The 115,343-nt window shown below is 41.9% G+C and carries 112 protein-coding genes and 1 other RNA gene (1 of these 113 running past the window's edge); 34 read left to right on the plus strand and 79 right to left on the minus strand.

Annotated features, from left to right (window positions below):
• Positions 1-281 precede the first annotated feature (281 nt).
• Positions 282-1,799, minus strand: a complete 1,518-nt coding sequence (locus OFY17_RS08880; protein ID WP_263530371.1) for a fumarate hydratase — start codon at positions 1,797-1,799, stop codon at positions 282-284.
• Between the two features lie 160 nt (positions 1,800-1,959).
• Positions 1,960-3,588 (minus strand): hypothetical protein, encoded by a 1,629-nt coding sequence (locus OFY17_RS08885; protein ID WP_263530372.1) that lies wholly within the window; start codon positions 3,586-3,588, stop codon positions 1,960-1,962.
• Positions 3,589-3,974: 386 nt separating this feature from the next.
• Here OFY17_RS08885 and OFY17_RS08890 point away from each other — a divergent pair, with 386 nt between their 5' ends.
• The 4 genes from OFY17_RS08890 (at position 3,975) to wrbA (ending at position 7,631) form a co-directional block, all read left to right on the plus strand.
• The gene (locus tag OFY17_RS08890; RefSeq protein WP_263530373.1) at positions 3,975-4,844 is read left to right on the plus strand and encodes an SMP-30/gluconolactonase/LRE family protein; all 870 of its coding nucleotides are present in this window, start codon (positions 3,975-3,977) and stop codon (positions 4,842-4,844) included.
• 31 nt (positions 4,845-4,875) lie between these two features.
• The gene (locus OFY17_RS08895; RefSeq protein ID WP_263530374.1) at positions 4,876-6,603 is read left to right on the plus strand and encodes a proline--tRNA ligase; all 1,728 of its coding nucleotides are present in this window, start codon (positions 4,876-4,878) and stop codon (positions 6,601-6,603) included.
• 84 nt (positions 6,604-6,687) lie between these two features.
• Positions 6,688-7,032 (plus strand): arsenate reductase (glutaredoxin), encoded by a 345-nt coding sequence (arsC, locus tag OFY17_RS08900; RefSeq protein ID WP_263530375.1) that lies wholly within the window; start codon positions 6,688-6,690, stop codon positions 7,030-7,032.
• Positions 7,029-7,631: an NAD(P)H:quinone oxidoreductase gene (gene wrbA / locus OFY17_RS08905; protein ID WP_263530376.1), complete on the plus strand. Its 603-nt coding sequence runs from the start codon at positions 7,029-7,031 to the stop codon at positions 7,629-7,631. Before arsC ends, wrbA begins: the two co-directional genes overlap by 4 nt.
• 83 nt (positions 7,632-7,714) lie before the next feature.
• Here the strand turns inward: wrbA and cysB are convergent, their stop codons facing one another.
• The gene (gene cysB / locus OFY17_RS08910; protein WP_263530377.1) at positions 7,715-8,689 is read right to left on the minus strand and encodes an HTH-type transcriptional regulator CysB; all 975 of its coding nucleotides are present in this window, start codon (positions 8,687-8,689) and stop codon (positions 7,715-7,717) included.
• Positions 8,690-8,794: 105 nt separating this feature from the next.
• On the opposite strand from cysB, the gene OFY17_RS08915 reads away from it, so the two are divergent.
• Together OFY17_RS08915 and OFY17_RS08920 are read left to right on the plus strand one after the other, a co-directional pair.
• Entirely contained in the window at positions 8,795-9,556 is a 762-nt protein-coding gene (locus tag OFY17_RS08915; RefSeq protein ID WP_263530378.1) for a sulfite exporter TauE/SafE family protein, read from the plus strand.
• Positions 9,557-9,653: 97 nt separating this feature from the next.
• Positions 9,654-10,730: a 3-deoxy-7-phosphoheptulonate synthase gene (locus tag OFY17_RS08920; RefSeq protein ID WP_263530379.1), complete on the plus strand. Its 1,077-nt coding sequence runs from the start codon at positions 9,654-9,656 to the stop codon at positions 10,728-10,730.
• Positions 10,731-10,858: 128 nt separating this feature from the next.
• Here the strand turns inward: OFY17_RS08920 and nfuA are convergent, their stop codons facing one another.
• A complete protein-coding gene (gene nfuA, locus OFY17_RS08925) occupies positions 10,859-11,440 on the minus strand; it encodes a Fe-S biogenesis protein NfuA (RefSeq protein WP_263530380.1) in 582 nt (193 codons plus the stop codon).
• Between the two features lie 259 nt (positions 11,441-11,699).
• Here nfuA and OFY17_RS08930 point away from each other — a divergent pair, with 259 nt between their 5' ends.
• The 5 genes from OFY17_RS08930 (at position 11,700) to fusA (ending at position 18,096) form a co-directional block, all read left to right on the plus strand.
• On the plus strand, positions 11,700-13,361 hold the full coding sequence (locus OFY17_RS08930) for a nitrite/sulfite reductase (protein ID WP_263530381.1): 1,662 nt from the start codon (positions 11,700-11,702) through the stop codon (positions 13,359-13,361).
• Positions 13,345-13,821 carry a DUF934 domain-containing protein gene (locus OFY17_RS08935; protein ID WP_263530382.1) on the plus strand — a complete coding sequence of 159 codons (477 nt, stop codon included), beginning with the start codon at positions 13,345-13,347 and terminating at the stop codon, positions 13,819-13,821. Before OFY17_RS08930 ends, OFY17_RS08935 begins: the two co-directional genes overlap by 17 nt.
• Positions 13,822-13,945: 124 nt before the next feature.
• Positions 13,946-14,614, plus strand: a complete 669-nt coding sequence (locus OFY17_RS08940) for a TIGR04211 family SH3 domain-containing protein (protein WP_263530383.1) — start codon at positions 13,946-13,948, stop codon at positions 14,612-14,614.
• Positions 14,615-14,653: 39 nt separating this feature from the next.
• On the plus strand, positions 14,654-15,829 hold the full coding sequence (locus OFY17_RS08945) for a cation:proton antiporter (protein ID WP_263530384.1): 1,176 nt from the start codon (positions 14,654-14,656) through the stop codon (positions 15,827-15,829).
• Between the two features lie 182 nt (positions 15,830-16,011).
• Entirely contained in the window at positions 16,012-18,096 is a 2,085-nt protein-coding gene (fusA, locus tag OFY17_RS08950) for an elongation factor G (protein WP_263530385.1), read from the plus strand.
• Between the two features lie 151 nt (positions 18,097-18,247).
• Here the strand turns inward: fusA and OFY17_RS08955 are convergent, their stop codons facing one another.
• The 7 genes from OFY17_RS08955 to gorA form a co-directional block, all read right to left on the minus strand.
• Entirely contained in the window at positions 18,248-19,300 is a 1,053-nt protein-coding gene (locus OFY17_RS08955) for an aldo/keto reductase (RefSeq protein ID WP_263530386.1), read from the minus strand.
• 58 nt (positions 19,301-19,358) lie between these two features.
• On the minus strand, positions 19,359-20,546 hold the full coding sequence (locus OFY17_RS08960; protein ID WP_263530387.1) for a cytochrome-c peroxidase: 1,188 nt from the start codon (positions 20,544-20,546) through the stop codon (positions 19,359-19,361).
• Positions 20,547-20,790: 244 nt separating this feature from the next.
• Positions 20,791-24,504: an AAA family ATPase gene (locus OFY17_RS08965; protein ID WP_263530388.1), complete on the minus strand. Its 3,714-nt coding sequence runs from the start codon at positions 24,502-24,504 to the stop codon at positions 20,791-20,793.
• The gene (gene sbcD, locus OFY17_RS08970) at positions 24,501-25,787 is read right to left on the minus strand and encodes an exonuclease subunit SbcD (protein ID WP_263530389.1); all 1,287 of its coding nucleotides are present in this window, start codon (positions 25,785-25,787) and stop codon (positions 24,501-24,503) included. The genes OFY17_RS08965 and sbcD overlap by 4 nt, the downstream gene beginning before the upstream one ends.
• A gap of 30 nt (positions 25,788-25,817) precedes the next feature.
• Positions 25,818-26,666 (minus strand): 2Fe-2S iron-sulfur cluster-binding protein, encoded by an 849-nt coding sequence (locus OFY17_RS08975; protein ID WP_263530390.1) that lies wholly within the window; start codon positions 26,664-26,666, stop codon positions 25,818-25,820.
• Between the two features lie 104 nt (positions 26,667-26,770).
• Positions 26,771-27,835 carry a GGDEF domain-containing protein gene (locus OFY17_RS08980; protein WP_263530391.1) on the minus strand — a complete coding sequence of 355 codons (1,065 nt, stop codon included), beginning with the start codon at positions 27,833-27,835 and terminating at the stop codon, positions 26,771-26,773.
• 188 nt (positions 27,836-28,023) lie between these two features.
• Positions 28,024-29,400, minus strand: coding sequence for a glutathione-disulfide reductase (gene gorA / locus OFY17_RS08985; RefSeq protein ID WP_263530392.1), 1,377 nt, complete (start codon positions 29,398-29,400; stop codon positions 28,024-28,026).
• A gap of 192 nt (positions 29,401-29,592) precedes the next feature.
• On the opposite strand from gorA, the gene xthA reads away from it, so the two are divergent.
• Positions 29,593-30,405 (plus strand): exodeoxyribonuclease III, encoded by an 813-nt coding sequence (gene xthA, locus OFY17_RS08990; protein ID WP_263530393.1) that lies wholly within the window; start codon positions 29,593-29,595, stop codon positions 30,403-30,405.
• A gap of 159 nt (positions 30,406-30,564) precedes the next feature.
• The gene (locus OFY17_RS08995) at positions 30,565-30,879 is read left to right on the plus strand and encodes an ArsR/SmtB family transcription factor (protein WP_263530394.1); all 315 of its coding nucleotides are present in this window, start codon (positions 30,565-30,567) and stop codon (positions 30,877-30,879) included.
• An 8-nt stretch (positions 30,880-30,887) separates the two neighbouring features.
• Here OFY17_RS08995 and OFY17_RS09000 read toward each other — a convergent pair whose 3' ends face one another.
• The 14 genes from OFY17_RS09000 to sbcB all read right to left on the minus strand — a co-directional run bounded on the left by OFY17_RS09000 (position 30,888) and on the right by sbcB (position 46,425).
• Positions 30,888-31,724, minus strand: coding sequence for a DNA ligase (locus OFY17_RS09000; RefSeq protein WP_263530395.1), 837 nt, complete (start codon positions 31,722-31,724; stop codon positions 30,888-30,890).
• Positions 31,725-31,910: 186 nt separating this feature from the next.
• Positions 31,911-32,123: a hypothetical protein gene (locus OFY17_RS09005; RefSeq protein WP_263530396.1), complete on the minus strand. Its 213-nt coding sequence runs from the start codon at positions 32,121-32,123 to the stop codon at positions 31,911-31,913.
• A gap of 141 nt (positions 32,124-32,264) precedes the next feature.
• On the minus strand, positions 32,265-33,299 hold the full coding sequence (locus tag OFY17_RS09010; RefSeq protein ID WP_263530397.1) for a sensor domain-containing diguanylate cyclase: 1,035 nt from the start codon (positions 33,297-33,299) through the stop codon (positions 32,265-32,267).
• Between the two features lie 173 nt (positions 33,300-33,472).
• On the minus strand, positions 33,473-34,291 hold the full coding sequence (locus tag OFY17_RS09015; protein WP_263530398.1) for an alpha/beta fold hydrolase: 819 nt from the start codon (positions 34,289-34,291) through the stop codon (positions 33,473-33,475).
• Positions 34,292-34,454: 163 nt separating this feature from the next.
• Positions 34,455-34,808 carry a hypothetical protein gene (locus OFY17_RS09020; RefSeq protein ID WP_263530399.1) on the minus strand — a complete coding sequence of 118 codons (354 nt, stop codon included), beginning with the start codon at positions 34,806-34,808 and terminating at the stop codon, positions 34,455-34,457.
• A gap of 624 nt (positions 34,809-35,432) precedes the next feature.
• The gene (locus OFY17_RS09025) at positions 35,433-35,780 is read right to left on the minus strand and encodes an HAD family hydrolase (protein ID WP_263530400.1); all 348 of its coding nucleotides are present in this window, start codon (positions 35,778-35,780) and stop codon (positions 35,433-35,435) included.
• 111 nt (positions 35,781-35,891) lie between these two features.
• A complete protein-coding gene (locus OFY17_RS09030) occupies positions 35,892-36,239 on the minus strand; it encodes a hypothetical protein (RefSeq protein ID WP_263530401.1) in 348 nt (115 codons plus the stop codon).
• Positions 36,240-36,941: 702 nt separating this feature from the next.
• Positions 36,942-38,870 (minus strand): molecular chaperone HtpG, encoded by a 1,929-nt coding sequence (gene htpG, locus OFY17_RS09035; RefSeq protein ID WP_263530402.1) that lies wholly within the window; start codon positions 38,868-38,870, stop codon positions 36,942-36,944.
• Between the two features lie 169 nt (positions 38,871-39,039).
• On the minus strand, positions 39,040-39,741 hold the full coding sequence (locus tag OFY17_RS09040; protein WP_263530403.1) for an O-methyltransferase: 702 nt from the start codon (positions 39,739-39,741) through the stop codon (positions 39,040-39,042).
• A complete protein-coding gene (locus tag OFY17_RS09045) occupies positions 39,731-40,462 on the minus strand; it encodes a DUF599 domain-containing protein (protein WP_263530404.1) in 732 nt (243 codons plus the stop codon). Before OFY17_RS09045 ends, OFY17_RS09040 begins: the two co-directional genes overlap by 11 nt.
• Before the next feature lie 217 nt (positions 40,463-40,679).
• Positions 40,680-41,717 carry a dihydroorotase gene (pyrC, locus tag OFY17_RS09050; protein WP_263530405.1) on the minus strand — a complete coding sequence of 346 codons (1,038 nt, stop codon included), beginning with the start codon at positions 41,715-41,717 and terminating at the stop codon, positions 40,680-40,682.
• A gap of 146 nt (positions 41,718-41,863) precedes the next feature.
• Positions 41,864-43,699, minus strand: coding sequence for a DEAD/DEAH box helicase (locus OFY17_RS09055; protein ID WP_263530406.1), 1,836 nt, complete (start codon positions 43,697-43,699; stop codon positions 41,864-41,866).
• 177 nt (positions 43,700-43,876) lie between these two features.
• Complete coding sequence (locus OFY17_RS09060) at positions 43,877-44,911, minus strand: AI-2E family transporter (RefSeq protein ID WP_263530407.1); 1,035 nt, start codon at positions 44,909-44,911, stop codon at positions 43,877-43,879.
• Between the two features lie 59 nt (positions 44,912-44,970).
• Positions 44,971-46,425 carry an exodeoxyribonuclease I gene (gene sbcB, locus OFY17_RS09065; protein ID WP_263530408.1) on the minus strand — a complete coding sequence of 485 codons (1,455 nt, stop codon included), beginning with the start codon at positions 46,423-46,425 and terminating at the stop codon, positions 44,971-44,973.
• A 108-nt stretch (positions 46,426-46,533) separates the two neighbouring features.
• Here sbcB and OFY17_RS09070 point away from each other — a divergent pair, with 108 nt between their 5' ends.
• Positions 46,534-47,037, plus strand: a complete 504-nt coding sequence (locus OFY17_RS09070) for a YchJ family protein (protein ID WP_263530409.1) — start codon at positions 46,534-46,536, stop codon at positions 47,035-47,037.
• A 323-nt stretch (positions 47,038-47,360) separates the two neighbouring features.
• Positions 47,361-48,638 carry a 3-phosphoshikimate 1-carboxyvinyltransferase gene (gene aroA / locus OFY17_RS09075; RefSeq protein WP_263530410.1) on the plus strand — a complete coding sequence of 426 codons (1,278 nt, stop codon included), beginning with the start codon at positions 47,361-47,363 and terminating at the stop codon, positions 48,636-48,638.
• Positions 48,639-48,740: 102 nt separating this feature from the next.
• On the opposite strand, the gene OFY17_RS09080 is transcribed toward aroA, so the two are convergent.
• Positions 48,741-49,610: a lipase family protein gene (locus tag OFY17_RS09080; RefSeq protein WP_263530411.1), complete on the minus strand. Its 870-nt coding sequence runs from the start codon at positions 49,608-49,610 to the stop codon at positions 48,741-48,743.
• 1 nt (position 49,611) lies between these two features.
• Positions 49,612-49,848: a DUF2164 domain-containing protein gene (locus OFY17_RS09085; RefSeq protein WP_263530412.1), complete on the minus strand. Its 237-nt coding sequence runs from the start codon at positions 49,846-49,848 to the stop codon at positions 49,612-49,614.
• Between the two features lie 123 nt (positions 49,849-49,971).
• Here OFY17_RS09085 and gloA point away from each other — a divergent pair, with 123 nt between their 5' ends.
• Positions 49,972-50,499, plus strand: coding sequence for a lactoylglutathione lyase (gene gloA / locus OFY17_RS09090; protein ID WP_263530413.1), 528 nt, complete (start codon positions 49,972-49,974; stop codon positions 50,497-50,499).
• 56 nt (positions 50,500-50,555) lie between these two features.
• On the opposite strand, the gene OFY17_RS09095 is transcribed toward gloA, so the two are convergent.
• From OFY17_RS09095 to OFY17_RS09115, 5 genes are all read right to left on the minus strand, one after another.
• Complete coding sequence (locus OFY17_RS09095) at positions 50,556-51,014, minus strand: NfeD family protein (RefSeq protein WP_263530414.1); 459 nt, start codon at positions 51,012-51,014, stop codon at positions 50,556-50,558.
• A 2-nt stretch (positions 51,015-51,016) separates the two neighbouring features.
• Positions 51,017-51,955, minus strand: a complete 939-nt coding sequence (locus OFY17_RS09100) for an SPFH domain-containing protein (RefSeq protein WP_263530415.1) — start codon at positions 51,953-51,955, stop codon at positions 51,017-51,019.
• 89 nt (positions 51,956-52,044) lie between these two features.
• Entirely contained in the window at positions 52,045-52,437 is a 393-nt protein-coding gene (locus OFY17_RS09105) for a DUF4870 family protein (RefSeq protein WP_263530416.1), read from the minus strand.
• A gap of 68 nt (positions 52,438-52,505) precedes the next feature.
• Positions 52,506-53,657, minus strand: a complete 1,152-nt coding sequence (locus OFY17_RS09110) for a hydrolase (protein ID WP_263530417.1) — start codon at positions 53,655-53,657, stop codon at positions 52,506-52,508.
• A gap of 25 nt (positions 53,658-53,682) precedes the next feature.
• The gene (locus tag OFY17_RS09115; RefSeq protein WP_263530418.1) at positions 53,683-54,228 is read right to left on the minus strand and encodes a nucleotidyltransferase family protein; all 546 of its coding nucleotides are present in this window, start codon (positions 54,226-54,228) and stop codon (positions 53,683-53,685) included.
• A 242-nt stretch (positions 54,229-54,470) separates the two neighbouring features.
• Between OFY17_RS09115 and OFY17_RS09120 the strand changes: the two genes are divergently transcribed.
• Complete coding sequence (locus tag OFY17_RS09120) at positions 54,471-56,330, plus strand: tetratricopeptide repeat-containing diguanylate cyclase (RefSeq protein ID WP_263530419.1); 1,860 nt, start codon at positions 54,471-54,473, stop codon at positions 56,328-56,330.
• A 68-nt stretch (positions 56,331-56,398) separates the two neighbouring features.
• Here the strand turns inward: OFY17_RS09120 and rsmI are convergent, their stop codons facing one another.
• Positions 56,399-57,259: a 16S rRNA (cytidine(1402)-2'-O)-methyltransferase gene (rsmI, locus tag OFY17_RS09125; RefSeq protein WP_263530420.1), complete on the minus strand. Its 861-nt coding sequence runs from the start codon at positions 57,257-57,259 to the stop codon at positions 56,399-56,401.
• Between the two features lie 29 nt (positions 57,260-57,288).
• Here rsmI and OFY17_RS09130 point away from each other — a divergent pair, with 29 nt between their 5' ends.
• The 3 genes from OFY17_RS09130 to OFY17_RS09140 are packed head-to-tail and all read left to right on the plus strand — an operon-like array spanning position 57,289 to position 60,075.
• The gene (locus tag OFY17_RS09130) at positions 57,289-59,142 is read left to right on the plus strand and encodes a penicillin-binding protein activator (protein WP_263530421.1); all 1,854 of its coding nucleotides are present in this window, start codon (positions 57,289-57,291) and stop codon (positions 59,140-59,142) included.
• Complete coding sequence (locus tag OFY17_RS09135) at positions 59,093-59,476, plus strand: YraN family protein (protein WP_263530422.1); 384 nt, start codon at positions 59,093-59,095, stop codon at positions 59,474-59,476. The genes OFY17_RS09130 and OFY17_RS09135 overlap by 50 nt, the downstream gene beginning before the upstream one ends.
• Before the next feature lie 5 nt (positions 59,477-59,481).
• Entirely contained in the window at positions 59,482-60,075 is a 594-nt protein-coding gene (locus tag OFY17_RS09140) for an SIS domain-containing protein (RefSeq protein WP_263530423.1), read from the plus strand.
• A 128-nt stretch (positions 60,076-60,203) separates the two neighbouring features.
• On the opposite strand, the gene OFY17_RS09145 is transcribed toward OFY17_RS09140, so the two are convergent.
• The 5 genes from OFY17_RS09145 to zapE form a co-directional block, all read right to left on the minus strand.
• Positions 60,204-60,593, minus strand: coding sequence for a ClpXP protease specificity-enhancing factor (locus tag OFY17_RS09145; RefSeq protein WP_263530424.1), 390 nt, complete (start codon positions 60,591-60,593; stop codon positions 60,204-60,206).
• A 109-nt stretch (positions 60,594-60,702) separates the two neighbouring features.
• Entirely contained in the window at positions 60,703-61,335 is a 633-nt protein-coding gene (locus tag OFY17_RS09150) for a glutathione S-transferase N-terminal domain-containing protein (RefSeq protein WP_263530425.1), read from the minus strand.
• A 341-nt stretch (positions 61,336-61,676) separates the two neighbouring features.
• The gene (gene rpsI, locus OFY17_RS09155) at positions 61,677-62,069 is read right to left on the minus strand and encodes a 30S ribosomal protein S9 (protein ID WP_263530426.1); all 393 of its coding nucleotides are present in this window, start codon (positions 62,067-62,069) and stop codon (positions 61,677-61,679) included.
• A gap of 14 nt (positions 62,070-62,083) precedes the next feature.
• Positions 62,084-62,512: a 50S ribosomal protein L13 gene (gene rplM, locus OFY17_RS09160; RefSeq protein WP_263530427.1), complete on the minus strand. Its 429-nt coding sequence runs from the start codon at positions 62,510-62,512 to the stop codon at positions 62,084-62,086.
• 150 nt (positions 62,513-62,662) lie between these two features.
• Entirely contained in the window at positions 62,663-63,763 is a 1,101-nt protein-coding gene (gene zapE, locus OFY17_RS09165) for a cell division protein ZapE (protein WP_263530428.1), read from the minus strand.
• Positions 63,764-63,892: 129 nt separating this feature from the next.
• Between zapE and OFY17_RS09170 the strand changes: the two genes are divergently transcribed.
• Positions 63,893-64,342, plus strand: coding sequence for a DUF1043 domain-containing protein (locus tag OFY17_RS09170; protein ID WP_263530429.1), 450 nt, complete (start codon positions 63,893-63,895; stop codon positions 64,340-64,342).
• A gap of 73 nt (positions 64,343-64,415) precedes the next feature.
• Here the strand turns inward: OFY17_RS09170 and OFY17_RS09175 are convergent, their stop codons facing one another.
• Positions 64,416-65,177 (minus strand): Nif3-like dinuclear metal center hexameric protein, encoded by a 762-nt coding sequence (locus OFY17_RS09175; RefSeq protein WP_263530430.1) that lies wholly within the window; start codon positions 65,175-65,177, stop codon positions 64,416-64,418.
• Between the two features lie 17 nt (positions 65,178-65,194).
• Between OFY17_RS09175 and OFY17_RS09180 the strand changes: the two genes are divergently transcribed.
• Entirely contained in the window at positions 65,195-66,244 is a 1,050-nt protein-coding gene (locus OFY17_RS09180; RefSeq protein ID WP_263530431.1) for a S1C family serine protease, read from the plus strand.
• 2 nt (positions 66,245-66,246) lie between these two features.
• Here the strand turns inward: OFY17_RS09180 and OFY17_RS09185 are convergent, their stop codons facing one another.
• The 9 genes from OFY17_RS09185 to OFY17_RS09225 form a co-directional block, all read right to left on the minus strand.
• Entirely contained in the window at positions 66,247-66,798 is a 552-nt protein-coding gene (locus tag OFY17_RS09185) for an SRPBCC family protein (protein WP_263530432.1), read from the minus strand.
• A 1-nt stretch (position 66,799) separates the two neighbouring features.
• Positions 66,800-68,110, minus strand: a complete 1,311-nt coding sequence (hisD, locus tag OFY17_RS09190; RefSeq protein ID WP_263530433.1) for a histidinol dehydrogenase — start codon at positions 68,108-68,110, stop codon at positions 66,800-66,802.
• The gene (hisG, locus tag OFY17_RS09195) at positions 68,111-68,755 is read right to left on the minus strand and encodes an ATP phosphoribosyltransferase (protein ID WP_263530434.1); all 645 of its coding nucleotides are present in this window, start codon (positions 68,753-68,755) and stop codon (positions 68,111-68,113) included.
• Positions 68,752-70,014: a UDP-N-acetylglucosamine 1-carboxyvinyltransferase gene (murA, locus tag OFY17_RS09200; protein WP_263530435.1), complete on the minus strand. Its 1,263-nt coding sequence runs from the start codon at positions 70,012-70,014 to the stop codon at positions 68,752-68,754. The genes hisG and murA overlap by 4 nt, the downstream gene beginning before the upstream one ends.
• Positions 70,015-70,042: 28 nt before the next feature.
• The gene (locus OFY17_RS09205) at positions 70,043-70,279 is read right to left on the minus strand and encodes a BolA family protein (RefSeq protein ID WP_263530436.1); all 237 of its coding nucleotides are present in this window, start codon (positions 70,277-70,279) and stop codon (positions 70,043-70,045) included.
• Positions 70,280-70,473: 194 nt separating this feature from the next.
• Positions 70,474-71,088: an MlaC/ttg2D family ABC transporter substrate-binding protein gene (locus OFY17_RS09210; RefSeq protein ID WP_263530437.1), complete on the minus strand. Its 615-nt coding sequence runs from the start codon at positions 71,086-71,088 to the stop codon at positions 70,474-70,476.
• A gap of 5 nt (positions 71,089-71,093) precedes the next feature.
• Positions 71,094-71,558 (minus strand): outer membrane lipid asymmetry maintenance protein MlaD, encoded by a 465-nt coding sequence (mlaD, locus tag OFY17_RS09215; protein ID WP_263530438.1) that lies wholly within the window; start codon positions 71,556-71,558, stop codon positions 71,094-71,096.
• A gap of 1 nt (position 71,559) precedes the next feature.
• The gene (mlaE, locus tag OFY17_RS09220) at positions 71,560-72,342 is read right to left on the minus strand and encodes a lipid asymmetry maintenance ABC transporter permease subunit MlaE (protein WP_263530439.1); all 783 of its coding nucleotides are present in this window, start codon (positions 72,340-72,342) and stop codon (positions 71,560-71,562) included.
• Complete coding sequence (locus OFY17_RS09225; RefSeq protein WP_263530440.1) at positions 72,339-73,130, minus strand: ABC transporter ATP-binding protein; 792 nt, start codon at positions 73,128-73,130, stop codon at positions 72,339-72,341. Before OFY17_RS09225 ends, mlaE begins: the two co-directional genes overlap by 4 nt.
• A gap of 169 nt (positions 73,131-73,299) precedes the next feature.
• Here OFY17_RS09225 and OFY17_RS09230 point away from each other — a divergent pair, with 169 nt between their 5' ends.
• From OFY17_RS09230 to OFY17_RS09280, 11 genes are all read left to right on the plus strand, one after another.
• Positions 73,300-74,262, plus strand: coding sequence for a calcium/sodium antiporter (locus OFY17_RS09230; RefSeq protein WP_263530441.1), 963 nt, complete (start codon positions 73,300-73,302; stop codon positions 74,260-74,262).
• 100 nt (positions 74,263-74,362) lie between these two features.
• Positions 74,363-74,845, plus strand: coding sequence for an LPS export ABC transporter periplasmic protein LptC (lptC, locus tag OFY17_RS09235; protein ID WP_263530442.1), 483 nt, complete (start codon positions 74,363-74,365; stop codon positions 74,843-74,845).
• Complete coding sequence (gene lptA, locus OFY17_RS09240) at positions 74,829-75,338, plus strand: lipopolysaccharide transport periplasmic protein LptA (RefSeq protein ID WP_263530443.1); 510 nt, start codon at positions 74,829-74,831, stop codon at positions 75,336-75,338. The genes lptC and lptA overlap by 17 nt, the downstream gene beginning before the upstream one ends.
• Positions 75,339-76,064: an LPS export ABC transporter ATP-binding protein gene (lptB, locus tag OFY17_RS09245; RefSeq protein WP_263530444.1), complete on the plus strand. Its 726-nt coding sequence runs from the start codon at positions 75,339-75,341 to the stop codon at positions 76,062-76,064.
• Between the two features lie 76 nt (positions 76,065-76,140).
• Positions 76,141-77,616, plus strand: coding sequence for an RNA polymerase factor sigma-54 (locus OFY17_RS09250; protein ID WP_263530445.1), 1,476 nt, complete (start codon positions 76,141-76,143; stop codon positions 77,614-77,616).
• A 17-nt stretch (positions 77,617-77,633) separates the two neighbouring features.
• Positions 77,634-78,083, plus strand: a complete 450-nt coding sequence (gene ptsN / locus OFY17_RS09255; protein WP_263530446.1) for a PTS IIA-like nitrogen regulatory protein PtsN — start codon at positions 77,634-77,636, stop codon at positions 78,081-78,083.
• A 13-nt stretch (positions 78,084-78,096) separates the two neighbouring features.
• Positions 78,097-78,366, plus strand: a complete 270-nt coding sequence (locus OFY17_RS09260) for an HPr family phosphocarrier protein (protein WP_263530447.1) — start codon at positions 78,097-78,099, stop codon at positions 78,364-78,366.
• Between the two features lie 9 nt (positions 78,367-78,375).
• Positions 78,376-79,728, plus strand: a complete 1,353-nt coding sequence (gene mgtE, locus OFY17_RS09265) for a magnesium transporter (protein WP_263530448.1) — start codon at positions 78,376-78,378, stop codon at positions 79,726-79,728.
• Positions 79,729-79,734: 6 nt separating this feature from the next.
• Entirely contained in the window at positions 79,735-80,271 is a 537-nt protein-coding gene (gene yjgA, locus OFY17_RS09270; RefSeq protein WP_263530449.1) for a ribosome biogenesis factor YjgA, read from the plus strand.
• A 444-nt stretch (positions 80,272-80,715) separates the two neighbouring features.
• Positions 80,716-81,156 (plus strand): universal stress protein, encoded by a 441-nt coding sequence (locus OFY17_RS09275; RefSeq protein ID WP_263530450.1) that lies wholly within the window; start codon positions 80,716-80,718, stop codon positions 81,154-81,156.
• Between the two features lie 10 nt (positions 81,157-81,166).
• Complete coding sequence (locus OFY17_RS09280; RefSeq protein ID WP_263530451.1) at positions 81,167-82,714, plus strand: alanine/glycine:cation symporter family protein; 1,548 nt, start codon at positions 81,167-81,169, stop codon at positions 82,712-82,714.
• An 81-nt stretch (positions 82,715-82,795) separates the two neighbouring features.
• On the opposite strand, the gene OFY17_RS09285 is transcribed toward OFY17_RS09280, so the two are convergent.
• From OFY17_RS09285 to OFY17_RS09300, 4 genes are read right to left on the minus strand one after another with little or no spacing between them, the layout of a single operon-like run.
• Positions 82,796-84,142 (minus strand): class II 3-deoxy-7-phosphoheptulonate synthase, encoded by a 1,347-nt coding sequence (locus OFY17_RS09285; RefSeq protein WP_263530452.1) that lies wholly within the window; start codon positions 84,140-84,142, stop codon positions 82,796-82,798.
• Between the two features lie 43 nt (positions 84,143-84,185).
• Complete coding sequence (locus OFY17_RS09290) at positions 84,186-84,797, minus strand: helix-turn-helix domain-containing protein (RefSeq protein WP_263530453.1); 612 nt, start codon at positions 84,795-84,797, stop codon at positions 84,186-84,188.
• A 10-nt stretch (positions 84,798-84,807) separates the two neighbouring features.
• Positions 84,808-85,239 carry a TIGR01244 family sulfur transferase gene (locus tag OFY17_RS09295; RefSeq protein ID WP_263530454.1) on the minus strand — a complete coding sequence of 144 codons (432 nt, stop codon included), beginning with the start codon at positions 85,237-85,239 and terminating at the stop codon, positions 84,808-84,810.
• A gap of 27 nt (positions 85,240-85,266) precedes the next feature.
• On the minus strand, positions 85,267-85,545 hold the full coding sequence (locus OFY17_RS09300) for a peptidylprolyl isomerase (RefSeq protein WP_263530455.1): 279 nt from the start codon (positions 85,543-85,545) through the stop codon (positions 85,267-85,269).
• Between the two features lie 121 nt (positions 85,546-85,666).
• Here OFY17_RS09300 and OFY17_RS09305 point away from each other — a divergent pair, with 121 nt between their 5' ends.
• Positions 85,667-86,467 carry a response regulator gene (locus tag OFY17_RS09305; protein ID WP_263530456.1) on the plus strand — a complete coding sequence of 267 codons (801 nt, stop codon included), beginning with the start codon at positions 85,667-85,669 and terminating at the stop codon, positions 86,465-86,467.
• Positions 86,468-86,527: 60 nt separating this feature from the next.
• Here the strand turns inward: OFY17_RS09305 and mutT are convergent, their stop codons facing one another.
• The 27 genes from mutT to hflK form a co-directional block, all read right to left on the minus strand.
• Entirely contained in the window at positions 86,528-86,908 is a 381-nt protein-coding gene (mutT, locus tag OFY17_RS09310; protein WP_263530457.1) for an 8-oxo-dGTP diphosphatase MutT, read from the minus strand.
• Positions 86,908-88,128 carry a bifunctional glutamate N-acetyltransferase/amino-acid acetyltransferase ArgJ gene (gene argJ / locus OFY17_RS09315; protein ID WP_263530458.1) on the minus strand — a complete coding sequence of 407 codons (1,221 nt, stop codon included), beginning with the start codon at positions 88,126-88,128 and terminating at the stop codon, positions 86,908-86,910. The genes mutT and argJ overlap by 1 nt, the downstream gene beginning before the upstream one ends.
• 15 nt (positions 88,129-88,143) lie before the next feature.
• Positions 88,144-90,855, minus strand: a complete 2,712-nt coding sequence (gene secA / locus OFY17_RS09320) for a preprotein translocase subunit SecA (protein ID WP_263530459.1) — start codon at positions 90,853-90,855, stop codon at positions 88,144-88,146.
• A 142-nt stretch (positions 90,856-90,997) separates the two neighbouring features.
• Positions 90,998-91,915, minus strand: a complete 918-nt coding sequence (gene lpxC / locus OFY17_RS09325; protein WP_263530460.1) for a UDP-3-O-acyl-N-acetylglucosamine deacetylase — start codon at positions 91,913-91,915, stop codon at positions 90,998-91,000.
• Between the two features lie 105 nt (positions 91,916-92,020).
• Positions 92,021-93,250: a cell division protein FtsZ gene (ftsZ, locus tag OFY17_RS09330; protein WP_263530461.1), complete on the minus strand. Its 1,230-nt coding sequence runs from the start codon at positions 93,248-93,250 to the stop codon at positions 92,021-92,023.
• A gap of 39 nt (positions 93,251-93,289) precedes the next feature.
• Positions 93,290-94,561 carry a cell division protein FtsA gene (gene ftsA, locus OFY17_RS09335; RefSeq protein WP_263530462.1) on the minus strand — a complete coding sequence of 424 codons (1,272 nt, stop codon included), beginning with the start codon at positions 94,559-94,561 and terminating at the stop codon, positions 93,290-93,292.
• An 80-nt stretch (positions 94,562-94,641) separates the two neighbouring features.
• Positions 94,642-95,313, minus strand: coding sequence for a cell division protein FtsQ/DivIB (locus OFY17_RS09340; RefSeq protein ID WP_263530463.1), 672 nt, complete (start codon positions 95,311-95,313; stop codon positions 94,642-94,644).
• A gap of 3 nt (positions 95,314-95,316) precedes the next feature.
• On the minus strand, positions 95,317-96,270 hold the full coding sequence (locus OFY17_RS09345; RefSeq protein ID WP_263530464.1) for a D-alanine--D-alanine ligase: 954 nt from the start codon (positions 96,268-96,270) through the stop codon (positions 95,317-95,319).
• Between the two features lies 1 nt (position 96,271).
• The gene (gene murC / locus OFY17_RS09350; RefSeq protein ID WP_263530465.1) at positions 96,272-97,693 is read right to left on the minus strand and encodes a UDP-N-acetylmuramate--L-alanine ligase; all 1,422 of its coding nucleotides are present in this window, start codon (positions 97,691-97,693) and stop codon (positions 96,272-96,274) included.
• Positions 97,690-98,763, minus strand: coding sequence for an undecaprenyldiphospho-muramoylpentapeptide beta-N-acetylglucosaminyltransferase (gene murG, locus OFY17_RS09355; protein ID WP_263530466.1), 1,074 nt, complete (start codon positions 98,761-98,763; stop codon positions 97,690-97,692). The genes murC and murG overlap by 4 nt, the downstream gene beginning before the upstream one ends.
• The gene (ftsW, locus tag OFY17_RS09360) at positions 98,763-99,941 is read right to left on the minus strand and encodes a putative lipid II flippase FtsW (RefSeq protein ID WP_263530467.1); all 1,179 of its coding nucleotides are present in this window, start codon (positions 99,939-99,941) and stop codon (positions 98,763-98,765) included. The genes murG and ftsW overlap by 1 nt, the downstream gene beginning before the upstream one ends.
• Positions 99,938-101,287: a UDP-N-acetylmuramoyl-L-alanine--D-glutamate ligase gene (murD, locus tag OFY17_RS09365; protein ID WP_263530468.1), complete on the minus strand. Its 1,350-nt coding sequence runs from the start codon at positions 101,285-101,287 to the stop codon at positions 99,938-99,940. Before murD ends, ftsW begins: the two co-directional genes overlap by 4 nt.
• Positions 101,288-101,297: 10 nt before the next feature.
• The gene (gene mraY / locus OFY17_RS09370; protein ID WP_263530469.1) at positions 101,298-102,380 is read right to left on the minus strand and encodes a phospho-N-acetylmuramoyl-pentapeptide-transferase; all 1,083 of its coding nucleotides are present in this window, start codon (positions 102,378-102,380) and stop codon (positions 101,298-101,300) included.
• Between the two features lie 18 nt (positions 102,381-102,398).
• A complete protein-coding gene (locus OFY17_RS09375; protein WP_263530470.1) occupies positions 102,399-103,742 on the minus strand; it encodes a UDP-N-acetylmuramoyl-tripeptide--D-alanyl-D-alanine ligase in 1,344 nt (447 codons plus the stop codon).
• Positions 103,732-105,201, minus strand: coding sequence for a UDP-N-acetylmuramoyl-L-alanyl-D-glutamate--2,6-diaminopimelate ligase (locus tag OFY17_RS09380; RefSeq protein ID WP_263530471.1), 1,470 nt, complete (start codon positions 105,199-105,201; stop codon positions 103,732-103,734). Before OFY17_RS09380 ends, OFY17_RS09375 begins: the two co-directional genes overlap by 11 nt.
• On the minus strand, positions 105,202-106,959 hold the full coding sequence (locus OFY17_RS09385; protein WP_263530472.1) for a peptidoglycan D,D-transpeptidase FtsI family protein: 1,758 nt from the start codon (positions 106,957-106,959) through the stop codon (positions 105,202-105,204). It abuts the gene before it with no gap.
• Between the two features lie 2 nt (positions 106,960-106,961).
• Complete coding sequence (gene ftsL / locus OFY17_RS09390) at positions 106,962-107,240, minus strand: cell division protein FtsL (RefSeq protein WP_263530473.1); 279 nt, start codon at positions 107,238-107,240, stop codon at positions 106,962-106,964.
• Complete coding sequence (gene rsmH, locus OFY17_RS09395) at positions 107,233-108,171, minus strand: 16S rRNA (cytosine(1402)-N(4))-methyltransferase RsmH (protein WP_263530474.1); 939 nt, start codon at positions 108,169-108,171, stop codon at positions 107,233-107,235. Before rsmH ends, ftsL begins: the two co-directional genes overlap by 8 nt.
• The gene (mraZ, locus tag OFY17_RS09400; protein WP_263530739.1) at positions 108,168-108,623 is read right to left on the minus strand and encodes a division/cell wall cluster transcriptional repressor MraZ; all 456 of its coding nucleotides are present in this window, start codon (positions 108,621-108,623) and stop codon (positions 108,168-108,170) included. The genes rsmH and mraZ overlap by 4 nt, the downstream gene beginning before the upstream one ends.
• A 242-nt stretch (positions 108,624-108,865) precedes the next feature.
• Positions 108,866-109,214, minus strand: an RNA gene (gene rnpB / locus OFY17_RS09405) — RNase P RNA component class A.
• A 55-nt stretch (positions 109,215-109,269) separates the two neighbouring features.
• Complete coding sequence (locus OFY17_RS09410; RefSeq protein ID WP_263530475.1) at positions 109,270-110,577, minus strand: sensor histidine kinase; 1,308 nt, start codon at positions 110,575-110,577, stop codon at positions 109,270-109,272.
• 14 nt (positions 110,578-110,591) lie between these two features.
• On the minus strand, positions 110,592-111,281 hold the full coding sequence (locus OFY17_RS09415) for a response regulator transcription factor (protein WP_263530476.1): 690 nt from the start codon (positions 111,279-111,281) through the stop codon (positions 110,592-110,594).
• 199 nt (positions 111,282-111,480) lie between these two features.
• Positions 111,481-112,779, minus strand: a complete 1,299-nt coding sequence (locus OFY17_RS09420) for an adenylosuccinate synthase (RefSeq protein ID WP_263530740.1) — start codon at positions 112,777-112,779, stop codon at positions 111,481-111,483.
• Positions 112,780-112,817: 38 nt separating this feature from the next.
• Positions 112,818-113,993, minus strand: a complete 1,176-nt coding sequence (locus OFY17_RS09425; RefSeq protein ID WP_263530477.1) for an ATP phosphoribosyltransferase regulatory subunit — start codon at positions 113,991-113,993, stop codon at positions 112,818-112,820.
• Positions 113,994-114,004: 11 nt separating this feature from the next.
• On the minus strand, positions 114,005-114,202 hold the full coding sequence (locus OFY17_RS09430; RefSeq protein ID WP_263530478.1) for a DUF2065 domain-containing protein: 198 nt from the start codon (positions 114,200-114,202) through the stop codon (positions 114,005-114,007).
• 116 nt (positions 114,203-114,318) lie between these two features.
• Positions 114,319-115,194: a protease modulator HflC gene (gene hflC / locus OFY17_RS09435; RefSeq protein WP_263530479.1), complete on the minus strand. Its 876-nt coding sequence runs from the start codon at positions 115,192-115,194 to the stop codon at positions 114,319-114,321.
• On the minus strand, positions 115,194-115,343 hold the final stretch of the coding sequence (gene hflK, locus OFY17_RS09440) for an FtsH protease activity modulator HflK (RefSeq protein ID WP_263530480.1). 1,092 nt of this gene lie beyond the right edge of the window; only the last 150 of its 1,242 coding nucleotides appear in the window; its start codon lies beyond the right edge, outside the window; it ends in the stop codon at positions 115,194-115,196. The genes hflC and hflK overlap by 1 nt, the downstream gene beginning before the upstream one ends.

The following is a 115,343-nucleotide window of genomic DNA, read 5'->3' on the forward strand; positions in this document are numbered from 1 at the left end:
AAACACCAACTTACTTAATAAAGCGAATTGACGTGTTTGACTCTCGTGTAAGACTTCAATTTTTTTGAAAGTCTCCAGCGAGCGCCCACACAAATTATCTGATTATCTATTTTAAAGAGCGTTGCTAATTCCACTTACAGCAGCCTGAGACCCTGTCCGTGTCAGCAAGGAGGCGTATATTACCACTTTAATAATTTAATGCAAGAGAATAAACAAAAAAAACGCCATTTAATTAAATGGCGTTTTTAAAGTTTGCTATTCAGTCTTGTAAAAAAACTAAATCACTTAATTTCAAGCGCTTGAGCTTCGATCTTAGCTTTCCACTCTTCTGGACCAGTAATGTGTACCGAAGTACCACTTGCATCTACTGCAACCGTCACAGGCATATCAACAACATCAAATTCGTAAATCGCTTCCATTCCCAATTCAGGGAAAGCAATAACTTCCGCTTTTTTGATTGCTTTAGATACTAAATAAGCAGCTCCACCAACAGCCATCAAGTAAACAGCACCAAATTCTTTAATCGCTTCAACAGCTACCGGACCACGCTCAGACTTACCTATCATCCCAAGCAAGCCAGTCTTATCAAGAATGGTTCTAGTAAATTTATCCATGCGAGTTGCCGTTGTCGGGCCAGCAGGACCAACTGCCTCATCTCGCACTGGATCAACAGGACCTACGTAGTAGATAAAACGCCCTTTCAAATCTACCGGCAATTCTTCGCCGTTGGCCATCATTTCGACCATTTTCTTATGGGCAGCATCACGACCTGTTAGCATTTTACCGTTTAATAGAATCGTTTCACCCGGCACCCAATCTTTAACTTGCTCAGGGGTAATCTCATTCAAATTAACACGGCGAACACTTTCACCCACTTCCCAAGTCACTTCAGGCCAATCATCTAATGATGGCGGAACCAAGTCAGCAGGACCAGAACCATCCAAAACAAAATGAGCATGACGAGTTGCTGCACAGTTTGGAATCATTGCGACAGGCAAAGATGCCGCATGAGTTGGGTAATCTTTGATCTTCACATCAAGGACAGTTGTTAAACCACCTAAGCCTTGAGCACCAACACCGAGGTTATTCACCGCTTCAAAGATAGCAAGACGTAATTCTTCTACACGATTCTCTGGCCCACGAGCTTGCAGCTCATGAATATCAATGGGCTCCATCAATGATTCTTTAGCCAAAACCATCGCTTTTTCAGCTGTACCGCCAATACCTATACCCAACATACCTGGAGGACACCACCCTGCCCCCATAGTTGGAACCGTCTTCTTAACCCACTCAACAATATCATCACTTGGATTCAGCATCGCCAACTTGGACTTATTCTCAGAGCCACCACCCTTCGCTGCCACGTGAACATCTACCGTATCACCAGGAACAACCTCCATATGAATCACTGCTGGAGTGTTATCTTTGGTATTTTTACGAGCACCTGCTGGATCATCCAAGATAGAGGCACGCAAAACATTATCAGGATGAAGATAAGCACGACGCACACCTTCATTGATCATATCAGCGACACTTTTTGAACTTTCCCACTGAACATTCATACCTATTTTTACGAAGACGGTAACAATCCCAGTATCCTGACATATTGGGCGTTTACCTTCGGCACACATGCGAGAGTTAATAAGAATCTGCGCCATTGAATCTTTGGCCGCCTTACTTTCTTCCCTCTCATAGGCTTCATGAAGTGCTTTAACAAAATCTAACGGGTGATAATAAGAAATGAATTGCAATGCATCCGCAACGCTATCCACCAAATCACTTTCTTTAATAATGCTCATGCTTCTCTCCTGCTGAGTATTACAACTTTATGAAAACGAAATGGTAAAAGATGCAGCCACGCAAAGAAAGGTTTTACATGAACATAAAACAAATATACCCCTCATCAACCGAATGAATGAGGGGTATACGAAAAACAAAAATTTAGAAAAAGACTGAAAGCTAGCTTACTTTTTGCTTTCTCTCTGTTTTAGGCTTCTGCACTGAGTGCTGAATGTATTCTTCCAAAATATCAGCTGTGAATTTTTCGCGCTCAGTTAGGGAAGTGATTTTTTCAGCCTCCCAATTAATTAAGCGAATAAACACAGAGTACTTTTTAACATAACCAAAACCGACATCACGGACACTAAGACCGTTAGAATCCATAAGGTACATCACCTGCTCTAGATTCTTTTGCGCCTCAAACTGACCACCCTCACTCGCTGCAACCAACAACCCCTGAATACGCTCTAACGGAGATTCCGTTGGCTGAGTCGATTTCTGAGCAACACTTGATGACAAAAACTTATCAAGCATTTCCTCTGTAAAAAACTCACGCTTTTGAACATCTTCAATAAGCGCAGACTCACGCTCAAGCAAACGAATAAATAAACTCTTATTTTTGATATCCGAAAACTCTAAATCCTTAAGAGATAAAGCGTTCTCCTCCATGATTTCGATCACTTTCGAATAAGATGCAGCCGCTTCATCACCAACAGAAACAGCACTTATCAGATGACCGCGAAGATCATGCATCACTTTAGCCGCTTGATAATCTTCTTTACGCTTCAAATGACTTTCATAAGCCAACTTATTTTCCACCAGCTGCTGACTCAACTGATCAAAACCATGAGCAGCCTCTTGCTCATCTTTCATGCTGGAAACACGAATTTTAGAGCAACTCTCCTCCCAAGCCTCATAGGATTTCGCCCTAGCTTTAAAAGCTCTTTCCATTGCCTCCTCAAAGCTCCGCTCGATTTCCGCTCTTTTGGCACGCTCTTGAGTTTCCATTAACTCAAGCTCATGACGTTTCTGCTTTTTGAGTTGCAAATTCTCTTCTGCCAAGGACAACTGAAAAGTCAAATTTTCAATATCTGTCTGGGCTTTCAGCTCGTCATAATCAGCTAACTCTTCATATACTTTCTGCCAATATACATTGTCAGCAAAAGGAGCCGATGGATCACTGTTTGAACCCTGCTTTTTAAGCCTATCAGCATAAGCACCAGGCTCGAAACGAAACACATCCGATGCATCAATAACATTATCATTGGCCGATACAGTTTCAGGCTCAACATCCGATTCGGTCAAACTTTCATCCTCAACAACAAGTTTTTCATTAGTCGCACTTTCTTGATAGCTAGCATCGCCCACCAATTCATCATTTAAACTTTCAGGAGCAGCATCACTTTGCTCTGAAGCAGCATCTTGACTAGTCGAATTTAAAGAATCATCAGAACCATAGGAGCCACTCAAATCCATATCATCTAAAATCGTTGGAGCTGACTCATAAGCCCTGCTAGGGTCATAGGCCTTTTCACTGAAGCGACGCTGATATACAGGTTGCTGAGAAGAAGACTCTGATTTGCTCTCTTTGGTAAACTTAGGAGAAGCACCACCCCAGCTAACTTTATAAAGCATCGAGCGATCACATAACTGCAAGATCGGCAGTTCTCGCTGGGCGATTTCATATAATCTAATCAGAGACTCTGCATGACGAAGCGCCATGGTAGATTCACTAGAATTGGATGAAGTTGCTAAATTCAACAGTTTAACAACTTTCTGTATGGCCTTTTTTCTTCTGCGTATGCTCATAAAACATGCTTTCCAGTCAGCTAAATTCCATCACAACTTTTAAAATCAATGCGCACCAAACTAAATAAAGTAAGAAGCACATAATTTGTATTTACAGCCAAAAAAGCAAAAACCTAGCCAACTCTAAAAAGGTCTTTAAAAACAAAAGCATAAGATTTAAAAAAGTCTAACACACTGGCCTAAACCGACAATATCAGGCACCCGTTTGCCCAATACGGCAATCATTGCCTCCCCTCACATAAATCATTTTATCTTCAATGTTTTTTATTCGCTATTTAGTGATCATTAAGCAGTACAAACTTCAAGTCAGCTATTTACAAAAAAGGCTTTCATAAGCACTATTAGCGACTTTACTTAAACAATCATATAAGAGACTCGGAGCCCGCATGTCCACAGTGCAATGCATTCTAGATGCAAAAGCCAAACTAGCCGAATGCCCTCGTTGGGACGAAGACACCCAAACCCTCTACTTTGTTGATATTGATTCATTTCAACTACACGCTTACACATTAGCTTCGAAAGAGCTAAAAACACGCACTTTCGATGAAGAAATAGGCTGCTTTTCTTTATCTAGCCAAGGTGGATTCATTGCCGCTTTTCGATCTGGGGTTTATACCTTCTCGGACTTTGACGCAGAGTTAGAACCCTACTGGCTAGCAACATACGACCAAACCAACACAAGATTTAATGACGGCCGCTGCGACGCAAAAGGTCGCTTCCTAGCGGGAACCATGTACAGCCCGAAAGATGCGTTTAAAGGTGCACTTCATCAGTTCAGCCAAAACAAAGAGACGCTACTTGATCAGGCAGCTTGGACATCCAATGGGCTAGCATTTTCGCCTGATAACAAAACAATGTATTACTCAGATACACCTAACCATATTGTTTACAAGTTTGATTATGACCTTGAAACAGGTACAGCCTCTAACAAACAAACCTTTATAGAGTTCCCTCGAGGAAATGGTCGCCCAGACGGAGCCGCAGTAGATTCTGAAGGAAACTACTGGTCCGCTCTTTACCAAGGACAACGAGTTGTTAAAATTAGTCCAAACGGTGAAATTCTAGAAGAGATACCTGTGCCAGCCATTTATCCAACTATGGTGGCATTTGGTGGCGAGGACATGAGCACACTTTTCATAAGCACTTGTCGATCTGCCCATAGCGAAGAAGAGCTAAAAGAATTCCCTCACGCCGGCGGAATCTTTGCCATAGACACCAATACAAAAGGCCAAATCGAACCTAAGTTCGCTGGCTAAACTACCATTTATTCATATAGATAAGGTTATCATGCGCGCAAGCAACTATTTATTTTCTACCCTACGTGACGCCCCAACGGATGCAGTCGTAACAAGCCACCAGCTAATGATTCGTGCTGGGATGATCCGCCAGATTTCAAAAGGCCTTTATACTTGGCTACCTACAGGACTAAAGGTTTTCCGAAAAATTGAAAACATTGTTCGAGAAGAAATGGAAAAAGCAGGGTCATTAGAAGTCATAATGCCAAGTGTGCAGCCATCCGAATTATGGGAAGAAAGTGGCCGCTGGCAGAAATACGGCCCAGAACTACTTCGCATGAAAGACCGTCACGGCAGAGACTACTGCCTTGGCCCTACACACGAAGAAGTGATTACAGACCTTGCTCGTAATGAATTGTCTAGCTACAAGCAATTACCAATGAATTTCTTCCAGATACAAACCAAATTCCGAGACGAAATTCGCCCTCGCTTTGGTGTAATGCGTTCACGCGAATTTTGTATGAAAGACGCTTACTCTTTCCATATTAGTGAAGAGTCACTACAAGAAACCTATGATGTAATGCATAAAGCATACTGTAACGTCTTTGATCGCATTGGTTTAGATTACCGACCAGTATTGGCCGACACAGGAAGCATAGGTGGCGCCTACTCACACGAATTCCACGTACTTGCCGATTCAGGTGAAGATGATATCGCCTTTAGTGATTCTTCTGACTTCGCCGCTAACGTTGAATTGGCAGAGGCTGTTTGCTTAAAAGAAGAAGCAGACCAACCAAACCAAGAACTTGAAGAAGTTTTTACACCTAACTGCAAAACCATTCCCGAAGTCGCTGAGTTTTTAAAACTTGACGTTACAAGCACAGTAAAAACCATGCTTGTCAAAGGTCAAGATGCCGACGAGAAAGATACAATAGTCGCACTTGTTCTTCGAGGCGACCACACGATCAACGAATTGAAAGTAGAAAAGCTAGATGGCATCTTATCTCCTTTTGAATTTGCAAACGAAAGCGATATCTTAGAGCAAATCGGCTGTGCCCCTGGGTCAATTGGACCAAAAGGCCTAAAAGAAAAAGGCATTCGCGTTATTGCTGATCGCACGGCAGCAACTATGTCTGACTTCTGCGCTGGCGCGAACAAAGACGACTACCATTACACAGGCCTAAACTGGCAGCGTGACGGCATTGATCACGACATTGCCGACCTTCGTAATGTCGTAGAGGGTGATCCCTCTCCAGATGGTAAGGGAACCATCGTTATTAAACGTGGTATTGAAGTCGGTCACATATTCCAACTAGGCAAACAATACGCCGAAGCCTTAAATGCCACAGTATTAGATGAAAACGGCAAAGCACAAGTGATGCAAATGGGCTGTTACGGTATTGGTGTATCTCGTATTGTTGCTTCTGCCATCGAACAAAACTTTGATGAAAAAGGCATTGTTTGGCCAGAAAGCATAGCGCCATTTGATCTCGCCATTATCGCCATGAATTACGATAAATCCGAAGCGGTACGTGAAGAATGCGAGCGTTTGTACTCCGAGCTAACAGCTCAAGGTCTAGACGTATTGCTTGACGATAGAAAAGAGCGCCCTGGTGTAAAATTTGCCGACTGCGAATTATTGGGCATTCCGCATCGACTCGTCGTTGGCGACAAAGGTCTTGCGAAAGATCAACTAGAATACAAATCTCGTAAAGCTGGCGAGAACCAAGATATCGCCAGAGCAGATGCTGTAGAGTTTATTGTCAACGCTAAAAAATAAACCCTATAACCTGACGGCAGCACTCGCTCCGTCAGGTTTGCTTTTCCCCAATCAAATACGTTCGTTTCTTAAAAGGACATGGCCATGACGACTATTTACCACAACCCTCGCTGCTCAAAATCCCGTCAAACACTACAGTTACTCGAAGAGAACAATATCCAAGCAGATGTTCGCCTTTATCTACAAGACACACCAAGTAAAGAAGAGCTAGAAACTTTATTAGCTCAACTTGGCATATCTCCCCTTGAATTAATGCGTACCAAAGAGGCCGTATACAAAGAGTTAGGCCTAACGAAAGACTCTTCTGATGTAGAGCGCCTACAGGCAATGCAAGATCACCCAAAACTCATTGAAAGACCTATTGTCATCCATAACAACAAGGCAAAATTAGGTCGCCCTCCAGAAAATGTATTGGAGCTCTTCAAATGAGTGAAGGCAATTACATCCTTATTCTCTTCTATAGTCGACACGGCTCTATTGCCGAAATGGCGAAACATATAGCGAGAGGTGTGAATAAAGTGGCAGGGATAGAAGCCAAAATCAGACAAGTCCCCAACGTCTCGGATACTACAGAAATTGCTTCTCCTGCCATACCAGATGAAGGCGCCCCTTACTGCACACTAGAAGAATTGGCAGACTGTTCAGGGCTTGCCTTAGGCTCTCCTTCTTACTTTGGCAGCATGGCCGCACCTCTAAAGCATTTCATCGACCAGACCTCTACCCTATGGTTAACTGGCCGTCTAATAGACAAACCAGCTTGCGGCTTTACCAGCGCCAGTACATTACATGGCGGGCAGGAACAATGCCTCCATAGTATGATCACACCACTACTTCATCACGGCATGATATGGATGGGACTACCCTACAAGAATAAGGAACTCATTAGCACCGCTACAGGCGGAACACCATATGGTGCCAGTCATCTTGCTAACGACACTCAAGAAACATCATTAAGCGATGAGGAACAAAAGCTTTGTGAAGCACAAGGCATAAGAATCGCAGAAATGGCCCTTAAGCTAGGGAAGTAAACCTCTCCAAATTCTTAACACAAAAAAACGCGTTATCTACCTCAATAGATAACGCGTTTTTTGTGACTTTAAATATATGGGCCTTAATATCTTGGCAATTCAACCCCTTTAAAAAGGGCTTCAACATCTTGCCTATTACCAGCTTCCATGGCGGCCATTACAACGTCTTTAGTTAAATGTGGAGCAAAGGATTCAATAAACTTATACATATAACCACGAATAAAAGTATTACTACGAATACCTATTTTAGTGCAGCTATCTTCAAAAAGATGAGACGCATCTAGCTCCACCAAGTCTGCGTCCTGAACTTCGTCATAAGCCATAGATGCAACAATACCGACTCCCAAACCTAAACGCACATAGGTTTTGATGACATCCGAGTCTGCCGCTGTAAACACAACATTTGGCCTTAGATCTTCTTTCTGGAACGCCAAGTCCAAGCGTGATCGACCAGTAAAACCAAATACATAGGTAACAATCGGATAGTCAGCCAGCGCTTTTAGAGTTAGCTTTTCAGTTTGCGCCAAGGGATGATCTTTTGGCACAACAACGGAACGGTTCCATTTATAACAAGGCAACATAATAAGATTGCTAAATTGCTCAAGGGCTTCTGTGGCAATCGCAAAATCCACTACACCATCATTAGACATTTCCGCGATTTGCATCGGTGTACCTTGGTGCATATGCAAACTAACTTCTGGGTAGCTTTCAATAAACTGATTGATCACATTAGGCAGCGCATAACGCGCTTGCGTATGGGTCGTTGCAATATCCAAAGACCCTTTACGCTCATCACTAAATTCTTTGGCTACACGCTTAATATTCTGCGTTTGACTGAGGATATCACCCGCTAAAGCAATAATCTTTTCGCCTGCAGACGTAACATGGGTTAAATGCTTGCCGCTTCGAGCAAAAACTTCGACCCCTAGCTCATCCTCTAAAAGGCGAATCTGTTTACTCACACCGGGCTGGGAGGTATATAAACTTTGAGCAGTTGCAGAGACATTCAAATCATGACGAGCCACTTCCCAAATATACTTAAGCTGCTGTAACTTCATCGCCGTCCTTATTCTAAAAAGAGTTAAAAACATAATAAAATATTCCTTTATAGAATAGTAAAAAACATCTAACCTTGCCAGCTTAATAATTTTTATGGCTTCTCAATGGATTTTCTTTGGTATATTTTGGCTGGCGCAGGTGTCGGTCTAGCAGTAGGTATAACCGGCGTGGGCGGCGGGTCTCTAATGACTCCTCTTCTTCTTTTATTCGGCTTTCCACCTCATATCGCCATTGGTACAGACTTGATGTATGCGGGTATTGCTAAAAGCACCGGCGTAGTCATGCATGCAAAGCGCGGTAATGTTAACTGGAAAGTGGTTACAGCCATGGCCTCTGGCAGTATTCCAGCATCCCTTATTACCATTTGGTTACTGTCGCAATTCGAAAAACCAGATCATTACCAAGAAATACTAACTAGCTCCCTAGGTTTGATGTTAATCATTACCGCCATCGTCATTCTATTTAGGGCAAAAATAAGTGCTAACTTAAACCTAAATATGTCGAGTAATCAAAGCTCCAAGTTGATTTTTATTTGCGGCCTTTTCCTAGGTATTTTTGTGACACTCACGTCTGTTGGTGCTGGAGCCCTAGGCACCGCCTTTATGATGATTTTGTTCCCTCTCATGCGGGCAAAGAACATTGTTGGGACAGATCTAGCACATGCCGTTCCACTCACCCTTGTCGCTGGTGTGGGTCATCTATTCTTAGGGAACATTGACTACGGTTTATTAGTCGCTCTACTGATAGGCTCAATACCTACCATTTATATCGGTACCCGTATTGCTGGCCATGTTCCTAACCATATTTTGCAAATGGTACTGTCGACCGCACTTTTATCTTTCGGAGTAAAGTACCTTTTCTTCTAAAAAGTAAAAAAACTACGTTTTACGGTTCATTCGCAGCGCAAAACAGGATATTGTACGCCGCATAAAAAAACACCAGTAATGTACAGGAATCCTCTTAATGAGCAATGCACGTCTTGAAGACTTAAATATCGCCTCTTTCTCGTCTTTAGTAACACCTACAGAACTTAAGAAAGAACTACCTATCAGCGAGACAGTTAGCAACCATGTCTCAGCCTCTCGTGAAGTCATCAAAAACATCATGGATGGCAAAGATCATCGCTTAGCAATTGTTATCGGACCATGCTCTATACATGACCCCGAAGCAGCACTTGATTATGCAAAGCGACTGAAGGTTCTTGCGGAGAAGTTAGACGATACCCTGTATATCATCATGCGTGCATATTTTGAAAAACCTCGTACAACGGTTGGTTGGAAAGGTTTAATCAATGATCCAAATCTAGACGGCACATTCGATATCAATAAAGGTATTCGTATTGGTCGTAAATTACTGATCGATTTAGCTGAACAAGGCTTACCTCTTGCAACTGAAGCATTGGATCCAATTTCACCTCAGTACATCCAAGACCTAATCAGTTGGTCTGCGATTGGTGCTCGTACCACTGAGTCACAGACTCACCGTGAAATGGCATCAGGCCTTTCCGGCCCTGTAGGCTTCAAAAACGGTACAGATGGTTCAATGAAAGTTGCTGTAAATGCTATGCAGTCTGTTTCCCATGGCCACTCTTTCCTTGGCATTAACGAAGAAGGGCAAGTTAGTATCGTCAACACCAAGGGTAATGCTTATGGCCACCTAGTACTTCGTGGTGGTAACGGCAAGCCAAACTACGATGCAGAACATGTGGCTAAAAGTGAAGAAGCTCTTACTGCAGCAAACTTGAAACACAACATTATGGTTGATTGCTCCCATGAGAATTCGAACAAGCAGCCTGAGAAACAAGTGACTGTAACGGAAGACTCAACTCAGCAAATCCTTGATGGTAACCACTCTATTATGGGATTAATGATCGAAAGTAACATTGGCTGGGGCAACCAGAAAGTGCCTGCTAATTTATGTGACCTAGAATACGGCGTGTCTATTACAGACGCTTGTATTGATTGGGAAGCAACAGAGAAAAGTCTAACGACTATGGCAAATGCATTACGCGACGTATTGCCAAAGCGTAAGCGCTCTTAATAAATAAAAAACTCGTAATAAAAAAGGGTTAATCTGAGAAGATTAACCCTTTTTTATGTCTTTCTACTTTCTAATCTGGCATCAAAGCTAATCAGGTATATAAGCCAATCAAACATCAAACCCGACAATTACATGAAAGCGTTATCCGTCACAGTGTGATCCGTAGAATCTTTAACAGCCGTTAATGCTGGCACTTTCTCAATAAGCGTTTTCTCAACACCTTCTTTCAGCGTTAGATCTACCGCACTACAACCTTGGCAGCCACCACCAAATTTAAGCACAGCAACACTACCGTCCAACACTTCAACCAAACTCACTTCACCACCGTGGGAAGCCAAACCTGGATTAATATCAGAATATAAAACGTAGTTTATTTGATCTTCAATCGGGCTATCTTCAGTAACTTTAGGCATCTTGGCATTAGGAGCCTTGATGGTTAATTGCCCACCCATTTTCTCAGTCGCATAATCAACAAATGCTTCATCTAAGAAATTAACAGACATTTTTTCAATGTAAACTTTCAACTTAGGGAGGTTTAATATTTCGTCAGTAGGGTTCACTTCATCTGGTCGACAGTAAGCAAGGCAGGTTTCTGCATGGGGTGTGCCCGGTTGCTGAATAAAAATACGTACAGCAATCCCTTCAACACCTTGTTTTTCAAGCAGAGAGGATAAGTATTCTTGTGCCCCATCTGTAATAGTAATATTCATATATACCCTTCTAAATATTCATAACAATCAATGCACCTATATTACCGCAGTTCCCCAACAAAAAACAAAGACCCAGTAAAAAACTAAGGTATTTTTCGGCATTTTTGCCACCCACTTGAGACCCGTTCTCAAACACTGAAAGATTAATAAGGCTTATTAGCAAAACCGCTAAAGATATAGATAAATATTCATTTTTAGAATAAAGGATGTTTGCTATTATAAGGCAACTAAAATTTATCAATCACGGTTCATAATCACTATGTATCAATACGACGCCATTGACCAACAACTTGTTGAAGAGCGTGTAGCGCAGTTTCGCGACCAAACACGACGCTTCTTAAACAATGAATTACCTGAGTTAGAATTCTTGCCGCTTCGTCTGCAAAACGGCCTATACGTTCAGCGCCACGCGCCAATGTTACGTATCGCTATTCCTTACGGTATGCTCTCTAGTACTCAATTAAGAAGACTTGCTGACATTAGCTGTCGTTATGACCGCTCTTACGGTCATTTCAGTACACGTCAGAACTTACAATTAAACTGGCCAAAACTAGAAGACGTGCCAGACATATTAGCTGAATTAGCTGAAGTTCAAATGCACGCAGTACAAACCAGTGGTAACTGTATTCGTAATACGACAACAGACCAATATGCTGGTGTTATTTCTGATGAGGTTGTTGACCCCCGCCCTTACTGTGAGCTGATTCGTCAATGGTCTACGTTCCACCCAGAATTTGCCTTCTTACCTCGTAAATTCAAAATTGCAGTGAACGCAACAGAGTCTGCTGACCGTGCAGCGACTCAAGTTCATGACATTGGCTTACACATTAAAAAGAACGAAGCTGGTAACATAGGTTTTAAAGTCATTGTCGGTGGCGGCCTTGGTCGTACTCCTATGATTGGCGTGACCATCAGCGAGTTTATAGCTCGCGAGGACATCCTAACTTACCTAGACGCTATTATTCGTGTTTATAACCAAAACGGTGACAGAAAAAACAAGTATAAAGCGCGTATTAAAATCTTAGTGAAAGCGTTAGGTATAGAAGATTTCCGTTCTCGTGTAGACGCAGAATGGGCTCATCTAAAAGGTAAAGAAGGTACTGTACCAACAAGCGAATTTGACAGACTAGCAAACTTCTTCAGCGAACCTGCTTATGAAGCATTAAGTGATCAGCCTGATACCCTAACGAGTAAACTAGCTGACAGTGCCGGCTTTGCCCGATGGTATGAGCGCAATACCTTTGCCCATAAAAAAGCTGGCTATCGCATTGTCACTCTATCACTGAAAAAAGCCGGTCAAGCACCCGGTGATGCAACTGCAGAGCAAATGCAAAAAGCCGCTGATCTAGCTGACAAATATAGCCTTGGTGAACTTCGCGTTACTCATGAGCAAAACCTTGTTCTTGCAGATGTTCGTCAAGACCAATTGGCAGAGTTATGGGACGCAGCAAAAGAAGCTGGTTTTGCAACACCTACCCTAGGCCTACTAACGGATATGATTTGTTGCCCCGGTGGTGACTTCTGCGCATTAGCGAATGCAAAATCAATCCCTATTGCCGCTCAAATCCAAGATACCTTCAACGATCTTGACTACCTACATGATCTAGGTGAAATTGACTTGAATATTTCAGGTTGTATGAACGCTTGTGGTCATCACCATGTGGGCAACCTAGGTATTTTAGGTGTTGATAAGAAAGGCGAAGAGTTCTATCAAGTTTCTATTGGTGGTGCGTCTGGCCACGATGCGAGCATTGGTAAAATCATTGGCCCTTCTTTTGCCGAAGAAGAAATCAGCTACGTTCTCCAACAAATATTGGATGTTTACGTAAACAACCGTTTCGAAGATGAACGCTTCATCGATACCTATCGCCGTCTTGGCATCAAACCATACAAAGAGGCCGCTTATGCCAAAGCTAATTAAAAACGGAGAAATTATCGACAACCCGTTCACTTGGTTGCAAGACGCTGAACAAACTGCAACAGCAGAGCACATTGTACCAGTACAAAAATGGCTTTCAGAGAAAGACAGTATTGGCGAAGTTGCTGGTGTTTGGTTAGACGCTGGAGAAGGCGTTGAATGTTTAGAAGGTGTTGACCTTAGCCAATTCAAAGTAATCGGCGTTAACTTCCCTGCTTTCGCAGACGGCCGCGGTTTTAGCTACGCTCGTCTTCTCAAAGAAAGACTAAATTACCAAGGTGAGATTAGAGCATTGGGTAACTTTATCCCAGATCAACTTGGTTATTTATTACGCGTTGGTTTTACTAGCTTTGATTTTCCAGAATCTATTGATCTTGAAAAAGCACTTGCTTTGCACAGCCCTTTCACTGTTGCATACCAAGGCGATGTACATGACCCGAGGCCTATATTTTTACGCCGCTAAGGCAAAAAATAGACTTCTATTCTGTAAAAGGCCATTTCGATGGCCTTTTTCTATTGCGTATTCAATCACCGATGATTATCGTACTAAAGGATTAAAGTGATTGATTATTAAAGGAACTCACAACGTGTCTAAAAAACGCTTTACAGGCTTACTTATTGGCGCCCTTCTTTCTAGCGCCGCCCAAGCGACTACCCTATATGTTTCAGATATCCAATTCGTTTCTATTCGTGAAGGTGTTAGCAACAATACCAGAGCGGTAGAAAGAGGCCTAAAAAGTGGTACGCCGCTGGAGCTAATAGAACAAAGTAATGGTTACACCAAGGTTCGTACGCCATCAGGAAATGAAGGCTGGGTAGCAGATTATTTTCTCAGTGAGACACGCGTTAGTCGAGACCAACTTCTCCGCCTTGAAAATCGCTTAACTACAAGTGCGGAAACCAACAACACACTTACCGAGTCACTTAACGAAAGTCAGCAGACCATAGCTGAGTTAAACGAAGTGAAAGCACTACTGGAACAAGAAAACAGCTCATTAAAGCAACAGTTAGAAGAAGGCTATAAAATCACCGAACAAGCGCAAGTTATCGTGGCTGAAAATGAAAGCACTAGCTATCAAATTGAAAGCTATAAGCAGCAAGCTGAGATTTCAACACAACAACTACAAAGCGCTCAGGATAATAGCCAGCAATATTGGTTCTTAATAGGTGTGGGAACATTGTTCTCTGGACTTTTATTAGGCGTGCTACTGCCATCTTTAAAACGCAAGAAGAAAACCTCTGACACTTGGTTCTAATGACTAGCTCTAGTGACTAATTCTAACTAAAGGTACTGTATGGAAGCATCAATCGTTCACTCCTTCTTTCTGATTTTTGCAGGAGCCGCCGTTGTTGCTTCCATAGCACTCTACACCAGACAACCTATGTTGATTGCCTATATAGCATTAGGCGTACTTTTTGGTCCTTCCGTTTTATCTTTAATAGATGAACCTAAGCTCATGGATGAAATGAGCCATATAGGCATCATATTCTTGCTGTTCTTGCTGGGTTTGGATATGCAACCCAGTCACCTACTCAACATGCTTAAAAAAGCTTCTTGGATCGCTTTACTCAGTTCAGCAGCCTTCGCACTTTTAGGTTACAGTGTCGCCCTACTTTGTGGTTACACAAACATAGAAAGCCTAGTTATTGGTGTCGCTATGATGTTCTCAAGCACCATAGTTTGTATCAAGCTTCTTCCTACCACGGTTCTACACCACAAACACACGGGTGAATTAGTCGTTGGGTTATTGTTATTGCAAGACATCATCGCTATCGCAGTATTACTTGTTCTCTATAGTATGTCTGGCAATGACGGCGACAGTCAGAACATCATGCAATACATCAAGCCCCTAATAAGCCTACCTTTGCTAGTTTGTGGCGCATTCTTATTCGTCAAATATGTGCTATTAAAACTCATCGCAAAGTTCGACCGTTTTCACGAATATATCTTTTTAGTATCCATTGGCTGGTGTTTATCTATGGCAGTACTGGCTGAAACGCTTGGCTTATCGGCTGAGATGGGTGCCTTTATTGGCGGTGTTGCCTTAGCAACCAGCCCAATATCCCAATACATAGCTACCCATTTAAAGCCACTGAGAGACTTCTTCTTAGTGTTGTTCTTCTTTTCTATTGGTGCCAGCTTCAACCTAGACCTTTTAGGACAAGTTATTATTCCAGCTCTCATTCTGGCCATTGGTTCCCTAGCAATAAAACCTGTTGTGTTTCGATACCTGCTGCAAGGCATTAAAGAAAAAGCCAGTACCTCTTGGGAAGTGGGTTTTCGACTTGGTCAAGTCAGTGAGTTCTCGTTGCTCATCGCTTATCTAGCAGCCAATATCGGTTTGATTGGCATTGAGGCATCTCACGTGATTCAGGCAACGGCCATATTAAGTTTTGCTCTATCCACTTACGTTGTCATTCTTAACTTTCCTTCGCCAATTGCCCTGTCAAACAAACTGCGTAGAGATTAATGTTTTAACGAATCTCTACGCCCTAAAATGGCTTCTTAAACATTTATCTCTATCAAAGCATCTTACCCCTTCCTTTGAGCATGAAAAATATAATAGAATAGCGCGAAAATATTTGGCTTTAGAAACTAAAAGCCATGTATAATAACGCGCAAATTTCGTCCTCAATAATTTAGAGTAATGTAATGGCTGACTTATCAAAATACAGAAACATCGGTATTTTTGCTCACGTTGACGCGGGTAAAACTACTACTACAGAGCGTATTCTTAAACTGACCGGTATTATCCATAAAATCGGTGAAGTACATGAAGGTGAATCTACAACTGACTTCATGGAACAAGAAGCTGAACGTGGTATTACCATCCAGTCTGCAGCAGTAAGTTGTTTCTGGAAAGATCACCGCTTTAACGTTATCGACACACCTGGACACGTTGACTTCACAGTAGAAGTATACCGTTCTCTAAAAGTTCTTGACGGTGGTGTTGGTGTATTCTGTGGATCTGGTGGTGTTGAGCCACAATCAGAAACTAACTGGCGCTACGCAAACGAATCTGGCGTTGCTCGTCTGATCTTCGTAAACAAACTAGACCGTCTAGGTGCTAGCTTCTACCGTGTAACTAAGCAGGTTGAAGATGTACTAGGTGCTACACCTCTTATCATGGTATTGCCAATCGGTACTGAAGATGAGTTCGTTGGTGTTGTTGACCTACTAAGCCGCAAAGCTTATGTATGGGATGATTCTGGCCAGCCAGAAAACTACAAAATCGAAGACGTTCCAGCAGACATGGTTGATCAGGTAGAAGAATACCGTGAGAAACTAGTTGAGACTGCTGTTGAGCAAGACGACGACCTAATGATGGAATACATGGAAGGTGAAGAGCCTTCTATCGAAGATATCAAGCGTTGTATCCGTACTGGTACTCGTGACCTTGCTTTCTTCCCAACTTACTGTGGTTCGGCTTTCAAAAACAAAGGTATGCAACTTCTTCTTGACGCTGTTGTTGATTACCTACCAAGCCCAACTGACGTTATCCCGCAGGATCTTACTGACGAAGAAGGTAATCCAAACGGCGAGAAAGCAATCGTTGACGCTAGCGAACCATTCCGTGCTCTTGCATTCAAAATCATGGATGACCGTTTCGGTGCTTTGACTTTCGTACGTGTTTACTCTGGTAAGATCAACAAAGGTGACACTATCCTTAACAGCTTCACAGGTAAAACTGAGCGTGTTGGCCGTATGGTTGAGATGCAAGCTGATGATCGTAAAGAAATCAACTCTGCTCAAGCTGGTGACATCTTAGCAATCGTTGGCATGAAAAACGTTCAAACTGGTCACACTCTTTGTGATACTAAGAACCCATGTACTCTTGAAGCCATGGTATTCCCAGAGCCAGTAATCTCTATCTCTGTTACTCCTAAAGATAAAGGCGGTAACGAGAAAATGGGTATTGCTATCGGTAAAATGGTTGCAGAAGATCCAACATTCCGTGTTGAAACTGACCAAGATTCTGGCGAAACCATCCTTAAAGGTATGGGTGAGCTTCACCTAGATATCAAAGTAGATATCTTGAAGCGTACTTACGGCGTAGACCTAGTTGTTGGTCAGCCTCAGGTTGCTTACCGTGAAACAATCACGAAAGAAATCGAAGATACTTACACGCACAAGAAACAGTCTGGTGGTTCTGGTCAGTTCGGTAAAATCGACTACCGCATCAAACCAGGTGAGCCAGGTTCTGGTTTCACTTTCTCTTCTTCAGTTGTGGGTGGTAACGTACCAAAAGAATTCTTCCCTGCTGTTGAAAAAGGCTTTAAGTCTATGATGGACGAAGGTGTTCTAGCTGGCTTCCCAGTACTAGACGTTGAAGTTGAGTTATACGATGGTGGTTTCCACGCCGTTGACTCCTCTGCTGTAGCCTTCGAAATCGCTGCTAAAGGCGCATTCCGTCAGTCTATCCCTAAAGCAGGCGCTCAGTTAATCGAGCCTATCATGAAGGTTGACGTGTTCACTCCTGATGATCACGTTGGTGATGTTATCGGTGACCTTAACCGTCGTCGTGGTATGATCAAAGACCAAGAGAAAGGCGTAACTGGCGTTCGTATTAAAGCAGACGTTCCTCTAGCTGAAATGTTTGGTTACATCAGTACACTTCGTACAATGACTTCTGGTCGTGGTCAATTCTCTATGGAATTCTCTCACTACCTACCATGTCCTTCTAACGTAGCTGAGACAGTAATCGCAGCAGCGAAAGAGAAAAAAGAACAGCAATAAGCTTTTCTTTAAGTTAAAAAAAACCGATGCATGAAAATGCATCGGTTTTTTTATGCCTTGAAAAACTTGCATTCAACCTTTTCTGCTACGCAGGTACAAAAAAGGAGCCAAAAGGCCCCTTTTCCAATTCATATCATCAGACTCTCTTTCATTAGAAAGGCACTGGGTACTCTCTAAAGACAGACATAATCTCAGCCATAGCATCATCATTTAATAGCATATCAAAGGCATCCATATCCTCTTTTAGCTGATCTAAAGACGTTGCACCAATAATGGTAGAAGTAACCCCATCTACTCGATCACACCAAGCCAAAGCCAGCTGAGCAGGCGTCATACCGTATTTCTTAGCAACATCAGCATAGCCTTTAACCGCATTGTTCACATGCTCTGTATCACGGAACAAGCCATGACGATGCTCCATACCCCAACGGCTGCCTTGTGGTCTGGCACCATCAATATACTTGCCAGTTAACGCACCTGCCGCCAGTGGTGACCATGGCAAATAGGCCACATCTTCATGCACACAGTTTTCAATCAGATAAGGCCAGTCTTTAGCATGTAGAAGGCTGAATTCATTTTGAATGGAAGCCACTCGCGGTAAGTCATGCTCATCGCTCAAGCGAATATATTCATTAATGCCCCAAGTCGTATCATCGGATAAACCATAATGGCGAATCTTACCAGCCTTAATACAAGTATCTATTGCTTGGAGAATTTCCAACATCTGCTCTGAATGTGCTTTTCTATCTACATCCGAGAATGTGATATGACCCGGAAAATGCTTGGCAAAATGAGGAGAAACACGATTTGGCCAATGTAGCTGATAAAGATCAATATAGTCAGTTTGTAAACGCTTTAAAGATTCGTCTACTGCAGTGATCACACCTTCCCCAGTAATTGGGCCACCGCCTCGTATATATGGTAAACCCGGCCCAGCAATCTTTGTGGCCAAAACAAACTCTTCACGGCGTGAAGGGTTTCGAGATAGCCAATCACCTATGATAGTTTCTGTTTTGCCATAAGATTCAGGTGTTGGTGGAACAGAATACATTTCTGCGGTATCAATAAAATTCACACCATTCGCTAAAGCGTAATCCAGTTGAATATCTGCATCTGCTTGAGTATTTTGCGTCCCCCAAGTCATAGTGCCTAAGCACACTCGAGAAACATCTAAACCAGTTCGGCCAAGTGGCACATATTTCATCGTTATTATCCTTTAAATTTAAATAGCACAACATTAGTAGTCTCTCGCGAGACCCTAATCACTTTTTATCTAATAAATGTTCGTAACGCTGATCTGTTAATGACTTAAGAAATGCCACCAAAGCATCTACACGGCGCTCATCAAAAGCTGGCCCTACTTCCAAGTTCTCAAAGTCAATATTCTGAGCGACTTCAGGCTCTCCCCACACTTCCCCCGTTTCAGGGTTGATAGTGCGACTTCGATTGTTGTACTTGTCATAGAACAAAATCGTGGTGCGTAAATCTTGGAATACACCATTGTGCATGTAAGGCCCTGTTACAGCGACATTGCGAAGCGTCGGTACTTTAAACTTACCCGCTTGTGTTGGATCGCTGATATCTGGGTTATCTAATAAGCCTTGGTCAATAACGCCTCCATTACGAGCCACTAAAGCAGGGTTTGCTGGCACACCAATATTGCGATACTCATAATTCGTAAAGGTTTCTTGATCAAAGAAAGGCGACTTATTTAGCTGATGACACAAATTACAGTTAGTAAATTGTGGTGAAAAGAAGAGCGTCTTACCTAGCTCTTCTTCAGGAGTAAGCTTTATCTCTCCCCTCAAAGCTCTATCGTAGCGGGAGTCAAAGGGCATAAATAAAGCCGTCTTCTCAAAAGTCGCTAGCGCATCACTAATGGCCACATAACCTTTGGGAACATCATCCAAAATACCTTCGCCATATAAATCATTGAACATGGTTACATAACGACCATTCTCTTTAACTCGTTCCACTACGGATGCTTCTGATGGCATTGCCATCTCTACTTCATTAATAAAAGGCCCTTGCGCCTGTTCAACCAATCCAGACGAGCGACCATCAAGAAACTGGCCTCCCCTATATTCGCCACTCGACATACGATGGAAAGGTGGAGCAAAAGCCGCATAAGCTGCTGACGGCGTATTTCGGCCACCAATGGATTGTCCATCACTGCCTAAAGATACCGCCCCATCTAACACATCATTTCTTTTATCCACAAAACCATTGGCCAAATCATGGCAAGTGGCACAGGATTGATTACGCTCTTTAGATAGATTGGTATCAAAAAAAAGTTGCGACCCTAATAAGGCTTTAGGATTCGTCGAAGAAATAGGCAGCTCAGCAGGAGCATTGGAAGATTTATTCACTTTTGTAGGTGGGCTTATGGGTTCACCGCACGCCGTAAGTAAAATACTAATAGGTATCAAGCTGATAAGAATACGTAGCATTATGAAAGCTCTGACTAATGAAGTGAACACCTTTAATAATACACACATAAAACCTCTAAGTCATACTATCCATAGACGCTTCAGGAACGGCTGCACTTCTAATGTGCTTCCCTAAAGCTACAATGCTCAATAAAAAAACATAGATATAAACTATTGTTTTATATTGTTTTTTTAGACTTACTTACATACTTGTTCCCTAATCTCTGGGGACAACTTACGCACCATTTATAGGCAAGGTTCACTTTTATTCCTTAGTCGCGACATAAAACTCATTGGATAAACGACTTACCCCTAAACCACTTTGTTTTGTAAGTTTAATTTGTACCGGTATGCGCTCTTTTAAGGCATTAATATGGCTAATAATACCTATGGTCTTACCAGAAGAATGAAGGTTGTCTAAAGCATCTAAAGCCGACTCAAGAGTATCGCTATCTAACGTTCCAAAGCCCTCATCTAAGAACAAGGAATCAATACTGGTTTTGTGTGAAACCAGATCAGACAAAGCCAATGCCAAAGCTAAGCTCACTAAGAAAGATTCACCACCTGAGAGGGTTTTGGTATCCCGTGATGCGTCTGCTTGCCATGTATCAACTACAGCAAGTGATAAGGCATCCGCTTGTCTTGTTAGCTGATATCGACCATGCAAAATCATCAAATGCTGATTTGCCAAATACACTAGATGATCGAGCGTTAAACTTTGTGCAAAGCGTCGGAACTTAGCGCCATCGGCAGAGCCTATCATGTAGTTTAAACGTTCAAGGTAAACTAGACTCTCACGTAACTGGTGTAACTCTTCCAAAGAGGCCAGCGCCTGTTCCCTACGCAACTTTTCTTCTGAAATTTTATTTAACACCTCACCATAACTGCGATTCAACAGCTGCCTCTGTTCTTCTAGTTGCTGAGTGAGAGTGATTAACTCATCAAGTGAGTTGGTATCTATAATGTCTTTCTCGAGTCGACCGTTCCGGTGGCTTTCCAAAGCAGCTTCAGCTTGCTTTAATAAAGTGGATTGCTGTGCTTCTAGACTTTTTAATTCTGCAGACTTTTGCTTCAAAGAAACTAGGTCGTCTTCCGATAAGCAAGCCGATTGCCAAGATGAGGTATTTTCAAAGCCTTTTAGTTGCAAGGCCTCACGCCATGCTGTTTCCGCAAGCTCTACTTCCTTTTGTAAAGTAGCGAATGATTTTTCAAGAGTTACAGAGGTAGCCGCCGCTGCCGCCAAATTTTGCTGGATCTTCTCCCTAGCCGATACATCCGCATCTAACGCTGAACGTTTAGTTTCTAATAATGATTGAGCCTCAAGACGATATTGGGCTAGAGTTTTGTCCCCTAAAATCTCAAACAAACGAACATCCACAAGCTCCAAGTCTGCTTTTAATTTGCTTAATTCTTGATGGGCCTGTTGTCGCCCTTGTGCATCATTAGTCACTTGCGATTCTAATGATGTTATTTCATAGCCCAATTGCTCCACTTTTTGCTGTTGGCTTGTTAAGTTATTTTTTGCCGCACGCCATTCTCGTAGCGAAGTTTCTAGTGCCAACAAGGAATCTTTAAGTGGCGAAGCACGAAACGGCCCAGGAACACCCGCAGCTATCATGGACTCCGTTAAAGACAAACTCCCACTACCTATGTCTTGAGCCAGCTTAGAAGACTCTGCCACCTTGCTATCGTATGATTGGCGCAACAACTGCCCCTGTGTTTCTTGCTGCTGTAGCTGCTGCTCAATATTCTGTAACTGAGCAGTCGCTCCTGCTAGTTCTTCCTCTAGTAACAAGCGTTGCTGATGTACTTTAAGTACAGATTGATTTGTCGCACATACTTGCTGCCACGCACCTTCTACAGCTTTAGAAATAGTTGTTATCAACTCATCAGAAATTCCATTTTCGAGGTTAAAATCTGGCCCGCCATAAAGCATTAAGTCTTCTAGTAAAGCCAACAATCTTGTTTCTTGCTCTGCAAGTTCATTCACTAAGGTACCTCGTAAATCAAGGCGCACTTGTTTTTCTCGAATAGCCGCTTTTTGTTCTGAACCTAGCTGCGACCCAGAATGAACCAATTGCTCCAGTTCGGCCTTTAGCTCATCCAACCTTTGTTGTGAGTTATGTTCTATTTCCTGATGCAAAGCACGATCTAAGTCGTGTTCATTAGAGCCACACAATGGGCAATGGTCATGATCAGTCAAATTGTCTCGTAACTGATTCAATACCAGAATATGACGTTCAGCATCCACCAATTTAGCAAGATCTGAGTAATGAAGGTTTTTTTCTTTGTAGGCTTTTCTCTGTTGTATTAATTCTTGTTCTTGTGACGCAATTTGGCCTTCTAATGACTGAACAGCGTTGTCGACACTGCCAAGTTCTGTCTGCTTAGACAAATACGCTTTATATCGCTGCAGCAACTCTTGGGACTTCTGTTGATGGCTTTCCAGTTCGTGAACATACTCTTGCCATTCACCTAATTCACGCCCTCCTGCTAGGCTCGAAAAATCTAGCTGAATGCCTTTAACGCTTTGCTCTAACCCTTGAACCTTCTGAGTTTGTTGGTCTCGTTGTTCTTTGATCAGAGCAAACGAGGCTAATGCACTATCTAATGCATCTTTTGCTAAGTTCACTTCTGACGTCAGGTTTTCCTGCGTCAGAGATTTAGCTTGAATAGATTCTTGCTGGTATTGCCAGTTTGATATTTGTGATTCTATTTGCTCAGGTTCTTGCCATTGACTGAGGCTCTGTTCACTCTGCTGACAAAACAGCTGCTCTTGTTTGAGCTTGTCTTGCAATAACGTTAATGACGCGGAGCTAGCTTGATGCTTACTTTCAAGGTCAGCATAACGCTGGTTAGCAGTTTGCAGTTGCTCATCGATACTTTGTCTACGGCTCACCATCGGCTGTATGGTTTGGTCTATGTCATCGTTAAGCGCATTCCAAGTCTGCGTTTGTGTGTCAAAGGCTGATTGAGATAGCTGTATTTTCTGCTCAATTTCTTGCAAAAAATTTTGTTGCTGAGCTTTACTCTGTATCGACTCTGACTTTTCTTGCTCGAGCTGGCTAACTTGATTCAATAACTTACTAAGTGATTCATGTTGAGGTGTTAACTCATTAGCGACTTCAGCTTTATCTAATAATGACTGCTGCGATTTAAAAGCCTCTAAGGCAACCTTTGCTTCCTGACTTTGCTGATCATGTAACGCCAGCTGAGACGATAAGGTTTGCTCTGTTTGGTACCAGTCGACACTGCTTTGATGCTGTTTAAAGCTTTTAGACAAAACATGCTCTTGCTCTTCATAATTTTTTTGCTGAGCAAGTAAGACTTGCAGTTCATCGTCACTTAATAACTGTCGCTGTTCATTTAGAGCTTCAAGTTGAAGGATTTTTTGCCGCTCAGTTTTATGCTTTTCAAATACCCATTGGGAAACTTGACCATAAATTTCAGTGCCAGTTAGCTCTTCCAATAACTCGGCTCTGTCATTTGCACTGGCATTTAAAAAAGCGGAAAAGCCACCCTGAGCTAATAGCATGGACTTAGTGAAGCGGGAAAAATCCAAGCCTGTAATGCTGGCGATCTTGTCTATCTTCTCATTTATTTTGGTAGTAATAATGGAGCCATCAGCTTCACATAACTCACAGGTCATGGGTTGCAGTTTGCCATCACTCTTGCCTCGAGCACGGCGTTGTCCCCAGAAAGCGCGATAGCCTTTTCCTTTGATTTCAAATTCCACTTCAGCAAGACACTCTGCTGTGTGGCGAGTCATCAGCTCATTTTGAGTTGGAGAAACCTTTAACCGAGGCGTTTCATGGTACAAGGCTAAGCAAATGGCATCTAATAGGGTTGATTTACCTGCTCCAGTAGGACCAACAATGGCAAATACACCAGCATCATCAAAGGGTGCTTTCGTAAAATCAATTTGCCACTCACCTTTTAAAGAGTTCAGGTTTTTGAGTCGTAATTTACAAATCTTCATAGGGATTCATTCCCCTGATTTTGCTCTTCCACTTCCTGCAAACAATCATCAAACATTTGTGTCAGTATTGTCGCTTCCGCTTCTTCAATGTCAGGATAGCCTTGTAAACTTTTTTCAAATACTTCTTTTACCGTCAATTCTGACAGGGTTTGCCTCGCCTCAAACGCCTCTTTCTTTCGTTCATTTACGCTTTTTCGCATGACACGTAATAACTCAATGGGCTGACCTTCAATAACTTCTAATAAGCGTTTGTGAACATCGCTTAGATAATCGTCTGCAATAACCGTCACTTCTAACCAAAGCGTTTTGCCTTCTGGTAACTTTCGTTCTTCTATTAAATCAGTAATTTGCGAACATAAACTTTTCAGGTTGCCGCTCATGCTTTTCATTGGTTGAAAGCAAGGAATACTGTGCAGCTGTATTGGTTCCTTTTTCTCTTCAAACAAATCTGTTGGTATCTCGTTCGCTTTATCTAGTAAATCGGTGTCTATAACCACCAGCGTTTTCTCGCGTCCCAATTCATCAAAGCTTAAAGGGATAGGCGAACCACTGTAGCGAAACTTACCGTCTTTACTTACGGCTTGAGCTCTATGTATATGACCTAGGGCGAGATAATCGAAAGGCGGGAAGACGGAAGTGGGTAATGATTCAAGCGTCCCCACATAAAGGTCACGCACTGATTCACTAGTTTGACCACCTATTGCGGTTAAGTGCCCTGTGCCGATAATAGGTACTGGTGCTTTAAGGGCTTTATTTTTTTCACATGCAAGCTCATATAGGCTCGAATAAAAGCTTTCTATTTTTTGTAACAAGCCAATTTTTTTATCTTGCTCAGATTGCCCTGATGTACTGGAAAGGACATCTTTGGGGCGTAAATACGGCACAGCACATACCCAAGCAGCTATCTCTTTTTGTTTGTTATAGAGAGGGACAATATGGGATTCGAGGTCCTCTAAACAAGCTTGACTAGTCACACTGGTATCTAGATAAGACAGCAAACTCTTAGACTCATTTAGCATACTTACTGAATCATGATTGCCCGCCACGACAACCAACTGACAATGGCAAGCTTTCATATCCAATACTAATTGATGGTACATTTCCCGGGCATAACTTGGCGGCGCCCCCGTATCAAAAATATCGCCAGCAATAATGACAGCGTCAATACTCTTTTCCACAACCAGATTTAAGAGCCAATCAATAAAGGCCAAATGTTCATCACGACGAGTTTTCCCCATGAAGTGCTGGCCGAGATGCCAATCAGAGGTATGTAAAATTTTCATGTTATGACACCAAAAAGAATAAAAGAGGTACTAGCGAACAAAGTGCAGCTGACTCATACGTAAGCGTAAAGGGCGTAAAATAGTTTGCCATGTATCTTGGGGGAATCTTTGACCATGATAAATGATTTGCAGATCGGGCTGACTTGTTTCCGTCAGCTTTGCACGAATAAATTCCGTCAACCCCCTATCGGCAGCATAATGAGATATAGACGAAGGTAAAGAATAAAAGCCAATTAAGTTTGATGAAAGGCTTTTTAATGCCGACTCCCAGTAGGGTTCAAACACACTATTTTCAAATGTAGAAACCACTAGAACTGAGCCATGGTCCAACCCCATTTCATACAATAAGCGCCCCTTTCTAACGCCTACTTTACTGCTGATTTGGAGAGTGTCATTTACTGTAAGAGTAACTAGTTTCCGCCAAATCCCTTCTGCTTTGACATGCTTTATTGATGCCTTTTGCAATAATAGTTTTAAGGGCTCCCCAGCAGAGTTAATCGCCATACTGTCATAAGAAACACTCTCATCATCACAAGGCAATAAAAGGCTCACCCTATCTCCAAAGCTATCATCACTTGGTCCGAGCAAGGTTAACTCTATAGTGAATTCATTTATAACCTGAACCTGCTCCACCATAAAGCCTATTGAGGGGGATGGAACATGAGAAGAGATGGACATTGGGGAGGAAACATTGACCTGACAACACAGAATTTCTTCTTGCTTGTTTTTATCGTATAACCGACAGGCGCCACAGACGCCTGCGCGACAGCCATAATTTACATCGACATTATTCGTCAATAAAGTATCGAGTAAATTATCACCGCTTTTTCCAGATATTTTTTTATCGTCTAGTTGTATCGTAAAATTAAGCGATGACACTATAACTTTTCACCCTTTATTGTATTGGCTTATAAGTGTCTGATTCAGGCGTTATGACACTCAAAGCCACCAGCTTAACTTAGTCTATAAAAGTGCTACAGAATTCAGGCAACGACACGGTTACGCCCGCCTGCTTTCGCCTCATATAAGCGTTTATCTGCTGCTTTAATAAGCTCACCATATAAAACTTGATCTTGTGATTCGACAATGCCAAAACTCATGGTCACTCTGTAATCTGGATGAGAACTGATTAGCGCTTTTTCAGAAATATCTTGGCGAATTTTATCTATCAAAACGAATGCATCATGCTTTGAAATATCGGTCAACAGTATTAAAAACTCTTCTCCACCCCAACGGCTCACAATGTCCGATTTTCTCAATCGACTTTGCAAAAAAGCGGACAGATTAACGAGCACTTCATCACCAATATCATGACCTAAGGTGTCGTTTACTTTTTTAAAATAGTCGACATCTGCCAAGACCATGCAATAGGGTTGTCGTTTATGATTCAGCTTAAGCGAGTTGTTTTTTAAAGTGTCATTCACGTATCGGCGATTATATAACCCCGTAAGCTCATCTTTAATGGCAATTTCCCTTAATTCATCTTGCTGCTGCTCGTTAACGAAGCGAACAACAATGATACAGGCCACCATGGGAATTCCAGCAAAAATAGCATTACTGAAATACAGCCAAGGCATATATTCTTCCAAGTGATGTACATAATGGACATCCCTAAAATAGGTTTCAATCAAACCAAAAATCAGGATAAAACTAAAACCAAAGGCAGTCGCCTCAAACTTGTTTAGCTTTGGATTAACCGTGGCAAATAAAGACATGGGCCATAGATAAAATTGAAAACCAGAAACTGGGCCTAATTGGGATACTGCAAACAGCGAGTGCGCTGTTATTTCAACACAGGCCAACATGATGGCATTAGAGTGGCGGCCTTTGAAGTTTTCATGAAGCACAGCAATCCATAGCATGATGCTAGCAATATTAAAAAGTGATAAAGAAGGGATATTGAGGTAGTAAAAAAGAAACAGAAAAACAATGTGTATGACCAACCCAATTAAGCCTACCGCTAAAATAACCGAGTATTTGCGGTAATCGTCATATTGAACATGACTGGATGACACTAAATCAGGAAGATAATCTTTATTTTTTAACATTCACATCCCGTTTAATATTAGGTTAGACAAAGACACTCTAGTAGAAGGCTAGCTTTGAATATTGCTCAAAACAAAAACATAGATAAGTATTAATTATGCACCAAAAAAACATCAGTAATACAATAATAATGAAAAAGGCGCATATGTGCGCCTTTTTCATTAAAAAACCAGCCTTTTATGCCCTTCTCTTACTTCCTTGGCTTTAACGCACCAGCAGAGAAAGTCACAAACTCTTCCGCACTGGTTGGATGAACACCAACCGTCGAGTCAAAGTCCGCTTTTGTTGCGCCAGCTTTAATAGCGATACCAAGGCCTTGAATGATTTCTCCAGCATAGTCACCCACCATGTGAGCGCCAATGACTTTTTCATCAGCATTGTTTACTAGTAGTTTCATCATAGAGCGAGTCGTCGCACCACTTAGAGTATGTTTCATCGCACGGAAATCCGTTTGGTAAACTCTAAAATCTAAACCACGCGCTTCGGCTTCTTGTTCAGAAAGGCCAACGGTACCAATCGCCGGCTGGCTGAATACGGCAGTTGGAATGTTGTCGTAGTCAAAGCTAACTTCTTTACCTTCAAACCAGTAATCAATCAGTGCCATAGCTTCTTTAATAGCAACAGGGGTCAATTGAATATTGTCTGTTACGTCGCCAAGTGCGAAAACGCTAGGAGCCGTTGTCGTGAAGTTATTGTCTACTTTCACGGCACCGTTTTTACCTGTTTCGATGCCTGCTTTATCAAGCGCTAGAGAACCAACGTTAGGAACACGGCCCGTTGCGTACAAGATAAGACCGAATGTTTCTGTGTGACCGTCTTTAAAGCGCACTAAACGCTCGCCATCTGGTTTGCTTGGATCAACAAGTTCAATGGACTCAACGTCCGTATTCAAACGAACATCGACACCAGACTTATTGTATTCTTCGCTAGCAAAGGCACGAATGTCTTCATCGAAGCCGCGTAACACTTGATCGCCACGGTAAGCTAAGGCTGTGTCTACTCCTAGACCATTTAGAATTCCTGCAAACTCGACAGCGATATAACCACCACCCACAACCAAAGCTTTATTAGGTAAAGCGTCTAGGTAAAACATTTCGTTAGAGCTTACCACTAGATCACTACCTGAAAATTCAGGAATAAATGGCTTAGCACCAACAGCGATTAGAATACGTTCTGCTGTGTAAGTTTTGCCCGCTACTTCAACCGTATGCGCATCGACAAAGCTCGCATAACCTGAGATCACCTCAACACCAGCATTACCCAACATATTGCCGTAAATACCATTCAGGCGTTCAATCTCCTTGTTTTTGTTGTCGCGTAAAACAGACCAATCAAACTCAACGCCTTTATGTGACCAACCATAGCCAGCAGCTTCTTCAAAGCCATGACCGTATTCGGAACCATAAACAAATAGCTTTTTAGGGACGCAACCTATGTTGACACAAGTACCACCTAAAGCACTGCCTTCTGCTACAGCCACTTTGTATCCTTTTGACGCAGCCACTCGGCTCGCACGTACACCCCCAGAGCCTGCACCAATAACAAATAGATCGTACTGATAAGCCATTTAGTTCTCCAACTGTTACTTATTTAATGTATCGCCCAAGTGTAACAGAGCACTTCCCCATTGTTAAAAAAATTACCGCTATCAAATACATCAAAAAAATCAATTTATTCTAAACAGTTAAGTTCTTTATGCGCACTTCACATCTAGGTATCATTAGACATACTTTATTGTTTTTTCAGATGGAAGAGTTTCATGAAATTTGTGTCTTTTAATATAAACGGCTTACGTGCGCGCCCTCACCAAATCGAAGCATTGGTAGAAAAGCATTCCCCTGATGTGATTGGCCTGCAAGAAATTAAAGTCCACGATGATGCCTTCCCCCATGAGATTCCGGAATCCGTTGGCTACCATGCCTACTACTACGGTCAAAAGTCTCACTACGGCGTTGCGATTTTTAGTAAGCAAGAAGCCACCAAGGTTGAGTACGGATTCCCCGGTGATGATGAAGACGCCCAGCGTCGTATGATCATTGCCACATTCGATACCCCACAAGGCCCAGTGAAAGTACTTAACGGTTATTTCCCGCAAGGAGAAAACCGTGAACACGAAACTAAGTTTCCAGCAAAACGTAAATTCTATGGGGACCTAATGGATTATCTGGCATCACACTCTCCCGATGAGAAAATCATCGTCATGGGGGATATCAACATTTCCCCAACGGATTTAGATATTGGCATAGGCGAGCCAAATGCTAAACGCTGGCTAAAAACAGGAAAATGTAGCTTCTTACCTGAAGAGAGAGAATGGCTTAAAACTCTTATGGATTGGGGTTTTACAGACACTTACCGCCAGCTTAACCCAACAGTAAACGACCGTTTTAGCTGGTTTGATTACCGCTCTAAAGGCTTTGATGACACGCCAAAACGTGGGTTACGTATTGATGTGATTTTATCGTCAACTAGCTTAACGCCTAGCTTGCAAGATGCCGATGTTGACTACGAATTAAGAGGCCTTGAAAAGCCTTCTGATCACGCGCCTATTTGGACATCCTTTGATTTAAGCTAAGATGAAAAGACCATACGGCTATTGGCTAGATTTTAACCAGAAACAGCAATAGCCGTATTTATTGAGAATAAATCACATTAACACCTACTACCCCCAAGCTTATCCACAGACAATGTGGATGACTTAGAAAAGAACCTAACAAAGAGAGCCTACATCGCCATGCAGAATGATATGCCAACAATGGAAGACATGCTCCAACAGTCATCCCAAGCTGCCAGCTTTCTAAAAGCATTAAGCAATGAAAGTCGCCTACTGATTCTTTGTTATTTATTGGATGGTGAGCTGTCGGTAAGTGCATTAAATGACAAAGTACCACTCAGCCAATCTGCCCTATCCCAACACCTTGCGGTATTAAGAAAAGACAAATTAGTCGAAACAAGACGCGAATCGCAAACCATCTATTACCGAATTGAAGATGAAAGAGTGCGTACCTTAATTGCTACCTTACACACCCTATTCTGTCCGCAGTTATAACAATTAGGCTAATAACTCGTATCCCTAACTCGAAGGAAACTTGCGAACCTTGGGATACCCCGAGACGTTAAACCTTGATATCGATAAGTCACATACTCTCCCAATTTAGGAGGGTTCCGACGCTCTACATCAGAAAACCCAGTACCAATTTTAAAACGCACCCCGTCTGGCATCTCAACCACTAAAGCACCCATTAACCCTTGGTATTTACCTTTCCCCTCTAAAAAACCAACGACTTTCGCTTCGGCATCCATATAAGGCTTTAGCTTTAACAAATTATCACTGCGCCCACTTTCAAATAAAGCCGCTTTACGGTGTAAGATCAAACCTTCGGCTCCTGCCTTCACATATTCATCTAAAACCCTATACAAAGCGTCAATCGAGGAAACACTGAACTGCGCCACTGGAGAAATATGCTCAAGCGCAAGGCTCGTGATTAACTCTTTATAAAACTCATACCTCTTTTCAAAGGTCTTTTCTTTATCTGGTGCGTCAAACACCATATAACGAATTGTCTTCCACTCGTTATCGTTAGGTACGTCTTTACTAACAGTAGATAAAATCGCTTCAAAGCTCTGACGCTCAGACCATAACTCCCCATCTAACCAAACAGCAGGTAACCCTTCAGTAAACCAATCAGGCGCATGTATCTTATTACCTTGCCGAGTCAGCAACTCGCTACCAGTCCAAATACCACGAACACCATCGTATTTTTCACTAACCAAATACTCTTCCACATCCACACTGTCGGAAAAGACCTTAGCCAACTGCACATCTGGCTGAGCCCAAACAGGGAGACACCAAAAGCAAATTAAACAAAGGAAAAAATATCGTTGAAATAACATAACTCACTCCTGTGATCATTTATCGCGTCATCCATAACGCGCAAACTAACGAATGTTAGCCATCATTTAGGTATAGAAGCTGATAACCATAATCTCCAATGACTCTTTTGAAAAACAACAGACACAAAAAAGCCCGCTAATAAACGGGCTAGATATTTATAACATTTGTATTAAAGGATAGAAGAGTTAATCATCATCCTGCATAGGCACAAGATGCTCACCCGCAGATAATTCCGCTAGTTTTTTTGCAATCTCCAACTCTTCTTCCTTAGCAAGCTTTGCCGCACCATCCAGATGAAAAGCATATACACTCTTCTCATGACAAAACTTGATCTTGCCAAGAATAACTCCTGAGTCACTAATACAATCTAAATCTTCTTGCGTTGGGAAAAACAACACAGCACATAACCTCAATAAATAAAAAAGTGTCACGGATAATAAACACAGCTTAATGGCTATTCAAGATAAAGCTTTCTAGAGGTCTACCCTATGTTACTCATATTCGATTTATCGGGAGCTTTATAAGTACACGAAAGTAAATTAGCTAATAGGTCGAATGGCAGAGTCTTGATTTATATAAATGCAATTGCGCCCTGCTGATTTTGCCGTGTACATAGCCTGATCAGCCGCGGAGATTAGAGTGTCTGGCGAATTACAACCCTGCTCTGGAATAACGGAGGATAGCCCCGTACTTAATGTAACAACTTTTTCTGGTGCAGCACTGTGTTCTATCGCTAAACCTAATACAACTTGTTGAATAATCTTGGCTGTTTCTATGAGCTTTTTCGTATCGGCATTAGGCAATACAACAACAAACTCTTCACCACCATATCGAGCCACTAAATTTCCAGCACGACTTACTGCATCATGGACAGCTTGCGCTATTTCCCTTAAACAATCATCGCCAGCTAAGTGACCATAAGTGTCATTATAATCTTTGAATAAATCGATATCGCAAAGAATCAACGCCAATGGGGATTGAGTATCCACTAATCGATTCCATTCTTCCGCTATAAAACGGTCGAAGGCTCTACGATTGGCTAAGCTCGTTAAACTATCAATATTACTTAAACGGTTTAACTCTTTATTCGCCGCTTCAAGACCCTTAGTTCGCTCTGCAACTAAGGCTTCAAGCTCCATCTGGTATTTTCTTAGCTCAGTGATATCTTCGTGCATAATAACAAAGTGCGTCACTTCACCTTGCTCATCTTTAATGGGAAAGAAGCGACTTTTTAACCAACATCGACGCCCTTTATCCACCTTAAAGCCAACCGATGAATCATACTCAGCAATGTGGGTATGAAAATTTTCCCCTCTACTAGTTCCCTTAAGTAGTGGGAGAGCGCCTATTTCCTTAACCTTCTCATCTTCAAAAACATTGTATTTATTGACAACAGCCGCACCATCTAAATTAAACAAGGCTTCAAAGGCTTCGTTATAACTGCGTAAAATACCATCAGGTGTATAAAGTTGCATACTAACAGGCGAGTACTTCATTGTAGTTTGGAAGAAGTTTTCATCAGCACCAAGCTGAGGTGGCTTCATAACAGGAAAATACTCATCTGAAGTTGTCATCTAGAAAAACCTAATAGAAATTGATAATAAATACGGTAATTACATCAAATCCTTTTAGATATAACTTTAATTTATTCCTTATATAAAAGAATAATAAACACAGCTTATTGGCTATACAAGATAAAGAAAGGAAGTTAAAGCTGGTCCTACGCTCTATTCCAAGCGATAAATATTTAATTGGCCAAAAAGTCTAATATCTCAGCCACTAACTCTGTTGGCTTTTCTTCAATAATAAGATGACCAGCATTAGGGATTGTCACGACTTTAGAACCTTCAATTTTGCTACTCAGCACATGGGCTTGTTCTGAAGGAATCCATTGATCTTCCTCTCCCCATAATATTAAGACTGGAGTAGTAATAGTCGAGAGCTTGTCTTGGAATTCATCGGTAAACTTAGAGTCGGCTTGGGCGATTTGCCTATAAAACGCAGGCTTTCCTTGCTCAGTAATCCAAGGTTTCAATATGCCATCCATGGTCTCAGAGTCTAACACTTGATAGGCTGCTGTTTTTACATAAGCTTCGACAATCGCAGCATGAATATACTCAGGCACCCCAGCAAAAGCTTCTTCGTGTTTTTCAACATGCTTAAAGAATGGCGAACCCCACGGTGACAAGGCTACAGGATCAATAACCACCATTTTGCGATAGCTACGCTGATCCAGAAGGTGATTCCTTAACACTGTCGTACCACCAAAATCGTGACCGACAATATAAGGCGACTCAAGACTCCAATGCTCAATCAAAGCATCTAACAACCTATTTTGAATGCCTAAAGACACATCCCCCTCAGACTGATCCGACTCCCCATAACCAAGAAGATCAAAGTAATACACCTTATAGTGCTGAGATAAGCCCTTAATTAAATGCCTAAGATTGAACGAAGACCAAGGCGTACCGTGAACAAGAACCAACGGCTCCCCCTCCCCAGCAACACCATACTTAACAGCACGCCCCTCAAACTCAAACGTATGCGCAAGACTCCAAATACCCAACGAACACTCCTAGAACACAACCCCGATCAACAGGAAAAAGATTGGCTTACCTACTAAGACAGGAGCATCAAAACACTCCAAATATGAAAAAACTAAAGACAGAATAAAGGCTGCTCAAGCAAAAACTTTCTACCCTACAGCCCTATTTTTACTCCGACCCTATTTATTGTGAGCTCCGCTTCCGTAACTTTGTAATTGAAACCAAGAGCATTACAGGAAAGAACCAAAGAGCCAATACGACAAATATAAGCATCGGATCGAATAAAACAAAAAGCGGCATATAAAAATGATAAAGAGGAAGATTAAGAGCAATAGCAAGTATTTCTGAACCCAGAAAACCTGAACATTTGAAACCAACTAACATTGCATCATAAACATAGCAACCAACAAATCCTAGTGGCTTATAGCCATGCTCTACAATATTGATGATTATTATATTTGCAATAAACAATATAATAATCAGCAAGACATAGATTATTGAAAAATTTCTAAGTAACTTCCAATGTTTCAAATTCATTCAATACCTAACTATATAAGCACTACCCTAAAAAGGAGCATTAAAACACTCCAGACATGAAAGAACTAAAAATAAATTAAGGCCGTTTCAAGCAAAAACTTTCTAGCCTACAACCCTATTCTTACTCCGACCCTATTTATTATGTTTTTGTCCCAGCAGCCCACGTAGCGGGATGCGACTTAAGCGTTTTGTTAGGCTCGTTGCTGAAATTGAGTGGCTTAGCCTTCGTTCAACCATAGTATGAAATACCTAAACAGAATAGACCGGATAACGGCCAAAATATAATAATTCCTACTGTTGCCAAGTATCTTAAGACACCTGAACGGTTAACTACGATAAACCATAGTGAGGCTGCTGCAAATACTGTGACTGTTGCGACTGCCGCATAGATTGGTACCCAGCCCATCTTAAAAAGGAGACATATCAGAGGCATTGGTCCTGTAACTGCTATGAATTCTGATACAGGCTTCACATCTTCAAGGGTCGACAAATACAAAAAAGCCCCACAAAGGCATACGAGTAAAAAAACGGAGTATGATAAGAGTGTAAATTTTATATTCATGGTCCCGAGAGCCTAACGCCTAAATTTCGGGCCAGCGGTAGCTGGTCCCGAACATCGTCTTGTTAAGCTTTTTCTTTGAGCTTTTTAAGTACACTTTCAAACTCTTCTTTTGATGCCAACTCAAGCTTCGACTCATCAAATACATGTGGAAAGTCTGTCCACATACCTAGATTTCTATTATCGGGCGCAACAAAAATAGGGGCACCATCGCTATTAATTCCAATTTCCCTTTGGGGGAGCCCATTATCATCTATTTCCAGAAACCACCTAGCGACTTCCAGATACAATTTTTCATGATCAGGGTTTGCTCTCGGGATAAAAAATAGCAAAAGCCGCAGCAATCTCATACCCCAGCTATTAAACGCTTCCCGATCCCAATTTGTACTTTCGTATGTATATCCGTATTTCATAAGATGCTTAACGCCACATTAAGCGGCTAGTAATAGTTGGTTAAATTTGGTGAGGCACGAACCACAACCAACTGTTAATAGTCCGTTTGAATGCCTTGTTAGCATTGCAGTTTACACCGAACTTACAAGCGGTAACCCTAACTTTTTAATAAGAGACGAAAACTGACTTTTTGTATAAGGACCATAAACAAACTCGTCGTGTTCGGCAAATTTGTGGTCTTTGGTTTTATCAATATAGTAAAAAGCGCAAGTTTCATGCGGGCAAGCATAAACCGAGATATATTTTTCGTTAGTTTCTATATTTACTGGTTCATCAATACGCCCAATATATGCACCTTCACCAAGGCTATGCACCAACGTTTTAGTGCCGTCAATGTAATACACTTCATAAGGTTGATCTTCCCACGCAGGAGAACAGCCTATTAAAAATAATGACGCAAAAACTAGAAATATTCTCACAAACTTCCCTGCATGCTAACATGTTAATAATGCGCATGCGCGTTTACACAATTCCAAAACCAGCCAAATAACCCAGTAAGTAGTTAACTTAATAATACTTTTCCGCATTATTAACAACTCTAAAAAATGGAAAAACGAGCGTGCGCGTTATTCTTTCTATCCACAGCGCGTTATTTCTACTATGAATTCCTTTATTCATTGATACTAAAGTACTTTCAAAAACACCACCAGTACAAAGCGTGCCACAACGAGTTATTTAAAATGACAAAACGAGCCAAGAAACGGAGACATCAAAAATAAACTGTATAAAAAGCCATAAAAATAACTATTATCCACAACCATCACTCAAAGCTTAGCCTTACTACAAAAACCATTCGATGCAATCCCGATTGCACGACCGCTCGATAGTCGGGTTACCGTGTTTTAAATAGTAAGAGTTCCCCTGAGGTATTCTAAATACCTTACGTAAAACATCGCGTAGGAAAAAAAGGGTTATAAATCAGAAATTAGGCGTTCAAGGTCTTAAAGCGAATTTTTGGTTACTTTTTGGGCGCTAGCAAAAAGTTACCCGCCCAGCAGGGCGGAAAAATGTTTTCAATAAAGCGCATTTGAAAAGTACTTACAGAATATAAAAAAACAAAAAAGCCCCATACTCAAAAAGCATGGGGCTTTAATAAACTCAGTCTAAAAAAGACTAAATAACTACTTACTCAACTGAACAATCAACTTATTCATGCGGCTTACAAAAGTCGCAGGATCTTCCAACTGACCACCTTCAGAAAGTGTCGCTTGTTCGAACAACAACCAAGCCATGTCTGCAAAGCGTTCTTCATCAGATTCTTCGTTCATCTTAGCAACGATTGGGTGATCTGGGTTCACTTCCAATGTTGGCTTAGAGTCAGGAAGCTGCTGACCCGCTTGCTCTAGCAAACGGCGCATTTGCAAGCCCATGTCGTACTCGCCAACCACCAAACACGCTGGTGAGTTAGTCAAACGGTCTGTGCTGTTTACGCCTGTTACTTTCTCAGTAAGTACGTCTTTCATGCGATCAAGAAGTGGCTTGATTTGCTCTGCCTTTTCTTCTTTCTCTTTTTTCTCTTCTTCGTTGTCCGTTTCCGCTAGGTCTAGCTTACCTTTAGTCACGTCTTGGAAAGATTTGCCATCAAACTCTTGTAGAGAAGACATCATCCACTCATCGATACGATCACTTAGTAGCAATACTTCGAAACCTTTCTTACGAAGGATTTCTAAGTGTGGACTGTTCTTCGCAGTGTTGTGGCTTTCCGCATAGATGTAGTAGATCTTATCTTGACCTTCAGCCATGCGTTCGATGTATTCCGCCAAAGAAACCGTTTGCTCTGCAGCGTCTGTCTTAGTGGTACTAAAACGTAGCAAGCCAGCAATTTTCTCTTTGTTTCCCATGTCATCGGCTGGGCCTTCTTTGATGACATTACCAAACTCGTCCCAGAATTTTTGGTACTCTTCTGGGTCGTTTTTCGCCATCTTAGTCAGCATGTCTAGCACACGTTTCGTCAAAGCAGCACGCATTGAGTCAACCGCGTGGTCATTTTGTAGAATCTCACGGGATACGTTCAAAGACAGGTCATTTGAGTCAACCACACCTTTTACAAAACGCATGTAAGGCGGAAGGAAGGCCTCTGCTTCGTCCATGATGAAAACACGTTGCACATACAACTTAAGACCGCGCTGCATATCGCGGTTCCAAAGGTCATGGGGTGCTTTAGATGGGATGTAAAGCAAGCTGCTGTATTCCAGTTTACCTTCAACCTTGTTGTGAGACCATTTAAGTGGCTCTTGGTAATCGTGGGAAATGTGCTTGTAGAACTCTTGGTACTCTTCTTTTGTCACTTCGTTACGAGGACGAGTCCATAGGGCTTTCGCAGAGTTCACCGCTTCGTATTCAGCCGGTTTGCTCTCATCAACAGGCTTTGGATTGCCTTCTTCGTCCATTTCTGGGTAAACCACTTTTTCCATTTCCACTGGAATAGAGATATGGTCAGAGTATTTGGTTACCAAAGAACGTAGGCGGAAGTTGTCTGCAAATTCATTTTCATCCGACTTAAGGTGAAGCGTGATGCGTGTACCGCGAGTCGCTTTGTCGATGTTCTCGATAGTGAACTCACCAGAACCGTCAGATACCCAACGTACTGCGTCTGTTTCTTCTGCGCCTGCACGGCGAGTTTCAACTGTTACTTTGTTGGCAACGATGAAAGCTGAGTAGAAACCTACACCAAACTGACCAATCAATTGGCTGTCTTTTTTCTGGTCGCCGCTTAATTGCTCTAGGAAAGAAGAAGTACCAGATTTTGCAATCGTACCTAGGTTAGTAATGGCCTCTTCGCGGGACATACCAACGCCGTTGTCGTCGATGATCACTGTGTTGGCATCTTTATCAAATTCAATGCGCACACGTAGGTTAGGATCGTCAGAAAGAAGGTCTGCATTAGCGACAGACTCAAAGCGAAGCTTGTCTACCGCGTCGGATGCGTTAGAAATAAGCTCTCTTAGAAAGATTTCTTTGTTTGAGTACAAAGAGTGGATCATCAAATGTAGAAGTTGTTTTACTTCTGTTTGAAACCCTAACGTTTCTTTTTGAGTATCAGTTGCCATGTAATATGTTGCTCCTATTTAAATGAACCTTTGCGCAAGGGGCAAAGGTGTATTTCTTTGACTAGTGCTGCATAGATAAAGCCTCTTGATGGGATTTCAAGAGGCTTAATGGAATAAGATTTGAAAAAGCACAAAAAAAGTAGGTGAATAGCGAAAAACGCCGAAGGGATTACTTTTTACGGATGAGAGTGAGTCCGTCGCCTATAGGAATAAGAGACACGTCCACCGCTTGATCTTGGTGAATGGTGGTATTCAGCTCTCGAACAATACAGGTGTCTTGATCGGTAAAGCTTGGGTCTGCAACATTACCCCACCATAGGGTGTTATCAATCGCCATGCAGCCCCCTGACCTCAAGAGCTTTTTACTCAAGTGGTAATATTCCACTAGGTTCTTTTTATCGGCATCGATAAAAATAAAGTCGAAGGTTTCCGCTTGTGTTTCTAGTAGGGATTTCATCACAGGAATGGCCTTATCACAGTGGGTCGTTACCCTATCCATGACATTCGCTTCCGTTAAATAACGGGTCGCAATATCCAGCCACATTTGCTTTTTTTCTATGGCGATTAAGTTCGCCTCTTCTGGCATAGCCATGGCCATGGATAAAGTGCTGTAGCCAGTGAACACCCCTATTTCCAAGAGCTTTTTAGGGGCTTGTAGTTTCACTAGCAAGGCCAGCAGTTGACCCACTTCTGGAGACAGCTGCATTCTTGCCATATGGTATTGTGCGGTTTCTCGTCGTAGGGCTTTTAAGAGGTCAGCCTCACGGACAGACACATCCACTAAGTATTGGTACAAGCCATCGTCAACTTTAACGGTACGATTAACGGGCTTATCATCTTCAGGAACAGGTTTCGGAAAATTAGGTAGCATTGGATGTCATCACCAAACCAGCATTTAATGTTTTGAACGTTTTTGAACGGAATTCTCTACGATACAGTACCATCACCACTAATACAGCCGCTGCCATGCAAACATAAGGGCTTAAGAACCAGCCACAGAATGCCATGGCAAAATAGTAAGAGCGCAGACCATAGTTAAATTGGTTGGCCGCTAAGCTACACACCTCCGCCATATGGCTGGCATACAATTCACGCTCACTGTCATTAATACCACGCTCTGTGGCAAGTGGTGCACTCCCCACTAAGACTGAGCAAAAATTATATTGGCGCACAGACCATGTAAAAGTGAAAAAGGCATAGGAGAAGATCACCACAAGGACAATGATTTTCAGTTCCCATTCCTGAGGACTCAAAGGTGCAAAGAAATAAAAGTCAGATAAGATACCTAGCGCTTTTTCGGAGTAATTAAAGGCGGTAAAAAGACCGGCAATGATCAGTAGGCTACTGGATGCAAAGAACAAGCTACTGCGTTCTAGGTTCGCCATGACAGAGGCATCGGCAATTCGATTATCTCGTTTCAGCAAGCGGGACATCCAAGCTAATCTAAATTGGTGTAATACACTCACCAGACAAGTACGTTTTTTCGCCGTACGCCGTGCATAGGTAGCATACCCCCACCAAGCAGAGCAAAAAACAAAAAGCGTCACGAGATCGAGCGTATTCAGTAATAAAGAAAACGAATGGTGTTCCATAATATGGTTTCGCCTTGAGCAGCAAATTAGAGAGCCATATTAAAGCATTTTTTGTTTTCTATGTCCGTGAAAGAGCAAGGAAAACCCACCATTAGTAGATGAAAAATGTTTTCCCTTTGATTAGAAAATTTCACCATAAAAAAGCCGAACTCTTATAAAGTTCGGCTTTTTTATACATGTTACAAGCATTACTAATCGAGTCTATGACAGACCTTAATTAGAAATCCTTAAGCTTCCATTCAACTTGTTCACCAGCGAAGAAAGGCACGATCAGATCACCACTAGGTAGGGTAATGTTAGATGGCACTTCCCATGCTTCGCGAACCAGTGTCACGGTTTCCGTATTACGAGGCAGACCATAAAAGTCTGGACCATAGAGACTTGCGAAGCCTTCCAATTTATCCAAAGCGTCGAGCTCATCGAAGACTTGTGTATACAGCTCTAATGCTGACCAAGCACTGTAACAACCCGCACAGCCACAATCTGTCTCTTTATTGTCCTTAGTATGGGGCGCTGAATCCGTTCCTAGGAAGAATCTAGGTGATCCCGATTTTACGACTGCACGCAATGCTTCTTGGTGAGTGCTGCGCTTCAAAACAGGTAAACAGTAGTTATGTGGGCGTATTCCACCATCTAGCATATGGTTACGGTTTAACAATAAATGCTGAGGCGTAATGGTTGCCGCAACACCTTCACGGGCAGATAGAACAAACTCGGCCGCATCTTTTGTGGTGATATGCTCGAATACCACTTTCAAATTTGGCACACGTTCAACAATTTGCACCATATGCTGGTCAATGAACTCTTTCTCACGGTCAAAAATATCAATGTGCTTTTGCGTCACTTCACCGTGAATCAGTAGCAACATATCGTGTTCAGCAAGGGCTTCAAATACAGGGTAAAGAGATGACAATGAGCTCACACCGGAATCTGAATTGGTCGTCGCGCCAGCTGGGTACATTTTTACTGCTAGAACGCCTGCCGCTTTAGCGGCTTTGATATCTTCTACACTGGTTTTATCTGTTAAATAAAGTGTCATGAGAGGATTAAAACTGCTGCCTTCCGGACGAGCTGCAAGAATGCGCTCTTTATAACTCATCGCCAGTTCAGCGGTTGTTATTGGCGGTCGCAAATTTGGCATCACGATAGCGCGTTCAAAACAACGCGCTGTAGCAGGCACGGTTTCTAACAACATGTCTTGATCACGGAAATGTAAGTGCCAATCGTCTGGCTTGATGATAGTAATTTCGTTCATTACAGGCCCTTTATATAAAAAGAAAAGCGTAAAAGCATATTAGCAAACTATCGTGGAAGTTTGGATAGCGCTGAACTTTACCAATAACAGGTTTCAAAATTTAGATATAAAAAAGCCGCAATTAAGCGGCTTTTAAAATGAGAGGATTAACTCTCTTTATCACGACGCTGTCTTGGACGACGGTCACGATTAGATGGACGACGATCTCCTGAACGAGCGCCGCCACCAGATGGACGTTTACGAGAAGGTGATGCTGCACGCTTGTTCAGCTCTTCTGCGTTTTCCAACCTAGCAATATCAGTACGTTGACCACAAATACGAGTCTTACCTAGTTTACCTAGAGTGTCAGACTTCATGCTCGCTGGTAGATCAACCGTAGAGAAATCTTCGTAGATTTCGATATGACCGATATAGCGACTTTCGATGTCCGCTTCGTTGGCAATGGCACCTACAATGTTGCCAGGCTTAACACCTGCATTGTAACCAACTTGCATAACATAGCGTGTCATTGCTGTGTTTGGATCGTCTTTTAATGGCATAGCATCCGCTGTTACAGGGCGTACTTTACGAGGCGCTCTGTCTCTGTCGCGACCACGGTCATTACGATCGTTACGGTCATTGCGATCACGGCGTTCGCGACGTTCTTGACGAACTTCCATTTCAGACAATAGCAATGGCGTTTTACCCTGTGCCATGTGCGCTAAAGCAGCAGCCATTTTCAATGGATCTACTTCGTTTTCTTTTTGGTAGTCTTGAACCAATTCTAAGAAGAAATCGAGGTTTTCGTTATCCATTGCATCAGTGATGCGTTGCTTAAAGCGACCAATACGCTGAGCATTAATGTCAGACGCTGTTGGCAATGTCATACTTTCGATTGGCTGACGAGTTGCGCGCTCAATGGCTTGCAACATGCGACGTTCACGGTGAGCAACGAACAAAATCGCTGTACCTGAACGACCAGCACGACCAGTACGACCGATACGGTGAACATAAGATTCTGTATCGTATGGAATATCGTAGTTTACAACGTGACTAACACGCTCAACATCCAGACCACGTGCTACTACGTCAGTGGCAACAAGAATGTCAATTTGACCTTTCTTAATGCGCTCAACCGTACGCTCGCGTAAGTTCTGGCTAATGTCACCATTCAATGCTTCACAAGCATGGCCACGAGCCGTTAGCTTTTCAGCCAATTCAACGGTTGCCGCTTTAGTACGAACAAAGATGATCATGCCATCGTGTTCGTTCATCTCAAGAATACGAGTCAAAGCGTCTAGCTTGTGCAAACCACTAACAGGCCAGTATTTTTGAGTGATAGTCGTTGCCGTCGATGTTTTGGTAACGATTTTAACTTCTTTAGGATCGTTCAAGTGACGTTTTGCAACTTGACGAATAACAGAAGGCATAGTCGCAGAGAACAAAGCGATTTGGCGAGTTTGTGGTGTTTGCTCAAGAATCCACTCGACATCGTCGATGAATCCCATGCGTAGCATTTCATCTGCTTCATCAAGTACTAGCGCCTTAAGCGTATCTAGTTTTAATGTTTTACGACGAATATGGTCCATAACACGACCAGGTGTACCTACTACAACTTGCACACCGCGTCTTAGTTGACGAAGTTGAGAGTCGTAAGACATACCACCATAGATAGGCAATACGTGGAAATCAGGAATATTACGAGCGTAACTTTGGAATGCTTCAGAAACCTGAATAGCAAGTTCACGAGTTGGGGCCAGCACAAGTAATTGGGTCGTTTTATCTGTAATATCAATGCGAGACAATAGCGGCAGCGCAAAAGCCGCAGTCTTACCAGTACCCGTTTGCGCTTGTCCCAAAAGGTCACGACCTTCTAATAAATATGGAATACTTTGCGCTTGGATAGCAGATGGTTGCTCGTAACCTAGGTCAGCAACCGCTTTTAGAACAGGGGCGATTAAGCCCAACGAATCAAATGTAGGCTGAGTATCAGCTTCAGACATGTAAATTAGTACCTTTTTTGGGTGAGGATAAGGCCTGTAACCGATTTACATGCCTTAATAAACTTTCTCTAGAAACTACTGAGGAAAATCGAGTGCGGATTATATCCTACAAAAGGACAATAAGCTATCTATTTACTGATCAAAATATGTGCAATTGTATTTTTTTAAACGAATAACTCAGCGTTTACTCTCACCCGCATGGGAATCAAGCAGAATCGCTACCCAATGGGTTTTGGGATTCGCCTCTAATGCTAGCTTAACAATGATAGTTAGAGGTATTGATAAGAGCATGCCCACTGGACCAAACACCCAGCCCCAAAGCAATAAAGATAAAAACACCACTAAGGTAGACAAACCTAACCCCCGGCCCATGTATCTGGGCTCAATCACATTACCGACAATTAAGTTCACAAAGACAAAGCCTGCCGCAGTTAAACCTGCTGACAAACTGCCTAGTTGAACAAATGCCAACAACACTGCAGGAACAGCAGCAATAATAGAACCGATATTAGGAACAAAGTTTAATAGGAAAGCACAGACGCCCCATAGAATAGGAAAGTCGACACCCAAGACCCATAACCAAGTGGTAATAAGCACGCCCGTTAACATACTGACTAAGGTTTTTATTACTAGGTATCGGTTAACAGAACTCATAAAGGCTTCAAATTTGCCCATTGAGTGGGAAGCATCTGTTAACGCCAAGGTTAATTTCTTAGGCAACTCAACTGCTTCAAACAAAATGAAGATGACGATCATGGCCACCAAGATCAAGTTGGTTAATACACTACCAATGCTGCGTAATGCATTGGCCATCATTTGCATCAAGGCCGAAGGGTCCACATAACCTTCCACTAGATCACTGGAAATGTGCAAACCTAGGCCGTTTAACATCTGAATAATATTAGAGGTCTCTTCCGCAAAGCGTATTTTGTAGTTAGGTAACTGACTAGAGAAGTCATCTAGAGTCGCCCCTACCAATAATGCTAGCGAACCAACACCAACTAAAATCAGTAACACCACCAGCAAAATAGACAGGGATGTTGGGATTTTTCGTTGACGTAATGTAGTCATTAAAGGCGTGCAAATAATGGCAATAAATACCGACAGCATAAAAGGCACAACAATTTGCGATGCTGCTTTTAAGCCAGCAATAATGATGATCAGGGCAGCAAAGCCAACCAACCAATGAGTTCCTTTATGCTGTTCAGTCATTTTAACTCCTTCGCTCTTAGCCTATTTAATAAGTGAGGCCTAAGGCTTAACAATACATTCTATAAAGGGATAGGATAAATACTTTGTGCGTAATCCGCTAAATCCTGCAGCATAATCTGCTTTGCTGCGGGCAGGTCTGGTGTTTGAGCAATTTCGTTCAAACGATTAAAGTAGGCTTCCATAGTAATGGAGCCACCGCCATCCTTTTCTAATAAGCGTATTTGGCGATACTCTTCCCACTCCATCCTCTGCTGCTCACCTAACTGGTCTGGATAGTTACGGCCAATATAACGCATCAGCATTTCTGGTAAACGCCTATCGTCAAATGACATAGCCAATTCAGACAAAGCATGGGCAGGTGTTTCTCGTATCGTTTCCATTCTCGCTTTATCTTCACGAGAGAAAAAGCCACCAGCATAAAGCATCAAATCTGGGTCTTTTAGAATAGGTCTATCTTCTTGCATGAAAACCGACGTCATTTTCTCTGCTAAGCCATTGTGACCTTTAATCATGGCAAGATTATGACGACATAGATCTCCGTCTAATGCCAAACGTTCCACCACACTAGCCTCTTTTAGAAATGTCGCAGGAGCAACGGCAGGCGATTTATTCAAATGAATCACTTTAAGCGGTAAGCGCTCAACGTCACCTAGCTCTTCCTGACGAGTAAAGACTCGATGGCGGATCTCATCGACACTTAAGTCCAACAGAGGTTGGGCATCGGCCATGAGGTCGTAAACAATAATGCCATTTTTATTGGTTGGGTGTGGCGCAATGGGCACAACAAAAGCCGAGTACTTTTTCGTTTGGCCAAACATGCCAGAAACATGTAGAAACGGCTTAAAGCGAATGACATCGATAAACTGCTGTAACTCATGTTTTTGACGCATCTTGAAGTAGTAATCAAACAGCTTAGGTTGCTTGTCACGAATAAGCTTGGCCATTTCTATGGTGCCATAAACATCGGATAAGGCATCATGGGCTTGTTCATGAGCAATACCATTGGCTTGGGTGAGCGCTTCCAACTTCATGGAAACCACACCTTCTTCGTTGGTCGGCCACTTTATCCCTTCGGGCCTTAGGGCATAGGTCATACGCACCAAGTCAATAACATCCCAGCGAGAACAGTTGTTTTGCCATTCCCTTGCATAGGGATCGATAAAGTTGCGGTAAAAGCCGTGGCGTACCACTTCATCATCAAAGCGAATTGTGTTGTAACCTAGTGCACAGGTTCCCGGTTGAGAAAGCTCGGCTTCCACTGCTGCCATAAACTCGGCTTCGCATAAACCTTCACGATTAGCATCTTGCGGACTAATGCCTGTTAACAAGCAAGCTTCAGGCTGAGGTAAAACGTCCTCTGCTAATTTGCAGTAAAACATAATTGGCTCGCCAATTTGGTTAAACTCTAAATCCGTTCTAATTCCAGCAAATTGCATAGGTCGATCTTTAGCTGGGTCCGTTCCTGTTGTCTCGAAGTCAAACCAAAAAAATGACGTTGGGCCCGATGAAGTCACAAAAAATTCCTGTAAGCGATAAAATAAATCGGTATTATACGCATCTTAAAGTTCGTTTGTTAAAGTTCGTTTATTAAAGTGTATTTAGCGATGTAGAGGAACAGATCAATGGCAACACCGGTGAATTGCCCATGTGGTACGAATGCACCCTATGAAATGTGCTGCGGCATGTATCATCATAATCCTGGAACAGCACCAACGGCTGAAGCTTTAATGCGTTCCCGCTATTCTGCTTTTGCGCTGAATGACTTCCACTACATTTCTTCTACTCAAAAGCTAAAAAATGCCCCTAAGCAATCTGATGCTGATATCGCTGAAAGTAACCGTGAAACACAGTGGATCAAGCTAGAAGTTACCGAAACTGTCGATGGGTTAGAAAAAGACAAAGAAGGTATGGTGGCTTTTTCCGCTCACTTTAAAGAAGGCAAACACATTGGTCGTTTAAGTGAGCGCTCTTTGTTTAAAAAGATTAAAGGCTCGTGGTTCTATATTTCAGGCGAGCATGAAATCGAAAAGAACACTCCTCTCGTCAAATCTCCTACTATGAATGTCGGCCGCAATGATCCTTGCGTCTGTGGCTCAGGCAAAAAATACAAGAAGTGTTGTGGTTAAAATAAGCTGTTTTAATAACAACTTCTCAGGCATGTTGAACACGGATGTTCACAAAACCCCCTTCTCTCTCAAATTAAAATAATACCATCTAGCACTTCCAATAATTCCAGTACTTCCCCTAGTCCAATTCAGCATCAGCCAGATGACTGACATTTATGGCTTTCAGCTGTATAATCGGCCTCATTCAAGACTGACCTCTATCACAGGGCGACGCGACCACACAAAGAACGGAACATTTTTATACGAAAGCATTATTTATTACGCATAACTCCCAGCGCATAGCTCATATCTAACAAACATAAATTACTGTGATGGACTTAATAATGAATTCAATTACTCTTGGGCCACTATCAAAGGCCAATGGAGAAATCCAAATCCCTGGCTCTAAAAGCCTATCTAACCGCATTTTGCTATTAGCGACTTTGGCAAAAGGCACCACTAAGATTACTAACTTACTAGACAGTGACGATATTCGTTACATGCTAGAAAGTCTTAAAAAACTTGGCGTTTCTTACTCTTTAGAAGACCAAGGCACCACTTGTGTTTTAGAAGGACTAGGCGGCCCAATTCAAGCCGATTTTGGTGACCTATTCCTAGGTAACGCAGGTACAGCAATGCGCCCTCTTACTGCTGCACTTTGTCTTGGCAAAGGCGAGTTCCACCTTCACGGTGAGCCGCGCATGCACGAACGCCCAATTGGCGACCTTGTCGATGCACTACAAGATTTAGGTGTTGATATCAGCTACGAAGGCGAGAAGAACTACCCACCTCTTTGCATTAAAGCAAACGGTTTATCAGGCGGTGAAGTGTCTATAAAAGGCAATATCTCTAGTCAATTCCTTACCGCTATATTAATGAGCGCCCCTTTAGCCCAAGGCGATCTGACCATTAATGTGGAAGGTGAGCTAGTGTCTAAGCCTTATATTGATATTACACTCCACGCCATGAAGCAATTTGGTGTTGAAGTAGAGAATAATCAGTACCAGTCTTTTCATGTTAAAGGCCAACAGACTTACCAAAGCCCCGGCGAAATCATGGTGGAAGGTGATGCTTCCTCAGCATCTTATTTCTTAGCGGCAGCGGCTATTGCTGGCGGTAAGATAAAAGTGCACGGCGTTGGTACGGACAGTGTTCAAGGTGATGTAAAATTTGCTGAAGTATTAGAGAAAATGGGCGCCAACATTACCTATGGACCAACTTGGATCCAAGCTGAGCACAATGAGCTAAATGCCGTTGATCTAGATATGAATCACATCCCAGATGCCGCCATGACAATTGCGACCACCGCCTTATTTGCGAAAGGAACAACCACCATTCGCAATATCTATAACTGGCGTGTAAAAGAAACGGATCGTCTATTTGCTATGGCAACTGAGCTGAAAAAACTTGGCGCAGAAGTCATTGAAGGGGAAGACTATATTACCGTCACCCCTGTTGAGAAACTTCAACATGCGGCGATAGATACTTATAACGATCACCGTATTGCCATGTGTTTCTCTCTGGTCGCATTCTCAGATACCCCTGTGACCATTAATGACCCGGGCTGTACTTCGAAAACTTTCCCTACTTACTTTGAACTATTTAATTCAGTAGTAAGTTAATTAAAGTTGGTTTTAAAAAAGGGCGTTAAGTTTTACTTAACGCCCTTTTTTATAGCTTTCCCAACCTGCTATCTCTCCCCTACTATCCCACTCAGGAATAGCTCAATCAAATGACAAACCAAAAAGGCTAATTTCAGATTGATAAGGCACTTCTTTGGATTCTATAGCCAGCTCATTCACTAGTTGTAAATAACTCGCCATTTTATGGGCTTGCAAGTTTTTCTCACTAGGTAAGGCGTTGCTAAACTTAGTAGCCCTTAGGGCACTTTTTATACCTCGAGTCTCGGCATACTCACCCTCACCTCTCAAAATCACTTCAATCCCCATGTGCCAATAGATATCTAAGTCTTTAATTTGCAAAGGGCTAATTGGTGGAACCAGAGGCACAATATCTTCTGGCGTTACTATTCTAATTAAGGGCAAATTTGAAAAAGCCTTGGCACCACTAACATTGGTCACCTTAGGCTGCCCAAAGGTAACCACTTGCTGAAGAGGATATCCCTCCTTTTGTAACTGCATAGCCAAAATAACCGCAATCGCCCCACCTAAACTGTGGCCTGTGATAAATACAGGCTTGTCTTTCGATAAGTACGGGAGAAGATCTTCGAACACTGCCTTAGAGCCGGAAGCAAAGCCATGATGCAGCTTAATCCCTAACACATCATCTGAGGTCAGAGAAACAGAAAGGTCGAGTATGACATTATTGAGGTTTGCCGTGCCTCGAATAGCTATGGTTTGCACACCATCAGATTCACTAAGAAAGTAATTAACTTGGCTTTCCTCAATAGTTGAGTGATGAATCAACTTATGCTCTATTAATTGAATATTTGCTTCGAGCTCATCTTGCTCCAAATAAGCATGGTTCGATAGTTCAGCTTGCAAATGAATCAACTGAAAGTTTTGAGAGGCAAAAAGTGACTGCGAAAAGCACAACATAGCAGCCACAACACTATATAAAACTTGTTTAAACATCCTATTTCTCTAAATCATAAATGGCATCATTTATGGTTTCAATACGTGCCATCATGGCATCCTGTGCATCAGATAAGCCTTTATTATAAAAAGTGGCTGCAAAGTTCTCGGCAATAAAGTCCAAGAAGAAGTCCGCCTCAAAAGTACCGATGGAAGTATCTAGTTCATCCTCCAAATAGCCTTTGAGCTTATCGATCATTTTCTTTTTGTCATTTTCGTCAAATTGTAACGCTGGCATACCTACTCCATTAAGCACTCATCACTAATGCTTTTGTGAGTGACTCTATTAGTTAGTCAGAATTGGCTTTATTATAACGAGCTAACAACAGGAACCAAACATTGCTTTATCAAGGACTGTATTATGGCTGACTACAATGAATCACCCGAAGAAATCACCAAAGCAACCAAAGACTACGTGATGCAGCAAACCATGCTGCGCATTAAAGACCCAAAAGTTTCTTTGGATTTTTATGAAAATGTTTTAGGAATGACATTACTGGGTAAATATGACTTCCCCTCTATGGAATTCACCCTCTATTTTCTTGGCTACGAATCACCAGCCTCAGAAAAAAGTGACAAAGAAAATACCGAATGGGTATTTCGCCGTCCCGCTCTCATCGAGCTAACCCACAACTGGGGCAGTGAGAAAGACGATAACTTTGCAGGCTACCATAATGGTAATGAAGATCCGCGAGGCTTTGGTCATATTGGTATCAGTGTGCCAGATGTCTATGCCGCCTGTGAACGATTCTCTAAATACGATGTAGATTTCGTGAAGAAGCCCGATGATGGCTCAATGAAAGGATTGGCTTTTATAAAAGACCCCGATGGCTATTGGATTGAGATTTTCTCTGCCAAAGGCATTGCCGATATCATTCACGCTCAATGATCAAGCAGCAAGGCTGAAAGCTGATCACAACAGCTTTTTCAGCCTTCTTATTCGTATTAAGCGTCTACTGCTTTAATATGAAATTCACCTACCTGTACATCGATGACCTCAACCTTAGTTCCCGCTTCAATTGAAGTAGTTGAAATAAGCTTCCAGCTAATACCAGAATATTGATACGTCACTATATGAGTGGGTGATACCGATTCTTGCAGAATAAACTGATGACCAGCTAAGTCGCCCTGCGCCTTGACGGTACTCACATCCGATTGCATTTTCTTGAGAGGCTTCCATAAGATTGTCGCAGCAACCACTGTTATCACCCCAGTACTTAAGAAAGCACTCAATAAATCATCTGGAATCACACCAAAATAAATGAGCCCGCCAGATGCAATAGCGGCTAAGCCAACAAAAAAGAGTACAAACGTCGAGAAGCCCAGTACTGCCACTTCAATAACCAATAGACCTAATCCCATCACTAAGAAGCTTTCAGCCAAATTATTGGTAATAAAGTCCATCGTTATTTTCCTTTCGACATTTGTTGAATAATGGTCATAGCCTGAGCCACAACCGCAGATGCTTCGGTTGAACCATCAGGTAATAGAACGACAGAAGATTCTTTCGCAATGGCTTGTTTAGCTTCAATAGCCTTGGTCGCTAGATCCAACTGAATCGCTTTTTGACCTTCTTCTGTTGCTGCCGCATCACCTACCATACGCAATGCTTCGGCTTGAGCTGTTGCAACAGCAACAATGGCTTTGGCCTCACCTTCCGCTCGTAACACTTGCTCTTCTTTTTCTGCTTCCGCAGCAAGTACTACTGATGCTTTTTCACCTTCCGCACGGTTGATCGCAGCTTGTCGGTCACCTTCTGACTCTAAGATCTGCGCACGTCTTACACGTTCCGCTTTCATTTGAGCTTCCATAGCAACCATAACGGATTGTGGTGGGTTAATGTCTTTGATTTCATAACGAAGTACCTGAATACCCCAAGGGCCTGCTGCTTCGTTAATTGCAGAGACAATATTAGTGTTCAGTAAATCACGCTCTTCAAAGGTTTTATCTAGTTCCATTTTACCGAGTTCAGATCGCATTGTGGTTTGAGCGAGTTGAGTAACAGCAAACACATAGTTATCAACGCCATAGGTCGCTTTATAAGGGTCAAGAACACGAAAATATAAGACACCATCGACATTTAAAGAAATATTATCTTTCGTAATAGCACTTTGTTCAGGAACATCAACTGCTTGTTCCTTTAATGAGCGCATGGCAGCAATACGATCAATAAATGGAATAATAAAGTTCAAACCCGCTTCTTTGGTAGATTGATATTTACCAAAACGCTCAATCAAATAGGCTTCATTCTGCGGAACAAACTTTAAAGAGGCCTTTAACCCCACCACAACAAGTATTAAAACCAATACTTGAACGTTCAATATATAATCCAAAATCATTTCCATAACTCTTTATCCTTAAGAATTTACTTAATTAACTACACAGTAAGCGGCCAAGATAACACATTAAATTATGAAATAGTTATCAGTATCATCTATTCATTCACTGATGAAAAAGGCTGATTCGATAACACCCGAGAAAGACCTTTGACCATTTTAAAGATCGACCACACCCAAATAGCAAAAAGAATAATTACGCCCACAAAAAAGAAGGTTAAGAACAATCCTAATAAAGTGACCGCTATCCCCCACCAAAAAGTCGAAATGATATTTTTATAATGATCTTCAAATAGTGTGCCTTTCGCTTCAGACTGCTTAACCATGGCCCAAACAGCACCAATAAACCAAAATACGCCAGTAAATACCCCCACCAGCATCAAGATATATGAAATTAATACGTTTTTTTTCGCTGCATCATCTTGGGCAGATAAGCCTTGAAAAGGCCGCTTATTATCTGAATTTGCGTCAAAGTCTTTCTGAGGTTCCATTTTTACCAACTCCATTAAAAAATTGAATTATAAATACCTATCTGATTATACAGAGCATGCAATAAGACCTACTCAGTGATTGATTTAAATTCGTCGAAATACGTTAGCATACGCTTTTCGAGATAATACACAGGTTTAAAAAGGCTACCCGTCACAAACCCTACATGCCCACCGTTTTTATGAATCTCCAATTGAACTTTCGGGGAAATCTCATTTTCTAGAGCTCTATTTGAGGAAATCATATTCAAACTTGCTGACGCTGTAATATTCTTATGCCACTGGTCTAAACACGCTTGCGGCAATATTTTGGGAGTCATAAATGGGTCATCTAATGCATGAATCACCAAGGTATTGGTTTTTATATGCGGTAAATATTGTTTCGCGCTGCTCTTATTATAATAACCCTGCACACCATCAAAGCCATTTACTTTGGCTGTATAAACATCATCAAATTCACGAATCGTTTTTAATGTTTGAATCTCTTTAGGTGTTTTCCCTAGTAAGGACTCCATATCATGCTGCTGATATTTTTTGATTAGCGTTCTTTTTAAAAGGCGTAATAAATGCCGCTCATAAATACCAAAAAAACTCGTCTGAATTGCTTCAGCACTGTCATCTAACTGCATGGGTGCACTGATCGAAATAGCTGCGGTTAAAGGGGAAGTTGAACCAGCATGACCATACTCCCCCAAGAGTTTCAAAAGCATATTGCCACCTAGAGAGTAGCCAATAGCAAACAAGGGTGAGTCTGGAAAACTTACTTTAAGGTGCTCTATCCACGCTTTAGCATCACTTGTCGCGCCACTATGGTAGGTCTTCGCTCGTTTATTATCGCGACCGGAGCAACCGCGAAAATTCATGATAACGGGAATATATCCACCTTTTCTCAGGGCTTGCATTGCGCCCTCAATATAAGGTGATCGATAACAGCCTGCTAACCCATGGAACAATATCACTATAGGCTTAGTGTTATTTGCTTCTGGCTTCTCTAACCAATGGCAATCGACAAAATCACCATCTTCCAGTTCAAATACCTCTCTTTGAGTATCAAGCAATAACGGCTTACGGAACAGAGTGGCATAGACAGTTTGCAAGTGTTTATTTTTAAGGATAAAACTAGGATGAAATGGAACCATAAACACAGACTCAAATGAAAGATAAGCACAGAATGATAGACGAATATTGTCCGTATTAAAGCGAAAAGAATACGAACATTTCATGACACTTCAGATACAGATAAAAGGTTTAGGCGACAACCTCTAGTTGAGGCCATAACACTTGCCACCCCTTACTTTGAATACGCCCATAAAACGCCTTTGGTTTAGGTCGCTTAGCATTAAGGGTAATAGTCTGATTGAAGTTTGCTTCTAACCCAAAGGGCGAGACTATTGATAGGCCATCAACTTCATTGAAAGTCACCCCTACCGCGGTTTCAACTTCCACCCAATAACTCATAGCATCGGCGCATGAAAGATAAGGAGCATCATCATTACGTATATGCATTCTGGCCTGATTTTTAACAGACCAAGGTTGATGACTGAGGGCTTTTAATTTGGCTTCGTATATAAGGTCGGCATTTTCCGAAGTAGCACTGTTATCGAAATAAATTAAATCAATATCATTCAAAGGTGTCTTTTCTGCCTTTTGGTGTAACTTATCCCAAATTAAATTCCTAACAAAACCTGCAGCTAAACACCAATCCCCTAAGCCTAATGAAGCCGCTAAGCACAACGCCTCCATTCTTTCCTGATCTGATTCGATCCAACTTTTCACTTGGCTTTCGTAGTTCATTTTAACTTGCGTTACCTCATCAATTTACGGCTTTTCAGCTAAGTGTTAAGAAAAACAAACTACATTGGTAAAAGTTCGATACATTAACGACTTAAGTCTCATAGACTTATTGTAATTACATTGAAACTTACTTAGGATATTTTAAATATTTATAAGGAGAGTCGGAATATTATATCGGCTTTCCGAGCTCTGAGTCTTCTTTAGTTTTTTACAGTCTGTATCAGCAGCCATCAGGTAATAAAATGCCACGCTCAAAATGCACACAAAAGCAAACCCTCATTGTTTGCATTTTCGCCCTATTGGCTGCGATTTTTTCTTCTAATTCTCATGCAGAGAATACGGAAACATTGTTTCAGAATATTCAAACGACATCTTATTCAAAAGACAAAAGTCCAGTAAGCGACATGCTGCCCACGTATATATTGGAAAGTAATGAGCTTTCTGAAGAACACTACACCGCAGCCAGCTCTAAAATTAGCGCCCTTTTAAGAGACACGGAGCAATTAGAAACCAGTGTTTACATATCTGAATGGCTCTCTAGTGAAGACGCCAACACAATACAAAACGCTGTTCGTTATCGATGGATGATGATTACCAGCTATGACTTAATGTTTTTTAGCCAGTTTTCAGCCGCTAGAAGTATGCTGGAACAAGCACTTTCCTCGATCAAAACTTGGCAACCTGCATCAGATGGAGCCAAAAACACTCAAGCCAACCTTTATCACATTTACGGCCAACTTTTAGTAAAACAAAAACGTGTTGCAGAGGCGCTCCCCTACTTTTATCAAGCCGAAGAATGGTTCAAAAACATAGATGCAAACCATCCGTCCATATTTACTATTAATGTCATTTTAGGCGAGGCTTTTTTACATGCCAAAGAGTACGTAAAGGCCGAAAAGTATGCTAAACGCGCGCTTGAAATCATCCCTAAAGGACGAGTAGATGCCATCAGCTACCTCTATGGTATTTTAGCATCAGCCATTCGACAGCAGGAGCGACCCGAAGATGCCTTGGCGACTATCCAAGAGTATCTGGACAATCCTGTTGATCCAAGGCAAGACTACTTTTTGTATTTCTCCCTCGTGCATATAGAAGTCTTAAGAGACTTAAAGACTTTTGACATTGCCTTATCTTTAGCGAAAGACACTCATCACTTAGCTGAAAAAGTGGGTAACAAGAGTTATTTAAAAGATGCGAAACGTCACCTTGGTTTCCTAGAGGGGCATTTTGGCAATATGCTCGTAGCAGAGAGGCTACTATCGGAAGCAGTTTATTCACCAACTGGTATTAGCGAGAGCACCTCTCCACAAGTCTACTTGGAATATGTCGACATCTTGGAACAGCTGGGGAAATACCAGACAGCTTTAAAATACTATCGATATTTCCATACCGCCCATACAGAGGAACGAGAGCGCATAGATAGAGCCACCATTGCAAATCTAGAACAACAACAGAGAAATCTAAGCTTGGAGAAAGAAGCACTAGCTTCCTCTACAAAGTTAGCTTTGGCAGAAGCCGATAATGAAAGAGCTCAATTAAAAAGCCGTTTATTCATGTGGGCTGCGATCATCCTGATATGGATAGCAACGATCATTTTGATTATGTTCGTGCAGTTGCGTAAAAAAAGCCGCGAATTATATTACATGGCAAAGCACGATCAGTTGACTGGCTTATGGAATCGCCACGCCTTCTCATTGGCTATAGAATCTTCATATCACCGCCAATTAATTGTTACGGATCTTGATGGTTTAAAACATTACAATGATGTGCACGGCCACCAAAAAGGTGATGAATTAATACAAGGTTATGCAGGACATATTAAAAATATTTTAGACCCCGAAGGCGCGCAACTCTTTAGAATTGGTGGTGATGAGTTTGCCATTCTTATTGACGAGGTATTACCATCCCAAAGGATAGAGCACTGTATGAATCTGGCTATTCAACGATTACAGGCTGATGGTTTTGCTCAAGCAGATGCAAGCTACGGTATAGCTACACGTGACGAGAGAGAAGCGGATTACGATTGGGTGTTTCTAGCAGATCAGCGTATGTATGAAATGAAGCAGTCGAAGAAAAACATGCCTAGCATTGAAGAAAAGTAAGCTTAGTAGAATATGTGAGTAAGACACTTCTACTCACATATCACCTTTACCAAAACCATATTACTTATTTAGTCACCCTGCATTTCTAAGGCCATTTTATAAAGACCATTCTTCTTTTCGCCTGTTAGCTTAGCCGCTATTGCCGCTGCCTGTTTAACAGGGAGGTCTTCTAGTAGCACCCCTAAAATACGCTTTATTTCTTGTTCGGATTCATCTGTATTTTCTTCTGTAAAATGCAGCATAACCACAAACTCGCCACGCATTTGATTCGCATCGTCATCAAATTTGGTTAGAATTTCACTCGCAGTTCCAGAAAGAAACGTTTCAAATGTTTTAGTCACTTCACGTGCTAAGACCAGCTGCGCAGTATCGCCATAGACCTTTTCAACATCTTTAACGGAGTCATAAACTCTGTGGGTAGATTCATAAAACACAACTGTGCCGGACTGTTTTTTCCATGACTCAAACAAATCACAACGCGCTTTGGATTTCGCAGGCACAAAGCCTGCAAAGAAAAACTGGTCTGTTGGTAATCCTGATGCACACAAGGCTGCAACAAGCGCACAAGCCCCAGGTACAGGTAACACTTTATGGTCTTGGGCACGTAACGCATGCACAACATGATAACCGGGGTCTGAAATGAGAGGTGTTCCTGCGTCAGACACTAGGGCGACATTTTTACCATCATCAAGCAAGCTGGCGACATAATCTGCTTTATCTTTCTCATTATGATCATGAATGGAAAATAGTTTGGCCTCTATACCAAAATGATTTAATAACTTTCGGCTATGACGCGTATCTTCCGCAGCAATATAATCAACATCGCGAAGCACCTGCTCTGCTCGCTTACTAAAATCATCAAGATTGCCTATTGGCGTTGCAACTATGTACAGCGCCCCTCTCACATCATCCGAACTATGTGGTAACATGTTGCCTCTTTTATCTACTGTATATTCTTATGAGCTTACTTAATTATCGCATCATACCACTATCTCTTTGTTGTTTGCTGTTAAGTGCCTGTAACTCGGTAAATTTCCAGCCAGCCACGACAACGAACACTCAAGTTGTTCTCGATGACACTCCTCAAGAAACTGAGCTGCCTGAAAGTATTTATCACCCTCTGAAAAAGAGCGCTACGCCAATTGAAGTAACCGCTGGCTACCAATTAGCAAGAAATTTATTTGCTCAAGGGGATTACCAGCAAACTATTGACCGTCTTGAATTAAATGTTTTAAACATTGATAGTCCATTGCAGTTCGATGGTTACCTACTCGCCGCTTTAGCATCATCTGAACTATCCAATACACCACAAGCATTCCAATTCTTACGTCAAGCTGAAGCCCTTTCCAGTGCTGCTCACCCTGACCATCAAAATGAATTAAAAGATACAGCTGCAAGTATCTACGAAAACACGCATAACTGGATTTCAGCTGTCCGTATGCGTTTGGATTTAAGTTATAACTTGCCATTAGATGAGCAAGCCTTCAATGAAGAGAAACTCTGGTTAGATATTCAAAATCTGAATCAAAACGAAGTCAGTGTCTTGTATTTATTAGAAGAGCCTACGTTAAATGGCTGGTTGCAAATTAGCGACATCCTGAGAGACCAGACACTTTCTACAGACCAACAACTTAACGCTTTTAACGAATGGCAATTGGATAACCCTTTCCACCCTGCTTCTCAGACTCCTCCAAAAGATTTCCATATTTTGTCTACCATTGAAGAAATGGCTCCTGAGAAAATTGTGCTTATGCTGCCAATGAGCGGTAAATTAGAACAGGCCTCTCAAGCCATTGTTTCAGGATTTTTAGTCTCTTATTACAACCAAAAAAACAGCCGACCCGAAGTCCTTATTGTTGATATCGATCAATTCGATAATGTAGAAGACGCCTTATCTGCCGCCAATGAAAAACAGCCTGATATTATTATTGGCCCATTACAAAAAAGTAATGTAGCGACTATTAGTCGTCAAAACTTAACCACACCTGTAATTGCCCTTAACCAGCTAGACCAGTTGAGTCCCAATAATCGTCTATTTCACCTTTCTCTCAATGCAGACGATGAGATACGAGAACTGATCAACTTCAGCAAAAAAGAAGGTGCTACCACTGCCGCGATTTTGAGCACTCAAGATACTTGGGCACAGAAACAAGGCGACGACTTTTATAAAATGGCTTTAGAAGCAAACATACAAGTCGTCTCTCGACTCGATTATGCCGACACCCCAAAAGGCCGCCAAGGTGCAGTTCAAAAACTGTTACTGATTGATAAAAGCCTAAAACGAAAAGCATCAATTGAACGCTGGACAGGTGAGCAAGTCGAAGGCATAGCACGGTCAAGAACCGACCTTGATTACGTTTACTATGTAGGGCGACTAGGCGATGCTAAGCAAATCAGACCCTTACTTGATTTTTATTTTGCTGATGACATACCCATGCTAGCAACAAGCTCTTTAAATGACAGTACCCCTGAAAAATCGTCGAACAGCAGTGATTTTGAACGTATATTATTCACTGAAGCCCCCGCTTTATCATCAAATGATAATGCTTTGTTCACACTCAGAAAAACAACAAAGTCTAATATTCTTCGACGTTTACAGGCATTGGGTGCGGATGCCTATTTATTGGCAAACAAACACAAGCTCTTTACTTTGCTTCCTAGCACTAAAATTTCGGCTAATACTGGCATTATCACATTAGGTGATGATGGCACTTTTCATAAACGCCCCGAAGTCATGACTTACCGAAAAGGAAATTTGGTATATGCAGATAGTGAGCAATTTTTTCCGCAAGAAGAAAGCCGCAAAGAATAATGGCGAAAAAGCAGAGCAAGAAGCGGAATACTTTTTGCTTTCTAAAGGACTACGCTTTATTGAACGAAACTATTTTTGCCGAACAGGTGAAATAGATCTGATATTTTTAGATAAAGATACCTATGTTTTTGTAGAAGTTCGCTTTCGGGCTAAGCCAACTCACGGCAATGCAGCAGAAAGCCTTGGCATATCCAAGTTAACAAAGGTGCGAAACAGCGCCTCATTGTGGCTACAAAAAAATAACAAACTGGATCACCCAATTCGCTTTGACGCGATATTGTTTGATCAAAAAATCGATAAGCAACACTTAACTTGGCTTAAAGCAGTATTTTAAACATTATGGATTTTCAAGAAGCAATTTACACACAGTTCGCACAAAGTTTTGAAGCTCAACAACAAGCATTAGAAAGCTTACCCCCTTACATAGAGCACGCTGCAAAAGTCATGTTTTCAAGCATTTCTTCTGGCGGCAAGGTCATTTGTCTTGGTAATAGCACAGGCTCCCATTTGTCTCAGTACTTTAGCACCCTAATGATAGATAAGATGGATAGGGAGCGACCTGGCTTGCCTGCAATCAATCTAGGTGGCGACGGCAGTGCTTTATTGGCCATTACACACAATGACAACCTACACGATGTGTTTTCTAAACAAATAACAGCCATTGGTAATCCAGGGGACGTGCTCTTTGTGATAGCCAACCGAGGCAACACATCCCCTATCATTCAAGCGATTCAAGCTGGCCATGAACGAAAAATGCACATAGTCGCCCTTACCAGCCCTGAAGCAAAAAACATCTCCTCCCTCACCCTACAAGATGATACGGAAATTAAGGTAAACCTATTAGGAACAGCGCGGGTTCATGAATGCCAAGTGACTGTCATCCATACCCTAGTCGATTTATTAGAGCGGCAGTTATTTGGCTATGAAGACTAAGCCTGTTCAAACACAGCCAGAATAAATAAAAAAGCCATCTGTAGATGGCTTTTTTGTTTATTCGAGTCTCTCTAACAGAGAAGAGTAGACAATGGTGATACCCCTCCTCCATAACCCTTTATGAGTTTTTATTTTACCACTTTAAGCTGAAAGCCTTTTTGAGGTTTTGGCGGCTCAGGAGGGGGTGGTGGATTTGATGAAGCTGAAAAGTCTTCTTCAGGGAACACAAGGCCATCACCATTTTCTTTAGCATATAAAGCAATGGCGGCTTTAATTGGTACAAAAACCTGCATCGGCTTACCACTAAAGCGAGCCTCAAATGACACCCCATCTTTGTCCATTATCAGATGCCTAACCGCAGACATGCTGACATTCAAAACAATTTGACCGTCCTGAACAAACTCAGTGGGTATAACAGTACCCTCTTCCTCTGCATTTACTAAGAGATACGGAGTCATATCGTTATCTGAAATCCACTCATAAGTGGCATTCAGTAAGTAGGATCTTTTAGGTAGCATAATCACTCCTAGCAATATGCCATTATTAAGTTGGCCATTAGTATTAAATTATAAAAAAGGAGCCGAAGCTCCTTTAATAAAATCTGAATCAAGCGCTATGACATTTAGATTAATCTAAACGCATCTCTTGTTCTGCTTCAGACAGACTTTCTTGGAAAGATTCACGAGAGAACAAAAGATCCATATATTTATGTAATGGAGCAGCTTGCTCTTTTGAAATATCGACACCCAAAAGAGGTAAACGCCATAGGATTGGCGCTAAACAACAATCAACAATAGTGAAGTCGTCGCTCATGAAGTAAGGCTTTTCTTCAAAAATCGGAGAAATGCTAATCAAACCTTCACGTAGCTCTTTTCGTGCTTCTGCAACTTCAGCATCATCCTTACTAGAAAGAATAAGGTCAACCAATCTAGCCCAGTCGCGCTGAATACGGTACAAATACAAACGACTTTCTGCACGTGCAACCGGGTAAACAGGTAGCAATGGCGGATGTGGGAAACGTTCGTCTAGATACTCCATCATGACATTGGCTTCGTAAAGTACCAAATCACGATCCACTAATGCTGGCAATTCATTGTATGGATTAACATCTGCCAACTCAGCTGGCTTGTTAAATGGGTCTACATCTATGATATCTACTGTGACGGCTTTTTCAGCCAAGACAATACGAACTCGGTGACTATAATGATCTTCTCCATCAGAGAAGAACGTCATTGCAGAGCGCTTTACAATAACACCCATGTCTAACCCCTATATTGAAACATCTACGGCCTCTTTATCTATAAAAAGAGGACTAATTAAACCATGAGTGCATGGAGAAAAGCTTTTACACCAAACACTCACTAAAAAATCTTCATGGAAACAAAATTATATTCTGCGATTTAAAATAGAATGCATCACAAAAGCATCTGCTCTTTAAATACCATGAATAATGAGAGTAGTATTCTAACATTATTTTTATATGTTTTTGTTTGAATAAGCGATTTTCTTAAAATGATTACAAAGAACATACTTTTCAAACAAAAAAAACGCTTGGTAAAAAATATATACCAAGCGTTTTAATAGTCGTTCTAAAGCTAAAATTAACGCTTAGAGAACTGAGGACGACGACGTGCTTTGCGTAGACCAACTTTCTTACGTTCAACTTCACGAGAGTCACGAGTTACGTAACCAGCAGAACGTAGAGTACGACGTAGAGTCTCGTCATATTGCATCAATGCACGTGTGATACCGTGACGGATCGCACCAGCTTGACCAGAGATACCACCACCTTTAACAGTGATGTATACGTCAAATTTTTCAGTTGCTTCAACAAGCTCAAGAGGCTGACGAACAACCATTTGTGCAGTTTCGCGACCGAAGTACTGAGAAAGAGTACGGTTATTGATAACAAGGTTACCAGAACCGGCTTTAAGGAAAACACGAGCGGTAGACGTTTTACGACGACCTGTACCGTAGTATTGAGTAGCTGACATAATGATCTTCCGTATTAAATGTTAAGTTCTTGAGGCTGTTGAGCAGCATGTGGATGCTCAGTACCAGCGTACACTTTCATTTTCTTGTGCATTGCACGGCCCAAAGGACCTTTTGGCAACATACCTTTAACGGCAAGTTCAAGAACACGCTCTGGAGCATGATCAATCAACTTCTCGAAATTCATAGAACGCAAGCCGCCTGGGTAACCAGTATGGCGGTAGTATTGTTTTGCAGCTGCTTTGTTACCAGTAACATGAACTTTCTCTGCATTAACAACAACGATGTAATCGCCAGTATCAACGTGCGGAGTGTATTCTGCTTTATGCTTACCACGTAAACGGCGAGCAATTTCTGTAGCCAAGCGGCCTAAAGTTTTGCCTTCAGCATCGACCACGAACCACTCGCGGCGAACTTCAGCAGGTTTAGCTGTAAAAGTTTTCATCAAAAAACCCTTTCAATACGCGTGTTCAATGACACGCTATACCTATTATTATTGGTTTATTAAATCAAGATCTAATAAACGTACACTTACCCTAAAAAAGGCGAGCGAATTATATACCAAAAATTTTCAAGAAGAAAGCCGATCTATCATTTATGCTCGATGCTCAAGAGACAAGTATTCCTCAGACTGCATTTCCAATAACCGACTGATAGTACGATCATATTCAAACGCTAATCGAGTACCAGTATAAATATCGGGGATAGCTACTTCTGCCGAGATAATAACCTTCACATGGCGATCATAAAATTCATCCACCAAGTTAATGAAACGTCTCGCCAGATCATCTCGTGGAGCATCCATTTGCGGAAGATTAGAGATAATCACGGTAGAGTATAATCGGGCAATTTCAATATAATCGATTTGACTTCTTGGTCCATCACAGAGCGCTTTCATATCAAACCAAGCTAAACCTTCACAACTGCGTATTAACTCGATATTGCGCCCTTCAATTTCAACACTACCGCCCTCTTCTATATGAGACGCATCCGAAATTAGACTCATAAAACGTTCATTTAAGGCCTTCTCAGCATCATCACCTAAGGGAGTGTAATAGAGCTTGGCTTGTTTTAATGTTCTCAAGCGGTAATCGATACCACCATCGATATTCATCACTTTAGTATGTTTATTGACTAGCGCGATAGCGGGTAAGAAGCGTGCTCGCTGTAAGCCGTTTTTATAGAGACCATCAGGTTCAATATTAGAGGTAGCTATTAGGGTTGTACCGTTTTCAAACAAAACTTCTAACAAGCCAGCTAAGATCATGGCATCTGTTATATCTGTTACAAAAAACTCATCAAAACACAATACTTGAGCCTTAGAAGAAATTTCTTTCCCCACTATCTCTAGAGGGTTTTTTACGTCATCAAGTTTGCGTAGCTCTTGGTGAACCATCTGCATAAAGCGGTGAAAGTGCAGGCGCATTTTTTTATCTGTTGGAAGACAATCAAAAAAGGTATCCATTAAATAGGTCTTACCACGACCAACACCGCCCCAAAAATATAAACCTTGCTCTACGCTTGGTGCCTTTTTCTTGCGGAATTTGCTAAAAAAGCCAGACGAGTTTGAGCTGTCTTGCCTCGCAACTAAGCGATCGAATAAGTCTTGAAGCGCTTCGACCGCTTCTTCTTGAGCTGGATCGTAATTAAAGTCTTCTCTAGTCAGGTCTTGTTTATATCTTGTGATGGGAGTCATTAGCGCTCTTTTCGTTTGAATCAATGATTTACAGCATTCTAACAAATTACACTTTAAACTACACCTATCTAGCTGTTATCGTAGGCACGGTTTCGGCTATAATAGTTAAACTGCTTTATGGAGAAAGTCATGAACTTAGAAGAATTCAACATTATTATTTTTATCACTGGCGTTATCTTTGGTTGTATTGCAACGTCTGCATTTAAGGGCCTTACCAACAAAAATTCAAAGAAAGCGACAGATTCAGCATCTGATATCGTTACAATGACATCATTACAACAAGAAATTGATAACAAACAAGCACTAATCGATAACTTCTTTACTGATAGCAACGAGAAAATCATTGCTCTTGAGAAGCAAATCACCAGTTTAAAAGGCACTCTAACAAGCAATGCAAAAACACTGAACGTTGCCATAGAAGGCTCTTCAAACGAAGCCCAAGAATCAATTGAAAATACGGCTACAGCAATGCCACCTTTAGACTATGCACCGAAAACAGAAGAAGCCGAAGGCATGCTTAGTGAATCTTTTGGGTTAGAAAATAAAGACCCAGAGCAAGATATCAAACGCGGTCTTTAAAAAGCATTCAATAAAAAAGTCACATCAAGCAGCAACTACTGCTAATGATGTGACTTTTTTGTTTAAGCCTACTCTAGGCTGGATTATCTATATCAATAAAGGTTGCCTCTAAACCATGATCCTCAGATAAAAACTTCGCTATAGATTGCGCACCAAAACGCTCCGTAGCATGATGCCCAGCAGCAATAAAGTGTATCCCCATCTCCCTTGCAATATGAATAGTCTGCTCCGAAACCTCACCAGTAATAAATACATCCGCTCCCATCGAAGCAGCCTGCTCTATATAGCCTTGGGCACCACCAGTACAAAGGGCTACTCGCTGAATCTTATTGTCATTAACGCATTCAAATAAGACACTACGATCCACTACCTTTTCGACAAGCCCTTTAAACTGATCAGCATTCATTGCTTCCTCTAATTCACCCACTAGACCTATCGCCTCTTCTAGAGGAACACCAGCCTGAAGTCCAACCCTATTAACTAAGCCAATACCATCAGCCAAACCAGCATTATTACCCAATGTAGGGTGGGCATCTAAAGGCAGGTGGTAACCATACAAGTTAATATCGTTTTTAATAAGTGCTGAAACCCTTTTATACTTCATGCCAGTAATTTGAGGACTCTCCCCTTTCCAAAAATACCCATGATGAACAAAAATAGCGTCCGCTTTATATTCAACTGCCTTATCGATCAGCGCTTGACTTGCCGTCACTCCAGTCACCACTCGACAAATTTCTTTTTTCCCTTCCACCTGCAAACCATTCGGAGCATAATCTTTGAAGCGATTTGGGCTCAAAGTTTGATTCAGAATCAATTCAAATTCACTACGTAGCAAAATAACTCCTTAAACCTATGACACATAACAATTACTGGATTCCTATCATTATCTCTATTCTTGCTGGCACTTGTATAGGTTTAGCAACTTTATTGATCCAAGAGAAGCAACATACTGCTGAGTTCAGCTACTCAACACCAGCAGAAATTGCCACCCCTTCAGTGGTGAATATATACACTCATACAGCAAAACAACCTAACCCACTTCAGAATCAACCTCTCACCACTGTCAATTTAGGGTCAGGGGTAATCATGATGAAAAGCGGATTCATTTTAACCAATCATCATGTCATACAGAATGCTAGAAGCATTGTCGTTGCTCTAAACGACAACAGACGCGTTCAAGCAAGATTAATCGGATCAGACCCTTCAACTGACTTAGCAGTATTAAAAATAGATCTACAAAAGCTGCCAGCTATACAAATAGGCAACAGCAAAGATATTGCGATTGGCGACAGAGTACTTGCCATTGGTAACCCATTTGGTATTGGTCAAACAGTGACCGCAGGGATTATTAGCGCTAAAGGACGAAATAGTATTGGATTAAATACATACGAGAATTTTTTACAGACTGATGCTTCGATTAACCCGGGCAATTCGGGGGGCGCACTAGTTAATCTCAAAGGCGAAATAATTGGCATTAGCTCTGCTATTTACTCAAGTAGTGGAGGCTCTCAAGGCATTGGTTTTGCAACACCTATTGATGATGCTATACAAGTCATGAACGAAATTATTGAGCATGGTGAAGTAATCAGAGGCTACCTAGGTATGGAAGCTCAAAAAATCACTCAACCTTTAGCGGAGAACTTATCTTTAGCCTCTTCAAAAGGCTTACTAGTCAGTGAGATAGGTAAAGGCAGCCCTGCCGAAAAAGCAGGAATTCAAGTGGGGGATGTCATCTTAAAAATCAACAACGAGTCCAGTGAAGATCCATTTCAAGTAAAGCACCTTATCGCTTCACTCAAACCAGGCACAAGCATTTCACTACTTGGTATTCGTGGAGCCCAATCTTATAAGATAAACATTTTACTTGAAGAGCAGCCAACTATGCAGCGGCTCACTTATTAACTTTATCGGTCAAGCTGTTCCATCTGGGCTTTCAGGCGATCAAGGCTAATTTCGAAGTTCTTGCCCGCTATATCATTGGCAAAAAAAGCAAGATACGGGCCCAGTAAACCAGCATCAAGTTGACCTTGAATTGCCCAAGTAACAAGTACTTCATCGCCAACTGAAGATAGAGATATATTATTCGTAACTATATTTACCCCTTCCTTAGGCTGAACATCAAAGCGTATATTAGAGTTAGATAATCCAGTTAAGGTTAACTGCCCCTGCGCATCCGACTCATCATAAGAAATTGCAACACTCTGCCCTACAGAAAGCTCCCCCGAAAATACATTAAGGCGACCTTTTTGAATAAACATCCATTCAGGTAAGTAGTCGCCGTTAAATATATTTTGAGATACAAGATCTAAAGGGGCATTAACCTTAACACTCCTTTCTATTCTGTAATCACTAGGCAAGAAAAAGCCCAAGAAAACCAACCCTAAAATAGCAAGCGCTATTATGCGAGTTACTTTTCTTAGCTGATAAAGCGCCGCTGGATGCGAACTTTGAGTCACTTTAATCTTCCTTTAGAAGGCGATATTCAGCAGACATAGCATGAGCTTCTAGAGACTCACCACGAGCAAGAGGTGAAGCAATTTTAGCCAAGCTACTAGCCCCTTCAGGAGAACAGTAAATAATAGAACTGCGTTTCTGAAAGTCATAAACACCTAAAGGAGAGGAGAACCTTGCCGTTCCAGATGTTGGTAAAACGTGGTTTGGACCAGCACAATAATCACCTAGCGCCTCAGGGGTGTGTCGACCCATGAAAATAGCGCCTGCATGGCGAATTTTTTCTGCCCATTTTTCCGGTTCATCCATAGATAACTCAAGGTGTTCTGCCGCCACTATATTGGCGATATCCATTGCTTCATCCATGTCTTTAACATGCACAAAAGCGCCACGCTCTTCCAACGACACCTTGATGATATCTTTACGGCTTTGCGTTTCAACAAGACGCTCCATAGACGCTTTAACTTCTTTGATAAAAGCTGCATCTGGCGAGATCAAAATAGACTGTGCATCTTCATCGTGCTCAGCTTGAGAAAACAGGTCCATGGCAATCCAATCAGGATTTGTTTTACCATCACAAACCACAAGAATTTCTGATGGGCCTGCAATCATATCTATACCAACAACCCCGAAAACCATCTTTTTGGCCGTCGCCACATAGATATTTCCCGGGCCAACGATCTTATCCACTTTCGGAATCGTTTCCGTTCCATAAGCCAAGGCAGCAACCGCTTGAGCACCACCGATTGTAAAGACACGATCAACTCCCGCAATATAAGCTGCAGCCAGAACGATATCATTCACAAAGCCGTCAGGGGTTGGTACAACCATGACGATATCTTCAACACCTGCAACTTTCGCAGGCATTACATTCATTAGAACTGAAGATGGGTAAGCGGCCTTTCCACCAGGAACATATACACCAACTCGATCTAAGGGCGTCACTTTTTGACCAAGTACCGTGCCATCTTCTTCTTGATATTGCCAAGAAGGCTGTTTTTGCCTTTCATGGTAATCAAACACTCGTTTGGCTGCCGCCTCTAAACTGGCAACTAATTCAGGGCTCACTCTCTCTTTTGCCTTAGCAAGCTCATCTCGAGAGATTACCAATTCTGTAGCAGCAGAAACCTGACGACGGTCAAAGCGATTGGTGTAATCAATAACAGCTTCGTCACCTTTTACACGAACCTGCTCAACAATTTCTGTAACGGCTTTTTGAACAGCATCATCCGACACTGAGTCCCAAGCAAGAAGCCCTTCTAACTCTGAACGAAAATCTGCTGATTCTGATGAGAGTTCTCGAATATTAAGGTTCAATTATTTGCCCTCATTATCTTCTACGGCATTTCGGATCATCTCTAAAATAGGTTCAATTTCAGAGTATTTCGTTTTATAAGCCGCTTTATTAACTACTAGACGCGTACTAATAGGCGCGATTAAATCACGAGCTTCTAAGCCATTAGCTTTCAAGGTATTACCGGTATCCACAATATCGACAATAAGATCCGCTAACCCCATGATAGGTGCCAACTCCATTGCCCCATATAGCTTAATCACATCAGCTTGAATACCTTGTTCAGCAAAATAAGCTTTAGCTGTTTTAGAAAACTTAGATGCTACTTTCAATCGGCGATTAGGTAGAGGCTGATCTACTACCCCTGCTGTCATTAGTCGGCATTTAGAGATTTTTAGATCAAGCAACTCATATAAGTTCTTGGTCGCCGCTTCCATTAAAACGTCTTTACCAGCGACACCAAAATCTGCCACACCATGCTCAACATAAGTTGGTACATCAGTCGCGCGCAAAATCACTAATTTAATATGCTCGTGATTCGTATCAAAAATTAACTTTCTACTTTTACTAATATCTTCAGCGGGAACGATATTCGCTTTTTCTAACAGCGGTAACGTCTCTCCCAGAATGCGCCCTTTCGACAACGCAATCGTTAATGTTTTTCTCATGTTAAAACCCGTGAAATTTTCGCACCTAATGAACCAAATTTTTCTTCAATACATTCATAGCCACGATCAATATGGTAAATGCGATCAATCTTAGTTTCACCTTCTGCAACCAGTGCAGAAAGAACTAAGCTCGCAGACGCACGAAGGTCTGTCGCCATAACAGGCGCGCCTTTTAGCGCTTCAGCGCCTCGTACAATGGCGGTATTACCAGCCACTTCGATATCAGCCCCCATACGTAGCATTTCATCTACGTGCATAAAGCGATTCTCGAAGATATTTTCTATTACTCGGCCAACCCCAGTCGCTACAGAATTCAACGCAACGAATTGAGCCTGCATGTCAGTAGGGAAAGCTGGGTAAGGAGCTGTACTAATATTCACAGCTTCTGGTCGACGACCTTCCATATCCACTTCAATCCAATCATCACCATGAGAAACTTTCGCACCCGCTTCTTCAAGCTTCGACAATACGGCATCAAGGGATTTAACACAGGTATCTATTACTTTTACTTTGCCGCCTGTAATCGCGGCAGCTACTAAGAAAGTACCCGTTTCTATACGGTCAGGCATAACAGGGTAAGTTGCCCCATGCAGAGCTTCGACACCATCGATAACGATAGTATCTGTACCGTGCCCTGAAATTTTAGCGCCCATAGCGATCAGACATTCGGCAAGGTCAATAACTTCTGGCTCACGCGCAGCGTTTTCTAGAATTGTCTGTCCTTCTGCTAACGTTGCCGCCATCAATAGATTTTCGGTGCCGGTTACCGTCACTTTATCGAAGAAAATTCGAGCCCCTTTAAGACGACCATCAACACTAGCAACGATGTCACCCCCTTCAACAGAGATATGAGCACCCATTGCTTCTAGACCACGAAGGTGTAAATCCACAGGTCGGCTACCAATTGCACAACCACCCGGCAAAGAAACCACCGCCTTACCAAAATGACTTACTAGCGGGCCAAGTACCAAAATAGATGCACGCATAGTTTTTACAAGTTCATATGGTGCTTCACAGTTGTCTAATGTCGAGACATCTAACTGCACACTCATTTTTTCATCCACAACCACGCCACAACCCATTGAATTAAGTAATTCAATCATGGTCGTAATATCATGAAGGTGAGGCAGGTTTTTGATTGTGATTAATTCCTTGGTCAGCAAAGTCGCTGCTAATATTGGTAGAGCAGCATTTTTTGCACCTGATGCTCGCACTACGCCATTAAGCTGAACGCCACCAGTTATTAGAAGTTTATCCATATTTTCTTATTCTCTTAAGTTCGCGTCTTTATAGCGCTTTATATTGTTCAGGAGTGTAGGTTTTCATAGTAATTGCATGGATAGCACCACTAGCAATTGCCTCTTGAAGATGCGAATAAACAAGTTGCTGTCTTTTGACTGTATTCAAACCATCAAATGCACTTGATACGACGGTGATTTGAAAATTACACCCTTCACCATCAGCCAATACTTCACAGTCTGGAAGAGAAGATTCTAAAAGTGTTTTAACTTCGCTTGAGTTCACAGCTACTCCAATCATACATTGTATTAAATTCTGCCTATTCTACCTTAGTAACGCCAACTACTTAACACCTCTACCCCTAACTGTTTAAGAAAAAGCAAATCTTTTCACCTTTAAAAGCGGATGGCACCCACTCAGAAACAAAAAAGCCGAGCTCTATGAAATAGAACTCGGCTTTTAGGATAAGAACAAAAAGACTAACTAGGCTTTTTAGCTAAGGATTGCTGCCAAGCGCTAATAGCATCATCTATATTATTCTTGTTTTGGCTCATCATAACGCCAAATTGCTTACGGAACGTCAAACCAAAATTAATATTATTGATAACAACATTACTTAATTGCCAAATCTGATTTTTTGATTTTACCATAAGAAATGAGATATCTAACTTGCCACCTTGATCCAACTCAAAAGTAACATCTACCTTAACTTCTCTCGAGTTTTTTTGAGCCCCAAGAGGAAGGACGTTGATTTTATTAGGGTCTAAATCAAGCAATGCATTCCCATAAGTTTTAAGGAGAGTATCTTTTGTTACCGTAGAAAAGCGAGTACGCTGCTCGGCATTCGCTCGACGGTAATACTTGCCCATAATTTTTTTCGCAAAAACATCAAAATCAATAACCTGACTAAAAACGCCATCCACTCGAGATTCAAGTAAAACTGGATCATTTGCTAAAATATCTTTATCTGCAACGATGTCTGTACGAAAAGCATCAACAAGATTTATTACTGCCTGCCTAGCACTTTCGTCAGCAAACAATGAGCCACTCCAGATAAGGCTAAATAACAAAGCAACTTTTAAGCAAAATTTCATTATCACTATTCCTCTGAATCGTCTGAATTAAATAAGAACTGGCTAATTAGAGTTTCTAAAACAAGTGCTGATTGGGTATCAAAAATTTCGCTCTCATTTACCAACACTTCATCCTCTGCCCCGATGGTAATTCCTAAATACTTCTCACCTAGCAAGCCACTCGTTAAGATCGCAATAGAACTATCAACAGGAATATTATTTACATCCGCATCAATATTCATGGTTACCAAGCCCATGTAGAGCTCTTTATCTAAAGAGATAGACTCAACACTACCAACTGCCACACCCGCAATAGTTACTTTCGCTCGCGCTGATAAACCTGCGATATCATCAAACCTTGCAACCACTTGATAAGAGTCTTTTTTTCCTGAGAAAGCTAAGCCACTCACTTGAACCGCTAAGTAAGTAAAACCCAACACGGCCAAAACAATAAAACCACCAACAAACAATTCCGTACGCTTACTTCTCATATTAAAAATCCCCAAACATGGCAGCGGTTAAAATAAAATCTAACGCTAAAATTGACAACGAGCCCACAACAACAGTACGTGTTGTTGCCTTACCTATCCCTTCTGCTGTTGGCACACACTCATAGCCCTGATAGACAGCAATCCAAGTAACCGCTATTGAGAAACACAGGGCTTTTATGAAGCCATTAACAATATCAGTGTCGAAGTAAACAGATTGCTGCATCAAAGACCAAAATGCACCTTCATGAACCCCTAACCAACCAACAGACACAACCAGACCACCAAGAATACCCGTTGCAGCAAATATAACACTCAACAAAGGCAAACAGATGACGCCAGCAATGAAGCGCGGCGCAATGACTCTCCGTAATGGGTCGACCCCCATCATTTCAAAGCTGGATAGCTGCTCAGTCGCTTTCATCAACCCTATTTCAGCTGTTAAAGAAGAGCCCGCTCGACCGGCAAAAAGCAAAGCGGTGACAACAGGCGCCAACTCCCTTAGCAAAGACAAGGCAAGCAATTGCCCGACAGCGTCTTCAGAGCCAAATTTAACTAGAATACTGTACCCCTGCAGAGCCATTACCATACCAATAAAGGTGCCGGAAACCACTACAATAACAAGGGACAATACACCAACGGAATAAAGCTGATTAATCAGTAAAGAGAACGCTTCCTTATAACGAACAGGCAATCTAAAGAGGCTCTGGACAATAAAAATTCCCGCTCGGCCAACCGCCTCTAACCAATCATAAAACCATGCCCCTATCGAGCCGAGTGCTTTCATATGACCACTCCTCTATCGACAGCCGCTTCAGGATAATGGAAAGGAACAGGCCCATCAGGATCCCCATTTAAAAACTGCTTAACTTGGGGCTCTTCAGAAGCGCGAATTTCCTCCACACTTCCTTCTGCGATAACACTTCCACCAGCTAGTATACAAACATGATCTGCAATAGAGAGCGCTTCTTCAACATCGTGGGAAACAAGCACAGATGTCACTTTAGCATCATCATTTAACTGACGGATCAACTTCACCAATACACCTTTTGATATTGGGTCTTGACCTGTAAAGGGCTCATCATACATAACCAGTTCAGGATCTAAGGCAATAGCTCTAGCTAACGCGACTCGTCTAGCCATACCGCCAGATAATTCAGAAGGCATCAAATTAGCCGCCCCCCTTAAGCCCACACTGTGTAGTTTTTCTAAAACAATCTGATGAATTTGACTTGAATTTAAGTCGGTATGCTCTTCCATAGGGAAAGCTACATTTTCAGCTGCGGACATATCTGTAAAAAGCGCCCCACTTTGAAACAGCATGCCCATCTTTTTTCTCGCTTTATAAAGCCCCGAACGAGACAGCGCATGAATATCTTCACCATTAACCATTACCGCACCTTCATCAGGAGCGAGCTGTGCTGCGATCAACCTTAGTAATGTTGTTTTGCCGGTTCCACTTGGCCCCATTACCGCCGTAATCTTCCCTCTTGGGACACTAAGGGAGATATTGTCGTAAATTATACGATCACCTCTGGCAAAACTGAGATTCTGGACAGTTATGTATGTATCCATTACTGGTTCACCTTATTTTTCCCTACATAAATATCCGCTGATACTAACATTGCCCTTTAATAAATAGAATCACATCGACCTTAAATGCATTTTCTTTCCCAGATCAAGTCTTGAATTTAAAGCACAAACCCCTTTAAATAGAGCCCCCTGTGTTTTTGAGTAAATATTCATGACAATGTTGTTATTTTCCGCTGCTGTAATCGCCGGCCTAATACTTTTAGTAATCAGTTCAGATAAATTCATTGAAAATGCTGCATTAGTAGCCGAAAAGTTAAACGTAAGCCCTATTATTATAGGCATTACTCTTGTTGCTCTCGGCACATCTGCTCCGGAAATGGTTGTGTCTGCGATAGCGGCATTTGATAATGCACCTGATCTTGCAGTAGGCAATGTTCTTGGATCAAACATTGCCAATATAGCACTGGTGTTTGGCGTCACTTTACTCTTTGCAGCCATACCTGTTGCTGACGGAATTTCAACCAAAGAAGTCCCTCTCTTTTTGGGGATTACCTTTCTAGCGGGCTTCCTCTTATACGATCAACACCTCGATATGCTAGATGGCATTCTGCTTATTGTCGCTTTTCTAGTCGTTTTATTTCTTTTATTAAAAGGCAGTAAAGACCTAGGTGATGAGCTAACCGAAGATTTACCTGAGGACGATGGCGCACCCATTAGCCACTCTTTATTTTTTGCGCTACTAGGCTTAATAGTGTTGATTGGCAGCTCTAAATTACTTGTCTGGGGAGCAATAGGCATAGCAACCGCTCTTGGGGTTAGCGAGTTAATCATTGGTTTAACGATTGTTGCAATAGGCACTAGTCTGCCAGAGCTAGCTGCATCTATTACCAGTGTAAAAAAGGGGCACCACGACATAGCAATAGGTAACATCTTAGGGTCGAATATTTTCAACCTTGCAACCGTATTACCTCTACCTGCATTAATAGCGCCTGGGTTAATTAATGCAAGCGTCATTGAGCGCGACTTCCCTTGGGTACTTGGGTTAACCCTTGTCTTTGCTGCTGCGATCTTTTTCTTTAAAAGAAGCGCGACAAAAAGCATACCCAAGTGGGTTGGCTTACCATTACTAGGGGCTTATGCTGTCTATCTTGTAATGATAGGCACAGGAAGCTAACGAAATGCAAAATATGCGCAAAAAAATGTTAACAAAGGCTATGCTTTTAATATGCTTAACAGCCGCCTTAGTTAGCATTTTTTTGTGGCAAAACCAAAAAATGCCATCAAATTTAGTCGAGACAACCGCCCTAAGCAGCTCGCCGGACTATTTCATCACTGACATCTCAGTCAAAACATATGATAGCGATGGCAAGCTGGTTGAAAGCATTAATGCTTTACAAGCATCTCACTTTATTCGCGATTCAAAAACACTACTAGACTCCCCAAACGTAAGTCACTACTCAACAACAGGCAGCTGGAGCGCCAGTGCGGACACAGGGGTTCTCCATGATGGAAATAATGATATTCTATTAATGGATAACGTTTTTGCAAAAAAGTCCTATCCCTCAGCTGAAGACATCACATTAAAAGCAGATGAAGTGCATTACCTAGATGAAGAACAGTCTTTAACTAGCCAAGGCAATGCAAAACTTATCTCGACTCAGGGGGAAACCTCTGCTAAAAAAATCACTAGTTATATCAATTCAGACAAAGTCATCATGACAGAACTTGTACGGGGCTACTATGAAGCGTCTCACTAAAATTAATATTTTCATATTATCATTATTAAGCAGTCAGTTTCTGTTTGCATTACCTGATGACACATCTAAGCCTATAGAAATTCAAGCTGATGAAGCCTCCTTTAACCAAAGTACCGGAGAAGCCATATATCAGGGAAATGTGTTCATCAAACAGGGCTCAATAGAAATCCAAGCCGACTTTCTCAAAATTTCAACAGATGTAAACACACGCCAATTTAGCCAACTAGAAGCAACTGGAACGCCAGCCCAATTTAGCCAACAACTGGATGACGAAGGTAACCTTGTCATTAGTAAGGGCAACAGCATTCTCTATTCAAGCGATAGCACAAAACTTGAGATTAAGGGTGAAGGCTATTTAAGCCAACTAGAGAACTCCATTACTGCTGATCATATTACTTATCAATTAAACAATGGTACATTTAGCGCAGAGAAAACCGATTCAGGGCGAGTTTCTATGACATTAAAACCTCAAGCAACTGAGGCAAAAAAGTAAATGGCACTATTAGAAGCAAAACACCTAGCCAAAAGCTATAAAAAGCGCCAAGTCGTCAAAGATGTCTCCATTAGCGTTGAATCCGGCCAAGCCGTTGGCTTACTTGGGCCTAACGGTGCAGGTAAAACAACATGCTTTTATATGATAGTTGGCATGGTAACTAACGATTTAGGCGGCATCTTCATTGACGGCCAAGACATTACCAGTGACGCCATGCACAAAAGAGCGCAAAAAGGCATTGGATACTTGCCGCAAGAAGCTTCTATTTTCCGAAAAATGTCAGTAGAAGATAATATCTCAGCCATTCTTGAAACTCGCAAAGAACTCTCTAAAGGTCAGCAAAAAAGCAGACTAGAAGAGCTATTAGAAGAGTTTCATATCACCCACATCAGAAAAAATTTAGGCATGGCCCTTTCTGGTGGTGAAAGGCGTAGAGTAGAAATTGCTCGCGCCCTAGCAATGAACCCAAAATTCGTTTTACTTGATGAACCCTTTGCTGGCGTTGACCCTATTTCAGTTGGTGACATCAAGCTCATTATTAAACACTTACAAGAAAGCGGCATTGGCGTATTAATTACCGACCACAATGTCAGAGAGACGCTAGATATTTGTGACAAAGCCTACATTGTAGGTAACGGCTACATTATTGCGTCAGGCAATGCTGACGATATAATTAACAACGAACAAGTAAAAAAGGTGTACCTAGGCGACGACTTCCGCCTATAACCTCTTATCATTCCTTACAAAAAGGAGTAGTATGCATAACTCGTTCCAATTCACTAAATTCAAATAGAGTTGCTTTATGAAGCAGTCTTTACAATTAAAGTTAGGTCAACAGCTGACCATGACTCCACAACTGCAACAAGCGATACGCTTGCTACAGTTGTCTACACTAGATTTGCAACAAGAAATCCATGAGTTCCTTGAATCTAACCCTCTTCTTGAAATCGATGATGATGATCAAGCTCCTATTGAAGTGCCCGCAGGTATCGAGTCAAAAACAGAAACCGCCACTACTGCTGATTTAAATAACAGCGAAGAAGCTAGAGTAGAATCCGAATGGACAGACAATATTCCTGAAGAGCTATCAATCGATAGCAATTGGGACGACACTTATCAAAGTTCTGCATCTATTAGTGAGCAAAGTAGTTATGAAGGTGAAAGTGATTTTGAAAGCTTCAATTCGCCATTAGAAAGCATTCAAGATCATCTATTATGGCAACTAAATCTGACTCACATGTCGGACAGAGACATTGAAGTCGCTTATGCCATTATTGAATGTGTTCAGCCAGATGGCTATTTAAGCATTACCCCCGAAGAAATATGGGAGTCACTCACAACAGATTTAGAAGAGCTAGATTTAGAAGAAGTAATTGCAGTACAACATAGACTACAACGCTTTGACCCAGTTGGAGTTTGTTCAATAGATTTGCGAGACTGCCTACTTGTTCAATTAGAAGCTTTTCAAGACCACCCACTTTATAAAAGCACTCATAATCTTGTTGACCTTTATCTTCCTTTACTAGGTAGCAGAGACTTCTCCCAATTAAGCCGGAAAACCAAACTAAAAGATGACGAGTTAAAAAAAGTCATCGATTTGATTCAACAACTCAACCCTCGTCCAGGCTCAGTAATTGATGCTGATGATACAGATTACGTCATCCCAGATGTATCAGTAAAAAAACGCAATGGTACGTGGCAAGTAGAATTGAACAATGATGCTTTACCGCCTATCAAAATAAATGAAACCTACTCAGCAATGGCGAGCACAGCTGCAGCCTCTGAAGACGTCACCTACATTAAGACCTCTCTGCAAGAAGCAAAGTGGTTTATTAAAAGCTTACAAAGCCGAAATGAGACACTTTTAAAGGTTGCCAGCTGTATTGTAAGTCGCCAAATTGACTTCTTTGAACTAGGTGAAGAAGCCATGAAACCCATGGTTCTGCATGACGTTGCCGAAGCTGTGGGAATGCACGAATCAACAATATCTCGAGTCACGACTCAAAAGTACATGCACACACCAAGAGGCATTTTTGAGCTGAAATACTTCTTCTCTAGCCATGTAAATACAGCTTCTGGTGGCGAGTGTTCATCGACAGCGATCAGGGCTATGATTAAAAAGCTAGTTACTGATGAGCCCGCAAAGAAACCTCTTAGTGACAACAAATTAGCAACTATACTCGCCAGCCAAGGCATCCAAGTAGCAAGGCGAACGGTAGCAAAATATAGAGAAGCGATGAATATTCCTCCTTCTAATGAACGCAAGCGATTGATCTAAACGGACAGATAAACACCATGCCATTAAAATCTTTATTAAAAGCAGAACTTGTTTTAGCTAAACAGGATATTGTTAGTAAAAAACGCGTTTTAGAGAGCTTAGCCGACCTAACATCAAATAGATTACACTGCGAAAATGAAGCCGTGTACGATGCCCTACTTGCTCGAGAAAAACTTGGCAGTACAGGAATTGGTAATGGTATAGCGATCCCCCACTGCCGATTAGAATCCGCCAATCACACAGCGATTCTAGTAATGTCTCTGCAAAAGCCTATTGATTTTGACTCCATCGATAAAGTGGCTGTAGATTTAATTTTTGCCTTGATAGTTCCACCAAGTGAATGTAGTGAACACCTATCTACGCTCGCTCAAATTGCTGAGTTAGCCCAGTCTCCGCAATCCTTAGAAAAACTAAGATCAGCAGAGACAGATGAAGAGCTATATCGTATATTTGACTCATTAGTATAGGGATAAAAACGCCATGCAAGAAGCATCAATCACAATCATCAACAAGCTCGGCTTGCATGCTCGTGCAGCGGGAAAGCTTATTGAAACAACAACTCGCTACTCCTGTGATATCACAATCGAAAAAGATGGCCGCAATGTTGATGGCAAAAGTATTATGGCCATGATGATGCTTGCAGCAGCAAAAGGCACAACAATAAATATAAAAACTAATGGAGATGATGAGGAAGAAGCATTAAAGTCTATACTTGATTTAATTAATGACCGCTTTGGCGAAGACGAATAAAACCTGCCTATGCCAGACCAAACGACTTTAACTCACCTCCAAACAGTCACTGACTCGCTCGAATCCGGGGCGACGATGCAAACTCGCTATTTACTCAATGGCGCCCTACCCGCACAAGATGTTGCTAGACTTTTAGAATCCTCTCCTCCACGGGAACGCCAACTCCTCTGGGAGCTTATTGAGCCAAGTTATGAAGGTGAAGTATTACAATACCTAAATGACGATATAAGTAGCCAATTCTTAAAAGATATGGATACAGAGCAACTTGTTGCTGTATCTGAACACCTTGAAAACGATGATTTAGCCGATTTATTACAAAACCTTCCTGAAACCGTCGTCAGCGAAGTACTTGCTTCCATGTCAACACAAGACAGGATGCGAGTAGAGACTCTATTAAGCTACCCTGAAGACTCAGCTGGCGGCTTGATGAACACGGATACCATTACCATACGGCCAAACATTACTGTCGATATTGTATTCCGCTACTTACGGAGACACTCTACGCTACCGGATATGACCGACAGCCTGCTCGTCGTTAGCCGCTCCGATAAATTGTTAGGCACATTACCCCTAACAAAATTACTGGTATCGGATGTGAACGATACTGTACGCGATATAATGGAGACCGAGTTCACAGCAATTACTGCAGAGAGCCCGGCCAATGAAGTCGCACAACTCTTTGAGGATATGGATTTAGTATCAACCCCTGTCATAGACTCTGAAAGTAAAAAGCTATTAGGGCGAATCACTATCGATGATGTCGTTGATGTCATTCGAGATGAAGCAGAACACTCCATGCTCAGCATGGCAGGTTTAGATGAAGATGAAGATACCTTTTCTCCGGTATTAAAAACCACAAAAAGACGAGCTGTTTGGTTGGGCATTAACCTAATTACAGCATTCATTGCTTCTTATGTTATAGGCCTGTTCCAAGGCACACTAGACCAAGTTGTGGCCCTTGCCATTCTAATGCCAATTGTTGCTAGTATGGGCGGAATAGCAGGCTCTCAAGTATTAACTCTTGTTATTCGAGGTATAGCACTCAATCAAATTGGAGCCACGAATACTCGCTGGCTATTAAACAGAGAGCTTATAGTTGGCCTAATAAACGGTTTGCTTTGGGCGACTGTCATTGCCGTACTTACCGCCTTTTGGTTTGACAACATAAAGATTGCCTATATCATTGCTGGCGCTATCGTAATAAATTTGCTGTTTGCAGCAGCGACAGGAACACTATTACCTATTTTATTAAAAAAAATGGGTATCGACCCAGCCTTAGCTGGCAGTGTGATTTTGACAACAGTAACCGATGTAATAGGCTTTTTATCCTTCCTCGGCCTTGCTACCATTTTCTTAATATAGGTTCACATGACAGACTTCAATCAATTTGACAATGAAGAAGACATCCCAAAAAGTAAAACTCAAATCAAACGCGAAGTTGAAGCCTTGCAAGAGCTTGGAAAAAAACTACTTAGCTTAAGCAAAAACCAATTGAAAAAAGTTGAAATGTCCGAACCCCTTAGAGAAGCGATTGCTGAAGCGGAGCGAATTAAGCATAGAGAAGCGTCAAGAAGACACCTGCAATATATTGGCAAAGTCATGCGCACAGAAGACCATGAAGCAATAGCTCAACGCATTGCTCTATTTGATTCAACATCCGCAGCTTACAACAAACTATTCCACCAATTAGAAATCAAACGAGATACTCTAATTGGCGAGCACAGCAAAGAAGCTTTGTCTCAATATTTAGCAGAAAACCCGAATGTAGAAGACATTCAGTTATTACGACAACTGATTCGCCAGTCTCAAAAAGAAGTGTCTCAAAATGGAAATTCTACAAATAGAAAAAAACTCTTTCGCTTTTTGAGAGAAGCAGAAGAAAAACGCTTAGGCCTAAGCGACTAATCCCCCTATCCATACACTCTAGTAACAAAACGATAAAACCTAAGCACTCCCATAAAAGTGTTTAGGTTTTATATAGCACATAAAAAATCCCCCCAACCAACAACCACTTTATGCTTTTTTTTAGAGCATAGGCCCATCTCACCCTGTCAAAAATGGGGCGCTCTTGCACCCTAAAAAAATCAAACAGATTAAAAGCCTTTTAAAAAGAAGAATTTTAGAACACATATCTATAAAAGCGACAAGGAACACTAGAATGGCATAGCAATTGCTAAGAAATTAGAGAATAGTCCTTATTTCTTACAAAAATGATTGACCATGAGATTAAGTATTGTTTAAATTTATAGCGCTTATAACCATAGTGAATTTTTCGTTTTTTTGTAAATAAGCACTAATAAATATACTAAAAAAAATCTATAAACGACAAATTAAAGAAGGAAGTAAAATATGTCAGCAACTATAGTCGTCGGCCTAGACGGTAGCGAAGCAGGGAACAGAGCCCTTGCTTATGCTAAACGTCTTGCAACCCTCATTGGTGAAGAGTGTACTCTTGAACTTGTCTGTGTAGTTGAATGGTCTCCATACACATTCCAAACAGCAGAAGAGAATGCAACACGAAAATCTCACCGTAAAACAGAATTAGAAAGTGCAAACACTCGTGTAGTACAACCAGCAATCGAGTCTCTTAAAGCCGACGGCATTAAAGCAAATGGCCGAGTATTACACGGTAAAGTCGCTCAGCTTCTCAACAATATTGCTGTTGAAACGAATGCTGAACAAGTTATCGTCGCACGCTCTAGCGAGCAAGGCTTAAGTGCACGTGTTTTTGGTAGTGTTACTGCCAACTTGGTTATGAGCTCAAATGTGCCAGTTACTGTTGTCAGCTAAGGAATCTACTATGAAAAAACTCTCTCTAATTTTTACTTATCTTATTGCCTTTGCAGCCATAATAATGAGCCCATCATTGTTCGCAGCAGAAGGCTTAGACCAAGCTATTAATAGCTTCTTCTCTGCTTCTACAGGCTGGTTCGTTGGCTTAATCTTCGCTCCCATCCCTGGCACAAGCTTCCCATGGATTGTTCTTTGGTTGGTAATAGGCGCTAGTGTCTTCTCACTTTACTTCGGCTTTATCCAGTTCCGTGGTGTAGGTCATTCTATTTCCCTAGTCAAAGGGGATTACTCAAACCCAAATGATGCGGGTGAAGTAAGCCACTTCCAAGCACTTACAACAGCCCTTTCTGGTACAGTAGGTCTAGGTAACATCGCTGGTGTTGCTGTCGCTGTTGGTATCGGTGGTGCTGGTGCTACTTTCTGGATGATCCTAGCTGGTCTATTAGGTATGGCATCAAAGTTCACTGAGTGTACTCTGGGTGTTAAATACCGTAACGAATACGCTGACGGCCGAGTTTCTGGTGGTCCGATGTATTACATCTCGAAAGGCTTTGCTGAAAAAGGCTTACCAGGCGGTAAACTTTTAGCAGGCTTATTCGCTGTATTCTGTATCCTTGGTGCTTTCGGTGGCGGTAACATGTTCCAAGCTAACCAAGCACACGCTCAATTATCTGGCGTAATCGGTGACTACCCAGGCTGGATCACTGGTGTTGTATTTGCTGTAATTGTATTTGCCGTAATTGTTGGTGGCATCAAGTCTATTGCAAACGTTACAGAGAAAGTCGTTCCTTTCATGGGTATCCTGTACGTAGGTGCTGCGCTTGTCATTCTTCTAATGAACTTCGATAAAATCGGTTGGGCTTTTGGACAAATCATCGAAGGTGCATTCACTGGTTTAGGTATTGCTGGTGGTTTTGTCGGCGCATTGATTCAAGGCTTTAAGCGTGCCGCATTCTCTAACGAAGCCGGTGTCGGTTCAGCTGCCATCGCTCACTCTGCAGTACAAACAAACGAACCAGTAACTGAAGGCCTAGTATCTCTATTAGAACCTTTCATCGATACTGTTGTTATCTGTACTATGACAGCCTTGGTTATCATCATTACAGGCCAATTAATGACAGATCCTGCTACAGGCATGTACATCCTTGATGGTAGTAAAATTGCAACAGTAGATGGAAACTCAGGTGTGGCATTAACTTCTGCAGCATTCGGCGCTTCTATTAGCTGGTTCCCATACATCCTTGTTATTGCAGTTATCTTGTTCGCTTTCTCAACTATGTTGAGCTGGTCATACTACGGTCTAAAAGCATGGACTTACTTGTTTGGCGAGTCTGAAAAATCAGAACTTACTTTCAAAATTATTTTCTGCTTATTCATCATTGTTGGTGCCGCAGCAAGCTTAGGTCCTGTTATCGACTTCTCTGATGCTGCAATCTTTGCTATGGCTGTTGTTAACATTACAGGTCTTTACTTCCTAATGCCTGTTGTTAAGAAAGAGTTGGCTTCATACATGTCTCGTCTTGAGAGTGGTGAAATCAAAAAATTCAAAGACTAAGATATAGACTTTGAATAGACAAAAAAATCCCCGCACTTAGCGGGGATTTTTTTGTCTCTCTTTTGTTCAACTCTAAGTATTTTAAAGTCTCGCTTTCTTTAAAGTTTCAGAAATCATGAAGGCCAACTCAAGGGACTGGTCAGCATTAAGGCGAGGGTCACAATGGGTATGGTAACGGTCTGCTAAATCAGCTTCCGTCACTTCAAAAGCCCCACCCACACATTCAGTCACATTTTGGCCAGTCATTTCAAAGTGAACACCACCAGCGTAAGTACCTTCAGCATTATGTACTTGGAAAAACTGTTGCACTTCTTTTAAAACATCATCAACACGACGTGTTTTGTAACCCGTTGAAGCTTTCACTGTGTTACCGTGCATTGGGTCACTACTCCAGACAACTTTCTTACCTTCGCGCTCGATTGCTCGAATCAGTTTCGGCATCCCCTCTTCCACTTTGTCCGCACCCATACGTACAATTACGTTCAAGCGCCCTGCTTCATTTTCTGGATTCAATATATCGCACAGACGAATAAGGTCTTCAGGATCCATAGAAGGACCCGCCTTGACTCCGATTGGGTTTTTCACCCCTCTTAGGAATTCAACATGAGCACCATCAATTTGACGAGTACGATCACCAATCCACAACATATGAGCTGAACAGTCATACCACTCGCCTGTTAGGCTGTCACGTCTAGTTAAAGCTTCCTCATAAGGAAGTAGCAACGCCTCATGAGAAGTATAGAATTCCGTCTCCTGAAACTGAGACATAGAAGAACCAACACCACAGGCTTCCATAAATTGTAGGGCATCATCAATTTTATCCGCTACTTGCTGATAACGACTTCCTACTGGGCTAGCATTCAAAAACTCTAAGTTCCATTTATGCACTTGATGTAGGTCGGCAAAGCCACCTTGTGAGAAGGCTCGTAGCAAATTCATAGTAGAGGCGCTCTGATTGTACACCTTAACTAAGCGCTCAGGATCAGGAACCCTTGCCTGTTCTGTAAACTCAATACCATTGATGATATCACCACGATAACTTGGCAACTCAACACCATCTATAGTCTCACTACCAGCAGATCTTGGTTTGGCAAACTGCCCAGCCATACGACCAACTTTCACAACAGGACACTTACCAGCATAAGTTAACACTACCGCCATTTGCAGCATAACTTTGAAGGTATCGCGTATATTAATTGCATGAAACTCAGAAAAGCTCTCTGCACAATCACCACCTTGAAGTAAAAATGATTGACCGTTAGCAACTTGCGCCAAAGCGCTTTTTAGTCGACGAGCTTCACCTGCAAAAACAAGTGGAGGCATACTTCCTAATGTGCGCTCAACTTGCGCTAAATGCTCTGCATTAGGATAAACAGGTTGCTGTAACGCTGTTTTGCTTCTCCAACTTGCGAGTTCCCATTGATTCATTTTCTTTTTTATCCTTTTTATGACATTTATTGTTTAAAGTAATTTAACGGGCAACTACCCAAAGTATTTCCGCATCTTCTATAGACAAAGACACAACGGCATGGCCCATAGTGGCATCATAATACACGCTGTCGCCTTCTTTTAATTCAATTGGTTCATAGAGTTCAGAGAAAAAATTAATTTTACCTTTAAGAACTAATAAGAACTCCTCTCCGTCATGGCGTACCCACTCCTTAAACTCTTCAAAAGACCGTGCACGAACTCTAGTTTTAAAAGGCACCATTTTCTTTCGGCTAATGGAGTAATTTAAAAGCTCATGCTCATAGGTCGAAGTGGGGTGGGACTCCCCTTTACCTTTGCGGGTAATATCTCTTCTTCCTGCAATAGAAGACTCACTTGCCTCAACAAACAGCTGAGGCAATTCCATTTCCAAACCTTTTATTAGCTTCTGAACAATTGTAAAACTAGGAGAAACCTGGTCATTCTCTATCTTTGACAAAGTAGACCTAGCTATCCCTGTTTTCTTACTGACTTCTTCAAGAGTCCAACCTCTAGTAAGGCGAATCGATTTAACCCGCTTACCCAATTCAAGTGGCTCTACAAAACGATCAGGCTCTGATGCTGTAGCAGTTTCTAATGACGGACGACTAACCATAACCCTACAATTAACCTTTAACGAAAGGAGCCATTGCTGGTGCGCAACGCTCAAGGTCAAAACCTTTACCGGACACTTCAGTAACCAACTGGCTGTAATCTCCGCCTTTTCCTGTCTCTGATAACACCCATAAAACAGAGGATCGTGTTCCTGTTCGGCAAAAAGCTAGTGTTTTTTTATCTACTAACAGAGCTTCTTCTTGCGTATCAATTTGCTGCTGAGACAACTGGGATAACACAATAGGATTGTTTACATACTGCATTCCTAATGCTTCAGCCGCTAATCGAATACTTTCTTCAGACGGTTGACCTTCAGATTCACCCTCTGGACGATTATTTATAATCTGTTCAAAGCCCTGCGCTTTAAATTCAGCCATATCAGAGGCCATGATTTGAGCTGTAACAAAATAGTTATTATCAAGCTGGACAACAACATTAGACATATTAATTCCTCATTAAATGTGGAGTGCTCAGGAACGGTATAGAACCTTAATCAAATGAAAACCAAATTGGGTTTTTATCGGCCCTTGTACTTTTAGTAGCGGACCATTAAATACTGCCTTATCAAACGCAGCTACCATATCTCCCTTACGAAACTCCCCGAGGTCTCCACCCTTCTTACCAGAAGGGCATGTTGAATACTGCTTAGCAAGTTTATAAAAATCTGCCCCTTTGTCTAATTTTACCTTGATAGACTCTGCCTCAGATTTTTTCTTTACTAATATATGACACGCGCTTGCCGTTGCCATTTTTCCTCCTAATACTTAAATCTACTAGATAAACCATGATAACCCATTTACTATATTGGGATTCACATAAAAAACCATATCAGTGCTCTTTGAGCATTAATAAAAAAGGGCAACTTCATTCATGAGCGCATATGCATCAATTAGCGACCTTTCATTCTTACTGGTAGAGCCGTCAGATACGCAAAAAAAGATTATAACCAAAGCGCTAAAAGAAGCAGGTATTAAACAAATAGAGTACGCCAATAACATTGAAGAAACATTAGAGCTACTCTCTTCATTTCCGCCCGATCTTGTCATTTCTTCTATGTATCTACCTGATGGCACAGCAAATGATCTGATTAATAAAATTCGTTCAAATGAAGATACCGAAGATCAATGCTTCATGCTTATTTCTAGCGAAAGAAATAGAGACCACCTAGAAAACCTTAGGCAATCGGGTGTTCTAGCAATCCTTCCTAAGCCATTCAATCCTAAAGACTTACAACGCGCTATCCTAGCAACTTTAGACTTAATCGTTGAAGAAGAAATTGATTTGGAAATGTTCGACCCTCAAACTCTTAGAGTTCTTGTAACCGACGATAGTCCTTTAGCGAGAAAGCATATAAGTAAGACACTGAACTCAATGGGTATTGTCGAAATTGATTTTGCTGAAAATGGTAAAGAAGCTATTGAAATTCTATACGAATCTGAATTCGACCTTCTTGTTACCGATTACAATATGCCTGAGATGGACGGCAAAGAGCTAACAAACGCCATTCGTAATGATGCCTCTTTAGCTCATATCCCTATTTTAATGGTTAGCTCCAATGCTGGTGACAGCCAACTGTCAAATATCGCTCAAGAAGGCGTAGATGCAATTTGCGGAAAGCCTTTCGAGCCGAGCGTTGTTCGTAAGCTATTAGCCCAAATGCTTAACGAATAACCCATAAACAAAAAAAGAGCTTCTATATGAAGCTCTTTTTAAGTCAAACTTAATTGCATACTAGCTAAGTAAGTCTTTAACAATTCCTTTGTTCGCATCAGGAAACTCGTAACTATCAAGGTCTTTGATATTAACCCAAGCCACTTGTTGACCTTCCTTCCCCTGCGGCTCACCCTCAAATGCAGTTACTTTATAAAAGTGCAATTCCACTGTCTTAGAACCGTAATCATGAGAAACGAGTTTAAAGAAATGGCTGTCAGTTATGGTAATACCGCATTCTTCGTGTAACTCTCTTTTAAGGGCTTCTAGAACAGTTTCATGGTCGTCACACTTCCCCCCGGGGAACTCCCACAACCCACCTTGGTCTTGACTAGCCTTTCTCAAGGAAATAAAGACCTTATCCCCCCTAAGAATAATACCTGCTGCAACTTTGATTAACATTAGGTTCTATACTCAGCATTGATAGTGACATACTCTTGCGAGAAGTCCGTTGTCCATACAGTATCCGATGATTCGCCCATACCTAAATCAACAACGATATGAATTTCTTCAGGCTCCATAGCCTGCTGACCATGTTCTTCAAGGTAATCTGGAGAGCGACCACCATCACGTGCGATTTCAAAGCCATTAATATGCAACTGGACTGTGTCTACATCTAAACCTTCAACGCCTGCTCGACCCACTACTGCAAGAATTCTTCCCCAGTTTGGGTCTGAAGCATATAATGCTGTTTTAACCAGTGGAGAATGGGCAATTTCAAACGCAGTTTTTGTGGCATCAGACTCACTAGCTGCACCAGCCACTTCAACAGTCACAAACTTAGTAGCGCCTTCACCATCTCTGACTATGGCATGAGCCAGCTCTTGCATCACTTCCGTAAAAGCATTAATAAAAGCTTGGGCCAATGGTGAGTTCCTATCCTCAACTACTGAATTTCCAGCTTTACCTGTAGCAACAGCAATACATGAATCATTAGTCGACGTATCACTATCAACCGTTATTCTATTAAAACTCTTATTCGTTGCCTGACTCAAAATACTTTGCAACAGGGACTCTTCTATTGCTATATCACTAAACACATAACCCAGCATGGTTGCCATGTTAGGTCGAATCATTCCAGCACCTTTAGAGATACCAGTAACAGTATAAACCTTACCCTCAAACTCAAAGGTCTTAAACGAGCCTTTCGGTAAAGTATCTGTTGTCATTATCCCTAAACCCGCTGAGAGCCAATCTTCTTTAGAAAGATTCGCAATAGCTGACGGTATGGCATTAACAATTTTTTCTACTGGTAAAGGCTCACCAATCACACCGGTGGAAAATGGTAAGATCGACTCAGAAGGAATGCCAACAACCTCAGAAAGAGCCTGACATGTTTTAAAAGCATTATCTAAACCAGACTTGCCAGTTCCAGCATTGGCATTACCGGTGTTAATAATTAAGTATCGAGCCGAACTAGATGCCAAATGTTTCTGACATACTTTAACTGGTGCCGCACAAAAAGCATTTTGAGTGAAAACCCCAGCTACAGAAGAACCTTCACTTAATTCAAAAACAACAAGATCTTTATTATTTGCTTTTTTTATCCCAGCTTCTGCGACTCCCATTCTAATTCCACGAACTTCAGGAATAGAAGGGAAATCATTTAACCCTACAGCCATTTACGCTTTCTCCAATTAAACCAGTTTGCCGTGGCATTGCTTATATTTTTTACCAGATCCACAAGGGCAAGGCTCATTTCTTCCTACTTTAGGAAACTCTTCTTGAGAGCCTGACTCTGATGCAGAAGCTTGTGACCCTGCGTCACCATGCTGCATATCAAGCTTCATTTTCTCTTCCTGTTGGCGACGAGCTTCTTCAATCTTTTCAGCTTCTTCGGCAGACTGAACAGCAACACGAGTGATGATTTGAATTACCTCAAATTTAACTTGTTCCAATAAACCTTGGAACAACTCAAACGCTTCACGCTTATATTCCTGTTTAGGATTTTTCTGTGCATAACCACGTAAGTGAATACCTTGTCTTAGCATATCCATGGTTTGAAGGTGTTCTTTCCAGAGAGTATCAAGAACCTGCAATAGCACCTGCTTCTCAAATGCTCTAAAGTTCTTTTCACCTGCCACATTTTCTTTATTGGCATGATTTTCAATAAAACCATCTAGAATACGCTGGCGAAGAGGCTCTTCATATAGCTGCTTATCATCTTTCAGCCATTGCGAGATAGGTAAAGACAAACTAAATTCGTTACGTAGTTTTTCTTCTAGCCCTTCAATATCCCACATATCAAAAATACTTTGAGGTGGAATAAATTCATCAATAACACCTGAAACAACTTCCTCTCGCATTGCTGCAATAGCAGAAGACAGATCGTCAGATGTCATCATATCGAAGCGTTGGCTATAAATAACTTGACGCTGGTCATTAGCCACATCATCGTACTCAAGCAATTGCTTACGAGTATCAAAGTTTCGGCCTTCAACTTTTCGCTGAGCTTTTTCAATAGCGTTGGAAACCATTTTATGCTCAATAGCTTCGCCTTTCTCCATACCAAGAGCCATCATCATTTTCTTGATTCGGTCTGACATGAAGATACGCATTAGGTTATCTTCTAGTGAAAGATAAAAACGAGATGAACCCACATCCCCCTGACGACCTGCACGACCACGAAGCTGATTATCAATACGTCTAGACTCGTGTCTCTCGGTACCAATTATATGTAAGCCCCCTGCAGCCAAAACAGCATCATTACGAGACTGCCAATCCGCCTTTAACGCATCAATTTCTTGTTGACTTGCGGAATCACCCAGCTGATCTAACTCAACTTGTAAATTACCACCTAAGACGATATCGGTACCACGCCCAGCCATATTTGTCGCAATAGTTACCGCACCTGGACTACCCGCTTTAGCAACAATTTCTGCTTCTCTTTCATGCTGTTTAGCGTTTAGTACGTTATGCGGAATTTTTTTCTTTTGTAGATAATTAGAAAGCAACTCAGAATAATCGATAGAAGCTGTACCAACTAAAACAGGGCGACCTTTTTTAACGTTCTCTTCTATATCAACAACAATGGCCTCAAATTTGTCTTCTGTTGACATATAAATAAGGTCATTAAAATCTTTACGCTGTATCTGCCTGTTTGTTGGGATAACAATGACAGATAACCCGTAAATTTGCTGAAACTCAAATGCTTCAGTATCTGCTGTACCTGTCATTCCTGACAATTTTTCGTATAAGCGGAAGTAGTTTTGGAAAGTAGTTGAAGCCAAAGTCTGGCTCTCAGCCTGAATAGTAACACCCTCTTTAGCTTCTACAGCTTGATGAATACCTTCTGACCAGCGACGTCCAGGCATAGTACGCCCAGTATGCTCATCAACAATAACAATCTCATCACCTTGGATGACATAGTCCACGTTTTTCTTAAAAATGACATGGGCTTTCAAGCAAGCATGTACATGGTGTAGTAGAGTCAGGTTACTCGCAGAGTACAGGCTATCGCCTTCTTCCAGCATTTCTTTATCAACTAACCAATTTTCTACGAATGTATGCCCTTCTTCTGTCAACTCAATACTGCGTTGAGATTCATCATAAGTGTAGTGCCCTCTTTCTTCATCACTACCTTCTTCAATCTCTTCTGACTCTTGCTTAACTAGTAAAGGAGCAAGCATATTGATTTTTCTATATTGCTCAGAGCTGTCTTCAACTGCGCCAGAAATAATTAATGGAGTGCGAGCCTCATCAATAAGAATAGAGTCAACTTCATCCACTACAGAGAAGTTCAAATCACGCTGAACTCGGTCTTCTAAGCGAAAAACCATATTGTCACGTAGGTAATCAAAGCCGAACTCATTATTCGTACCGTACGTGATGTCACACAAGTAGGCTGATTTTTTATCTTCTCTATCCTGACCAGAGAAAACCACACCGACACTCATATCTAAGAATTCATAAAGTGGGCGCATCCAGTTAGCATCACGCTTCGCAAGGTAGTCATTTACTGTGACAACATGAACACCTTTTGATGTTAAGGCATTAAGATAAACAGCTAAAGTTGCAACTAATGTTTTACCTTCACCTGTACGCATTTCTGCGATACGGCCTTCATTCAATACCATGCCACCGATAAGCTGCACATCAAAGTGGCGCATACCCATCACTCTTCGGCTACCTTCTCGGACTACCGCAAAAGCTTCAGGTAAAATAGCTGATAAAGTTTCACCCTTTTCTAACCTATCGCGAAATTCACTTGTTTTACCCGATAGGTCACTATCAGATAATTTCAGTAAAGCATCTTCATATTGATTAATCTTTGCTACAGTCTTTTTATATCTTTTTACTTCTCGGTCATTTTTAGTCCCAAGAATTTTTTTGATCACAGTTCCTAACATCTTGAACTCAACATAGTTAATTAGTAATAAAAGCAGTCTACCATGGTAATGTGTGGCAAAGCATGAAATATCAAGGTCTTAAGCATAAAAAAACCAGACAAAATGTCTGGTTTTTTTAAATCTAGATTAAATAAAGCTCAGATTAAGCGCCCGCTAATACAGGATCCACATAAACAACTGGCTTAGTTTGAGCTTCGTCTTCAAAGACCACATATTCCCAAGCATCTTGATGTTCGAGCAATGCTAGAGTTAATCTGTTATTCAAACCATGTCCAGATTTATGAGCTTTATATTCACCTATTAAGCTATGGCCCAATAGATATAAGTCACCAATCGCATCTAACACTTTATGGCGAACCAACTCATCCCTATAACGAAGACCTTCATCGTTAAGAACACGATAATCGTCAAGGACAATTGCATTCTCCATGTTAGCGCCACGAGCAAGATCATTATTTTTAAAGTATTCAAGATCTTTCATAAAACCAAAGGTTCTAGCACGACTAATTTCTTTAACAAAGGTTGTTGTCGAGAAATCAAACGATGTATTTTGTACGTCTTCACCAATAGCCGGATGATCAAAGTCGATAGCGAAAGAAAGACGGAAACCAGAATGAGGCTCCAGCGAAGCAAATTTATCACCTTCATCAACACGAATAGGCTTTTTCACTCGAATAAATTTCTTCGGCGCATTCTGCGCTTCCAAACCAGCAGACTGGAGTAAGAAAACGAACGGGCTAGCACTACCATCCATCAAAGGAACTTCACTAGCACTAACTTCAACGTATGCGTTATCAACGCCTAAACCAGCCATTGCTGATAATAGATGTTCTACAGTACTAACCTTCACATCACCTTGGCATAAAGCAGTAGCAAAGTTTGTTGAGCCGACTAGTCGGGCATCTCCAGGAATCTCTACAGCAGGTTCCAAGTCAGTACGAACAAATACGATACCTGTATTTACTGGTGCTGGTTTAAGTGTCAAATACACTTTTTCGCCAGAGTGTAGACCTACCCCAGTTGCTCGAATGATATTTTTTAGTGTGTGTTGGCGTACCATGACATTCCTACAGTTTCATTACTAATATATTAATTTATGAAATAGTATCAATAACTTGCTTATTATTCAATCAAGACTACCAATCTTACATATTTCTTACAGAATCTAATCTGCTTGTCTACGTAAAAATGCAGGTATATCTAAATAAGACAATTTATCGTCACTTGAAGCAGCAGGTGCATCACTAGATTCACCATTCACTTCCAAGTTTGCCACCACTTCACCCTCAGGCTTTGCCGATAACGGCTCAGCTTTTTTAACTTCCTTAACGACAGAAGCATCAACACTAGGTTTAACTGGTTCAGCTGTTTTCGATACAGACTGAGATGCAACCGATTCACCTACAGCAGACTTCATCTCAACAGAGCCACGACTTTCTAACCCTGTAACAACAACTGTCACACGCATATCTTCACCAACACTTGGATCGATAGCACAACCAATTACAACCGTTGCATCTTCCGATGCATATTCCTCAATGATGCCACCAACTTCAGTAAACTCGGACAGTCCAACCTCTTCATTGGCTGTGATATTTACTAACACCCCACGGGCACCCTTAAGATTTATATCTTCTAACAATGGGTTATGTATGGCAGCTTCAGCGGCCGTTTTAGCACGATCTTCACCAGTAGCATAACCAGTACCCATCATTGCCATACCCATTTCAGACATAACAGTTCTTACATCTGCAAAGTCAACATTAATCAACCCAGGGCGAATGATTAAGTCTGTAATACCCTGCACAGCATTGAATAAAACATTATTCGCTTCACCAAACGCTTTTAATAGAGAAATATTCTTACCCAATACAGGCAATAAGCGCTCATTAGGCACGGTAATTAATGAATCGACATTTTCACGCAATTCTTTAATACCTTCATCTGCCACTCTTGCACGGCGGCGACCTTCAAAGGAGAATGGCTTGGTCACAACAGCAACTGTAAGGATACCTAATTCACGAGCAACTTTAGCAATAACAGGTGCAGCTCCAGTACCAGTACCGCCGCCCATACCAGCAGTAATAAAGACCATATCAGCACCTGAAAGCAGGTTAGTGATTTTCTCTTGATCTTCAAGAGCGGAGTCCCTACCAACCTCAGGGTTAGCACCGGCACCAAGACCTTTAGTAATTGCAGAACCTAGCTGTAAGGAGATTCCCGTATCAAAACCAACCAGAGCCTTCGAGTCCGTATTTGCACAAATAAACTCAACACCTTCCATGTGATTCTCAAGCATGTGGCGAACAGCATTACCGCCACCGCCACCAACTCCAATTACTTTTATAACCGCATTATCAGCTAAATTATCTTCGGCTAAATCAAAGACATTCATGGGCTTATCGCTCCTTAGTAAATTCTTTATCAATCTTGACTAAATATAACTCTGAAACCAATATTTAAGTTGTTGCCACACTTTCGCTACACTGAAAGAAGGCTTGATTTCACCAGATGTCAACACTGACGTATCTCGTTTATTGGACATTTTAGAGTTCGTTTTTTTTGAGGTTTCTACCACCTCTGCATCTTTACTGCCGTAAGCCAATAAACCAACACTCGTTGAATATAATGGGTTATCGACAATATCTGACATACCTTTAGTACAATCTGGCACAGATAACCTAACAGGCATCTGAAAAATCTTTTCAGCAAGTTCAGTAGCCCCCTCCATTAAAGAGGTACCGCCAGTAATAACTATGCCTGCAGGTATTCTTTCAGCATAGCCACTACGCCTTAGCTCATCTAATATCAAATTAAATATTTCTTCATACCTAGCTTCAACAACTTCAGTTAAAGCATGACGCGTAATAGATCTTGGCTGTCTATCACCCACACTTGGAACATTTAACACCTGATCAGCTGACGCCATAGATGCCATTGCACAAGCATATTTAACTTTTAATTCTTCGGCATGTTTAATGGGTGTACGCAATGCCATAGATATATCATTGGTTACTTGGTCACCTGCGACAGGAACCACTGCCGTATGATAAAGCGCACCATCAATCCAAACCGCTATATCAGATGTACCCGCACCAATATCAACTAAACAAACACCTAAATCTTTCTCATCTTCACTTAATGAAGACTCACTCGATGCAAGCTGAGATAAAATAACCCCATCCACACCTAGACCACACTGTTTAATACACTTTTCGACATTCATAACTGCGTTAAGTGCACCAGAAATCATATGCACATTCGCCTCAAGACGAACGCCAGACATACCCAGTGGATCTTTAATACCTTCTTGGGAGTCTATATTGTATTCTTGAGGTAAAATATGCAGCACACGCTGATCTGAGGAGATAGGAACAGCTTGCGCTGCATCAATTACACGTTCGATATCTTCTTTTTGAACTTCACTGTCTTTAATAGCGACAATACCATGAGAGTTCAAACTACGAATATGGCTTCCTGCAACACTTACATAAACAGAATGTATGTTACAGCCAGCCATAAGTTCGGCTTCTTCTACAGCCCTCTGAATAGACTTTATTGTTGAATCAATATTGATAACAACCCCACGCTTCATACCTTTAGAGCTATGAGATCCAATACCAACAATTTCCAAGCTACCATCTGCTGAGACTTCACCAACCAAACAGACAACTTTCGATGTACCTACGTCTAAACCGACTATCATTTTACCTTCCGGGCATTAAATACTGTGTAATCGACTCACATTTATATAATCAAATAGCAAATAGTAGGCCAACACTTAAATTATTCTTTCCAAGCTACGGCAACACCATGCGGGTAACGTGCATCAACGGAAAAAACCTGCTCTATTCTACCTGATAAGTCGGTATTATATACAGCGATAAAACGCTGTAATCTGTCTAAAACTTGCTCTCTACCCAGCTTAACAGGAATACCATTTGAAAAGGTCACAGTCCAAGCACCTCGTGCCTCCAAAATAAGACTAGAGACCCTTAATGAAGTCGAGGCCAATACCTGACTTATTAAACCGAACTGTTCTAGCACTATATCACTCGCCCCTTCTGGTCCATGCAAATGAGGAAGCGGCAAATCGACAGCCATTTTAGGGGAAAATACAACCGCCGTTGTGGACACTAATTGCCCTTCACGCCAGTATGCAAGAGGGGAATATTCTCTAACAAGTACCTGCAATTTATTTGGCCAAACTTTACGAACTTCTGCACTTTCAACCCATTCGGAAGCCAAAATAATACCTAACGAATCTTGTAACGATAAATCTAATAAGCTTCTATCAAGCAAACTCGAAAAATCTCCTTGCAGCTCAGCTTCCGTTACATTTAAGAGGTCACCCTTAATTTCAATTTCATTGATAGCAAACCAAGAGTCGATATCACTATTTTGCAATGAAGCGACCGCTATTAATAAAATAGCCCCTAATAACGCCGCAATTCTCATCGATTACTTAACCCCTTTTTGGCACCAAGCTTCCAGCGCAATTTTTTCTACCAAAGAAGCATAATTTACCCCTAAATGGTTAGCCGCCATAGGAACCAAACTATGAGAGGTCATACCAGGTGCGGTATTGACTTCTAAAACCCAAAACTTGCCTTCAACATCACGCATTACGTCTACTCGCCCCCAACCAGAACAACCCAAAGAGCGATAAGCATCTAGCGCCAATTGCTTAACCAAGATTTCATCGTCATCGCTCAAACCAGACGGCAGCAGGTACTCTGTATCGTTTGCAATATACTTGGCCTCATAATCATAAAGCTCATGCTCTGCTGAGGCTTTCAGACCGATAACGGGATAAGCCTCGTCATCTATAATGGCTATTGTAAATTCAGGACCATCAATAAAGGCCTCTACCAAGATATCCGAGTCGTACTCAAGTGCTTTCAATAAAGCGTTATCTAATTCAGTGCGATTCGCCGCTTTATTAATCCCTATTGTGGAGCCTTCACGTGAAGGTTTAACAATGACAGGATAAGACATAGAGCTTTCAATAAGGTTCGCATCGGCATCTTTAACAAATGACAAGTAAGCTGGAGTGGGAATACCAATACCATGCCAGTAGCGCTTACTAAGTATTTTATCCATTGCCAAACCACAAGCCAGTGGAGAGCTACCCGTGTAAGGTTTATTCAGCAACTCTAGAAGAGCCTGAATTCGTCCATCCTCCCCTTCACCGCCATGCAAGGCTATAAAAGCAAAATCGAACTCAGCGGATTGCAACTGAGTCACTGGATCCAGTGAGCCATCGCAGCCATAAAGGTCTATTCCTATTACCTGATAGCCTTTCTCCTTTAGCCCTTCAATAACCAAAGGACCACTTTGTAAGGAAACCTCTCGTTCAGCCGAACGGCCACCGTAGATCACAGCAATAATGGATTCTTTTAATGTTTTCTGCATATTAAATCCCGCTTATTGATAAGTTTTTAGACACGTTCCCTATATCACCTGCACCTTGGGAAATAAACAAGTCGCCTTCACGCAGAACGTTTTTCAGGATTGATTTCAAATCCGCTTCGCTACCCACATGAATTGGGTCAATATTACCTCGTTGACGAATACTGCCACACAAAGACCGACTATCTGCGCCATTGACTGGGTTTTCCCCTGCGGCATAAACATCGAGCAATAAAAGCACATCAACTTGAGATAAAACCCTTACAAAGTCTTCATACAAATCTCGGGTTCTCGTATATCTATGAGGCTGATACACCATAACCAGTCGTTTATCTGGCCAACCCGCACGAATTGCTTTAATGGTTGCCAAAACCTCACTCGGGTGATGTCCATAATCATCAATAAACATGACTTTAGCGCCATCTGGAAGCTCTAATGGTTTTTGCTCTTGAAAGCGTCGACCGACTCCCTCAAAGCCCATCAAACCAGCCTGAATAGCATTAACATCAACCCCTAAATCAGTCGCCACTGCGATAGTTGAAAGTGCATTAAGCACGTTGTGAAGCCCAGGCATTGGTAGACGAATTTTAATTGGCTCACCTTCAGGGCGGTGGGCTAAAAACTCACAATGACGTCCAGTTTGAATAATATCAGTAGCGTAGAAATCGGCTTCCTGTTCAATACCATAAGTCAAAACAGGGCGACTCAAAGAAGGCAATATTTCTCGCACATTTTCATCATCAACACATAAAACCGCAAGACCGTAGAAAGGCAAATTATGTATAAACTCAATAAAGGTATGCTTTACCTTTTCAAAATCACCATCATAGGTATCCATATGATCCTCATCTATGTTGGTGACAATGACAGATTGAGGTTGTAGATGAAGGAAAGAAGCGTCACTTTCATCCGCCTCAGCCACTAAATAAGAGCTACTACCTAGCTGCGCATTAGCCCCAGCGCTTGTCAGACGTCCACCAATAACAAAAGTAGGTGCATCACCTGTTGCTGCAAGAACAGATGCCATTAAGCTAGTTGTTGTCGTCTTACCATGTGTACCCGCAACAGCAATACCATGACGATAACGCATTAACTCCGCCAACATCTCAGCGCGGCGAACAATAGGAATACGATGCTCTTTCCCCCATATTATTTCTGGGTTTGTCTCATTTATCGCCGTTGATACAACAATAACGTGGGCATCATAGACATTCTCTTCTTCATGCCCAAAATAAACCTTAATACCCATCCCTTCTAAACGCTTAGTCACAGCAGAAGACTTAAGATCCGAACCTGAAACTTGATAGCCCTGATTGTGTAATACCTCAGCGATACCACACATACCCACACCACCAATACCAATAAAATGAATATTTTGAATACGACGCATGGTCGGAATATCGTACTGAGCTTTATTATCAATCATGATTTTATTAACCTTAAACAGTGTGCGACAACATCTTGTGTTGCATTAGGGTGAGCCGCTTTCTTCGCTTGCTCTCCCATTTTTAATAATGAATCGTCATTCTCAATACATTGAGAAAGCAACGATATAACTTTTTCAGTGGTAAGTAGCCCTTGAGGCAATAACAATGCGCCACCCATTTTTTCTAAATAACGCGCATTTTCAGTTTGGTGGTCATCAATCGCGTAAGGGTAAGGAACGAGAATAGAAGGCAAGCCAGCAATAGCCAACTCACTTACTGTCATAGCGCCTGCGCGGCACAAAACTATATCTGCCCAATAATAAGCCTGATCCATATTATCAATATAAGCATCTACCCTAGCTTCAACACTGGCCGCTTTATAGAGTTCAGACACTTCATCAAAATTCCGTTTACCTGTCTGATGCCAAACGTCTAAACGCTGGGATAAAGGCCAATTTGACAACACCTCGGGCACAACATCATTAATTGCTTTCGCCCCTAAACTACCGCCAACCACCAATAAACGAAGGGGGCGAGCCGCACCTTCTCTTGGCTCTCTTTTTAATTGCTGCAATATAGATGCCCGAACAGGGTTTCCAACAGTTAAACCCTTAGGTAAAGCACCATCAAAGGCTTGAAGTCTAGCATTAGCGATTTTTGCTAAAATTTTATTTGTCGTTCCAGCTATTGCATTCTGCTCATGTATTACTAGAGGAATGCCCAAAATCTTGGCTGCTACACCACCAGGCCCAGCAACAAAGCCACCCATGCCTAAGATGACATCTGGCTTGACCTTTTGTAATACCGCAACAGCTTGCCCAATAGCGTGAAGTACTCGAAAAGGAGCAGCCAGAAGTCCCACAATACCTTTACCTCGCACCCCTTTTATAGATAAAGAATGCAATGGGATATCATATTCAGGGACAAGGGACTCTTCCATTCCACCTTTCGATCCTAGCCAAGAGACATCAAGCCCTTTATCACGAAAAGATTGAGCACACGCCAGGGCTGGGTATATATGACCACCTGTGCCCCCAGCCATCACAACAACTTTACTCACATTTTTCATTAGGAATTGGCCTCTTCTGTTGGCTCTTCACTATTGTCAGCACGTCGATTTTCGATGTCTACTCGAGCAATGACAAACAAACTACTCAAGGTAATAATCAAACTACTACCACCATAACTAATTAAAGGCAGTGTCAGTCCTTTAGTTGGTAAAAAGCCAGTGTTTACACCAATGTTAATAATAACTTGAGCCAATATTAGAATTGCAAAACCAAAACACATATAAGCAGCAAAAGGACGAGACATGGCCATCGCTTTATGGCCTATTTTAAACACTCTACTAATCAGCACAGCAAATAGAGCAATTAGAAATAATCCGCCCAACATACCGGTTTCTTCAACCCAAATAGAAAACACAAAATCTGTGTGAGCTTCTGGCAAATAAGAAAGTTTTTGAACACTGTTACCTAAACCAAGTCCAAACCATTCACCTCGGCCATACGCTATTAGCGCCTGACTAAGTTGGTAACCTTGATTAAAAGGGTCTGCCCAAGGATCAATAAAGTTCATCAGACGTTTCATTCGATAACTTTCTGAAACAGCAACGACCCCTAACATAGCAATAGCTCCCCCTAGCAAAAGTAAAAATTGATACAAGGGAGCACCACCTAAAAACAGCAATGCCATTACAGTACCAAGCAGCACAACCGAGGCACCAAAATCTGGTTCGAGTAACAAAAACAATAAAAATATACTGCATAAGCAAAGAGGCAGTAAGAACCCAGCCCAACCTTCACGAACCCGATCCGCCCTTCGAACTAGGTAGCCAGAAACATACACAACCATACATACTTTAGCGACTTCAGATGCCTGAAGGTTAAACACGACAAGATTAATCCAACGGCGGCTACCATTCACACTTTTACCAATTCCGGGAACAAGAACCAAAACCAGCAGGATCAGCGACAGCCCCATTAGGAGAATCCCCCACCGCTGCAACTGTTGTGTTGGTATAGACAACAACACCCAGCCAGAAATCATCCCTAGGATCAGATATAGAATTTGACGCCCCATGAAGAAAAATGGATGACCATAGATACTTTCAGAGATGGAAATAGAAGCACTTGATACCATAACAATACCAAGGGCAAGAATAGCGACTATTGAAGCGATAAATAGAGAATCGACGCGAGAAAACTCACGGGCAGTAACAGGATCAAGAAGCTTCAGCCATGTCATAACGCTTTAACCAACTGCATAAAATGCTCACCACGCCTTTCAAAGCTCTGATACATATCGAAGCTGGCGCATGCAGGCGAAAAAAGCACAATATCCCCCTGCTCACTATCCAAACCGATCAGGTCAATAATTTGTTCTAAATTATCAAAACATTTAACCTCAACAGAGGTGGATAGAACACTCCCGATCTTTTTCTTATCCTGACCGAATAAATAGACTGTCTTAACAAACTGAGCTGCAGGTTTAATAAGGTCTTTAAAGTCCGCGCCTTTACCGTCACCACCAGCAATCAATAGAATATTTTTCTTTGTCAAAGATCCCAAACCATTTAGAGCAGCAATGGTCGCCCCAACATTTGTTCCTTTTGAATCGTTAATGAAAGTAACATTATCAAGTGTTCTAACTGTTTGACACCTATGCTCCAACCCTCCAAATTCAGACAGAACAGAGGCAATATCCGGAGACACAATTTCCAGTTTTAACATTTCCAAGATTGCTAATGCAGCCAAAACATTGGCGTAATTATGAGAGCCTTTTAGCTTAATTTGTGAGGTATGGTAAAGTCGTTCAACGCCTTTACATAACCAAGCACCGTCACCGTCTGGCAACATACCAAATTCTTTCAAATCTGGACTTTTTGTGGTGAAGGCTCGAACTGGTGTCGACTCAGCTAACAAAGGTGCCGTTAGGATGTCTTGCTTATTACAAACAGCCGCTTTACAGCCACGGTAAATTTTTTGTTTAACTCGCTGGTACTCATAAAAATCATCGTATCTGTCCATATGATCTTCTGAGACGTTTAAAAGACAAGCAACATCCGCTTTCATGGCGTGAGTCGTTTCTAATTGGAAGCTTGAGACTTCAAGAATATAAAAATCCGCTTGCTGCTCTAAAAGATCTAAGGCTGGCAGTCCGAGATTGCCACCAGCAATGGCTTTTTTACCTGAGGCGTTGATTAAAGCCTCGACTAATGTAGTTACCGTACTTTTCGCATTAGAGCCTGTGATAGCAACAAAAGGTTTATCTGCATAATCACAGAACAGATCCACATCCCCTCTCATGGCCACACCATGCTCTGCTAAACGGCGTAATACTGGGGTTTTCAGAGAAATGCCAGGACTCACATACAACTCAGTGACATTTAATGTTTCTAAAACATCTAAACTACCTGTGAATATTTTATCTTCTGAACAATACTCTTTAGCTTGCTCTAATCCTGGTGGGTTATCACGAGAATCAACAACATAAAACTCTATGCCTTTGTCCGCCAAGAAGCGCACACAAGATAAACCAGTCGCCCCCAAGCCCACAACGGCTCTAACCCGATCTGACCCGATCAACGACATGCAATAACTCCTAACGTACTTTTAAGGTGGCAAAGCCTACTAACACAAGGCAAACAGTAATAATCCAAAAACGCACAATGACTTTCGGCTCAGCCCAGCCTTTCAACTCAAAGTGATGATGTATTGGTGCCATCCTAAAAATTCTGCGCTTTGTTAGCTTGTAGGATGCCACTTGTAGAATTACCGACACGGTTTCCATTACAAAAACCCCACCCATAATAAACAAAACCAACTCTTGACGAATAATCACTGCTATCGCACCCAACGCCGCACCTAAAGCCAATGACCCTACATCGCCCATAAAAATCTGCGCAGGGTAAGTGTTGAACCATAAAAAGCCCAAACCTGCACCAGCAAGCGCTGCACAAAAAACTAGCAATTCACCTGAACCTTGCACATAAGGTATAAATAAATATTCGGAGAACACAATATTACCAGTCAGATAAGCAAAAACACCCAGCGCGCCACCGACTAGTACTGTAGGCAAAATAGCCAAACCATCTAAACCATCTGTCAGATTCACAGCATTACTGGTACCAACAATAACGAAATAGGTTAAAACGACAAATAATATCCCAAGTGGGATAGCAACATCTTTGAAAAGCGGCACAATTAAAGAAGTCTCAATCGGAGTGCTGGCTGTTGAATACAAGTAAATAGCGGTAATTAAGCCGAATACACTCTGCCAAAAATATTTCCAACGACTTGGTAAACCACGGGGATTTTTTTCAACAACTTTACGGTAATCATCCACCCAACCGATGGCACCAAACGCCAGCATGACGAGCATCACAACCCATACATATTTATTACTCAAATCTCCCCACAAAAGTGTACTCACTGATATGGAGAAAATGATAAGCGCGCCCCCCATAGTTGGGGTACCTGCTTTAGACAGATGTGTTTGCGGCCCATCATCTCGAACGGCTTGGCCAATTTGTAGGCGCTGTAATAAGACAATCACTTTATTGCCAATCAATAAGGAAATAACCAACGCCGTCAACACAGCCAAAATAGCCCTTAATGACAGATAATTAAATACTGCAAAAAACGTATGGTATTTACTTAAATAAACCGCTAAAAGAAGTAACATTTCTAAAAATTATCCCAATTATTTCAATGCTGATATCACGTTTTCCATTTTGGCGGATCGTGAACCTTTAACTAAAATGGCATGCTCTTTTCCAAGCGAAGCAACCAACTCTGCCGCTTCTTCATGTGTGTTACAGAGCAATGCTTTACCACCCTCATTGTCATAAGCTGCACCTGCAATACTTGCTACAGGACCGACGCAAATTAAATGAGAGATATCTTTGCTTTTGGCATAAATACCGAGACCACGATGAACCTCATCCTGAAGTGCCCCTAATTCCCCTAGAGCCCCTAAAATCAACCAAGTTTCTTCCACATCCTGCATAGCGAGAACGTCAATTGCAGCTTCAACGGATTTTGGGCTAGCATTGTAGCAATCATTGATTAATAGGGCTCCATTTTTTGACTCTAAGCGCTCTAATCTTCCTGAAACTAATACAGGAATAGCTAATTGAGCAACCGCGTCGGTAAAACTAACCCCAACGGCCATCATAGCCAAAGCAACCGACATGCCATTAGCAATCATATGCTTGCCCGCACCAGCAACAGTTACTGGTATTATCTCGTCTTGATAACGGAATGTCGCCTGACTCTCATTTGCACCTAATTGCAAGTCGTATGCATAAAGGTCTGCATTGTCATTAAAACCAAAAGACACTACTTTTCTATCGCCAGCCAATTCACACCAATATGAATAAAAGCCATCATCTGCATTCAGTATGACAGTCGCTGTGGTAGCTGCCCCAGAAATAAGATTACCTTTTTCTTGCGCGATTCCAGCAAGATCTCCAAAACCTTCGAAGTGGCTACCGCTAGCGTTAGTTAATACGACAACGTCTGGGTGAGCTATCGAGGCTAAACGAGCAATTTCACCGGGTACACTGGTTCCCGTTTCCACTACTGCCAATTCATGATACTTCTCTAGACCCAGCAAGGTTTGAGGTACACCAATTTGATTATTTAAATTAGCCTGTGTCTTAAGAACATTTTTGTCAGTAAAAGATTGTGACAACCAATCTTTTACTGTTGTTTTTCCATTGCTGCCTGTGATGCAAATGACAGGGTATTGAAAAGCATCTCGTATTAGACGAGCAATACAACCGTAAGCGACTTTTGTATCTTCAACTTTTATGTAAGAACTCAAAGCCAAGCCTTTTTCAGAGACAACCGATGCAGCTCCCTCTTCAACAGCTTGCAATACATAATCGTGCCCATCAAAGCGTTCACCTTTTAAAGCAACAAACAAGCAATCTTCTACTATTTTTCGTGTATCTGTCACGACACTAGACACAGGCTTATCAGTGCCTACTAGCTGACCATTACAAGCCGAAGCGATATCCGCCAAAGTAAGATTAAGCAACATAGTTTTTTAGCGCCTTCATAGCTTCTTCTTTATCGTCAAAGTGATGTTTAACACCATCAATATCCTGATAAGTTTCATGGCCTTTTCCTGCCAATAAAATCACATCATCGCTGCTCGCAGCCAAAATAGCTTTTTGTATGGCTTCTTTACGGCTTCCTTCGACACTGAAGTGACCTTGCCCCTCTCCAACCGCCGCTAGACAATCAGACAAAATTTGCTCAACAGATTCTGTTCGCGGATTGTCAGAAGTCAGCCACACAAAATCGGCATTCTTCAAAGCTGCATCCATCATCAGGGGACGCTTCCCCCTATCACGATCGCCACCACAGCCAAAAACACAAATCAGCCGACCATTCACATGCTCTTTCAATGCTTGCAAAGCAACCTGCAAAGCATCAGATGTATGAGCAAAATCGACAACAACCAAAGGGGCATTAGGCACTTCAACCTTATCCATTCGACCGGGAGCCCCTTTTAAGCAAGATAACCCTTTAATTAAATGTGCTTTATCTTCTGTTTGATTCCAAAGAGCCGCCAGAGCTGCCAAAGCATTTTGTACATTAAAGTGCCCTAAAAGAGGTAAAGACACACTATATTCTCCGTCAGGACAACAAAGAACAAATTGAAAACCGTTTGCGTGCTGTTGAAGATTTTTGACGAAAAAGTCTGCACCTGAATTCTGTTCACTGTAATAATGACAATGGTTCTGCGATGCAGCTTTAGCCATAAAATCAGCATAAGCGTCATCAGCACAAATAATGGAATGCTGAACACCTGGAAATGAAAACAAGCGACTTTTAGCTAAAGCGTAGGATGCCATATCGCCATGGTAATCGAGATGATCTCGGGACAAATTAGAGAATACGGCCGTTTGAAAAGGCACCCCTTCCATTCGCCCCTGATCCAAAGCATGGGAAGAGGCTTCAAAGGCAACAAGCTCAATACCTGTTGCAGCCATTCCCCTTAAAGTACGATGAAGAGACAAAAGATCTGGAGTAGTTTGTTCCGCTTCAGATAAGGCATTAAGTGGACCAATGCCAAAGGTACCAACTAAGCCGCCTTTCAAGCCTATTGCTTGAGCAAGCTGGGCCAAATAGTAACAAATTGACGATTTACCATTTGTTCCTGTCACCGCAACCATTTGTTTTGGCATGTCGCCATAGAAGAGCTGGGCACACTGAATCATTAATTCTGTCGGATGGTCGACACCTACCAACTCCAGCGCATCGTGCTGCAAGTTTAATTCTTTTGGAACAACCGCGGTTTTACAACCAGATAAAGCGACTTGATCGAGATAATCCCAGCCATTAGTCGCAACGCCTGGCAAGGCAAAAAAGATGCTATTTTCATCAGCCTTTCGACTATCCGTTTCTATATGGGTATATAAAGCAGAAAGCGAGCTCTCCTCAGGGGAGTAGCTCGCAAGTTCCAAAAGCTCAACGTGTGTTAGTTCAGCCATTTAGCCACCTTGAACCACTTGAATAGGTTGTTTTTTCGTTTCTAAACGAACCTCTCTAAGCCCTTCAGGCAAATCTGGGTAGATATTTAATGTGGTTAACGCCCCCTCCATTACACGAGAGAACACAGGAGCAGCGACTTCACCACCATAGTATTCACGACCTTTCGGATCATTCACCATAACCACCATAGCCAATCTGGGGTTAGATGCCGGAGCCATACCTGCAAAAAGAGCAATGTATTGATCGTACTCGTAACCTTTAGAGCCTACTTTATGCACAGTACCCGTCTTACCCGCAACACGATAACCCGGTATTTGAGCAGCTCGACCAGATCCTTTCTGTACCACTGCCTCCATCATTTTCACAACATCTTTTGCAACCGTACGCGGGATGACTTGCTTTCCATCTGAAGGAATATCTTGCTTAAAGATAGTAACAGGTACTCTGTAGCCACCATTGGCCAAGGTCATATAAGCTTGTGCAAGTTGTAATGTTGATACAGACAAACCATAACCATAAGATAAGGTCGCAATTTCAGATGGGTGCCACTTAGGATGTGACGGCAAAACCCCAGAAGCCTCACCAGGAAAACCAATACCTACAGGTGAGCCGATACCCAGTTCATAGTCCATATTCCAAATAGCATCTTGGGGTAGTGAAAGAGCAATTTTAGAGGCACCAACGTTACTGGACTTAATCAGTAACTTTTCAAAGTCCATGACACCGTGATTACGCGAATCACGAATGGTAAAACGCCCAAAGCGCATATAACCTGGTGCCGTATTAATCTGTGTCTCAGTGGAATATTGCCCCGACATAAGCGCTGCCGAAACAGTAAATGGCTTCATTGTCGAACCCGGCTCAAACAAATCAATCACGGCACGATTACGCAGTTCTTCATATTCCAGTTTCGATCTGTCATTTGGGTTATAAGAAGGCTGATTAACCATCGCCAAAATTTCACCCGTTTTTACATCAAGAATAACCGCTGACGCAGATGTAGCACGATGCTCAGTCACAGCCGCCTTTAACTCGCGATAGGCCAAGTACTGCAGCCTTAAATCTACACTCAATTCGATATTTTCACCGGGATGCTCTGTCTTATCGACACCAATACCACGGATGATGTTGCCCGATAAATCTTTAACAAAACTACGACGACCTGGCTCCCCTTGCAAAGCTTGATCATACGCAAGCTCAATACCTTCTTGTCCTTTATCATCAATATTAGTAAAGCCAACCACATGGGATGCAACCTCACCTGCTGGATAAAAGCGCTTATACTCTTTCGTTTTACTAACACCTACTATTTTTGCAGACATTATTTCGTCCGCCTCATGGGGAGGAAGCTGACGTCTTAAATACATGAAAGAACGGTGCTTATTCGCTTCAAATTTCTCTTGCAACCAAGTGCGACCGACCCCCATCACTTCAGCAAGGCGTTTAATCTCTTGCTCAGGACCTTTGTTAATAGACGGGTCTCGTTCAATACTCCAAAGTTCTTTTGGGTTAGCCACTACGGTCCATGTTGGCGTACTCACCGCCAAAGGCTCACCACGACGATCTAGAATCATTCCTCGTGTAGCTGGAATTGACTGGGTTCTAACCGCTCGAATCTCACCTTGGTTTTGCAAGAAGTCCTTTTCGACTACAGTCAGGTAAAATAGACGGCCAGCAGCCACTGCGAACAGCACAAAAGCGACGACATAAATAAACCTAAAGCGCCATTTTCCTGAGATGTGAAGATTATTTTCCATGTTCACGGTTTCACTATTATCAATTCATCTTGAGAGGGTGCGTGCATATATAAATCCTTTATTGCCGCCTGTTCCAAACGGCTAGGCTGAGTAAGAGCGCTTTGTTCAAGCAACAGCTGCCCCCACTTCACCTCATAATCCACTTCTTCTTGTTTTAATGACTGCAGGTAAGAAAAATTCTTCCTAAAGTCGTACACTTGAATAACCACAAAAATAGACACAATCACCAAAGACAGCACACCAACAACAAATACTGGCAAAGGTATACGAGGTCTATTCACTGATACGCTCCAACACCCGTAACACAGCACTTCGAGATCGAACATTATCGTCAACCTCAGACTTAGAAGGCTTAATCGCCTTTCCTACGGTTTTAAATTTGATATTGTGATGGAGGTTTTGTATTGGTAAGTGCCTTGGTATTTCAGGGCCCTTCGCTTTTAGTTTCATAAAGCGTTTAACAATACGATCTTCTAATGAGTGGAAACTAATGACGGCTAATCGACCACCAACCTTTAAAGCTTCGGCCGCTGCTTCCAAACCGATCTCAAGATCACCAAGCTCATTATTGATATGAATGCGTATTCCTTGGAAAGCTCTCGTCGCTGGGTTTTTACCTTTCTCCCACGCTGGGTGAGCATCGGCGATAATCTTTGACAACTGTAACGTTGTTAAAATGGGGGTATGAGCGCGGTGTTCACAAATTGCTTTCGCAATACGACGAGAGAAACGTTCCTCACCATATTGATACATCACATCCGCTAAATCACTTTCCTTGACCGTTTCAATCCATTCAGCAGCACTTATGCCTGCATCTGGATTCATACGCATATCCAAAGGGCCGTCATTCATAAAACTAAATCCACGCTCTGCGTTATCTAGCTGTGGAGATGAGACTCCTAAATCCATCATGACGCCGTCGACTTTATCAACACCAAAAACATCAGGTATGTGAGATGCCATATTGGCAAAGCTATCTTGCACAATGGAAAAGCGCGAGTCTTCCTGCTCCAAGGAACGACCGTGGGAAATAGCCACAGGATCTTTATCAAAACCAAGCATCTTCCCTTCAGCAAGGCGATCCAATACCAAGCGGGTATGTCCACCTCGACCAAAAGTGCCATCAACATATAAGCCGTTCTCGTTTGTTACGAGCATATCTACCGACTCGTTGAGCATGACACTTATGTGCTCTGCCATCGCATTTGTCATAAAGAAATATCCATCATGGTTTCAATTTGTAAGTCACTTAACGCATCTTCAGATAAATAATCTTCGCGCTGAGCTTCCCACTCTTCATAGCTCCAAATTTCTAGCTTTTTACCTTGCCCTAAAATCGTCAATTTCTTATCGAAGCGGGCAAACTCTCTTAATGGTGCAGGCAGTAAAACACGCCCAGCCTTATCAATTTCCAAATCTGTTGCATGCCCAACTAACAATCGCTGGAGACGTCTAGCTTGAGGCTGGAAGGTTGGCAATTTATCAAGCTTTTGTTGAATAACGTCCCACTCTGAAAGTGGGTAAAGCAGTAAACAACGAGACACAGGGTCGATAGTGACAACCACATTATCTTCATCAAATTGAGCTAACTCATCGCGCAAGCGTGCAGGAAGCGACATACGCCCCTTAGCATCAACACTGACTTGATGAATCCCTCTAAACAAAATAACTACCCACTTATCGACACAATCACCCACAATTTAACACTTTTTACCCAAAATAGTAAAAAAAATATGTAAAAAAGCGAAATTAGAGGCAAAAAAATGCCGCTTAAAAAAGCGGCACTTTAGTAAAAATAAGTTTTATGAGTTCAAAAAGATAAAAACAGCTTAAAAATCATACGGATAAAATATTGAAGGGATTACAACAACGCCGAAGGTAAAAAACGATATGTAGAAAAAAGAAAGGTGCAAGTTGGCCGATAAGCCGGGTTCTGTCGTGGACAATCATTCATCTAATACGTACATCACTGCACGTCTTTAGCAACCTACCCGAACTCAGCGCGGGTCACGCCAAAGAGTTCCTATTTGGTCTTGCTTCAAGTGGGGTTTACCATGCCACGAACTGTTGCCAGTCGCGCGGTGCGCTCTTACCGCACCATTTCAACCTTACCGGCAGTAAACTGCTTAGGCGGTATATTTTCTGCTGCACTTTCCGTAGGCTCACGCCCCCCAGGCGTTACCTGGCACTTTACCCTGCGAAGCCCGGACTTTCCTCCCCCCAATAAATTGAGCGGCGACTGCCTAGCCAACTTGCGAGCCGCATATTACTTACCCATATCAACAATAACAAGCGTTTTCTCAGGAGAAATCAACTCAGCGGTAATTTAAAACAAACCTCTAAGCCACCCTCATCTCGATTTCTAGCCGATATGCTACCTTTGTGCGCTTGAATAATTCGCTGAGATAGCGTCAAGCCAACACCAAAGCCGCCACTATTTTCTTCCCGCGCCTCAGAAGAGCGATAAAATGCATGAAATATTTTCTCCAGCTTGTCTTCGGGAACACCCGGCCCATTATCTCTAACATATATTTTCGCAAAATCAGACTCCTGAGTAGTTTCCACCTGAATTTCACTATTCTCACCAGCATAGAAACATGCATTTCGCAGAACATTCTCAAGTGCATGACGCAGCTGCAATGGATCACCCAACATAGTTTTTGGCATATCACCCACCTTACTAATAGAGATTCCCTTTAACTGACTTTCAAAACTAACATCTTCGATTATATCTTCGAGCCAAGGCTGCAAACTCATTTGCTCTTTTGACAGTGAAGCGGCCTCCAACCTACTCAAATTCAGAACCTGACCAATCAGCTCATCCAACTCATGCAACTCTGTGCGAATACGAGCTAGGTAGTTTTGTTGGCCTTCTTGACCCCGCTTATCCTCTGCAATGGTCAATGCCACTTCAATTCGAGCAAGGGGGGTTCTTAACTCATGGGAAACATCTCGCATTAGGCGCTCTTTAGATGAAAGCAACACCTCAATCCTAGAAGCCATCTCATTGAACTCGCTCGCAAGCTTACCAATCGCATCTTTACGCCGTGCTAACTTATCATCGACCCTAGCCGTCATATCGCCACGACCAAATAACCGGGCAACACTTTGCAACTTCAATAATGGCCCTAATAACCAATACGCCAACACACCACTTGAAACCAATAAGCCTAACAAAGAAAATGCAATCACCATTTCTGGGGCAACGGCACTTACTCTTGGATTGGGCCTAAATATCATTAGATACTGGATACCACTGCTACCGGTAATTTGTAAAAACTGACTATGCAAAAGATCGGCAGATGGACGTGGCCGACCACTTTGAGAACTCTGCTTATTAAAATTACGAGGCAGAGCCTTTAATAGCGGCTTACCATTTTCTTGATAAAGGTAGATAACACCAGATAAATTCTGCTCAGCTTTCCCAACTTCAATTTCCAAAAAAGGCAGACCAAGCTTTTCATAGCCCGCAACCAACTGCACCCCAGCCTCACCTAACATATCCGATGACACTTGATGGCGCTGCTGAATGAACTGCACCGTACCCAACCCAATACTGACCACAAGAATATTAGAAAGCAGCACCACCAAAAAAACCCGTAGAAAGGTATTTTTCATATAAGCTAGACGCCTTATTCAGCTTCAACAAACATATAACCTACTCCACGTACCGTTTTTATCCGTGGCTCGCCAGACTCTAGGTTTCCAATTTTTTTACGCAAATTACTAATATGCATATCAAGGCTGCGATCATATAGAGTTAATTTTCGCCCTAATGCTCTTTCAGATAATTCATGCTTAGTCAGCACCTGACCGGGCACGACTAACAAAGACTCTAAAAGTGAGTATTCTGATGTAGTAAGCTCAACTAATTCCCCATGCAAATAGACAGTCCTATCTTTGCGGCGTAACAACACACCAGACAACTCTATATCCGCATTAGGGTCGCCCTCTTTATCTTGGGTCGATCTGCGCAAAATGGCCTTAATACGTGCCAATAGCTCTCTCGGGTTAAAAGGCTTTGATAAGTAATCATCCGCGCCCATCTCCAAACCTAAAATACGATCAATATCTTCTCCCTTGGCTGTCAACATAATGACAGGAACAGAGCTCTTATTACGTATCTGCTTTAATGTTTCGAAGCCATCTAACTCAGGCATCATGACATCCAAAATAACCAGATCTGGCGCACAATCAGACAACATATCCAAAGCCTCTCGACCATTCCATGCATGGGAGACGTCATAGCCTTCCCCTTCAAAATAGTCCTTAATTAGATCTGACAAACGAGCATCATCGTCAGCAAGTAACAGCTTTACCATATTGTGGTCCTCACATTCTTTATAACTCGATGATTATAATCATCATTTTTGTAAGCTTTAATATAGATAGTAACCTAGAGTTAAATAAAGCCAATCTTGTCTTTTCAATCTATTTACAAAGATTACGTATAAATGCGAAATTGCAGCCATAAAAAAAGCCGCATTAAGCGGCTTTTCTAGTATTTCGACAAATTTAAACTTATTGCTTAAAAGGGTCGCGAATAACAATAGTTTCGTTACGATCAGGGCCAGTAGAAATAATATCCACTGGTACACCAACTTGCTCTTCTAAGAAACGAATATAGTCTTGAGCATTTTTCGGTAGTGCTTCAAAGTTTTCAGCACCAACCGTTGATTCTGTCCAACCTGGTAGCTCGACGTATACAGGTTTCGCTGTTTCATAGCCTTCACTATCAACAAGAGAACCAAGGATAGGATTACCTTCAGCATCAACATACGAAGTACAAACCTTAATTACCTCAGAACCATCCAATACATCTAACTTAGTTAGACACATACCAGAGACTGAGTTGATCTGTACAGCATGGCGCAAAGCAACTGCATCGAACCAACCACAACGACGAGCACGACCCGTTGTTGCGCCAAACTCATGACCACGAACACCTAAACGCTCGCCGTCATCATCAAAAAGCTCTGTTGGGAAAGGACCAGCACCAACACGAGTTGTGTAAGCTTTAGTAATACCCAAAACATAGTCAAGGTATAAAGGACCAAAACCAGCACCAGCAGGAACACCGCCCGCTGTTGTATTCGAAGAAGTCACATAAGGGTAAGTACCGTGATCCACATCTAGCAATGAGCCTTGAGCACCTTCAAACATGATGTTCTTGCCTGCTTTACGCAGGCCATGGATCAAGCCGATTGTATCTGCCACCATAGGACGAATAAACTCAGCCATTTCCAAGCCAGCCGCATACACTTCATCGTACGAAATTGGTTCAACTTGGTGGTAATTAGTAAGCACGAAATTATAGTAATCTAAAACTTCTTTTAGCTTAGTCGCAAAGCGCTCTTGATCTAACAAGTCACCAACACGAAGTGCGCGGCGAGCCACTTTATCTTCGTAAGCAGGACCAATACCACGACCTGTTGTACCAATTTTCTTCTCGCCTTTAGCCAGTTCACGAGCCTGATCAAGGGCAATATGATAAGGAAGGATCAATGGGCAAGCTGCGCTTATTTTTAAGCGGTCAACAACAGGAATGTCTTGCTCTAGTAACTCTTCAGCTTCCTTTTTCAAAGCTTCTGGAGATAAAACAACACCATTACCAATAATACATTGCACACCATCGCGCAGGATACCTGAAGGAATCAAGTGCAAAACCGTTTTTTTGCCATCAATCACCAATGTATGACCAGCGTTATGTCCACCTTGAAAGCGAACAACCGCAGCTACATCTTCTGTCAGTAAGTCAACAACCTTACCTTTACCTTCATCACCCCATTGAGTGCCTAGAATTACAACATTTTTACCCATAGTTTCAGGTCTCATTTAGATAGTTCTTAAAGAAATTTCTATTTCTGAATTGGCATTAACTGCCAAGCCGAGTCAACGAAATCAAGCGTAAAGTCAGCCTTTTCAGAACACAGTTCATCTAAAGCTTCTACAACTCGATATCCTTGAGCACGTAATGAATTTATTTTTTGCCATTGCTCTTCCGAAGAACAAACTGGCGACAAAACAGTTTTAGGCTGAATTACAACAACATCAGATAAAGCAACCAATGCTTTCACATCTGTACTAAAGCCTGTCGCTGGTCTAGAGCGACCAAAGACTTGACCAATATTGTTATAACGCCCACCTCGAGCAATGGCATTACCATGACCCGGTACGTAGGCAGCAAATACTACACCCGTATGATAGCTGTAGGATACTAAATCACTTAGGTCAAAGTGCAGCCCAACATTTGGGTAGCGCAAGCTCAACACATCACTCAACTTCTGTAGCAGAGATAATGCATCAAGAACCGTATCAGCAATACCTGCAAACAAGTTATTCGCCTGCATTAATACTTCTTTACCACCACACAAACGCGGCAATCCAGTTAGCCACTGTTTTTGCTCTTTAGGCAAGGACAAAGAATCAACATAACGATCTAACTCAGGAAGATCCTTTGTTTTATATAGCTCTATTAACTTGCTTTCAGTATCTTGCTCAATATCGCAGGCAGATAAAACGCCGTTCACAATATCGACATGCCCAAGATCAAGCACTAAATCTGATAAGCCCGCAGCTGACAAGGTTTGCAACATCAAGGAAAGCACCTCGATATCACTTTCTACGCCACCATGACCATACAATTCCGCACCTAATTGAATAGGACCACGAGTACCATCTAGCCCATCTGGCATGGTACGCAGGACGCTACCACAATAACTTAAGCGCTGAACTGATTCACTTTTTAAGCAATGGGCGTCAATACGCGCCACTTGGGAGGTAAAGTCGGCACGAATCCCCATTAGTCGACCAGATAGCTGATCAATCACTTTAAAGGTTTCTATTTCAAGGTCTGAACCTGCACCAGTAAGAAGGGAATCCAAATATTCTAAAAGAGGAGGTATTACTAACTGGTAGCCCCAACTTTTATGGAGATCAAGCAATGTTCTTCTCAGATGTTCGATTTTTGCAGCCTGTTTAGGCAAGGCCTCATCTACACCTTCTGGAAGTAACCAGCGATCTGCTAATGTCATTCATTTATCCTCTAGCTTCGCGTCAGCAAAAGCAGCATTAATCCAAGAAACATACTAATCGCCCCAATAATACGTAAGGTGAAGTCTGGGCTTGCAACGGCTTTCACCATAATCTCCCGCCATAAATTTGGCGCTAGAAAAGGCAAAATACCCTCAGCGATCAATAAAAGGCTGACACCAACTAGCAGCGCCTGCAAAAGTTCTTGCATACAATCTCTTTATTTTGACCATTAAAAAACCGGCACAATGTCCGGTTTGTGTAATAGTAACATGTTTCCTGTTTTAACAAACAGGAAACAGATACGATTAATAATGAATATTCACTCTACTTACTGCTAGATGAACTATTTAAGTATTTAAAGAATTCACTATCTGGCTCAAGAACAAATAAGTCACTGTTGCTATTAAAGCTTTCACGGTACGCCTGAAGACTACGGTAGAACTCGTAGAACTCAGCATCTTGCGTATAAACGTTTGAGTATATAGCTGCCGCTTTAGCGTCACCATCACCTCGGATCATTTCCGCATCACGCTGCGCTTCCGCTTCTAATACCACACGCTGACGATCGGCATCGGCACGAATACCTTCAGCAAGCTCTAAACCTTTCGATCTGTGCTCACGGGCTTCACGTTCACGCTCTGTTCTCATTCGCTGATAAACAGATTCACTAACATCTGGTGGTAGGTCAATACGTTTAACGCGAATATCAACAATCGAAATACCTAGCTCATTTTGAGCAACGATATTTAGATCATCACGCAGCTCAGTCATTAATTGGTCACGCTCACCAGACACTACTTCGTGCATAGTTCGCTCACCAAACTTATTTCTTAAGCCGGTATCAACACGTGAAGACAAGACACGGTTTGCAACAAATTCATCACCAGACGTTGCCTGATAGAATTTTGCAACAGAGTCAATTTTCCACTTAACATAAGAATCAACAACCACTGCTTTTTTCTCTAACGTCAAGTAACGCTGAGGGCGAGAGTCCATTGTTAATACTCGAGCATCAAACTTTTTCACTTCATTCATTACAGGAAGTTTAAAGTGCAAACCAGGCTGCACATCTTCTTGAACAATTTCACCGAATTTCAGCACGACAGCACGCTCTGTCTCTTTAACAACATACAGAGTCTGAGAAGCAAACAGAATCCCTAGAAGAGCAGCAAATAAGACTGCAAAAGAAAAACCTTTCATTAATTTCTCCCCTCTCTACGAATTGTCGAACTTTGACGTTTACGAAGCTCTTCTAACACTTGATCTGCTAATGTCTCAATACTGCCCGAGTCAACACCAGATGCAGAAGCATTAGAACGCTGCTTCATAAGCTGATCTAAAGGCAAGTA

Origin of the sequence: Marinomonas sargassi, assembly GCF_025716875.1 — a bacterium.
Taxonomy (GTDB): Bacteria; Pseudomonadota; Gammaproteobacteria; order Pseudomonadales; family Marinomonadaceae; genus Marinomonas; species Marinomonas sargassi.

Excerpts from the sequence above, each read along its gene's own strand:
- OFY17_RS08880 (WP_263530371.1), bottom strand. The coding sequence starts at position 1,799 with ATGAGCATTATTAAAGAAAGTGATTTGGTGGATAGCGTTGCGGATGCA.
- OFY17_RS08885 (WP_263530372.1), bottom strand. The coding sequence starts at position 3,588 with ATGAGCATACGCAGAAGAAAAAAGGCCATACAGAAAGTTGTTAAACTG.
- OFY17_RS08890 (WP_263530373.1), top strand. The coding sequence starts at position 3,975 with ATGTCCACAGTGCAATGCATTCTAGATGCAAAAGCCAAACTAGCCGAA.
- OFY17_RS08895 (WP_263530374.1), top strand. The coding sequence starts at position 4,876 with ATGCGCGCAAGCAACTATTTATTTTCTACCCTACGTGACGCCCCAACG.
- arsC (WP_263530375.1), top strand. The coding sequence starts at position 6,688 with ATGACGACTATTTACCACAACCCTCGCTGCTCAAAATCCCGTCAAACA.
- wrbA (WP_263530376.1), top strand. The coding sequence starts at position 7,029 with ATGAGTGAAGGCAATTACATCCTTATTCTCTTCTATAGTCGACACGGC.
- cysB (WP_263530377.1), bottom strand. The coding sequence starts at position 8,689 with ATGAAGTTACAGCAGCTTAAGTATATTTGGGAAGTGGCTCGTCATGAT.
- OFY17_RS08915 (WP_263530378.1), top strand. The coding sequence starts at position 8,795 with ATGGATTTTCTTTGGTATATTTTGGCTGGCGCAGGTGTCGGTCTAGCA.
- OFY17_RS08920 (WP_263530379.1), top strand. The coding sequence starts at position 9,654 with ATGAGCAATGCACGTCTTGAAGACTTAAATATCGCCTCTTTCTCGTCT.
- nfuA (WP_263530380.1), bottom strand. The coding sequence starts at position 11,440 with ATGAATATTACTATTACAGATGGGGCACAAGAATACTTATCCTCTCTG.
- OFY17_RS08930 (WP_263530381.1), top strand. The coding sequence starts at position 11,700 with ATGTATCAATACGACGCCATTGACCAACAACTTGTTGAAGAGCGTGTA.
- OFY17_RS08935 (WP_263530382.1), top strand. The coding sequence starts at position 13,345 with ATGCCAAAGCTAATTAAAAACGGAGAAATTATCGACAACCCGTTCACT.
- OFY17_RS08945 (WP_263530384.1), top strand. The coding sequence starts at position 14,654 with ATGGAAGCATCAATCGTTCACTCCTTCTTTCTGATTTTTGCAGGAGCC.
- fusA (WP_263530385.1), top strand. The coding sequence starts at position 16,012 with ATGGCTGACTTATCAAAATACAGAAACATCGGTATTTTTGCTCACGTT.
- OFY17_RS08955 (WP_263530386.1), bottom strand. The coding sequence starts at position 19,300 with ATGAAATATGTGCCACTTGGCCGAACTGGTTTAGATGTTTCTCGAGTG.
- OFY17_RS08960 (WP_263530387.1), bottom strand. The coding sequence starts at position 20,546 with ATGCTACGTATTCTTATCAGCTTGATACCTATTAGTATTTTACTTACG.
- OFY17_RS08965 (WP_263530388.1), bottom strand. The coding sequence starts at position 24,504 with ATGAAGATTTGTAAATTACGACTCAAAAACCTGAACTCTTTAAAAGGT.
- sbcD (WP_263530389.1), bottom strand. The coding sequence starts at position 25,787 with ATGAAAATTTTACATACCTCTGATTGGCATCTCGGCCAGCACTTCATG.
- OFY17_RS08980 (WP_263530391.1), bottom strand. The coding sequence starts at position 27,835 with ATGTTAAAAAATAAAGATTATCTTCCTGATTTAGTGTCATCCAGTCAT.
- gorA (WP_263530392.1), bottom strand. The coding sequence starts at position 29,400 with ATGGCTTATCAGTACGATCTATTTGTTATTGGTGCAGGCTCTGGGGGT.
- xthA (WP_263530393.1), top strand. The coding sequence starts at position 29,593 with ATGAAATTTGTGTCTTTTAATATAAACGGCTTACGTGCGCGCCCTCAC.
- OFY17_RS08995 (WP_263530394.1), top strand. The coding sequence starts at position 30,565 with ATGCAGAATGATATGCCAACAATGGAAGACATGCTCCAACAGTCATCC.
- OFY17_RS09000 (WP_263530395.1), bottom strand. The coding sequence starts at position 31,724 with ATGTTATTTCAACGATATTTTTTCCTTTGTTTAATTTGCTTTTGGTGT.
- OFY17_RS09010 (WP_263530397.1), bottom strand. The coding sequence starts at position 33,299 with ATGACAACTTCAGATGAGTATTTTCCTGTTATGAAGCCACCTCAGCTT.
- OFY17_RS09020 (WP_263530399.1), bottom strand. The coding sequence starts at position 34,808 with ATGAATTTGAAACATTGGAAGTTACTTAGAAATTTTTCAATAATCTAT.
- OFY17_RS09025 (WP_263530400.1), bottom strand. The coding sequence starts at position 35,780 with ATGAAATACGGATATACATACGAAAGTACAAATTGGGATCGGGAAGCG.
- htpG (WP_263530402.1), bottom strand. The coding sequence starts at position 38,870 with ATGGCAACTGATACTCAAAAAGAAACGTTAGGGTTTCAAACAGAAGTA.
- OFY17_RS09040 (WP_263530403.1), bottom strand. The coding sequence starts at position 39,741 with ATGCTACCTAATTTTCCGAAACCTGTTCCTGAAGATGATAAGCCCGTT.
- OFY17_RS09045 (WP_263530404.1), bottom strand. The coding sequence starts at position 40,462 with ATGGAACACCATTCGTTTTCTTTATTACTGAATACGCTCGATCTCGTG.
- pyrC (WP_263530405.1), bottom strand. The coding sequence starts at position 41,717 with ATGAACGAAATTACTATCATCAAGCCAGACGATTGGCACTTACATTTC.
- OFY17_RS09055 (WP_263530406.1), bottom strand. The coding sequence starts at position 43,699 with ATGTCTGAAGCTGATACTCAGCCTACATTTGATTCGTTGGGCTTAATC.
- OFY17_RS09060 (WP_263530407.1), bottom strand. The coding sequence starts at position 44,911 with ATGACTGAACAGCATAAAGGAACTCATTGGTTGGTTGGCTTTGCTGCC.
- OFY17_RS09070 (WP_263530409.1), top strand. The coding sequence starts at position 46,534 with ATGGCAACACCGGTGAATTGCCCATGTGGTACGAATGCACCCTATGAA.
- aroA (WP_263530410.1), top strand. The coding sequence starts at position 47,361 with ATGAATTCAATTACTCTTGGGCCACTATCAAAGGCCAATGGAGAAATC.
- OFY17_RS09080 (WP_263530411.1), bottom strand. The coding sequence starts at position 49,610 with ATGTTTAAACAAGTTTTATATAGTGTTGTGGCTGCTATGTTGTGCTTT.
- OFY17_RS09085 (WP_263530412.1), bottom strand. The coding sequence starts at position 49,848 with ATGCCAGCGTTACAATTTGACGAAAATGACAAAAAGAAAATGATCGAT.
- gloA (WP_263530413.1), top strand. The coding sequence starts at position 49,972 with ATGGCTGACTACAATGAATCACCCGAAGAAATCACCAAAGCAACCAAA.
- OFY17_RS09095 (WP_263530414.1), bottom strand. The coding sequence starts at position 51,014 with ATGGACTTTATTACCAATAATTTGGCTGAAAGCTTCTTAGTGATGGGA.
- OFY17_RS09100 (WP_263530415.1), bottom strand. The coding sequence starts at position 51,955 with ATGGAAATGATTTTGGATTATATATTGAACGTTCAAGTATTGGTTTTA.
- OFY17_RS09105 (WP_263530416.1), bottom strand. The coding sequence starts at position 52,437 with ATGGAACCTCAGAAAGACTTTGACGCAAATTCAGATAATAAGCGGCCT.
- OFY17_RS09110 (WP_263530417.1), bottom strand. The coding sequence starts at position 53,657 with ATGAAATGTTCGTATTCTTTTCGCTTTAATACGGACAATATTCGTCTA.
- OFY17_RS09115 (WP_263530418.1), bottom strand. The coding sequence starts at position 54,228 with ATGAACTACGAAAGCCAAGTGAAAAGTTGGATCGAATCAGATCAGGAA.
- OFY17_RS09120 (WP_263530419.1), top strand. The coding sequence starts at position 54,471 with ATGCCACGCTCAAAATGCACACAAAAGCAAACCCTCATTGTTTGCATT.
- rsmI (WP_263530420.1), bottom strand. The coding sequence starts at position 57,259 with ATGTTACCACATAGTTCGGATGATGTGAGAGGGGCGCTGTACATAGTT.
- OFY17_RS09130 (WP_263530421.1), top strand. The coding sequence starts at position 57,289 with ATGAGCTTACTTAATTATCGCATCATACCACTATCTCTTTGTTGTTTG.
- OFY17_RS09135 (WP_263530422.1), top strand. The coding sequence starts at position 59,093 with ATGCAGATAGTGAGCAATTTTTTCCGCAAGAAGAAAGCCGCAAAGAAT.
- OFY17_RS09140 (WP_263530423.1), top strand. The coding sequence starts at position 59,482 with ATGGATTTTCAAGAAGCAATTTACACACAGTTCGCACAAAGTTTTGAA.
- OFY17_RS09145 (WP_263530424.1), bottom strand. The coding sequence starts at position 60,593 with ATGCTACCTAAAAGATCCTACTTACTGAATGCCACTTATGAGTGGATT.
- OFY17_RS09150 (WP_263530425.1), bottom strand. The coding sequence starts at position 61,335 with ATGGGTGTTATTGTAAAGCGCTCTGCAATGACGTTCTTCTCTGATGGA.
- rpsI (WP_263530426.1), bottom strand. The coding sequence starts at position 62,069 with ATGTCAGCTACTCAATACTACGGTACAGGTCGTCGTAAAACGTCTACC.
- rplM (WP_263530427.1), bottom strand. The coding sequence starts at position 62,512 with ATGAAAACTTTTACAGCTAAACCTGCTGAAGTTCGCCGCGAGTGGTTC.
- zapE (WP_263530428.1), bottom strand. The coding sequence starts at position 63,763 with ATGACTCCCATCACAAGATATAAACAAGACCTGACTAGAGAAGACTTT.
- OFY17_RS09170 (WP_263530429.1), top strand. The coding sequence starts at position 63,893 with ATGAACTTAGAAGAATTCAACATTATTATTTTTATCACTGGCGTTATC.
- OFY17_RS09180 (WP_263530431.1), top strand. The coding sequence starts at position 65,195 with ATGACACATAACAATTACTGGATTCCTATCATTATCTCTATTCTTGCT.
- hisG (WP_263530434.1), bottom strand. The coding sequence starts at position 68,755 with ATGAGAAAAACATTAACGATTGCGTTGTCGAAAGGGCGCATTCTGGGA.
- murA (WP_263530435.1), bottom strand. The coding sequence starts at position 70,014 with ATGGATAAACTTCTAATAACTGGTGGCGTTCAGCTTAATGGCGTAGTG.
- OFY17_RS09210 (WP_263530437.1), bottom strand. The coding sequence starts at position 71,088 with ATGAAATTTTGCTTAAAAGTTGCTTTGTTATTTAGCCTTATCTGGAGT.
- mlaD (WP_263530438.1), bottom strand. The coding sequence starts at position 71,558 with ATGAGAAGTAAGCGTACGGAATTGTTTGTTGGTGGTTTTATTGTTTTG.
- mlaE (WP_263530439.1), bottom strand. The coding sequence starts at position 72,342 with ATGAAAGCACTCGGCTCGATAGGGGCATGGTTTTATGATTGGTTAGAG.
- OFY17_RS09225 (WP_263530440.1), bottom strand. The coding sequence starts at position 73,130 with ATGGATACATACATAACTGTCCAGAATCTCAGTTTTGCCAGAGGTGAT.
- OFY17_RS09230 (WP_263530441.1), top strand. The coding sequence starts at position 73,300 with ATGACAATGTTGTTATTTTCCGCTGCTGTAATCGCCGGCCTAATACTT.
- lptC (WP_263530442.1), top strand. The coding sequence starts at position 74,363 with ATGCCATCAAATTTAGTCGAGACAACCGCCCTAAGCAGCTCGCCGGAC.
- lptA (WP_263530443.1), top strand. The coding sequence starts at position 74,829 with ATGAAGCGTCTCACTAAAATTAATATTTTCATATTATCATTATTAAGC.
- lptB (WP_263530444.1), top strand. The coding sequence starts at position 75,339 with ATGGCACTATTAGAAGCAAAACACCTAGCCAAAAGCTATAAAAAGCGC.
- OFY17_RS09250 (WP_263530445.1), top strand. The coding sequence starts at position 76,141 with ATGAAGCAGTCTTTACAATTAAAGTTAGGTCAACAGCTGACCATGACT.
- ptsN (WP_263530446.1), top strand. The coding sequence starts at position 77,634 with ATGCCATTAAAATCTTTATTAAAAGCAGAACTTGTTTTAGCTAAACAG.
- OFY17_RS09260 (WP_263530447.1), top strand. The coding sequence starts at position 78,097 with ATGCAAGAAGCATCAATCACAATCATCAACAAGCTCGGCTTGCATGCT.
- mgtE (WP_263530448.1), top strand. The coding sequence starts at position 78,376 with ATGCCAGACCAAACGACTTTAACTCACCTCCAAACAGTCACTGACTCG.
- yjgA (WP_263530449.1), top strand. The coding sequence starts at position 79,735 with ATGACAGACTTCAATCAATTTGACAATGAAGAAGACATCCCAAAAAGT.
- OFY17_RS09275 (WP_263530450.1), top strand. The coding sequence starts at position 80,716 with ATGTCAGCAACTATAGTCGTCGGCCTAGACGGTAGCGAAGCAGGGAAC.
- OFY17_RS09280 (WP_263530451.1), top strand. The coding sequence starts at position 81,167 with ATGAAAAAACTCTCTCTAATTTTTACTTATCTTATTGCCTTTGCAGCC.
- OFY17_RS09285 (WP_263530452.1), bottom strand. The coding sequence starts at position 84,142 with ATGAATCAATGGGAACTCGCAAGTTGGAGAAGCAAAACAGCGTTACAG.
- OFY17_RS09290 (WP_263530453.1), bottom strand. The coding sequence starts at position 84,797 with ATGGTTAGTCGTCCGTCATTAGAAACTGCTACAGCATCAGAGCCTGAT.
- OFY17_RS09295 (WP_263530454.1), bottom strand. The coding sequence starts at position 85,239 with ATGTCTAATGTTGTTGTCCAGCTTGATAATAACTATTTTGTTACAGCT.
- OFY17_RS09300 (WP_263530455.1), bottom strand. The coding sequence starts at position 85,545 with ATGGCAACGGCAAGCGCGTGTCATATATTAGTAAAGAAAAAATCTGAG.
- OFY17_RS09305 (WP_263530456.1), top strand. The coding sequence starts at position 85,667 with ATGAGCGCATATGCATCAATTAGCGACCTTTCATTCTTACTGGTAGAG.
- mutT (WP_263530457.1), bottom strand. The coding sequence starts at position 86,908 with ATGTTAATCAAAGTTGCAGCAGGTATTATTCTTAGGGGGGATAAGGTC.
- argJ (WP_263530458.1), bottom strand. The coding sequence starts at position 88,128 with ATGGCTGTAGGGTTAAATGATTTCCCTTCTATTCCTGAAGTTCGTGGA.
- secA (WP_263530459.1), bottom strand. The coding sequence starts at position 90,855 with ATGTTAGGAACTGTGATCAAAAAAATTCTTGGGACTAAAAATGACCGA.
- lpxC (WP_263530460.1), bottom strand. The coding sequence starts at position 91,915 with ATGGTACGCCAACACACACTAAAAAATATCATTCGAGCAACTGGGGTA.
- ftsZ (WP_263530461.1), bottom strand. The coding sequence starts at position 93,250 with ATGAATGTCTTTGATTTAGCCGAAGATAATTTAGCTGATAATGCGGTT.
- ftsA (WP_263530462.1), bottom strand. The coding sequence starts at position 94,561 with ATGATAGTCGGTTTAGACGTAGGTACATCGAAAGTTGTCTGTTTGGTT.
- OFY17_RS09340 (WP_263530463.1), bottom strand. The coding sequence starts at position 95,313 with ATGAGAATTGCGGCGTTATTAGGGGCTATTTTATTAATAGCGGTCGCT.
- OFY17_RS09345 (WP_263530464.1), bottom strand. The coding sequence starts at position 96,270 with ATGCAGAAAACATTAAAAGAATCCATTATTGCTGTGATCTACGGTGGC.
- murC (WP_263530465.1), bottom strand. The coding sequence starts at position 97,693 with ATGATTGATAATAAAGCTCAGTACGATATTCCGACCATGCGTCGTATT.
- murG (WP_263530466.1), bottom strand. The coding sequence starts at position 98,763 with ATGAAAAATGTGAGTAAAGTTGTTGTGATGGCTGGGGGCACAGGTGGT.
- ftsW (WP_263530467.1), bottom strand. The coding sequence starts at position 99,941 with ATGACATGGCTGAAGCTTCTTGATCCTGTTACTGCCCGTGAGTTTTCT.
- murD (WP_263530468.1), bottom strand. The coding sequence starts at position 101,287 with ATGTCGTTGATCGGGTCAGATCGGGTTAGAGCCGTTGTGGGCTTGGGG.
- mraY (WP_263530469.1), bottom strand. The coding sequence starts at position 102,380 with ATGTTACTTCTTTTAGCGGTTTATTTAAGTAAATACCATACGTTTTTT.
- OFY17_RS09375 (WP_263530470.1), bottom strand. The coding sequence starts at position 103,742 with ATGTTGCTTAATCTTACTTTGGCGGATATCGCTTCGGCTTGTAATGGT.
- OFY17_RS09380 (WP_263530471.1), bottom strand. The coding sequence starts at position 105,201 with ATGGCTGAACTAACACACGTTGAGCTTTTGGAACTTGCGAGCTACTCC.
- OFY17_RS09385 (WP_263530472.1), bottom strand. The coding sequence starts at position 106,959 with ATGGAAAATAATCTTCACATCTCAGGAAAATGGCGCTTTAGGTTTATT.
- rsmH (WP_263530474.1), bottom strand. The coding sequence starts at position 108,171 with ATGACAAATGCGATGGCAGAGCACATAAGTGTCATGCTCAACGAGTCG.
- OFY17_RS09410 (WP_263530475.1), bottom strand. The coding sequence starts at position 110,577 with ATGAAAAATACCTTTCTACGGGTTTTTTTGGTGGTGCTGCTTTCTAAT.
- OFY17_RS09415 (WP_263530476.1), bottom strand. The coding sequence starts at position 111,281 with ATGGTAAAGCTGTTACTTGCTGACGATGATGCTCGTTTGTCAGATCTA.
- OFY17_RS09420 (WP_263530740.1), bottom strand. The coding sequence starts at position 112,779 with ATGGGTAAAAATGTTGTAATTCTAGGCACTCAATGGGGTGATGAAGGT.
- OFY17_RS09425 (WP_263530477.1), bottom strand. The coding sequence starts at position 113,993 with ATGACATTAGCAGATCGCTGGTTACTTCCAGAAGGTGTAGATGAGGCC.
- OFY17_RS09430 (WP_263530478.1), bottom strand. The coding sequence starts at position 114,202 with ATGCAAGAACTTTTGCAGGCGCTGCTAGTTGGTGTCAGCCTTTTATTG.
- hflC (WP_263530479.1), bottom strand. The coding sequence starts at position 115,194 with ATGAAAGGTTTTTCTTTTGCAGTCTTATTTGCTGCTCTTCTAGGGATT.